This window comes from Providencia sp. 6390 (assembly GCF_058148425.1).
This window is the reverse complement of the sequence record NZ_JBYVYL010000004.1, coordinates 173,015-284,111: the sequence shown is the minus strand read 5'-3', so window position 1 is coordinate 284,111 and position 111,097 is coordinate 173,015. Positions and strand designations below refer to the sequence as shown.

135 protein-coding genes, 1 pseudogene, 1 riboswitch and 1 other annotated feature (2 of these 138 cut by a window edge) are annotated in these 111,097 nt (G+C 40.1%); of the genes and pseudogenes, 40 read left to right on the top strand and 96 right to left on the bottom strand.

All coding sequences use genetic code 11. From position 1 onward, the window contains the following. The 10 genes from AC3Z9T_RS10990 to btuC form a co-directional block, all read right to left on the bottom strand. Positions 1 to 416, bottom strand: the 5' portion of a protein-coding gene (locus AC3Z9T_RS10990) for a C40 family peptidase (RefSeq protein ID WP_490126167.1). Its footprint begins 70 nt before the window's first position; only the first 416 of its 486 coding nucleotides appear in the window; its start codon is at positions 414 to 416; its stop codon lies beyond the left edge, outside the window. Between the two features lie 88 nt (positions 417 to 504). Beyond that, entirely contained in the window at positions 505 to 912 is a 408-nt protein-coding gene (arnF, locus tag AC3Z9T_RS10985) for a 4-amino-4-deoxy-L-arabinose-phosphoundecaprenol flippase subunit ArnF (RefSeq protein WP_490126166.1), read from the bottom strand. Further along, positions 909 to 1,256, bottom strand: a complete 348-nt coding sequence (arnE, locus tag AC3Z9T_RS10980; RefSeq protein ID WP_490126165.1) for a 4-amino-4-deoxy-L-arabinose-phosphoundecaprenol flippase subunit ArnE — start codon at positions 1,254 to 1,256, stop codon at positions 909 to 911. The genes arnF and arnE overlap by 4 nt, the downstream gene beginning before the upstream one ends. Next, entirely contained in the window at positions 1,253 to 2,911 is a 1,659-nt protein-coding gene (arnT, locus tag AC3Z9T_RS10975; protein WP_490126164.1) for a lipid IV(A) 4-amino-4-deoxy-L-arabinosyltransferase, read from the bottom strand. Before arnT ends, arnE begins: the two co-directional genes overlap by 4 nt. 7 nt (positions 2,912 to 2,918) lie before the next feature. Beyond that, positions 2,919 to 3,812 carry a 4-deoxy-4-formamido-L-arabinose-phosphoundecaprenol deformylase gene (arnD, locus tag AC3Z9T_RS10970; RefSeq protein ID WP_490126163.1) on the bottom strand — a complete coding sequence of 298 codons (894 nt, stop codon included), beginning with the start codon at positions 3,810 to 3,812 and terminating at the stop codon, positions 2,919 to 2,921. After that, entirely contained in the window at positions 3,812 to 5,797 is a 1,986-nt protein-coding gene (arnA, locus tag AC3Z9T_RS10965; RefSeq protein ID WP_490126162.1) for a bifunctional UDP-4-amino-4-deoxy-L-arabinose formyltransferase/UDP-glucuronic acid oxidase ArnA, read from the bottom strand. Before arnA ends, arnD begins: the two co-directional genes overlap by 1 nt. Beyond that, the gene (arnC, locus tag AC3Z9T_RS10960; RefSeq protein ID WP_490126161.1) at positions 5,797 to 6,789 is read right to left on the bottom strand and encodes an undecaprenyl-phosphate 4-deoxy-4-formamido-L-arabinose transferase; all 993 of its coding nucleotides are present in this window, start codon (positions 6,787 to 6,789) and stop codon (positions 5,797 to 5,799) included. Before arnC ends, arnA begins: the two co-directional genes overlap by 1 nt. After that, the gene (arnB, locus tag AC3Z9T_RS10955; protein WP_490126160.1) at positions 6,789 to 7,934 is read right to left on the bottom strand and encodes a UDP-4-amino-4-deoxy-L-arabinose aminotransferase; all 1,146 of its coding nucleotides are present in this window, start codon (positions 7,932 to 7,934) and stop codon (positions 6,789 to 6,791) included. Before arnB ends, arnC begins: the two co-directional genes overlap by 1 nt. Before the next feature lie 131 nt (positions 7,935 to 8,065). Then, entirely contained in the window at positions 8,066 to 8,836 is a 771-nt protein-coding gene (locus tag AC3Z9T_RS10950; protein WP_490126159.1) for a vitamin B12 ABC transporter ATP-binding protein BtuD, read from the bottom strand. A gap of 5 nt (positions 8,837 to 8,841) precedes the next feature. Then, the gene (gene btuC / locus AC3Z9T_RS10945; RefSeq protein ID WP_490126158.1) at positions 8,842 to 9,843 is read right to left on the bottom strand and encodes a vitamin B12 ABC transporter permease BtuC; all 1,002 of its coding nucleotides are present in this window, start codon (positions 9,841 to 9,843) and stop codon (positions 8,842 to 8,844) included. 273 nt (positions 9,844 to 10,116) lie between these two features. On the opposite strand from btuC, the gene AC3Z9T_RS10940 reads away from it, so the two are divergent. Next, positions 10,117 to 11,268, top strand: coding sequence for a Rho GTPase-activating protein (locus AC3Z9T_RS10940; RefSeq protein ID WP_490126157.1), 1,152 nt, complete (start codon positions 10,117 to 10,119; stop codon positions 11,266 to 11,268). 61 nt (positions 11,269 to 11,329) lie between these two features. Here the strand turns inward: AC3Z9T_RS10940 and ihfA are convergent, their stop codons facing one another. From ihfA to thrS, 9 genes are all read right to left on the bottom strand, one after another. After that, on the bottom strand, positions 11,330 to 11,626 hold the full coding sequence (gene ihfA, locus AC3Z9T_RS10935) for an integration host factor subunit alpha (protein WP_004263721.1): 297 nt from the start codon (positions 11,624 to 11,626) through the stop codon (positions 11,330 to 11,332). A 4-nt stretch (positions 11,627 to 11,630) separates the two neighbouring features. Continuing rightward, entirely contained in the window at positions 11,631 to 14,018 is a 2,388-nt protein-coding gene (pheT, locus tag AC3Z9T_RS10930; protein ID WP_490126156.1) for a phenylalanine--tRNA ligase subunit beta, read from the bottom strand. 14 nt (positions 14,019 to 14,032) lie between these two features. After that, positions 14,033 to 15,016, bottom strand: coding sequence for a phenylalanine--tRNA ligase subunit alpha (gene pheS / locus AC3Z9T_RS10925; RefSeq protein ID WP_490126155.1), 984 nt, complete (start codon positions 15,014 to 15,016; stop codon positions 14,033 to 14,035). Positions 15,017 to 15,141: 125 nt separating this feature from the next. Further along, positions 15,142 to 15,266, bottom strand: a sequence feature (Phe leader region). Beyond that, positions 15,216 to 15,260, bottom strand: a complete 45-nt coding sequence (gene pheM, locus AC3Z9T_RS10920; RefSeq protein WP_490126278.1) for a pheST operon leader peptide PheM — start codon at positions 15,258 to 15,260, stop codon at positions 15,216 to 15,218. (Overlaps the previous feature by 45 nt.) Positions 15,267 to 15,354: 88 nt before the next feature. Next, on the bottom strand, positions 15,355 to 15,711 hold the full coding sequence (rplT, locus tag AC3Z9T_RS10915) for a 50S ribosomal protein L20 (protein WP_004263714.1): 357 nt from the start codon (positions 15,709 to 15,711) through the stop codon (positions 15,355 to 15,357). Positions 15,712 to 15,753: 42 nt separating this feature from the next. After that, positions 15,754 to 15,951: a 50S ribosomal protein L35 gene (gene rpmI, locus AC3Z9T_RS10910; protein ID WP_004263702.1), complete on the bottom strand. Its 198-nt coding sequence runs from the start codon at positions 15,949 to 15,951 to the stop codon at positions 15,754 to 15,756. 94 nt (positions 15,952 to 16,045) lie between these two features. Next, a complete protein-coding gene (gene infC / locus AC3Z9T_RS10905) occupies positions 16,046 to 16,585 on the bottom strand; it encodes a translation initiation factor IF-3 (protein WP_490126277.1) in 540 nt (179 codons plus the stop codon). Between the two features lie 411 nt (positions 16,586 to 16,996). Then, positions 16,997 to 17,536: a translation initiation factor IF-3 gene (gene infC, locus AC3Z9T_RS10900; protein WP_490126276.1), complete on the bottom strand. Its 540-nt coding sequence runs from the start codon at positions 17,534 to 17,536 to the stop codon at positions 16,997 to 16,999. Positions 17,537 to 17,539: 3 nt separating this feature from the next. Further along, positions 17,540 to 19,468, bottom strand: coding sequence for a threonine--tRNA ligase (gene thrS / locus AC3Z9T_RS10895; protein WP_490126154.1), 1,929 nt, complete (start codon positions 19,466 to 19,468; stop codon positions 17,540 to 17,542). 523 nt (positions 19,469 to 19,991) lie between these two features. On the opposite strand from thrS, the gene AC3Z9T_RS10890 reads away from it, so the two are divergent. Together AC3Z9T_RS10890 and AC3Z9T_RS10885 are read left to right on the top strand one after the other, a co-directional pair. Further along, entirely contained in the window at positions 19,992 to 20,222 is a 231-nt protein-coding gene (locus tag AC3Z9T_RS10890) for a hypothetical protein (protein ID WP_490126153.1), read from the top strand. 237 nt (positions 20,223 to 20,459) lie between these two features. After that, entirely contained in the window at positions 20,460 to 20,777 is a 318-nt protein-coding gene (locus AC3Z9T_RS10885) for a DMT family transporter (protein WP_490126152.1), read from the top strand. Positions 20,778 to 20,941: 164 nt separating this feature from the next. Here the strand turns inward: AC3Z9T_RS10885 and AC3Z9T_RS10880 are convergent, their stop codons facing one another. Beyond that, complete coding sequence (locus tag AC3Z9T_RS10880; RefSeq protein ID WP_490126151.1) at positions 20,942 to 21,289, bottom strand: hypothetical protein; 348 nt, start codon at positions 21,287 to 21,289, stop codon at positions 20,942 to 20,944. A 240-nt stretch (positions 21,290 to 21,529) separates the two neighbouring features. Here AC3Z9T_RS10880 and AC3Z9T_RS10875 point away from each other — a divergent pair, with 240 nt between their 5' ends. Beyond that, complete coding sequence (locus tag AC3Z9T_RS10875; RefSeq protein ID WP_490126150.1) at positions 21,530 to 21,811, top strand: hypothetical protein; 282 nt, start codon at positions 21,530 to 21,532, stop codon at positions 21,809 to 21,811. A gap of 105 nt (positions 21,812 to 21,916) precedes the next feature. Here the strand turns inward: AC3Z9T_RS10875 and AC3Z9T_RS10870 are convergent, their stop codons facing one another. The 4 genes from AC3Z9T_RS10870 to fos form a co-directional block, all read right to left on the bottom strand. Then, complete coding sequence (locus AC3Z9T_RS10870; RefSeq protein WP_490126149.1) at positions 21,917 to 22,366, bottom strand: methyltransferase family protein; 450 nt, start codon at positions 22,364 to 22,366, stop codon at positions 21,917 to 21,919. Between the two features lie 366 nt (positions 22,367 to 22,732). Continuing rightward, positions 22,733 to 23,125 carry a hypothetical protein gene (locus AC3Z9T_RS10865; RefSeq protein ID WP_490126148.1) on the bottom strand — a complete coding sequence of 131 codons (393 nt, stop codon included), beginning with the start codon at positions 23,123 to 23,125 and terminating at the stop codon, positions 22,733 to 22,735. A gap of 129 nt (positions 23,126 to 23,254) precedes the next feature. Continuing rightward, the gene (locus AC3Z9T_RS10860) at positions 23,255 to 23,779 is read right to left on the bottom strand and encodes a GNAT family N-acetyltransferase (protein ID WP_490126147.1); all 525 of its coding nucleotides are present in this window, start codon (positions 23,777 to 23,779) and stop codon (positions 23,255 to 23,257) included. A 145-nt stretch (positions 23,780 to 23,924) separates the two neighbouring features. Beyond that, complete coding sequence (fos, locus tag AC3Z9T_RS10855) at positions 23,925 to 24,344, bottom strand: fosfomycin resistance glutathione transferase (RefSeq protein ID WP_490126146.1); 420 nt, start codon at positions 24,342 to 24,344, stop codon at positions 23,925 to 23,927. 468 nt (positions 24,345 to 24,812) lie between these two features. On the opposite strand from fos, the gene AC3Z9T_RS10850 reads away from it, so the two are divergent. Then, on the top strand, positions 24,813 to 25,517 hold the full coding sequence (locus AC3Z9T_RS10850; RefSeq protein ID WP_490126275.1) for a MarC family NAAT transporter: 705 nt from the start codon (positions 24,813 to 24,815) through the stop codon (positions 25,515 to 25,517). Here AC3Z9T_RS10850 and AC3Z9T_RS10845 read toward each other — a convergent pair. Further along, positions 25,511 to 26,170 (bottom strand): transglycosylase SLT domain-containing protein, encoded by a 660-nt coding sequence (locus AC3Z9T_RS10845; RefSeq protein ID WP_490126145.1) that lies wholly within the window; start codon positions 26,168 to 26,170, stop codon positions 25,511 to 25,513. The two genes, AC3Z9T_RS10850 and AC3Z9T_RS10845, sit on opposite strands and share 7 nt — an antisense overlap. Before the next feature lie 459 nt (positions 26,171 to 26,629). Between AC3Z9T_RS10845 and AC3Z9T_RS10840 the strand changes: the two genes are divergently transcribed. From AC3Z9T_RS10840 to AC3Z9T_RS10825, 4 genes are read left to right on the top strand one after another with little or no spacing between them, the layout of a single operon-like run. Next, positions 26,630 to 27,541, top strand: coding sequence for a metal ABC transporter substrate-binding protein (locus AC3Z9T_RS10840; RefSeq protein ID WP_490126144.1), 912 nt, complete (start codon positions 26,630 to 26,632; stop codon positions 27,539 to 27,541). Next, positions 27,542 to 28,432 carry a manganese/iron ABC transporter ATP-binding protein gene (locus AC3Z9T_RS10835; RefSeq protein ID WP_490126143.1) on the top strand — a complete coding sequence of 297 codons (891 nt, stop codon included), beginning with the start codon at positions 27,542 to 27,544 and terminating at the stop codon, positions 28,430 to 28,432. Next, positions 28,429 to 29,319, top strand: a complete 891-nt coding sequence (locus AC3Z9T_RS10830) for a metal ABC transporter permease (RefSeq protein WP_490126142.1) — start codon at positions 28,429 to 28,431, stop codon at positions 29,317 to 29,319. Before AC3Z9T_RS10835 ends, AC3Z9T_RS10830 begins: the two co-directional genes overlap by 4 nt. Next, entirely contained in the window at positions 29,312 to 30,178 is an 867-nt protein-coding gene (locus AC3Z9T_RS10825) for a metal ABC transporter permease (RefSeq protein ID WP_490126141.1), read from the top strand. Before AC3Z9T_RS10830 ends, AC3Z9T_RS10825 begins: the two co-directional genes overlap by 8 nt. A 51-nt stretch (positions 30,179 to 30,229) precedes the next feature. Here AC3Z9T_RS10825 and AC3Z9T_RS10820 read toward each other — a convergent pair whose 3' ends face one another. After that, on the bottom strand, positions 30,230 to 32,518 hold the full coding sequence (locus AC3Z9T_RS10820) for an FdhF/YdeP family oxidoreductase (RefSeq protein ID WP_490126140.1): 2,289 nt from the start codon (positions 32,516 to 32,518) through the stop codon (positions 30,230 to 30,232). A 366-nt stretch (positions 32,519 to 32,884) separates the two neighbouring features. On the opposite strand from AC3Z9T_RS10820, the gene AC3Z9T_RS10815 reads away from it, so the two are divergent. Beyond that, positions 32,885 to 33,754 carry a fructosamine kinase family protein gene (locus AC3Z9T_RS10815; RefSeq protein WP_490126139.1) on the top strand — a complete coding sequence of 290 codons (870 nt, stop codon included), beginning with the start codon at positions 32,885 to 32,887 and terminating at the stop codon, positions 33,752 to 33,754. Between the two features lie 45 nt (positions 33,755 to 33,799). Here the strand turns inward: AC3Z9T_RS10815 and AC3Z9T_RS10810 are convergent, their stop codons facing one another. Beyond that, a complete protein-coding gene (locus AC3Z9T_RS10810) occupies positions 33,800 to 34,339 on the bottom strand; it encodes a YniB family protein (RefSeq protein WP_490126138.1) in 540 nt (179 codons plus the stop codon). Positions 34,340 to 34,588: 249 nt separating this feature from the next. Between AC3Z9T_RS10810 and hxpB the strand changes: the two genes are divergently transcribed. From hxpB to AC3Z9T_RS10790, 4 genes are all read left to right on the top strand, one after another. Then, positions 34,589 to 35,254 (top strand): hexitol phosphatase HxpB, encoded by a 666-nt coding sequence (gene hxpB, locus AC3Z9T_RS10805; protein ID WP_490126137.1) that lies wholly within the window; start codon positions 34,589 to 34,591, stop codon positions 35,252 to 35,254. Between the two features lie 188 nt (positions 35,255 to 35,442). Then, positions 35,443 to 36,018, top strand: coding sequence for a metal-dependent hydrolase (locus AC3Z9T_RS10800; RefSeq protein ID WP_490126136.1), 576 nt, complete (start codon positions 35,443 to 35,445; stop codon positions 36,016 to 36,018). A 180-nt stretch (positions 36,019 to 36,198) separates the two neighbouring features. Beyond that, on the top strand, positions 36,199 to 37,590 hold the full coding sequence (locus tag AC3Z9T_RS10795) for an L-cystine transporter (protein WP_490126135.1): 1,392 nt from the start codon (positions 36,199 to 36,201) through the stop codon (positions 37,588 to 37,590). A 516-nt stretch (positions 37,591 to 38,106) separates the two neighbouring features. After that, the gene (locus AC3Z9T_RS10790; RefSeq protein WP_369113671.1) at positions 38,107 to 38,385 is read left to right on the top strand and encodes a DinI-like family protein; all 279 of its coding nucleotides are present in this window, start codon (positions 38,107 to 38,109) and stop codon (positions 38,383 to 38,385) included. 38 nt (positions 38,386 to 38,423) lie between these two features. Here AC3Z9T_RS10790 and AC3Z9T_RS10785 read toward each other — a convergent pair whose 3' ends face one another. The 7 genes from AC3Z9T_RS10785 to AC3Z9T_RS10755 form a co-directional block, all read right to left on the bottom strand. Continuing rightward, positions 38,424 to 39,881 carry a phage tail fiber protein gene (locus AC3Z9T_RS10785; protein WP_490126134.1) on the bottom strand — a complete coding sequence of 486 codons (1,458 nt, stop codon included), beginning with the start codon at positions 39,879 to 39,881 and terminating at the stop codon, positions 38,424 to 38,426. Positions 39,882 to 40,108: 227 nt separating this feature from the next. Continuing rightward, the gene (locus tag AC3Z9T_RS10780; RefSeq protein ID WP_140183269.1) at positions 40,109 to 41,221 is read right to left on the bottom strand and encodes a hypothetical protein; all 1,113 of its coding nucleotides are present in this window, start codon (positions 41,219 to 41,221) and stop codon (positions 40,109 to 40,111) included. Then, complete coding sequence (locus tag AC3Z9T_RS10775; protein ID WP_490126133.1) at positions 41,218 to 45,450, bottom strand: TipJ family phage tail tip protein; 4,233 nt, start codon at positions 45,448 to 45,450, stop codon at positions 41,218 to 41,220. The genes AC3Z9T_RS10780 and AC3Z9T_RS10775 overlap by 4 nt, the downstream gene beginning before the upstream one ends. A gap of 56 nt (positions 45,451 to 45,506) precedes the next feature. Further along, a complete protein-coding gene (locus AC3Z9T_RS10770) occupies positions 45,507 to 46,112 on the bottom strand; it encodes a tail assembly protein (protein ID WP_163860977.1) in 606 nt (201 codons plus the stop codon). Beyond that, positions 46,109 to 46,819, bottom strand: coding sequence for an NlpC/P60 family protein (locus tag AC3Z9T_RS10765; protein WP_490126132.1), 711 nt, complete (start codon positions 46,817 to 46,819; stop codon positions 46,109 to 46,111). Before AC3Z9T_RS10765 ends, AC3Z9T_RS10770 begins: the two co-directional genes overlap by 4 nt. After that, on the bottom strand, positions 46,816 to 47,553 hold the full coding sequence (locus AC3Z9T_RS10760) for a phage minor tail protein L (protein ID WP_337979468.1): 738 nt from the start codon (positions 47,551 to 47,553) through the stop codon (positions 46,816 to 46,818). The genes AC3Z9T_RS10765 and AC3Z9T_RS10760 overlap by 4 nt, the downstream gene beginning before the upstream one ends. Further along, entirely contained in the window at positions 47,550 to 47,894 is a 345-nt protein-coding gene (locus tag AC3Z9T_RS10755) for a phage tail protein (protein WP_163860974.1), read from the bottom strand. Before AC3Z9T_RS10755 ends, AC3Z9T_RS10760 begins: the two co-directional genes overlap by 4 nt. Positions 47,895 to 48,064: 170 nt before the next feature. Between AC3Z9T_RS10755 and AC3Z9T_RS10750 the strand changes: the two genes are divergently transcribed. After that, positions 48,065 to 48,364 carry a hypothetical protein gene (locus AC3Z9T_RS10750; RefSeq protein WP_490126131.1) on the top strand — a complete coding sequence of 100 codons (300 nt, stop codon included), beginning with the start codon at positions 48,065 to 48,067 and terminating at the stop codon, positions 48,362 to 48,364. Here AC3Z9T_RS10750 and AC3Z9T_RS10745 read toward each other — a convergent pair whose 3' ends face one another. From AC3Z9T_RS10745 to AC3Z9T_RS10590, 32 genes are all read right to left on the bottom strand, one after another. Continuing rightward, on the bottom strand, positions 48,365 to 48,664 hold the full coding sequence (locus tag AC3Z9T_RS10745) for a hypothetical protein (protein ID WP_490126130.1): 300 nt from the start codon (positions 48,662 to 48,664) through the stop codon (positions 48,365 to 48,367). It abuts the gene before it with no gap. An 11-nt stretch (positions 48,665 to 48,675) separates the two neighbouring features. Further along, on the bottom strand, positions 48,676 to 52,170 hold the full coding sequence (locus AC3Z9T_RS10740; RefSeq protein ID WP_490126129.1) for a phage tail tape measure protein: 3,495 nt from the start codon (positions 52,168 to 52,170) through the stop codon (positions 48,676 to 48,678). A 62-nt stretch (positions 52,171 to 52,232) separates the two neighbouring features. After that, positions 52,233 to 52,694 (bottom strand): hypothetical protein, encoded by a 462-nt coding sequence (locus AC3Z9T_RS10735; protein WP_369468700.1) that lies wholly within the window; start codon positions 52,692 to 52,694, stop codon positions 52,233 to 52,235. Positions 52,695 to 52,891: 197 nt separating this feature from the next. After that, a complete protein-coding gene (locus tag AC3Z9T_RS10730) occupies positions 52,892 to 53,275 on the bottom strand; it encodes a hypothetical protein (protein ID WP_369468699.1) in 384 nt (127 codons plus the stop codon). A gap of 110 nt (positions 53,276 to 53,385) precedes the next feature. Next, positions 53,386 to 53,661, bottom strand: coding sequence for a hypothetical protein (locus AC3Z9T_RS10725; RefSeq protein WP_369468698.1), 276 nt, complete (start codon positions 53,659 to 53,661; stop codon positions 53,386 to 53,388). A 79-nt stretch (positions 53,662 to 53,740) separates the two neighbouring features. Next, complete coding sequence (locus AC3Z9T_RS10720; protein ID WP_490126274.1) at positions 53,741 to 54,214, bottom strand: type II toxin-antitoxin system death-on-curing family toxin; 474 nt, start codon at positions 54,212 to 54,214, stop codon at positions 53,741 to 53,743. Between the two features lie 12 nt (positions 54,215 to 54,226). After that, positions 54,227 to 54,406: a hypothetical protein gene (locus AC3Z9T_RS10715; protein ID WP_006657771.1), complete on the bottom strand. Its 180-nt coding sequence runs from the start codon at positions 54,404 to 54,406 to the stop codon at positions 54,227 to 54,229. Positions 54,407 to 54,551: 145 nt separating this feature from the next. Further along, the gene (locus AC3Z9T_RS10710) at positions 54,552 to 54,827 is read right to left on the bottom strand and encodes a DUF1799 domain-containing protein (protein ID WP_369475985.1); all 276 of its coding nucleotides are present in this window, start codon (positions 54,825 to 54,827) and stop codon (positions 54,552 to 54,554) included. A gap of 11 nt (positions 54,828 to 54,838) precedes the next feature. Beyond that, on the bottom strand, positions 54,839 to 55,153 hold the full coding sequence (locus AC3Z9T_RS10705; protein ID WP_163860965.1) for a phage tail assembly chaperone: 315 nt from the start codon (positions 55,151 to 55,153) through the stop codon (positions 54,839 to 54,841). After that, the gene (locus AC3Z9T_RS10700) at positions 55,146 to 55,409 is read right to left on the bottom strand and encodes an Ig-like domain-containing protein (protein ID WP_490126273.1); all 264 of its coding nucleotides are present in this window, start codon (positions 55,407 to 55,409) and stop codon (positions 55,146 to 55,148) included. Before AC3Z9T_RS10700 ends, AC3Z9T_RS10705 begins: the two co-directional genes overlap by 8 nt. Next, complete coding sequence (locus AC3Z9T_RS10695; RefSeq protein WP_490126128.1) at positions 55,409 to 56,068, bottom strand: phage tail tube protein; 660 nt, start codon at positions 56,066 to 56,068, stop codon at positions 55,409 to 55,411. The genes AC3Z9T_RS10700 and AC3Z9T_RS10695 overlap by 1 nt, the downstream gene beginning before the upstream one ends. A gap of 49 nt (positions 56,069 to 56,117) precedes the next feature. Beyond that, on the bottom strand, positions 56,118 to 56,519 hold the full coding sequence (locus AC3Z9T_RS10690; protein WP_490126127.1) for a phage tail terminator-like protein: 402 nt from the start codon (positions 56,517 to 56,519) through the stop codon (positions 56,118 to 56,120). Further along, on the bottom strand, positions 56,516 to 57,097 hold the full coding sequence (locus AC3Z9T_RS10685) for a hypothetical protein (protein WP_490126126.1): 582 nt from the start codon (positions 57,095 to 57,097) through the stop codon (positions 56,516 to 56,518). The genes AC3Z9T_RS10690 and AC3Z9T_RS10685 overlap by 4 nt, the downstream gene beginning before the upstream one ends. A 1-nt stretch (position 57,098) precedes the next feature. Continuing rightward, positions 57,099 to 57,452: a hypothetical protein gene (locus AC3Z9T_RS10680; protein WP_369096308.1), complete on the bottom strand. Its 354-nt coding sequence runs from the start codon at positions 57,450 to 57,452 to the stop codon at positions 57,099 to 57,101. A gap of 2 nt (positions 57,453 to 57,454) precedes the next feature. Beyond that, positions 57,455 to 57,937 carry a DnaT-like ssDNA-binding protein gene (locus AC3Z9T_RS10675; RefSeq protein WP_490126125.1) on the bottom strand — a complete coding sequence of 161 codons (483 nt, stop codon included), beginning with the start codon at positions 57,935 to 57,937 and terminating at the stop codon, positions 57,455 to 57,457. A gap of 47 nt (positions 57,938 to 57,984) precedes the next feature. After that, positions 57,985 to 58,248 (bottom strand): Ig-like domain-containing protein, encoded by a 264-nt coding sequence (locus AC3Z9T_RS10670; protein WP_369097271.1) that lies wholly within the window; start codon positions 58,246 to 58,248, stop codon positions 57,985 to 57,987. 26 nt (positions 58,249 to 58,274) lie between these two features. Beyond that, a complete protein-coding gene (locus AC3Z9T_RS10665; protein WP_490126124.1) occupies positions 58,275 to 59,228 on the bottom strand; it encodes a major capsid protein in 954 nt (317 codons plus the stop codon). Between the two features lie 13 nt (positions 59,229 to 59,241). Next, positions 59,242 to 60,018 (bottom strand): hypothetical protein, encoded by a 777-nt coding sequence (locus AC3Z9T_RS10660; RefSeq protein ID WP_490126123.1) that lies wholly within the window; start codon positions 60,016 to 60,018, stop codon positions 59,242 to 59,244. A gap of 115 nt (positions 60,019 to 60,133) precedes the next feature. Next, positions 60,134 to 60,316, bottom strand: coding sequence for a hypothetical protein (locus tag AC3Z9T_RS10655; protein WP_490126122.1), 183 nt, complete (start codon positions 60,314 to 60,316; stop codon positions 60,134 to 60,136). After that, the gene (locus AC3Z9T_RS10650) at positions 60,309 to 61,430 is read right to left on the bottom strand and encodes a structural protein (RefSeq protein WP_490126121.1); all 1,122 of its coding nucleotides are present in this window, start codon (positions 61,428 to 61,430) and stop codon (positions 60,309 to 60,311) included. Before AC3Z9T_RS10650 ends, AC3Z9T_RS10655 begins: the two co-directional genes overlap by 8 nt. Further along, positions 61,427 to 62,797 (bottom strand): DUF4055 domain-containing protein, encoded by a 1,371-nt coding sequence (locus AC3Z9T_RS10645; protein WP_490126120.1) that lies wholly within the window; start codon positions 62,795 to 62,797, stop codon positions 61,427 to 61,429. The genes AC3Z9T_RS10650 and AC3Z9T_RS10645 overlap by 4 nt, the downstream gene beginning before the upstream one ends. Beyond that, positions 62,797 to 64,371 (bottom strand): terminase, encoded by a 1,575-nt coding sequence (locus tag AC3Z9T_RS10640; protein WP_369476003.1) that lies wholly within the window; start codon positions 64,369 to 64,371, stop codon positions 62,797 to 62,799. The genes AC3Z9T_RS10645 and AC3Z9T_RS10640 overlap by 1 nt, the downstream gene beginning before the upstream one ends. After that, positions 64,368 to 64,856, bottom strand: a complete 489-nt coding sequence (locus AC3Z9T_RS10635; RefSeq protein ID WP_369476004.1) for a DUF2280 domain-containing protein — start codon at positions 64,854 to 64,856, stop codon at positions 64,368 to 64,370. The genes AC3Z9T_RS10640 and AC3Z9T_RS10635 overlap by 4 nt, the downstream gene beginning before the upstream one ends. 30 nt (positions 64,857 to 64,886) lie before the next feature. After that, on the bottom strand, positions 64,887 to 65,516 hold the full coding sequence (locus AC3Z9T_RS10630; RefSeq protein WP_490126119.1) for a putative metallopeptidase: 630 nt from the start codon (positions 65,514 to 65,516) through the stop codon (positions 64,887 to 64,889). Continuing rightward, a complete protein-coding gene (locus AC3Z9T_RS10625; protein ID WP_490126118.1) occupies positions 65,513 to 66,343 on the bottom strand; it encodes a hypothetical protein in 831 nt (276 codons plus the stop codon). Before AC3Z9T_RS10625 ends, AC3Z9T_RS10630 begins: the two co-directional genes overlap by 4 nt. A 431-nt stretch (positions 66,344 to 66,774) precedes the next feature. Then, the gene (locus AC3Z9T_RS10620) at positions 66,775 to 66,909 is read right to left on the bottom strand and encodes a hypothetical protein (protein WP_490126117.1); all 135 of its coding nucleotides are present in this window, start codon (positions 66,907 to 66,909) and stop codon (positions 66,775 to 66,777) included. 15 nt (positions 66,910 to 66,924) lie between these two features. Beyond that, positions 66,925 to 67,158 carry an Rz1-like lysis system protein LysC gene (gene lysC / locus AC3Z9T_RS10615; protein ID WP_490126272.1) on the bottom strand — a complete coding sequence of 78 codons (234 nt, stop codon included), beginning with the start codon at positions 67,156 to 67,158 and terminating at the stop codon, positions 66,925 to 66,927. After that, complete coding sequence (locus AC3Z9T_RS10610) at positions 67,076 to 67,453, bottom strand: hypothetical protein (protein WP_490126285.1); 378 nt, start codon at positions 67,451 to 67,453, stop codon at positions 67,076 to 67,078. Before AC3Z9T_RS10610 ends, lysC begins: the two co-directional genes overlap by 83 nt. Then, positions 67,450 to 67,839: a M15 family metallopeptidase gene (locus AC3Z9T_RS10605; protein ID WP_490126116.1), complete on the bottom strand. Its 390-nt coding sequence runs from the start codon at positions 67,837 to 67,839 to the stop codon at positions 67,450 to 67,452. Before AC3Z9T_RS10605 ends, AC3Z9T_RS10610 begins: the two co-directional genes overlap by 4 nt. Beyond that, a complete protein-coding gene (locus AC3Z9T_RS10600; RefSeq protein ID WP_490126115.1) occupies positions 67,839 to 68,207 on the bottom strand; it encodes a hypothetical protein in 369 nt (122 codons plus the stop codon). Before AC3Z9T_RS10600 ends, AC3Z9T_RS10605 begins: the two co-directional genes overlap by 1 nt. After that, positions 68,207 to 68,620 (bottom strand): putative holin, encoded by a 414-nt coding sequence (locus AC3Z9T_RS10595; RefSeq protein ID WP_349493470.1) that lies wholly within the window; start codon positions 68,618 to 68,620, stop codon positions 68,207 to 68,209. Before AC3Z9T_RS10595 ends, AC3Z9T_RS10600 begins: the two co-directional genes overlap by 1 nt. A gap of 308 nt (positions 68,621 to 68,928) precedes the next feature. Beyond that, entirely contained in the window at positions 68,929 to 69,249 is a 321-nt protein-coding gene (locus AC3Z9T_RS10590; protein ID WP_163861255.1) for a GrlR family regulatory protein, read from the bottom strand. Between the two features lie 177 nt (positions 69,250 to 69,426). Between AC3Z9T_RS10590 and AC3Z9T_RS10585 the strand changes: the two genes are divergently transcribed. Next, the gene (locus AC3Z9T_RS10585) at positions 69,427 to 70,224 is read left to right on the top strand and encodes a hypothetical protein (RefSeq protein ID WP_474333168.1); all 798 of its coding nucleotides are present in this window, start codon (positions 69,427 to 69,429) and stop codon (positions 70,222 to 70,224) included. A gap of 593 nt (positions 70,225 to 70,817) precedes the next feature. Here the strand turns inward: AC3Z9T_RS10585 and AC3Z9T_RS10580 are convergent. The 12 genes from AC3Z9T_RS10580 to AC3Z9T_RS10525 all read right to left on the bottom strand — a co-directional run bounded on the left by AC3Z9T_RS10580 (position 70,818) and on the right by AC3Z9T_RS10525 (position 76,566). Next, positions 70,818 to 71,498 carry a bacteriophage antitermination protein Q gene (locus AC3Z9T_RS10580; protein WP_369516008.1) on the bottom strand — a complete coding sequence of 227 codons (681 nt, stop codon included), beginning with the start codon at positions 71,496 to 71,498 and terminating at the stop codon, positions 70,818 to 70,820. A 32-nt stretch (positions 71,499 to 71,530) separates the two neighbouring features. Next, complete coding sequence (locus tag AC3Z9T_RS10575; protein ID WP_490126114.1) at positions 71,531 to 72,499, bottom strand: DUF968 domain-containing protein; 969 nt, start codon at positions 72,497 to 72,499, stop codon at positions 71,531 to 71,533. Then, on the bottom strand, positions 72,496 to 72,873 hold the full coding sequence (locus tag AC3Z9T_RS10570; RefSeq protein WP_490126113.1) for a RusA family crossover junction endodeoxyribonuclease: 378 nt from the start codon (positions 72,871 to 72,873) through the stop codon (positions 72,496 to 72,498). Before AC3Z9T_RS10570 ends, AC3Z9T_RS10575 begins: the two co-directional genes overlap by 4 nt. Continuing rightward, the gene (locus AC3Z9T_RS10565; protein WP_318705874.1) at positions 72,866 to 73,069 is read right to left on the bottom strand and encodes a hypothetical protein; all 204 of its coding nucleotides are present in this window, start codon (positions 73,067 to 73,069) and stop codon (positions 72,866 to 72,868) included. The genes AC3Z9T_RS10570 and AC3Z9T_RS10565 overlap by 8 nt, the downstream gene beginning before the upstream one ends. Then, a complete protein-coding gene (locus AC3Z9T_RS10560; protein WP_490126112.1) occupies positions 73,066 to 73,500 on the bottom strand; it encodes a hypothetical protein in 435 nt (144 codons plus the stop codon). Before AC3Z9T_RS10560 ends, AC3Z9T_RS10565 begins: the two co-directional genes overlap by 4 nt. Then, positions 73,497 to 74,030, bottom strand: a complete 534-nt coding sequence (locus tag AC3Z9T_RS10555) for a phage N-6-adenine-methyltransferase (RefSeq protein ID WP_490126111.1) — start codon at positions 74,028 to 74,030, stop codon at positions 73,497 to 73,499. Before AC3Z9T_RS10555 ends, AC3Z9T_RS10560 begins: the two co-directional genes overlap by 4 nt. After that, on the bottom strand, positions 74,030 to 74,275 hold the full coding sequence (locus tag AC3Z9T_RS10550; protein ID WP_369119106.1) for a hypothetical protein: 246 nt from the start codon (positions 74,273 to 74,275) through the stop codon (positions 74,030 to 74,032). The genes AC3Z9T_RS10555 and AC3Z9T_RS10550 overlap by 1 nt, the downstream gene beginning before the upstream one ends. Next, the gene (locus tag AC3Z9T_RS10545; RefSeq protein WP_490126110.1) at positions 74,272 to 75,333 is read right to left on the bottom strand and encodes a conserved phage C-terminal domain-containing protein; all 1,062 of its coding nucleotides are present in this window, start codon (positions 75,331 to 75,333) and stop codon (positions 74,272 to 74,274) included. Before AC3Z9T_RS10545 ends, AC3Z9T_RS10550 begins: the two co-directional genes overlap by 4 nt. Continuing rightward, on the bottom strand, positions 75,330 to 75,512 hold the full coding sequence (locus AC3Z9T_RS10540) for a DUF4222 domain-containing protein (protein ID WP_140186704.1): 183 nt from the start codon (positions 75,510 to 75,512) through the stop codon (positions 75,330 to 75,332). The genes AC3Z9T_RS10545 and AC3Z9T_RS10540 overlap by 4 nt, the downstream gene beginning before the upstream one ends. Then, complete coding sequence (locus AC3Z9T_RS10535) at positions 75,502 to 75,711, bottom strand: hypothetical protein (RefSeq protein WP_349490326.1); 210 nt, start codon at positions 75,709 to 75,711, stop codon at positions 75,502 to 75,504. The genes AC3Z9T_RS10540 and AC3Z9T_RS10535 overlap by 11 nt, the downstream gene beginning before the upstream one ends. 83 nt (positions 75,712 to 75,794) lie before the next feature. Further along, on the bottom strand, positions 75,795 to 76,253 hold the full coding sequence (locus AC3Z9T_RS10530) for a YmfL family putative regulatory protein (protein WP_490126109.1): 459 nt from the start codon (positions 76,251 to 76,253) through the stop codon (positions 75,795 to 75,797). Between the two features lie 76 nt (positions 76,254 to 76,329). Then, complete coding sequence (locus tag AC3Z9T_RS10525; RefSeq protein ID WP_096865218.1) at positions 76,330 to 76,566, bottom strand: transcriptional regulator; 237 nt, start codon at positions 76,564 to 76,566, stop codon at positions 76,330 to 76,332. A gap of 120 nt (positions 76,567 to 76,686) precedes the next feature. Here AC3Z9T_RS10525 and AC3Z9T_RS10520 point away from each other — a divergent pair, with 120 nt between their 5' ends. Further along, positions 76,687 to 77,376 carry an XRE family transcriptional regulator gene (locus tag AC3Z9T_RS10520; protein ID WP_272682228.1) on the top strand — a complete coding sequence of 230 codons (690 nt, stop codon included), beginning with the start codon at positions 76,687 to 76,689 and terminating at the stop codon, positions 77,374 to 77,376. On the opposite strand, the gene AC3Z9T_RS10515 is transcribed toward AC3Z9T_RS10520, so the two are convergent. Continuing rightward, on the bottom strand, positions 77,362 to 78,246 hold the full coding sequence (locus tag AC3Z9T_RS10515) for a BRCT domain-containing protein (protein WP_369113701.1): 885 nt from the start codon (positions 78,244 to 78,246) through the stop codon (positions 77,362 to 77,364). The genes AC3Z9T_RS10520 and AC3Z9T_RS10515 overlap by 15 nt on opposite strands. A gap of 155 nt (positions 78,247 to 78,401) precedes the next feature. Here AC3Z9T_RS10515 and AC3Z9T_RS10510 point away from each other — a divergent pair, with 155 nt between their 5' ends. Then, the gene (locus AC3Z9T_RS10510; protein WP_490126108.1) at positions 78,402 to 78,611 is read left to right on the top strand and encodes a hypothetical protein; all 210 of its coding nucleotides are present in this window, start codon (positions 78,402 to 78,404) and stop codon (positions 78,609 to 78,611) included. A gap of 215 nt (positions 78,612 to 78,826) precedes the next feature. Here the strand turns inward: AC3Z9T_RS10510 and AC3Z9T_RS10505 are convergent, their stop codons facing one another. After that, positions 78,827 to 79,297 carry a hypothetical protein gene (locus AC3Z9T_RS10505; RefSeq protein WP_490126107.1) on the bottom strand — a complete coding sequence of 157 codons (471 nt, stop codon included), beginning with the start codon at positions 79,295 to 79,297 and terminating at the stop codon, positions 78,827 to 78,829. 107 nt (positions 79,298 to 79,404) lie between these two features. Here AC3Z9T_RS10505 and csrA point away from each other — a divergent pair, with 107 nt between their 5' ends. From csrA to AC3Z9T_RS10445, 12 genes and pseudogenes are all read left to right on the top strand, one after another. Beyond that, positions 79,405 to 79,590 carry a carbon storage regulator CsrA gene (gene csrA / locus AC3Z9T_RS10500; RefSeq protein WP_490126106.1) on the top strand — a complete coding sequence of 62 codons (186 nt, stop codon included), beginning with the start codon at positions 79,405 to 79,407 and terminating at the stop codon, positions 79,588 to 79,590. A gap of 162 nt (positions 79,591 to 79,752) precedes the next feature. Next, positions 79,753 to 80,007 (top strand): hypothetical protein, encoded by a 255-nt coding sequence (locus AC3Z9T_RS10495; RefSeq protein WP_283125285.1) that lies wholly within the window; start codon positions 79,753 to 79,755, stop codon positions 80,005 to 80,007. Positions 80,008 to 80,027: 20 nt separating this feature from the next. Beyond that, positions 80,028 to 80,942, top strand: coding sequence for a recombination-associated protein RdgC (gene rdgC / locus AC3Z9T_RS10490; protein WP_490126105.1), 915 nt, complete (start codon positions 80,028 to 80,030; stop codon positions 80,940 to 80,942). A gap of 84 nt (positions 80,943 to 81,026) precedes the next feature. Further along, positions 81,027 to 81,539 (top strand): annotated as a pseudogene (locus AC3Z9T_RS10485) (hypothetical protein); the annotation flags it as partial. A gap of 212 nt (positions 81,540 to 81,751) precedes the next feature. After that, on the top strand, positions 81,752 to 82,045 hold the full coding sequence (locus tag AC3Z9T_RS10480) for a hypothetical protein (RefSeq protein WP_490126104.1): 294 nt from the start codon (positions 81,752 to 81,754) through the stop codon (positions 82,043 to 82,045). Positions 82,046 to 82,060: 15 nt separating this feature from the next. Then, the gene (locus AC3Z9T_RS10475; RefSeq protein ID WP_490126103.1) at positions 82,061 to 82,354 is read left to right on the top strand and encodes a hypothetical protein; all 294 of its coding nucleotides are present in this window, start codon (positions 82,061 to 82,063) and stop codon (positions 82,352 to 82,354) included. After that, a complete protein-coding gene (locus AC3Z9T_RS10470; protein WP_490126102.1) occupies positions 82,354 to 83,151 on the top strand; it encodes a DNA adenine methylase in 798 nt (265 codons plus the stop codon). Before AC3Z9T_RS10475 ends, AC3Z9T_RS10470 begins: the two co-directional genes overlap by 1 nt. A gap of 29 nt (positions 83,152 to 83,180) precedes the next feature. Further along, a complete protein-coding gene (locus AC3Z9T_RS10465; protein ID WP_369468710.1) occupies positions 83,181 to 83,432 on the top strand; it encodes an excisionase in 252 nt (83 codons plus the stop codon). Continuing rightward, positions 83,407 to 84,540 (top strand): site-specific integrase, encoded by a 1,134-nt coding sequence (locus tag AC3Z9T_RS10460; RefSeq protein WP_140181337.1) that lies wholly within the window; start codon positions 83,407 to 83,409, stop codon positions 84,538 to 84,540. Before AC3Z9T_RS10465 ends, AC3Z9T_RS10460 begins: the two co-directional genes overlap by 26 nt. Positions 84,541 to 84,780: 240 nt before the next feature. Continuing rightward, a complete protein-coding gene (locus AC3Z9T_RS10455; RefSeq protein ID WP_490126101.1) occupies positions 84,781 to 85,167 on the top strand; it encodes a YkgJ family cysteine cluster protein in 387 nt (128 codons plus the stop codon). Positions 85,168 to 85,446: 279 nt separating this feature from the next. Next, on the top strand, positions 85,447 to 85,593 hold the full coding sequence (locus AC3Z9T_RS10450; RefSeq protein WP_490126100.1) for a Hok/Gef family protein: 147 nt from the start codon (positions 85,447 to 85,449) through the stop codon (positions 85,591 to 85,593). 218 nt (positions 85,594 to 85,811) lie between these two features. Further along, complete coding sequence (locus AC3Z9T_RS10445) at positions 85,812 to 86,528, top strand: sulfite exporter TauE/SafE family protein (RefSeq protein ID WP_490126099.1); 717 nt, start codon at positions 85,812 to 85,814, stop codon at positions 86,526 to 86,528. Here the strand turns inward: AC3Z9T_RS10445 and AC3Z9T_RS10440 are convergent. The 3 genes from AC3Z9T_RS10440 to AC3Z9T_RS10430 all read right to left on the bottom strand — a co-directional run bounded on the left by AC3Z9T_RS10440 (position 86,517) and on the right by AC3Z9T_RS10430 (position 88,756). Further along, positions 86,517 to 87,398 carry a LysR substrate-binding domain-containing protein gene (locus AC3Z9T_RS10440; protein ID WP_490126098.1) on the bottom strand — a complete coding sequence of 294 codons (882 nt, stop codon included), beginning with the start codon at positions 87,396 to 87,398 and terminating at the stop codon, positions 86,517 to 86,519. The two genes, AC3Z9T_RS10445 and AC3Z9T_RS10440, sit on opposite strands and share 12 nt — an antisense overlap. Positions 87,399 to 87,451: 53 nt before the next feature. After that, positions 87,452 to 88,456, bottom strand: a complete 1,005-nt coding sequence (locus AC3Z9T_RS10435; protein WP_490126097.1) for a luciferase-like monooxygenase — start codon at positions 88,454 to 88,456, stop codon at positions 87,452 to 87,454. Positions 88,457 to 88,558: 102 nt separating this feature from the next. Then, the gene (locus AC3Z9T_RS10430; RefSeq protein ID WP_490126096.1) at positions 88,559 to 88,756 is read right to left on the bottom strand and encodes a hypothetical protein; all 198 of its coding nucleotides are present in this window, start codon (positions 88,754 to 88,756) and stop codon (positions 88,559 to 88,561) included. Positions 88,757 to 88,856: 100 nt separating this feature from the next. On the opposite strand from AC3Z9T_RS10430, the gene AC3Z9T_RS10425 reads away from it, so the two are divergent. Both AC3Z9T_RS10425 and AC3Z9T_RS10420 read left to right on the top strand, forming a co-directional pair. Then, complete coding sequence (locus AC3Z9T_RS10425) at positions 88,857 to 89,183, top strand: hypothetical protein (RefSeq protein ID WP_490126095.1); 327 nt, start codon at positions 88,857 to 88,859, stop codon at positions 89,181 to 89,183. A 377-nt stretch (positions 89,184 to 89,560) separates the two neighbouring features. Beyond that, complete coding sequence (locus AC3Z9T_RS10420) at positions 89,561 to 89,749, top strand: YegP family protein (protein WP_490126094.1); 189 nt, start codon at positions 89,561 to 89,563, stop codon at positions 89,747 to 89,749. Positions 89,750 to 90,009: 260 nt separating this feature from the next. Here the strand turns inward: AC3Z9T_RS10420 and AC3Z9T_RS10415 are convergent, their stop codons facing one another. Continuing rightward, entirely contained in the window at positions 90,010 to 90,330 is a 321-nt protein-coding gene (locus AC3Z9T_RS10415) for an AzlD domain-containing protein (protein WP_490126093.1), read from the bottom strand. Between the two features lies 1 nt (position 90,331). Then, positions 90,332 to 90,988, bottom strand: coding sequence for an AzlC family ABC transporter permease (locus tag AC3Z9T_RS10410; protein ID WP_490126092.1), 657 nt, complete (start codon positions 90,986 to 90,988; stop codon positions 90,332 to 90,334). An 81-nt stretch (positions 90,989 to 91,069) separates the two neighbouring features. Here AC3Z9T_RS10410 and AC3Z9T_RS10405 point away from each other — a divergent pair, with 81 nt between their 5' ends. Then, positions 91,070 to 91,630: a helix-turn-helix domain-containing protein gene (locus tag AC3Z9T_RS10405; RefSeq protein ID WP_490126091.1), complete on the top strand. Its 561-nt coding sequence runs from the start codon at positions 91,070 to 91,072 to the stop codon at positions 91,628 to 91,630. Positions 91,631 to 91,699: 69 nt separating this feature from the next. Here AC3Z9T_RS10405 and AC3Z9T_RS10400 read toward each other — a convergent pair whose 3' ends face one another. Then, positions 91,700 to 92,053, bottom strand: coding sequence for a hypothetical protein (locus AC3Z9T_RS10400; protein WP_490126090.1), 354 nt, complete (start codon positions 92,051 to 92,053; stop codon positions 91,700 to 91,702). 239 nt (positions 92,054 to 92,292) lie between these two features. Here AC3Z9T_RS10400 and AC3Z9T_RS10395 point away from each other — a divergent pair, with 239 nt between their 5' ends. Next, positions 92,293 to 92,469, top strand: a complete 177-nt coding sequence (locus tag AC3Z9T_RS10395; RefSeq protein ID WP_490126089.1) for a DUF2526 family protein — start codon at positions 92,293 to 92,295, stop codon at positions 92,467 to 92,469. A 259-nt stretch (positions 92,470 to 92,728) separates the two neighbouring features. Here AC3Z9T_RS10395 and AC3Z9T_RS10390 read toward each other — a convergent pair whose 3' ends face one another. From AC3Z9T_RS10390 to crcB, 6 genes are all read right to left on the bottom strand, one after another. After that, positions 92,729 to 94,405 (bottom strand): ShlB/FhaC/HecB family hemolysin secretion/activation protein, encoded by a 1,677-nt coding sequence (locus AC3Z9T_RS10390; protein WP_490126088.1) that lies wholly within the window; start codon positions 94,403 to 94,405, stop codon positions 92,729 to 92,731. A 55-nt stretch (positions 94,406 to 94,460) separates the two neighbouring features. Continuing rightward, positions 94,461 to 96,611, bottom strand: coding sequence for a two-partner secretion domain-containing protein (locus AC3Z9T_RS10385; RefSeq protein ID WP_490126087.1), 2,151 nt, complete (start codon positions 96,609 to 96,611; stop codon positions 94,461 to 94,463). Positions 96,612 to 97,627: 1,016 nt separating this feature from the next. After that, positions 97,628 to 98,812 carry a M20 family metallopeptidase gene (locus AC3Z9T_RS10380; RefSeq protein ID WP_490126086.1) on the bottom strand — a complete coding sequence of 395 codons (1,185 nt, stop codon included), beginning with the start codon at positions 98,810 to 98,812 and terminating at the stop codon, positions 97,628 to 97,630. A gap of 35 nt (positions 98,813 to 98,847) precedes the next feature. Then, a complete protein-coding gene (locus AC3Z9T_RS10375) occupies positions 98,848 to 100,083 on the bottom strand; it encodes a Zn-dependent hydrolase (RefSeq protein ID WP_490126085.1) in 1,236 nt (411 codons plus the stop codon). Positions 100,084 to 100,089: 6 nt separating this feature from the next. After that, the gene (locus AC3Z9T_RS10370; protein ID WP_490126084.1) at positions 100,090 to 101,313 is read right to left on the bottom strand and encodes a hypothetical protein; all 1,224 of its coding nucleotides are present in this window, start codon (positions 101,311 to 101,313) and stop codon (positions 100,090 to 100,092) included. A gap of 643 nt (positions 101,314 to 101,956) precedes the next feature. Further along, the gene (crcB, locus tag AC3Z9T_RS10365) at positions 101,957 to 102,337 is read right to left on the bottom strand and encodes a fluoride efflux transporter CrcB (protein WP_490126083.1); all 381 of its coding nucleotides are present in this window, start codon (positions 102,335 to 102,337) and stop codon (positions 101,957 to 101,959) included. 114 nt (positions 102,338 to 102,451) lie between these two features. Continuing rightward, positions 102,452 to 102,521: riboswitch (Fluoride riboswitch) on the bottom strand. A gap of 245 nt (positions 102,522 to 102,766) precedes the next feature. Here crcB and fetA point away from each other — a divergent pair. Together fetA and fetB are read left to right on the top strand one after the other, a co-directional pair. Continuing rightward, a complete protein-coding gene (gene fetA / locus AC3Z9T_RS10360) occupies positions 102,767 to 103,426 on the top strand; it encodes an iron efflux ABC transporter ATP-binding subunit FetA (protein WP_490126082.1) in 660 nt (219 codons plus the stop codon). A gap of 2 nt (positions 103,427 to 103,428) precedes the next feature. Next, positions 103,429 to 104,205, top strand: a complete 777-nt coding sequence (fetB, locus tag AC3Z9T_RS10355; RefSeq protein ID WP_490126081.1) for an iron efflux ABC transporter permease subunit FetB — start codon at positions 103,429 to 103,431, stop codon at positions 104,203 to 104,205. A 376-nt stretch (positions 104,206 to 104,581) separates the two neighbouring features. On the opposite strand, the gene AC3Z9T_RS10350 is transcribed toward fetB, so the two are convergent. Then, on the bottom strand, positions 104,582 to 104,971 hold the full coding sequence (locus AC3Z9T_RS10350; RefSeq protein WP_490126080.1) for a hypothetical protein: 390 nt from the start codon (positions 104,969 to 104,971) through the stop codon (positions 104,582 to 104,584). A gap of 1,033 nt (positions 104,972 to 106,004) precedes the next feature. Between AC3Z9T_RS10350 and AC3Z9T_RS10345 the strand changes: the two genes are divergently transcribed. Beyond that, positions 106,005 to 106,295, top strand: coding sequence for a hypothetical protein (locus AC3Z9T_RS10345; RefSeq protein WP_490126079.1), 291 nt, complete (start codon positions 106,005 to 106,007; stop codon positions 106,293 to 106,295). A gap of 90 nt (positions 106,296 to 106,385) precedes the next feature. On the opposite strand, the gene AC3Z9T_RS10340 is transcribed toward AC3Z9T_RS10345, so the two are convergent. Continuing rightward, entirely contained in the window at positions 106,386 to 107,285 is a 900-nt protein-coding gene (locus tag AC3Z9T_RS10340) for an endonuclease/exonuclease/phosphatase family protein (RefSeq protein WP_490126078.1), read from the bottom strand. A gap of 244 nt (positions 107,286 to 107,529) precedes the next feature. Next, positions 107,530 to 108,564: a LacI family DNA-binding transcriptional regulator gene (locus tag AC3Z9T_RS10335; RefSeq protein WP_490126077.1), complete on the bottom strand. Its 1,035-nt coding sequence runs from the start codon at positions 108,562 to 108,564 to the stop codon at positions 107,530 to 107,532. A 245-nt stretch (positions 108,565 to 108,809) separates the two neighbouring features. Between AC3Z9T_RS10335 and AC3Z9T_RS10330 the strand changes: the two genes are divergently transcribed. From AC3Z9T_RS10330 to ulaA, 3 genes are read left to right on the top strand one after another with little or no spacing between them, the layout of a single operon-like run. Next, a complete protein-coding gene (locus AC3Z9T_RS10330) occupies positions 108,810 to 109,253 on the top strand; it encodes a PTS sugar transporter subunit IIA (protein WP_490126076.1) in 444 nt (147 codons plus the stop codon). A gap of 19 nt (positions 109,254 to 109,272) precedes the next feature. Next, positions 109,273 to 109,560: a PTS sugar transporter subunit IIB gene (locus tag AC3Z9T_RS10325; RefSeq protein ID WP_070925495.1), complete on the top strand. Its 288-nt coding sequence runs from the start codon at positions 109,273 to 109,275 to the stop codon at positions 109,558 to 109,560. A gap of 11 nt (positions 109,561 to 109,571) precedes the next feature. Beyond that, positions 109,572 to 110,828: a PTS ascorbate transporter subunit IIC gene (ulaA, locus tag AC3Z9T_RS10320; RefSeq protein WP_490126075.1), complete on the top strand. Its 1,257-nt coding sequence runs from the start codon at positions 109,572 to 109,574 to the stop codon at positions 110,826 to 110,828. 37 nt (positions 110,829 to 110,865) lie between these two features. Here the strand turns inward: ulaA and AC3Z9T_RS10315 are convergent, their stop codons facing one another. Further along, positions 110,866 to 111,097, bottom strand: partial view of a bestrophin-like domain gene (locus AC3Z9T_RS10315; RefSeq protein ID WP_490126074.1) — the 3' portion only. The gene runs 584 nt beyond the window's last position; the window shows 232 of its 816 coding nt (coding positions 585–816); the start codon falls outside the window, past its right edge; it ends in the stop codon at positions 110,866 to 110,868.

The window sequence follows — 111,097 nt, the reverse complement described above, 5'->3', positions numbered from 1 at the left end:
TTACTGGTGGAGGCATGAATAAAGGTATTGTCAGTATCATAAATACCAACATGCAGGCCGTTTTCACCTGAACCTGTTTTAAAGAAAACCAAATCACCCGGCATCAAATCTGATTTATCAATACGTGTGCCTAGATGGGTTTGGTCAACGGTAGTACGTGGCAATTGAATAGCAAAACGGTCATTAAAGGTACGATAAACAAAACCTGAGCAATCAACGCCACTTTGGCTCATGCCACCATAATTGTACGGTGTGCCATACCACTGTTCTAACTGATCTTTCAGTTGAGCAATTGTCATGATGGGATCAGATAATTGTGTTTTTAACGGCGGTGGCGGTGTTCTTTTAACTGAAGTAGAGCACCCCACTAGCACGAGTGAAAACAATATAGGTATATGTCGCCATTTAATTATCATATCGTACCCTGTGAATAAAAAATCAGCACATCGAATTCATCATAGCTGTTAAAATATGAAAAATAAATAATCGCGCAATTAAATTACATCATTCAGCTTTATTGGCTGACTGTTTTGTCGGTCGACTAATTAACCAAACACCAAGAATAATAAACGCGACTCCACCAGCTTTTAGCCATGTTGCCGATTCATTATACCAAGGCAAAATAACCGCCAATAAATACACGAATACATAACTCAGACTAATTAGTGGGTAAGCTTTATTTAGTGGAATTGACTTCAAAGCAAATAACCAACACAGCATAGATAGTGCATAACAAACTAACCCAATAAATACGATACCTAAGCTCGTTATATTTGCCATTAACCAGTCGAGTTGTAACCAATGCCAACCCAAAGTGAATGAGGGTAGCCCTACCACTCCGGCCTTTAAACTCAATTGAGCAACCGTCACTAGCAACGCGCTGCCTATCACCCAAATATAACCTTTATTCATCCGCTAATACTCATCAGAAAGATACCGATCATAATTGCTGCAACACCTAGCCAATGATTCAGCCCAGTTTTTTCATAATAAACAAATTGACCAATCAAAGTGACTAAAACAAAGTTAATACTAAGCATAGGATAAGCAATACTTAATGGCATAGTTTCCAAGAGTTTTAACCAAAACAACATGCCAAGACCTAACATGAATAGAGCCAGTACTAGCCAACGAATGGCTGATGCTGTTTTATTGTGCTTATCCCCTTGCCAACAAACTACGGCTTGTTTTTGTGCGACTTGGCCAATGCAAGTTAATGCACTGACCAATAACAGTAATAATAATTGTGCAATCATTGTTTATGATACACCACAATAGCAATACGTGAGTTGCTAATCACTTGGTCAGGCTTAGGAATATCTGGTAGCCCTTCTTTACGCCCAAGTAAAAACACCACTGTCACTTGACCTTCTTGCCTTGCTTTGGCTAACCAAGCAGCAAATTGATCAGGTTTTATTAAACGATGTTGGCTATCTGGGTACTCCAAGCCATAAGTCAGCTCACCACTACTATTATATAAATAGATATTGGAGTTTTGAGTTTCCCACGCCAGCCCCGCAGCAATCCCTACATTACTTGCCATTAAATATTTGCTATTCATTAGCAAATCATGGTTTTGATGGATAAAGCTTTGCGGTAATTTCGAGTTAATAGTGTTGTTTGGCAATGCACTACCAATACATAAACTGACAGCAAGCGAGCAAGAAGCAGCCCATAACCAATACTTAGCATTTAACACGGTACATAGGTAGCCAATGATACCCCAAATAGAGAAAGCGACGATACCAAGTACCATCTTAGACCACTCATCCGCTTCATAAAGAGGGCGCTTAACCACAGTACCAACAACAATAATCGCAATTACCGCTAATACACCAATAGCAATATTAATAATACCATTTGCTTTCAGCGCTTTCATTTTGCCACTACGTACACAATCTACCCCGTATTTCGCCATTAACAATGCTAATGGCGCCATAAACGGCAGCATATAAGTCGGGAGTTTTCCGCGTGAAATACTGAAGAACAGTACAGGCACAACAAACCAACACAATAAGAAAAACATATCGGGGCTTGATTTACGCTCTTTCCAGCCTTTACGTAGCGCCCCCGGAAGCAATCCAACCCAAGGTATACAACCTAACAAAATAATCGGGATGTAATACCAAAACGGCGCAATATGTTGAGCATCATCAGCAGTGAATCGTTTGATATGTTCTACCCAGAAGAAATAGTTCCAATAATCAGGTTCTTGCCTTGCAATCGCCAATGCCCATGGCAAGCTAATTAATACGGCGGAGATAATGGCAAGCGGTCCATACTTGATCATCTCCAAGAAGCGCTTTTGATAAATAGTAATAGGGATCATCACAATGACAGGTATGGCTAAAGCAAGAAAACCTTTAGTCATAAAAGCCATACCACATGCAAAGCCAAGGCATAGCCATGCCCCAAGTTTTTCTTTTATCCCCCGCGCTTTCATTGCCCATAAACAGCAATACATACTTGCTGCAATCCACAATGACAACATAGGGTCAAGTACGCTGTATGTTCCGACAGCAAACACGAGGAACATGGAAACATAGATAAAGCTTGCCACGTAAGCAACATGATTGTTACGCCACATCATTTTAGCCATGCGATAGATAAGTAACGCACTCAGCAAAATACAAAACACTGACCCGAAGCGAACAGCAAAATTGGTTTCACCAAAAATCATTTGGCTAATATTGTTGATCCAATAACCTGCTACTGGTTTTTCGAAATAGCGAATATCCAACATGTATGGAACGATCCAATCGCCACGCTGTAACATTTCACGGCTAATTTCTGCATAACGCGTTTCATCGGGTTGCCAAAGTAAACGGCTATTCAACGGCAGTAAATAAGTTAAGATAAAAAAAAGAGCCAGCAGTGAGGCTCCTACTTTGCTCGCTCGGTTATTCAACATGCTTATACTATCCCTCTTCTTGGCAGCCAAGCCAGCCTTCACGCCCTGGGAACGGTGCTCTAACCACTTTGCCCGTGGGGAGTGTGTTGATGTCTTCTGGCAATAAATCACTTAATGTACAGAATTGGATTTCTTCTTGAGTAATTCGTTCCAATAATTGTGAAAATTGTTCTGATTTAGACATACCCTCAACCTCAGTGTGGATAGTATAAACAGGAACACCTTGATCATCCTTTATCGCTTGTAGGATAAAATCATTAAAGGCTTCATCACTGACTACTGTACCAACAACTTCATCATAAGTTGGCAACGTAACAGGGATCTGAACTGTTCCTATTGAACCATCACGCAAAATCGGCCTAAAAGGATATTGACCACGGCAATCACTGTTGTAGCTGAAACCAAACTTTTGTTTAACTTCTAATACACGTTCATCGCCACGCCACCCAGCAACCGCAGAACACATGACTGGCTGCCCTATCGCCTTCTGCAATGCATCAACACCGAGCTTCACTTGCTCAGCCAATTGAGTTTCACTCCATTTAGCAACCTTTGCTTGCCAACCTTGGTGATCCCATGCATGTAACCCAACTTCATGGCCTTCATCCAATGTTTGCTTCATTAAGTAGCCTAAATCTTTGGCTATTTTTTTACCCGGCCAAGCCGTGCCTGCCAGCAGGATATCAAGTCCGTATAAAGAGGCAGCGTTAGATCTCAGCATTTTCCACAGGAATTTAGGACGCAAAAGGCGCCATAAATGGCGCCCCATATTATCGGGTCCTACACTGAAGAAAAAGCTGGCCTGAATGTTGTGCTGTTTAAGCACTTTGAGTAATTGTGGAACGCCTTTCAATGTACCTTGATAGGTATCCACATCAATTCTCAAGCCAACTTTTTTCATTAGTCTTTATTACCTAGCTCTTCAACAGCACCCTGTAAGAAGAAATCTAATGTTTCTTCGATGGTATCTTTCATATCGATGCTCGGAACCCAGTTTAATAAACGACGTGCGTTTTCAACACTTGGTTTACGGTGCTCAACATCTTGATAGCCTTGACCATAGTAGCTGCTGCTTTCAATTTCACGGAAGCCCGCAAATGGAGGGAATTTTCCACGTTGAGGGTGATTTTCAAAGCTTTCAAGCAACATTTCCGCTAACTCACGAATACTTGCTTCGTTAGTTGGGTTACCAATGTTGATGATTTGGCCATCACATTTGCCGTCTTTGTTTTCGATAATGCGGAACAACGCTTCAATACCGTCTTTAATATCGGTAAAACAACGTTTCTGTGCACCACCATCAACCAGTTTGATTGGTGAACCTTCAACTAAGTTCAGGATCAACTGAGTGATTGCACGTGAACTACCAATACGTGCAGAATTTAGGCTATCCAAACGTGGGCCCATCCAGTTAAATGGACGGAACAGCGTAAATTTCAGACCTTCTTTCGCGCCGTAAGCCCAGATCACTCGGTCTAACAACTGTTTAGACACAGAGTAGATCCAACGTTGCTTGTTGATTGGACCAACAATCAGGCGAGATTCGTCTTCATCAAACTCTTTATCATCACACATACCATAAACTTCTGATGTTGATGGGAAGATGATACGTTTGTTGTATTTCACGCAGTAACGAACCACTTTCAGGTTTTCTTCGAAGTCTAATTCGAATACACGCAGTGGGTTACGGGTATATTCGATTGGTGTTGCAATCGCCACCAACGGTAGAATAACATCACATTTTTTAATGTGGTATTCAATCCACTCAGTATGAATACTCACGTCACCTTCGATAAAGTGGAAACGTGGGTTACCAATAAAGCGTTCAATCGCAGACGAACCAATATCCATACCATAGATATCGTAATTACCGTCTTTTAACAGGCGCTCGGTCAAATGGTTACCGATAAAGCCGTTAACACCGAGGATCAGCACACGTGTACGACGTTTAACTTGTGCGGTTGGTTTCGCACCAACGCGAACGTCGGTCACAATCCCCATTTCATTAGCAAGACGGTTACCTTGCATGTATAGGCCAGTTTCGCTTTGACCACTAACAACTTCAATAGCGCCTTTGCCACAAGCAATGCGCAGTGGATCGCTAGACAGTACTGTACCTGCAGCTTTACCTTGGTTGTCATCTAAAACACGTGCACGCCAAATCACCATCTTACGGGCACCTAAATAGGTAAACGCACCTGGGTATGGCTCAGTCACAGCACGGATCAAACAGCTAACTTCTGTTGCTGAACGGCTCCAGTCAATCAATCCATCTTCAGCAGAACGACGACCAAAGTAACTTGCTTGGCTTTCATCTTGAGCAGTCGTCTTATAGCTACCTGCTTCAATTAATGGCAGAGTTTTATCTAATAACACTTCCGCCGCTTCACGCACTTTAGCATGCAGAGTCAATGCCGTGTCAGTGTCAGTGATCGCCACTTTTTCTTGTGCAACGATGTCACCTGCATCCGCTTTAGCAACCATTTTATGTAGGGTCACACCGGTTTCGTGCTCGCCATTTAACAGTGCCCAATTAATTGGTGCACGGCCACGGTATTTTGGCAGTAAAGAACCGTGTAGGTTGAATGCGCCTTTCGGTGCCAACGCTAACAGCTCTTCACTCAGCATGTCACGGTAGTAGAATGAGAAAATAACATCGGGTTTCAATTCGCGAATACGTTCAATCCACAATGGATGATTGACGTTTTCTGGCGCGTAAACAGGAAGTTCCATGTCCGCGCTGACACGCGCTACTGAGGAGTAAAAGTGGTTTTCGTTAGGATCATCAGTGTGAGTAAATACCGCCTGAATATCGAAACCTGCTTTTTTAAGCGCTTTCAGCCCTACACAGCCAATATCATGATAGGCAAAAACAATAGCTTTCATTAGTTTTCTTCCTGATTTTTGTCAGTCTTAGCATCCGCACCGACGACTTTTTGAATAAAATAACGGGGTCTCGCACGCACATCATTATAGATCCTACCGATATACTCACCAAGCAGACCCATAGCGACAAACTGTGCGCCGATAAACATAAAGAGTATTGCAAACAGTGTGAACACCCCATCCGCTGCCCATGTCGCGCCAAAGAGCAAACGTAAAACGATTAACAGCACTGCTAGCAAGAAACCACCTGCTGCAATAATACTACCAACCACACTTAACAAACGCAGAGGTGCAGTTGTTAAGCAAGTCAGCAGGTCATACATTAAATTAATCAGCTTCATAAAGCTGTACTTTGAATCACCAAACTCACGTTCAGCATGCGCTACATCAATTTCAATCGTTCTACGCGCAAAAGTATTCGCTAAAATAGGAATAAATGTGCTGCGTTCATGACATTGCAGCATAGCATCAATAATATGACGACGGTAAGCACGTAGCATGCAGCCATAATCACCCATTGAGCGACCCGTCGCTTTAGTGATCATCGCATTAATCATTTTAGACGCAGTTTTACGGAACCACGAATCTTGGCGATTTGCACGACGTGTCCCAACGACATCATAACCTTGAGCCGCAGTTTGCACTAAACGAGGTATCTCTTCTGGAGGGTTTTGCAAATCGGCATCCAGTGTAATCACTAAATCACCGTCTGCTTGATTAAAACCAGCCATAATTGCAGAGTGCTGCCCATAGTTACGATTCAGAATGATCGCGATAACATGGTTATCCGGATTTTCTGCGGCTTCAGTCAACATTTTTGCCGAGCGATCGCTACTACCATCATCAACTAAAATCAGCTCATAAGCCTGAGTGAGTTGCTTACAAGACTTGATGGTGCGCTCGAGCAACTGAGGAAGACTTTGCTCTTCATTATAAACAGGGATCACGACAGAGACTTTTTTAATCTCATCAAATTCATCTACAAATGACACTATTTTGACTCCAAAAGGATTTCATTTATCGCTTTAACAACCCGATCAACATCTGCGTCAGACATATCAGGGAAAAGAGGCAGCGAACAAAGCGTTGCAGTGTTCCACTCTGACTCTGCCAGTGAGAGTTCTGGGTACTTCTCACGGTAGTATTTTTGCGTATGTGCGGCACGGAAATGTAAACCGGTGCCAATATCATACGCTTTTAGTTTTTCCATAAAGGTATCACGATCGATACCACATACACTTTTATCAACACGCACCATAAATAAGTGGTTAGCGTGCAAATGAGCATATTCAGGCACTGACAACATTTGCAGTGGAGAATCTTTTAATGCTGCACGATAACGCGCCACGAGTTCTGCACGGCGTTGGTTCATTTCTTCAACACGAGACAATTGAACCACCGCTATCGCAGCATGAATATCTGACAAATTATATTTTAGACCAGGTTCAACCACTTCGGCTTGTGGTTTTCGGCCTTGCATTTGTCTATCAAAGGCGTCGACACCCAGACCATGGAATTTCAATGTGCGCACACGCTGTGCCAGTTCGTCATTATCAGTAACGACTAAACCACCTTCCGCACAAGTGACATTTTTGATCGCATGGAAAGAAAAGATAGCTGTGCCATGCTGACCAATCCACTCATCTTTATAACGAGTGCCGACTGCATGAGCAGCATCTTCAATCAGTACCACACCGGCTTTTTGTGCTATGGCGCGCAATGCGTCTAAATCACAAGGAGCACCTGCATAGTGCACAGGAATTATCGCTTTCGTTTTCGCAGTGAGGGCCTTTTCTACCGCGTCAGGTTGCACCATAAGTGTATCACGATCGATATCGATCATCACTGGTGTTGCACCTAATAGCTCAATCATATTGATGGTGGATACCCATGTTTGTGAAGGTGTTATCACCTCATCACCTGGGCCAATCCCCAATGCCATTAAAACAACATGCATACCTGCGGTCGCTGAAGTAAGGGCAATTGCATGCTTACAACCATAACGTTTGCAAAAGTCTTCTTCTAACTGATGGTTCTGTGGCCCTGTCGTGATCCAGCCTGAACGCAGAACTTTCTCTACTGCCTTAACCTCTTCGTCACCGATTGCCGGTTTTGAAAACGGAAGGAAATTGCTCATATAGTTTGTAGCCTAATTTTTATTAAGAATAGAGTATTCTAGTTAAAGTTACTTTAACCGAACATCAACACCTGAAAACATTTCTTATATCGTAAACCACAACGAAACAGACGATTAAAACAATTTTTTAGTTACTCGTCAAAATTAATTACCTGCCAAAACCTATTTTCATCATTTGGACTTAAGCGAATTTTACCTGCAAATATTTCAGAAAGATTACACTCGTTCATAACTTGCTCAGGTTTGCCTGAAAAGATAATTTCACCTTTTTTTAACATCCAAACTTTATCTGCATATTTATAAGCGTGACTCAGGTTATGACCACTCATTATAACCGTTCCTTGGCAATCACAAAAATATTTCACCCATTTATCTAACATCGATTGCTGAATAATATCTAAATTGTTCGTTGGCTCATCAAATAGAATAAATTTTCCACGCAGATCTTGACCATGCCAAACTTGCAAGAACGTTGCAATAATGCGTACTCGCTGCCACTCACCACCCGATAACTGATTGATAGGCCTTAATAACAGAGGCTCAAGTTGAAAATCATGACATAAACCATCAAATAATGATGACTGAGTATCGGCAGCTAAATGAAACAGCGCCAAATACTGAAAAACTTTTAAAATAGGCTGATTAAGGACTAATTGTGGAAAATACGCTCGCTGTTGACTTAATTCTTGGGTGGAATAGCGAATAATATCTTGCCCATTCACTTTTAACCGCCCAGTAGCAAATAGAAAACCACTTATCCCACTGAGCAATGTACTTTTACCAGAACCATTCGCGCCCAATAAGTAAATTTGCTCACCAGCAAATACGCTTTCATTGATATTATTTAAACGGTCACTAATACTGAACTGTATTAATTCAATGACTGGAGATAATGTTGTCATCTTGCTTACCGCCATTGATTATTACGGATTAAAAGCCAAATAAAAATAGGCGCACCCAACGTTGCGGTGATCACACCAATCGGAATCTCTGCGTTGGCTATCAATGTTCTTGAAACGATATCAGCCAATAGCAATCCCCCTGCACCTGCTAATGCGCATCCAGGAAGTAAAGTCCGGTTATCCGTTAACCCCGCTAATCGTAAAATATGTGGAACCACTAAGCCAATAAAACTAATAGCTCCCGCAACAGCGACACTTAAACCAACTAAGATACCTGTCACAATAATCAACGCTAATCGCCAGCGGTGGTGAGATACACCCAATTGATAGGCTTGTAATGACCCTAATGACAGGTAATTAAGTATCTGTCCTTGAAAAATAGCCCATAATAAGAATGGAAGACAGGTTAAAACCAGCCCAAATTGACGCCAATCGATACCACTAAAACTACCCATCATCCAATAAAGCAATTGGCGTAAATCTAAACTACTGCTCATATACACCATCCATGTCATGATCGCCCCGCAGATCACCCCAAGAGCAACCCCCACCAACAGCAAACTGGTATTGTTAAAATGCTTTCGACGAGCAAAAAAAAGCAAAATAGCGGTTAAGAATAGTGCTCCTATAATCGCACCTGAGCTGATCAACCAATATTGCGTTACTCCATTCGATAATAAAACAATGAAGACAACTGCAACCCCTGAGCCATTGCTAATACCAAGCAGGCCCGGCTCTGCGAGTGGGTTTTCAAATAAGGCCTGCATGATTGCGCCAGTGACGGCTAACACGGCACCAATAGTGATCACGGCGAGTAATCGAGGAAAGCGAATTTGCCAAATAAATAACTGAGCAGTTTCATTACCCCACTCACTAGGCCACAGCCATATTTCGCCTATCATTAGCGAAAGAACTGCAATGGCCACTAAGCAAGTACCCAATACCATCAATAGCTTCAAATCCGAACGATACTGTTGTTCTTGCAATATCTGTTGTTTAACTTTCATTTATTTAATCTGTAGTGTAGCTGAAATGCTTCCCAAGAAATAATGATAGCCTTTTTTACAAGCCAGACAACCTAAACAGTTTTTATAATGTCAGCGATAACTCACTATATTCTAAATAATTCGAGCACAGGTAGGCGACAAGCGAAGATAGACAGGGTGCATAGGTAAACACTGTGACTCAGCTAGCTAAATGTAGTCACAATGCCTTAACAAAAAGAACTGCAACTTGAAATGTGACGAATATATACACTAACATACTTAAGGACATAGACTATGACAATAAATACATCACTATATAGAGCTCAATCGCAGCCAAACCTATCAAGTGACAAAGCTTCATATGGGCAAGGAAAGCAATACTCATTTATATCACATCTCAAGCATATATTTAACGCTTGCACTTTCCATTGCTTAGCTAAAAAATTTAGTTTTAATACTGAGTATAAAAAAGAAGGAAAATCTTGCTTTGCTACAGATATACTGCCTGAAAGAAGCGAGAGAGACACAACCATAAACCAAATACCGATAATCAAAAGGCCAACAGACAAAAAACTGACATTCAAAATACCAACAACCTATGTACAGAACTCCAACATGCCGAAATTCAATGAACATACATTCGTATTACCGGCAAGCAAGGCCATAATACCGGCAAGCAAGGATAGTATTAAGTATTTTCACAACAAAAATACATTTAGTGAAATTGATCAGCAAGTCGAAAGCTATCTAAAAGGATTAAATCCCGCCGAATTAAGTCCGGAAAACCGTAAACTTGTTGAATGCTATCTCAAAAATATAGGGAAAATTACTGTTGTTTTAGAACAAAATTTAGAATTGCTTAAAGATGAAGGACCCTATCGTAAATCTGCTGTTAAGGATAAACTTGTATTATTAGAAAAAGTGCTAGAGCATGGAATCACCTTAGATAGTGATCTTATAAGAGAAAATTATATATCAGGTACTGATTTAACTGGTCTTCTAAAACATTTAGCAAATAAAACGATTCAATTACTACCGAGTGAATCCGCTAAATATGAGGCTTATTATCAGCGATTCAACAGTGCTAAAGAGCTATTAGCTGTATTCGAAAAAACGTCTCAAAGTAATTTTGACGCTGATAGTATCAAACAAACTCAGAGTGTATTTATACCATCTTTAGAAGAGCTTCCACTAACACATCGCTTATTAATGCCTTCATTTTTTGCCGTACTGGAGCAATCTACAACCAATAAAATGAATCCTTCCAATCTTGCAACTTGTATATCTCCTACTTTATTTGGGAAAGGAGCTAATCTAGCTCCCTTAAGAGGAAACTCTTATGTGGTGGAGGCACCAGAAGAAATAATAAAAAACCAATTACAAACTAAATATACCGAATTTCTAATAGAACTCGCATATCAAAAATATCACAGCACCCATAGCTAATATTCGATTGAAAAACAAAAGACCGCATAAGCGGTCTTTTATCAGCACAAAAAACGTGCCATTACTCTTTTGGTGTTGCTTTTTCCACTCGGCTTTTTAATTTTTGGCCAGGGCGGAAGGTTACAACACGGCGGGCAGTAATTGGAATATCTTCCCCAGTTTTTGGGTTACGACCGGGACGTTGATTTTTATCACGTAAATCAAAGTTACCGAATCCAGATAATTTTACTTGCTCACCGTTTTCTAAGGAAAGGCGAACCTCTTCAAAGAAAGTTTCGACAAGGTCTTTAGCATCACGTTTGCTAACACCCAGTTTTTCAAACAAATTTTCTGACATTTCAGCTTTAGTAAGCGCCATAGGTTTAGTCCCTCAAGGAGGCTTGGAATCGCTGTTTTAACGCAGCAACACACAGATCAACGGTCGCGGTTATCTCTTCTTCTTCCATGGTACGAGCAGTATCTTGGAAGACGAGACTGATAGCGAGACTCTTATAACCATCTGCTATCCCTTCACCACAATACACATCAAACAAGTTTATGCCAACTATATGATTTATGCCAACTTTTTTACACTCTGCCAGAACATCTGCTGCAGCTACACTTTCTGGCACAACAACTGCGATGTCACGGCGGTTCGATGGATAGCGTGAAACCGCCTTCGCATCAGGGATTGCACGTTGTGCTATCGCATCACAGCGAACCTCAAAGACGACGGTTCGACCATTCAAATCGAGTTTACGTTCAAGTTCAGGATGAACAACACCAATGATACCAATATGTTCATTTTCCAGATAAATCCCAGCACTTTGCCCAGGATGTAACGCTGGATGTGCTTCAGCTTTAAATGTAATTTGATTCAGTTTGCCAGTCAATTCCAAAACAGCTTCGAGATCACCTTTTAAATCAAAGAAATCGACAACCTGCTTATCTAATGACCAATGTTCTTCAAAGCGATTGCCTGCAATCACGCCTGCCAACATGGTTTCCTGACGAATTTGATATTCTGCTTGGTTATCAGGGATAAAGCGCAGACCTGTCTCAAATAAACGAATTCTATTTTGCTGACGGTTCTGATTATAGACCACTGTTGTTAAGAGACCGGTTAACAGCGATAAGCGCATTGCTGACATATCAGCCGAAATTGGATTTGGTAACACCAATGCTTCTTGTTCTGGATGTAACAGTGCTTGTACCTTCGGATCAACAAAGCTGTATGTAATCGCTTCTTGGTATCCACGGTCAACCAACATCGCTTTAACACGTTTTAGTGGCAAATCAGCCTCTTGGTGCTTAGTCATAATTAAATCAGCTCGCAGAGGAACATCTGGAATGCTGTTATAACCATAAACACGCGCAACTTCTTCAACCAAATCCTCTTCGATTTGCATATCGAAGCGCCAGCTCGGTGCTACCACATCCCAACGACCTTCAGAAACCTTCACTTGGCAACCTAGGCGAGTCAAAATATCAGTCACGATATCATCAGCAATCACATGACCAATCAAACGGTCTAATTTCTGACGTGTCAGTGTAATATGCGCTGCTTTAGGCAAATGTGCTGCGCTGGTAACATCAATCACCTCACCAACTTCACCACCACAAATATCAAGGATCAATTGTGTAGCACGTTCCATTGCCTTGAATTGTAGTTCAGGATCAACGCCACGTTCAAAACGGTGTGATGCATCAGTATGCAAACCATGATGGCGAGCACGGCCGGTGATGGATAATGGGTTAAAAAACGCACACTCTAAAAGAATGTTTTTCGTTTCGCTGCTAACACCTGAATACTCACCACCAAAAATACCGGCGATGCCAAGTGCTTTTTGTTCATCAGCAATAACTAACGTATCAGATTTTAATGTTGCTTCGCTACCATCTAACAGAACCAGTTTTTCATCCTGTTTTGCCATACGAACAATAATCGCCCCACTTAGACGATCAAGGTCATAAGCATGTTGTGGCTGACCTAACTCAAGTAATACGTAGTTTGTAATATCAACGACAGCATCAATCGAACGTACACCACCGCGACGCAGCTTTTCTTTCATCCATAATGGCGTTGGCGCTGACACGTCAATATTTTTGATTACACGGCCAAGGAAACGAGGGCATGCTTCAGGTGCCTCAACACGAATAGGGAATGAATCCGCTATAGTTGCTTTGATCGCCTCAATTTTTGGTTCTTGTAACTCATGTTTATTGATAACCGCAACATCACGTGCAACACCTAAAATACTTAGGCAGTCTGCACGGTTAGGCGTAATACTAATTTCAATCACGCTATCATCAAATTTTAAATAGTCGCGTAAATCTGTCCCAATCGGGGCATCTAATGGTAATTCAATAATACCGCTATGGTCATCAGAAATACCTAACTCAGAGAAAGAGCACAGCATGCCTTCTGATGGTTCGCCACGCAGTTTTGCCGCTTTAATTTTAAAATCACCTGGAAGAACCGCACCAACGGTCGCAACAGCAACTTTCAAGCCCAGGCGGCAGTTTGGTGCACCACAAACGATATCGAGTAAGCGTTCGCCACCGACATTCACTTTAGTTACACGCAATTTGTCAGCATTTGGGTGTTGGCCACATTCAACCACTTCACCCACCACAACACCATTAAACTGCCCTGCCACCGGTTCAACACCATCAACTTCCAAACCGGCCATTGTGATTTGCTCAGATAATGCTTCACTGCTAACGGCTGGGTTTACCCATTCGCGTAACCAGAGTTCACTGAATTTCATGAGAAAGTCCCGCCTTATTTAAACTGTTTGAGGAAACGAAGATCGTTTTCGAAGAATGCGCGCAAATCTGAAACACCGTAGCGCAGCATGGTTAGACGTTCCATTCCCATTCCGAATGCGAAACCTGAATAAACTTCTGGGTCAATACCAACATTACGCAGTACGTTCGGGTGTACCATACCGCAACCCAAAACTTCCAACCATTTACCATTTTTACCCATAACATCCACTTCAGCAGACGGCTCGGTGAATGGGAAATACGATGGGCGGAAACGAACTTGAACTTCTTCTTCAAAGAAGTTATTTAAGAAATCATGCAATGTGCCTTTAAGGTTGGTAAAGCTGATGTCTTTATCAACAATCAACCCTTCTGTTTGATGGAACATTGGCGTATGAGTCTGATCGTAATCATTACGATAAACGCGCCCTGGGGCAATAATACGGATAGGTGGCTGCTGCCCATTCATGGTACGGATCTGCACACCTGAAGTTTGCGTACGTAATAAACGCTTCGCATCGAACCAGAAAGTATCATGATCTGCGCGTGCTGGGTGATGAGCAGGAATATTCAATGCATCAAAGTTATGGTAGTCATCTTCGATTTCAGGCCCAGTTTCAACACTAAAGCCTAACTCACCAAAAAACTCTTCGATTCGCTGAATAGTACGGGTCACCGGATGTAAGCCACCGTTTTCCATACGACGCCCAGGTAATGAAACATCAATTTTCTCTGATGCCAAACGCGCATTCAGAATGTCTGCCTGCATCGCGTCTTTACGTATGTTCAGTGCGTCTTGTACCTGTACTTTGGCTTCATTTATCACAGCCCCAGCAGCTGGACGTTCGTCAGCTGGCAGATCACGCAACGTTTTCATCTGTAGTGTGAAATGGCCACTTTTGCCTAAATATTCGACACGAACTGACTCTAACGTAGCAACATCTTGGGCCTGTTCAATGGCTGCTTTTGCCTGTGCAACCAATTCAGCGAGATGTGGCATTGTTTCCCCTCTATGACCTTCAGGTCGTTTTGCTAGTTATTCACCGATTAATTAAGTTCTCACTTGCCATTCATTAACAATGGATAAGCACTTATCTGATTTTACTGTATTTTTCTTAAATCAAAAACAAAAAAGCCTCCTTAAAGGAGGCTTTGGTGTAATTTTTCGTTTCTTTTCTACACGCGTAAGCCCCCGATATTCAGGTGCTAAAGTAAAAAAAGAAACGAAAAGTCACGATTGGCATGTAATTAGTTCACTAAATAATTTGTATTTTTAAGTAGTAACATAAATAACTATAAATGAAAAGAGGAAGTTACCTTCCTCTTTTCAAGCAAACATTAAGCTAAAGCGCCTTTCGCTTTTTCAACTAAAGCAGTGAATGCTGCTTTGTCGAATACTGCGATGTCTGCTAGGATCTTACGGTCGATTTCAATTGAAGCTTTTTTCAAGCCATTGATGAAACGGCTGTAAGACAGACCGTTCTGACGAGCCGCAGCGTTGATACGTGCGATCCACAGTTGACGGAACTGACGTTTACGTTGACGGCGGTCACGGTAAGCGTATTGACCAGCTTTGATTACCGCTTGAAATGCTACGCGGTAAACACGAGAACGTGCACCATAGTAACCTTTCGCCTGCTTCAGAATTTTTTTGTGACGTGCACGGGCGATTACACCACGTTTTGCGCGAGCCATAGCTATCTCCTATCGTCTTTAATCTTATTAACCAATGTTTACTTATGCGTAAGGCAGGCAAGCAACTACCAGACCCAGATCGCCCTTAGATACCATTCCTTTCGGACGTAAATGGCGTTTACGCTTAGTAGACTTTTTAGTCAGAATGTGACGAAGGTTTGCATGCTTGCGCTTAAAGCCACCGCCTGCAGTTTTTTTAAAGCGCTTTGCTGCGCCACGTACAGTTTTGATCTTTGGCATTTCTTTAATTTCCAACTTCGCATTGTGATAAACTACGAATTAATTAGGCGAATATCAGTGACATTACTGCCACTGTTACTGCTTGATGGCCTAATTATTTCTTCTTCGGTGCCAGCACCATGATCATCTGACGGCCTTCAATTTTTGAAGGGAATGACTCCACTACCGCCAGCTCATCTAAATCGGCTTTGATACGGTTAAGTACTTCCATACCGATTTGTTGGTGAGCCATTTCACGACCACGAAAACGCAGTGTAACTTTGGCCTTGTCACCATCTTCAAGAAAGCGAATCAGGTTGCGTAGTTTGACCTGATAATCACCTTCATCTGTACCAGGGCGGAATTTGATTTCCTTCACCTGAACAACTTTTTGCTTCTTCTTCTGTTCTTTTTGAGACTTGCTCTTCTCATAAAGGAATTTGCCGTAATCCATGATACGACAAACTGGCGGTTCGGCATTAGGGCTGATTTCAACAAGGTCTACCCCTGCTTCTTCTGCTTTTTCCAGTGCATCACGCACGCTCATAATGCCAAGCTGTTCACCGTCTAAACCGGTTAAACGCACTTCATTCACACGGATTTCATCGTTGATACGATTAGGACGTGCTGTTGGGATTCTTTTTCCGCCTTTAATACTTCATTCCTCCAACTGGATAAAGAGATTTGCTATTTTCTCTAAAGCACACACTTCAGTAATCATTAAAGTCTATACATTCAATGTATTGATACTGAAACGCAATATTCATTTGCCTATATCAAGTTCACTATGATGGACTGACAAAGCGATTCGACCGCGGATTTTAATGCTTATTGCCCGATTACTCAAGTAGATAATCAATTTTTTCGCATTAATCACTGACTTTTCTTGCTTAACAAGGAACAAATACAGGTGATGTCGCTGAATAAAAAGGTACAACCAGACCTAAACATGATAATGCCCATCTATAGCTATACCGCTTTATTTAACGCCATTCGAAATCTTGAATACACGATGAGAGTAGCACCCACTCTTAGCTCAGACATGGGTGCTATCATTATGGCTTAATTATTTTTTCTTCGGTGCCAATACCATGATCATCTGACGGCCTTCAATTTTTGAAGGGAATGACTCCACTACCGCCAGTTCATCCAGATCAGCTTTAATGCGATTAAGCACTTCCATACCAATCTGTTGGTGAGCCATTTCACGACCACGGAAACGCAGTGTTACTTTGGCTTTGTCACCATCTTCCAAAAAGCGAATTAGACTACGCAATTTTACTTGGTAATCGCCTTCATCTGTTCCTGGACGGAATTTAATTTCCTTCACTTGAACAACTTTTTGCTTTTTCTTTTGTTCTTTCTGAGACTTGCTCTTCTCATAAAGATACTTACCGTAATCCATGATCCGGCAAACTGGTGGCTCTGCATTTGGGCTAATTTCAACTAAGTCAACACCAGCCTCTTCTGCTTTCGCAAGTCCTTCACGGACACTCATTACACCAAGTTGCTCACCTTCTAAACCGGTGACACGGATTTCAGTTGCACGAATTTCTTCGTTAATACGATTAGCACGTGCTGTTGGGAGTTTTTTTCCGCCTTTAATACCTTATTCCTCCATCTGATTGAGCTGACGACTGCGAATTTCTTCTAGCAGTTTGCTTGTAAATTCATTGACATCTAGGCTGCCTAAATCCTTACCACGACGAGTACGAACTGACACTTTACCTGATTCAACTTCTTTATCGCCACAAACTAGCATGTAAGGAACACGACGCAGGGTGTGTTCACGGATCTTAAAGCCGATTTTCTCATTACGTAAGTCCGCTTTCGCACGAATGCCAACACTTTGTAGCTTGCTTACTAATTCTTGAACATAATCCGCTTGAGCGTCTGTAATGTTCATCACAACAACTTGTTGTGGTGCCAACCATGTAGGGAAGAAACCTGCGTACTCTTCGGTCAAAATACCGATAAAGCGCTCCAGAGAGCCTAATACTGCACGGTGGATCATGACAGGCACGATACGCTCGTTATTTTCACCTACATAAGATGCATTCAAACGGCCTGGTAAGAAGAAGTCTAACTGTACTGTACCGCACTGCCATGCACGATCAAGGCAGTCATACAGCGTAAACTCAATCTTAGGACCATAAAACGCCCCTTCACCTGGTTGGTATTCAAATTCAATACCTTGATCTTTCAACGCCTGAGCAAGGTCTGCTTCTGCAGTATCCCACATATCATCAGTACCGATACGTTTTTCAGGACGCGTTGACAATTTAACAACGATTTTTTCAAAACCAAATGTTGCATAAACGTCATAAATCATTTTAATACAGCTAGTTACTTCACTCAAAATTTGATCTTCAGTACAGAAGATATGCGCATCATCTTGAGTAAAGCCACGCACACGCATCAAACCATGCAGTGCACCTGATGGCTCGTTACGGTGGCAGCTACCGAACTCTGCCATACGTAATGGCAAATCACGGTAAGATTTCAAACCTTGGTTAAAGATCTGAACATGGCCAGGGCAGTTCATTGGTTTGACACAGTATTCACGGTTCTCTGACGAAGTTGTGAACATTGCATCTTTATAGTTGTCCCAGTGACCGGTTCTTTCCCATAATACGCGATCCATCATGAATGGGCCTTTCACTTCTTGATAGTGATAAGCTTTCAATTTTGTGCGCACGAAAGTTTCTAATTCACGGAAAATGGTCCAGCCATCATTATGCCAGAATGCCATACCCGGCGCTTCTTCCTGCATATGATACAAATCGAGTTGCTTACCGATTTTACGGTGGTCACGTTTTGCTGCCTCTTCAAGGCGCAATAAATACGCACTCAGCTGCTTCTTATCAGCCCATGCAGTACCATAAATACGTTGCAACATTTTATTATCGCTGTTACCGCGCCAGTATGCACCTGCTACTTTTTGTAATTTAAAGTGGTGGCAAAAACGCATATTAGGCACATGTGGACCGCGACACATATCAATATATTCTTGGTGGTGATACAAGCCAGGGCGATCATCTTGACTGATATTTTGGTCAAGGATCTCAACTTTATAATCTTCACCACGCGCAACAAATGTTTCACGAGCCTCAGCCCAAGAAACACGTTTTTTAATCACATCATAATCTGTTTTGGCTAGCTCAAGCATACGCTTTTCGAGCTTTTCCAAATCTTCCTGCGTCAGCGCATAATCCAAGTCGATATCATAGTAAAAACCATTATCAATCACCGGACCGATTGCCATTTTGGTGTTTGGCCACAGTTGTTTAATGGCATGACCTAACAAGTGAGCACAAGAGTGGCGAATGATTTCTAGACCATCGTCATCTTTGCTGGTGATAATGGCTAATTTAGCGTCGTTTTCAATCAGTTCACAGGCATCGACTAGTTCGCCATTTACACGACCAGCAATACAGGCTTTTGCAAGACCGGCTCCAATATCACGAGCCACATCCATTACCGAAACGGCATGGTCAAATTGACGCTGACTTCCATCAGGAAGAGTAATAACAGGCATTAATAAATCCTTATCAGCAGTGGTGACCCACACGCAAGATCACTTGCTTGATGATTCCAAAGTTTATAAAACAATACGTTATCTCCGATTTCTCACTTCACTATGCGAGATCTGCACAACAACCGAAAGGCGGTGTGCGTCGAAAACAACTCACCAATAATAATAACACAGACTATATTATTAGCGATAGTTAGGTCGATGCTTACCTTCTCCACTTTCCTAATGTCGTAATTCAACTAATCCAAATGAAGTCGATTTTAGAATTAAACGCTCAGACATCTAATAACCACCAATAGTTAACTATACTCTAAATAATTCGAGGTGCAGGTAGGCGACAAGTGAAGATAGACGATGAGCATAGATAAACACTGTGACTCGTTGAGCGTAGCGTAGTCACTTATACCTCAAGGAAAAGCCCTGCAACTTGAAGTATGACGAGTATAATAGATTTAATATTTTTACTTAGGCATATATAATTAACACTGAGCTAGGACATTAATGTTAGCGTTATTTGGATAAATATATGGATATTATTGGCGAAGCAGTTTGGCGATTAATTGCAACAATACTCGGCTTTATTTTTGATCTTTTTAGCCTTATCAGTTATAGAATAGCAATCCTTGTCGTTTTGTTTATTATCCTGCATTTTAGTGGGTATAATTTACCTCTAGCGCTAGGTTACGGTGTTTTGGGGTTGCTGTTGTATGGCCCATCTATCTATAGAGTATGGAAAAAAAGCAGCACCGTTAGGTAATCATTAACAATTCTGTTCTCTATTAAGAGCAAAATTACAATGTGTTAGCGATATTCTAAATTCGCTTTTTTTTACCCAAAATGGATGTTAGAATCATGTATCTCAGCGTTGAAATACGTTAAAGTCTGTTTAACGCTGCATTTCGTATTCATGATATTCATTTGAATACCTGCCTAATGGGGACGACCCTATTTGGTATCGCTCTAATTAAGGGACGGCCCTTTAGGATATTAAAGTATGGCATGGTTATATCTATTCCTTGCGGGCGTCTTCGAAGTTGTTTGGGCTTTTTTTATGAAAGAATCAAATGGCTTTACTAAGTTGGGTCCTAGTTTGCTGACAATCTTATTTATGATTATTAGTTTTGGACTGCTTTCAATTTCAATGAAAACGCTGCCATTAGGAACATCCTATACTATATGGGTCGGGATCGGTGCTGTTGGAGCCTTTATCCTAGGTATCGTTTTTTTCCAAGAAAGTATGAGTATTATGAGAATTATCGCTGCCTCACTCATTGTGGCTGGCGTGATTATGATGAAGCTGGCAACAAAATAAACTGTACATTATCTTTTGACTCTGTCGAGAGTAACAGTAATTATTTTATACGACACAAGTACCTTGAGAAAAACGAAAAGGCACTAAAACTCCGAGCCGAGTATTGCTCTCAATCACCGCCATAATTAACCCATTTATGTTATGGCGGTTTTCATTCTAGAATACTACCAACAACGGTTATGATAACCGTTATCACTACGGTTTCTATATGGGCGATTATATAGGGCATCTTCCTCCGTTTTTATTTGCAAGGATAGAGCATCCAACTCTTTAACTAGAGATTTCACTTTTTCATCATTATCACTCACACCACTGTCATAAAGCTGATTGAGTTCATATCGCTTGCTATCAAATTCATTTATTAATTTAGATAACTGACTATTTTTTTGCGTATAGCCGTTATTATGATATCGATACCCATTACCACCATTGCAGTATGGGCATGCAGCAGCTGATGCAGAATACAGGAAAATAGACACCACCAGCGCGCTATACACAAGTTTCTTACTCATGCCAATAACCTTATAAAAAATAATGTTAATTAAGTTTAGCGCTATCTTAAGTCATATTCATATCTATTTAAGTTAACTAAGCATTCAATGTTAAATCTGCTATTTCAAATCCGCTTATTTAGTGAGATGTACTTATTAAATCAATTTTTGACAATCCAAAATTACCAATAAATCCTGTCACACTTAAATACTTGCGCAAATTCAGCTAAACCCTATGATTTGCATTTTACGGAGGTGTTTATGAAAAAAATCGTCCTATTTATTTCACTGTTTTTAGCTTCAAACCTAGCTTTAGCTGATTGTAATTTCAAAAAAGCGGCTAGAAATAAAATGTTAGACCAAAAAGTGGGGATCTCTGGTAACTGTGACACAGAGAAAGCGGCTAAAACCCAAGCAACGAAGAAAGTCGATGAAAATTTAGGTATTGATTCTAAAAAAATCCAAAAAGACGTTACTAACAAAAAAGACAATGTCGAAAACAAAGTCTCTAATATAAATAAGGCTGTTGATAAGATTAAATAAATCTAATTCGTCACACTTTTACCGTAGATGACTAAGGCACGGCAATTAATCACATGAACGTCGTGCCAAACTGCATTATTTTGTAATACTACTGTACCTCATCAGCTATAACCAACGACGAGTTTGTCTACTATAGTGTAACCATTCTTCCTTAAAATGTTCCGCAAGGACTCTCTCCTCATGAGGAATAGTATACAAGTCAGTAATCAACCAAAAAACCAATCCCGAAACTAAGAAATAAGGTGAGTGTGTGAATAACGCTAAGCTAAGGCACATTGATGTAAAAGCAAGATAAAGTGGATTTCGCGATAGACGAAAAGGCCCTTTGGTAATCAAAGCAGTGGTTTCAGTCACTGGATTGGGTGATGTTTTATAACGATAAAAATAATATAAGCTTGCAGCAATCCATCCAAAGCTCTCTAACGCCACTAAAATAGCTAATACTCCCATCCAGCCGGAAAAATCCCACAAAAAGCTATTTTTCACATGCAATACATACACAGCAATTGAGTTTAAAACGACCCAACTTAACAAAGGAAGCTTAAATATATTCATTTCTATGCCCTACATTGGGTTAAAGTCAATCTTATTGCTGAGTATAAATAATACGATGCACAGTATCATCCTTACAATCTATTCATATAGTACAGATATTTGACAGTCATCAATCTGTTACAAAATACTTCGCCAAACCTACTAATCTTAATATAGCTTCCTAGTTAGACTAAGCAACGGATTATATTTAGATAATGAGAATAGCTTTGTTTTGCCGTGATAAGCGATGATATAACTATATTAAAGAGGTTAACACAGGAGATTACGTTGCCGCTTAACTGCGTAAAAATGATATAACTCGCCCTACTCAATAGTCAAAGCGAGGCAATCTAATAAGATCCACAGTCAATGCAGGTAAATAGGGAATTACTTGGTTAAGAAGAAAACGCTTTTTAGTCCTTCTAAGCGTGCATATTCTTGTTGACACGCAAATTTTCTTACTTGAGATGGAATACTATTCACTCGAGAACGCATTGCACCAATTTGGTCATCCAATCCATTCATTCCTTTGATATTTACTACATCTTCATTGGCCTGCAAATAATCCGTAAAAGTTTGCAAATTAGTTTCTAAACGATCACACACATTGTTATTCATATCCCAACTAGGGATAAGGGAATTAATTGATTCAGGCAAAAGATTTGAAATACTAGGATAGATATTTTGTTTCCATTGTTGTGGAAATACAATAAACAGTGCAGCAATCGCGACCCCCATTAACATCATGAGTGCAGTTAGCGCAGTCGTTAACTTTTTCATTTACAACCTCAAACATACCTACTTAACTTTTAATAGATTACCCCATGGGGCGTAAAGCAATTTTTATATTAAATAATTGTTTGTAAAGAAAACTTTAGCAATATCATTCCTTCAATAAAACCAGACAAATTAAGATGATACAGGAATGTCTAATTGCTTATAAAAAATAGTCGTACCCTCAAATTCTCGATTTGAATTGGTGACAAATTGGGGAATTTGCCCAACTTCTATATAGCCTTGTTTACGGTACAAACCTGAGGCAACGTCTCCTGTTCGGGTATCTAACACCAATAGCGTACGTTGGTAACTTAACGCGACCTCCTCTATAGCGACTAATAACTGTTTGGCTATGCCATGTTGTCTAAACTGTGTATGCACCATCAACTTCTCAACCTCAGCACGATGCATCCCATTCGCTTTTAAACACAAAGAAAGCTGTATCGCTCCCGCTAACGTCTTTCCAATAAACTTAACCAGCAGTAACCGCTCACCAGTTTGTAAGCCCTGTTCCACCTTTTGCCAATAATATGCAGCGTCACTTTGTGTGAGAGGAGCATGAAAACCCACTGATGCTCCGCTGTTCACACAATCAACCAGTAACGAAATATATTGCTGCTCGTTACCCTTAATTGTTGGAATGAGTTCAATATCCATTCATGTACCTCTCATTATCATAGGTATTTATCATAGGTATTTGCGTGTTCCCTTTAATGACAGAAATGATTTGTCTCTACTCGTCATACTTCAAGCTGCAACGTTGTTGGTTCGCTCTCTCTCCGCCTCGCTTACCTTGAATTATTTAGGATCGATAAAATTTCATTTCCTCGTAAGGGTTAGTCTGACAACTTTTTAATCGTTCAATTAAAGAGCCAACATGAATTTCGAGTTTATGGCCATCAGGATCTAAGAAATAAAATGATGCGCCTTCACTACGATTATCTTTCCATACTTTTACGCCTGAATGCTGTAGTTTTTCTACTATCAATGGAAAATCGTGTTCTGTCACGCTAAATGCGTAATGGGTATAATCGGTTGTTTCAGGATCAACATGATGCCTTTGTGGGTCATATGAAAGGCAGACCCATAACTCACCACAGGTCAAATAAGCGCCGTTTTTCCAACTTGCATGTAAGTTCATCCCTAAAGTGTGGTGATAAAAATAAATACTTTTTTCTACATTAGTCACTGCAAACGTTAAGTGATTGATTCCTAATATCATGGCATCTCCATCAATAAAAAACACAACAACCTCAGCATTCTTTTAATGAATTTACATAACAAATAAGTAAATAACATAATTCAGGGTATAACTAAATACATCGAAATTTTGACAACCTACTAATAGATGCCCTTTCCCTTTTTATGGCCCCCATAAAAAGGGTTTTTTTTGCCTATACAATTGCACACTTTTAATGCAACTCTTGTATCGAACTGTTATATCAGAACTAAATTAAGTTATTCACAATGGAATGCGAATGTTATCCACAGTTAATGTGAACAACTAGTACTCCTGTTGATTAATCAATATTTATTGTATTACCCCAATGTGTAATCACATATATCACTTGAAGTGATGCTTAATTACGAGTCTAACATACAGATTTATAATCATTTTGTTATACTCTATGATGTAACGTTACCATCCGCCTTGAATTTTAACATCGATTGAGAGCTTAATTTGCCTATGATGAATGATTTTTTGCAACTGTTTCAGGCCATCGGTATTGGATTAGTTTTATTACTCCCGCTCGCTAACCCACTAACTACAATAGCGGTGATGTTAAGCCTTTCAGGCAATATGACCAAAGAGCAACGGAACCATCAGTCACTTCTGGCTTCCATTTACGTTTTTTCGATCATGACGATCGCTTTCTATGCAGGACAACTCGTCATGAGTACCTTTGGCATCTCAATACCTGGTTTACGCATTGCAGGTGGGTTAATCGTGGCATTTATTGGTTTTGGCATGCTATTTCCAAGCAATGAAAATAACGATGATGCTAATGCTTCAACCCCTGATGATGCGACCATCTCTAAAAAACGTCAAAGATCACCGAATATTGCTTTTGTTCCTTTAGCAATGCCAAGTACCGCAGGCCCTGGTACTATCGCGATCATTATTAGTTCAACAGCATCCTTACAAGGTGATATAGGCTTCGCGCCGTGGGTTTTAAAAATTGCCCCCGTATTAACTTTTTTCATTGTCAGTTTAATTGTCTGGTTGGCGCTTAGGGGAGCAACATCGATTATGAAATGGCTAGGCAATGGCGGAATTGATGCGATATCTCGTGTGATGGGTTTTTTATTGATCTGTATGGGAGTGCAATTTGTTATCAACGGTATTGTTGAAATTGTTGCGCAGCTCCCACATTTAATTTCAGCACATCAATAATTCATTGCTAGTGAATTATAAGCATTTTTCACTTTCCATAAATAACGCGGTGCTTGGGGTGCAGGATGCTTATTTTGGACATGTTGATAAAACTCTTCTGGGGTCATTCTATTGATCATTGCAATAGCTCTACCCTTGTCATTATCAAATGTCCTTAATAAAGCACCAGCGCCGTTGACATAAGCCACCACTGTTGCATAGTACATCGTTTGAGGGTGACTAATACCTGCAAGATGCTGTTCTTTCAAAATCCGAATGTAGGCTGTACCAATATCAATATTGGTGCGAGGATCTTTCAAATCACGGCTTGAAGGCTCCCCCGTTTTACCTTGATAGCGATAAGCATCTCGCCCTGCTGTTGATGCTTTTATTTGCATCAAACCAATAGCATTGGATTTACTGACGACCTCAGGGCGAAAGTTTGATTCCACCTCTATAATCGCCCTAATTAATGTTTCATCAACACTATAGCGATTGGCAGATTCTCGAATAAATTCATCAAACGGCGTACGAGGAAATGAAATATTTTGCTGTGCGGTTGATAAATTGCTACTTTGATTTAACATCCGTTGTGTTGAGGTTTGTTTTTCTGGCCCGCTAGAGCAGCCTGCTAGCAACAGAAATACCAATGCGCCACCGATTTTTGTCTTCACCGAGATATCCTCTGCTAATAAAACTGACGAAAGAATAACTAATTGCAGGAAAAATAAAATAATTTTTACTTAACTTTTACTTTAAGACATGTTTTATACTCTAAAGAGTTCGAAGTGCGGCTATGCGCAGTCAACAGCCCTGCAAATCGAAATATGACGAGTATATACCCTAAATAATTCGAGGTGCAGCTAGGCGACAAGCGAATGAGACGCTAGGAGCATAGAAAACTATGTGACTAGTGCGAATGAACGTAGTCAACAACGCTGCAACTTGAAGTATGACGGGTATAGTTATTGAAAATAACTATCACAATAATACAAATAACACACACTTTTTGTCTTGACTTTACCCAATTGATATTGATAATCATTATCAGTTAAGTAATTACTTCAAAGACGACTTTCAATCTCTTTTGAATATTAAAAAACCACTAAGCCAATGATGTCAGGATCTGAACAATGAAGAAAAAAATATCACAGCTTTCTAAGCCATTACTTTCCGCTCTCTTTGCTTTATCTGCAATTCTACTTGTAAGTCAACCTGCATTGGCTAAAAAGTTTAAGGTCGTCACAACTTTCACTATTATTCAGGATATCGCGCAAAATGTTGCCGGTGATGCTGCAACAGTCGAATCCATTACTAAACCAGGTGCAGAGATCCATGGTTATCAGCCAACACCAAAAGATATTATGAAAGCTTATGATGCTGATCTTATCTTATGGAATGGCATGAACCTTGAGGTTTGGTTCCAACGCTTCTTTGAGAATTTCCAAAATGTGCCTGCAATTGTCGTTACAGAAGGTATTGAGCCTATGCCTATCCGTGAAGGTGAATATAAAGGTAATCCAAACCCTCATGCATGGATGTCACCTGCAAACGCAAAAATTTATATTGAGAATATTCGCAAAGCATTAGTGAAGTATGATCCAGAAAATGCAGAAATCTATAATCAAAACGCAAAAAAATATGCAGAGCAAATCGCTCAGCTCGACGCACCATTACGTGAACGTTTGAGCCGCATCCCTGAAGATAAACGTTGGTTAGTCTCCAGTGAAGGAGCATTTAGCTATCTCACCAAAGATTATGGCTTTAAAGAAGTGTATTTATGGCCGATAAATGCAGAGGAGCAAGGTTCACCACAGCAAGTAAAAAAAGTCATCGATACTGTACGTGAATACAATATCCCAGTCGTATTTAGTGAAAGTACAATTTCGGATAAACCTGCTCGCCAAGTAAGTAAAGAAACAGGCGCAAAATACGGTGGCATGCTTTATGTCGATTCATTATCCACTGCTGATGGCCCTGTACCCACTTATATCGATTTGTTAAATACCACTGTAGATACAATAGCGAAAGGATTTGGTCAATAAATGAGTCATACAAACCACTTTGAGCGCCCTAATTTAGTCGTTGATGATGCTACAGTCACTTACAACAACGGCCATACGGCAATCTATGACGCAAGTTTTAATATCACTGGCGGATCAATCTGTGCATTGGTTGGCGTGAACGGCAGTGGTAAATCAACCTTGTTTAAAACCATTATGGGGCTAGTTACCCCATCGTCTGGAAGTGTGACGTTAAACAATGAACCGATTAAAGCCGCTTTAAAAGAAAATATTATTGCCTACGTGCCTCAAACAGAGGAAGTCGATTGGAATTTCCCTGTTTTAGTCTCCGATGTCGTGATGATGGGGCGCTATGGAAAAATGGGTTTTTTTCGTATCCCCAAAAGTGAAGACAAAGAAGCAGTTAAACGCGCGCTTGAGCGCGTTGACCTAGCAGGGCTTGAACACCGCCAAATCGGTGAGCTTTCAGGTGGACAGAAAAAACGTGTATTTTTGGCTCGAGCACTGGCCCAACAAGGTAAAGTATTGCTATTAGATGAGCCTTTTACAGGGGTCGATGTTAAAACTGAAAACGCCATTATCGATTTGTTACGTAGTTTGCGTGACGAAGGGCATCTAATTTTGGTTTCTACACATAACTTAGGTAGCGTGCCCGAATTTTGTGATCAGGTCATTTTGATCAACCGTACCGTACTTGCCAGTGGGCCAACAGAAACCACTTTTACGCAAAAGAATTTGCAAATGGCCTTCGGTGGTGTACTGCGTCATATCAATCTGTCCGGCCAAGAGCTGCATGATGACGATGACCCTCGTTCTATTACCGTTATCACCGATGACGAAAGAGCTGCGGTCTTCTATGGTCACGACCATGATGCTCCCGTTAGAACAAATCAACCTAAGGATCCTCAATGATCGAGTTGTTACTTCAGCCTTTTGAGTACAACTATATGGTTAAAGCCATTTGGGTAAGTGCGATTGTTGGCGCAGTATGCGCCTTTCTGTCCGCTTATTTAATGCTCAAAGGCTGGTCACTTATGGGAGATGCCCTCTCCCATTCTGTTGTACCCGGTGTTGCTGGTGCATACGCACTTGGGCTTCCTTATGCCGCAGGCGCATTTTTTACAGGGATCCTCGCCGCTCTAGCAATGACCTTTATTAAACACATCACTCGATTGCGTGAAGATGCGGTAATTGGTTTTATATTTTCCACTTTCTTTGCCGCGGGTTTATTAATCGTTTCATTGAATCCAACCTCTGTGAATGTGCAAACAATCATCTTTGGTAATATCTTAGGTATCGCCGACGCTGATGTACTGCAAGTTGAAATTATTATTGCAGTTTCATTTATTGTACTAGTGGCACTGTGGAAAGACTTACTGGCCGTGTTTTTTGATGAAAGCCATGCACGTTCAATCGGTTTAAATCCCCTGCGTCTGAAAATTATTTTCTTTACCTTATTAAGTGCGTGTACGGTTGCTGCATTACAGACTGTTGGCGCTATCTTAGTGATTGCAATGGTCGTTACTCCAGGGGCAACCGCTTATTTATTAACAGATCAATTTAAGCGCCTACTCGTTATTTCGGTTGCGATTGGTACTGCCACCAGCGCTATTGGCGCTTACGCAAGCTATTTCCTGAATGGTGCGACGGGTGGATTAATTGTTACATTACAAACAATTATTTTCTTGCTGGCATTCTTTTTTGCGCCAAAACATGGTGTTTTTGCATCGCGCCGAAAAGCAAAACGCGAAGTTGAAAAATTGCATAAAATAAAACAGCAGGAGGCGGCAAATGAGTGATTTTATTGACTTACTGACAGCGCCTTTTATCTTCCCTTTTATGCAAAAAGCCATTATCACGGCAATGGTTACCGGTGCAGTATGTGCTATTTTGTCATGCTTTTTAGTGCTAAAAGGTTGGTCACTAATGGGAGATGCTATCTCCCATGCTGTATTACCCGGTATTGTTATTGCTTCAGTTGCGGGGATCCCTCTCGCTATAGGGGCTTTTGCATCAGGGCTATTTTGTGCCTTCGCGACCGGTTATTTAAAAGAAAATAGTCGCATCAAAGAAGATACCGTGATGGGTATAGTATTCTCTGGGATGTTTGCCCTTGGTTTGGTTATGTTTGCGAAAATTGATACCGAGCAGCACCTCACACATATCTTATTTGGCGATATTTTAGGAATTACTGATGCTGAGTTTACACAAAACTTATGGTTTGCAGGTATTACTATTGCAATTATCTTACTAAAACGTAAAGATTTTATGCTGTATTGCTTTGACCCCAATCAAGCACGTGTAATAGGGCTCCCTGTTAAGCTGATCCATTATGGGCTGCTATCATTACTGGCTTTAACGATTGTTGCTTCCCTCCAAGCGGTGGGGATCATCTTAGTTATTGCAATGCTAATTTCGCCGGGTATTATCGCCTTCGTACTCTGTCGTAGTTTTGGTTGGATGCTCGTTGTTGCTGTTATTGCCTCTGTCACCTCAAGTGTGATTGGCACTATTGTCAGCTTCCATATTGATGGTGCAACAGGCCCTTGTATTGTCATCACTCAAGCTGTCTACTTCGTTATTGCCCTAGTCTATAACAAATTGGTATTGGCTCGACGAAAAGCCAAATTACCCAAAGAGAAACTGCAAGCAGCCTAACTCGTATTGAGTACAAAAAAGCCACCATAATGGTGGCTTTTCCATGGTTTATTACGGTGCAATATCAACTTTTTCGAGCACAATCGGGATATTTTTATAAGCAGGGATCCCGCATTGTGGATCAAAGTTATCCAATGCGATTAAATTATTGGCTTCAGGGAAATATGTCACCACACAACGATCTGCCATATCATAAATCACGACTTGTAAGTTATCTAAACGGCGATGCGTACGTTTTTGGTCGCTATCTAATGCAATAATATTGACTCTATCACCAGCGGCTAAATTCTGCTTCTTAGCTTGTGCTTCACTAATAAACATCACATCCCGCTGACCAAATACACCACGGTAGCGATCATTTAATCCATAAATTGTAGTGTTGTATTGGTCATGGCTACGCACCGTTGCCAATACTAATTCACTATTTACCGCTGATTTTGGATCTTCAATAACACCTTGAGTGGTTAGGAAATTTGCTTTGCCTGATTGTGTCAACCAACGACGCTCTGCTGCTGCATTGGTTAAATGAAAACCACCCGGAACACGAATGCGTTCATTGTAGTCATCAAAACCAGGTAGCACAGCTTCCATTGCATCACGAATTTTATCGTAGTCATCGATAAACTCGTCCCACTCTACTTTTGTGTTTGGTAACGTCGCTTTTGCCATCCCAGCGACAATTGCACACTCTGATTTTAAATGTGGACTAGCTGGTTTTAACTTGCCATGTGATGCATGAACCATCGACATAGAGTCTTCCACCGTGATGCTTTGTGGTCCTGTTTTTTGCTCATCTCGTTCAGTACGGCCTAATACAGGGAATAAAAAGGTATTTTTTGCCGTTAATAAATGGGAACGATTTAGTTTAGTCCCAATATGTACTGCTAAATCTAATTTCTTCATTCCTTCATAGCAGGCATCTTTATCTGGCATTGCGACCGCTAAGTTACCTCCCATACAGATTAAAGCATTCGCGGTTCCCTCAGATATTGCTTGCATACTTGCAACGGCTGCGTGGCCAAATTCAGCAGGTGGCTTAAAGCCAAAGCGTTGTTCAAGTTTATCTAAGAAAGACTGACTTGGTTTTTCAGTGATCCCTACCGTACGATCGCCTTGTACATTTGAGTGACCACGCAATGGGCAAATACCAGCGCCTTCCCGCCCGATATTCCCTTTCAGTAGCAATAAATTAACAAGCTGTTGGATGTTTTGCGTACCATGCTGATGCTGAGTAATGCCCATTCCATAACAAATGATGGTATTGTTAGCTTCAATGTACAGCTGAGCAATTTGTTCGATTTGCTCTTTTGAAAGCCCACTGACACGTAATATATTTTCCCAACTGGTCGTCATCACATCATGCTTAACCGCATCGAAGCCAACAGTATGTACTTGGATAAACTCATTATCTAGTATTGATGGCTTGCCTTGGGCAATTGCAGCGTCATCCTGTTCAAGCACGCAACGAATGACACCTTTCATTAACGCAGTATCACCGCCAATTCGTACTTTATAATAATGTTCAGCTAATGGCGTAGAATCAAGAGTGAGCATCTCCGCCGGATCTTGCGGGTACTCAAATCGTTCTAGCCCGCGTTCCTTTAATGGATTTATGGCAATAATTTTTGCACCGCGTTTTGAAACTTCACGCAGTGAGCTTAACATTCTTGGGTGGTTGGTTCCGGGGTTGTGCCCAATACAAATAACCAGATCGGCCTTATCAAAATCCTCTAACAATACCGTGCCTTTTCCAACACCAATAGATGCCGCTAGCCCGACACTGGTAGGCTCGTGGCACATGTTTGAACAATCTGGGAAATTGTTGGTTCCATATTCCCTAGCAAATAACTGATATAAAAATGCCGCTTCGTTCGATGTCCGGCCAGAGGTATAAAACTCGACAGTATTAGGGTTTGAATACTTAGTTAAGCATTCTCCTACTTGCTTAAATGCCTCATCCCATTCAATCGTTTCATAATGGTCTGTTTGAGCGTTATATTTCATCGGATGGGTTAAACGACCTTCGTTTTCTAAATCATAATCATCCCATTTTAATAATTCAGATACAGAATGTTTGGCAAAAAATTCAGGCGTTGTTTTTTTTGATGTTGCTTCCCAAGACATGGCTTTCGCACCATTTTCACAAACATCAAATGAAGCATAATGTTTAGGATCAGGCCATGCGCAGCCAGGACAGTCAAAGCCTTGTGGTTTGTTCATTTCAAACATGGCAATAATATCGTGCCCCACGTTCATTTGACCACGAATGGCTTCAGCGACAGCTTTTACTGCTCCCCAGCCTGCTGCTGGGCCTGTATAATTTTCAATTTTCTGTTTCATTTTCATTACTCTTTCAAATTTAAATATGGCAAAGAATAAATATCAAATAATTACATTCTAATTATGATTTAAAATAATTTAATTATATTCACATGAAAATATAGCAAATAATATTAATTATAATAAGTCATTATTTAATCTATTTTCTGTTGATTATTCATTTAAAATAAATAGTCATTTTTGAATATTTAATTATGATTAATTATCAGTAATAATTGCTTCATTATTGTTCTTAATCTAATGTTGCAGTAAGTCACTGATTTCGTGATAGGCTCTTCTTTTTAAATAATTATTGCTGTTAATTTCTAAACTGTCGCTATAGAATCGAGTTAGTGAAGACCAAAGCAGAGCAAAGCGAGGTGAGTCATGTGGCAAGCAATGTATCGTTTATTAAGCGAACACTTGGGTGAAGCAGAATTCCATAACAAAGAGATCCTTTCTGGGGGTGACATTCATCACACGATGAAAATCGATTATGGCCAACATACCATCTTTGTAAAACAGAACCTGCGCGAATTTTTACCTTTGTTTAAGCAAGAAGCTGAACAACTGGAAATGCTTGCTAAAAGTAGCACTATCACTATTCCCAAAGTTTATGGTGTAGGAAGTAATAAACATCATAGTTTTTTGCTCCTCGAATATTTTCCTCTCAAAAATTTTGACTCAACCAATGCATGGCGTTTTGGACAACAACTTGCCCACCTTCACCAATGGGAAGAACAACCAAGCTATGGTTTCGATTTTGACACTATGTTAGGCACTATCGTGCAACCAAATGGTTGGGAAAAGCGATGGAACTCTTTCTTTGCTGAGAAGCGTATTGGCTTGCAACTACAATTAGCCGCAGAAAAAGGTATGGTATTTGGTGATATTCAGCGGGTTGTCGACGTTGTTAAAGAATGTTTATCGGGCCATCAGCCACAGCCATCATTGCTACACGGCGATTTATGGCCAGCTAACTGTGCCATGACTACTGAAAATAATGGCCTTTTATATGATCCTGCTTGCTACTGGGGTGATAGGGAGTGTGACATCGCCATGCTTCCGCTCTACCACGAGTTACCAATACAAATCATTGATGGTTACCAAAGTGTATGGCCGCTACCCGCAGGGTTTATCGAAAGGCAGCCGATTTATCAACTCTATTACTTACTTTGCCAGTCAAATATCTTTGGCCTTGAAAAAAGTTATTTGCATGCACGCTCTATTATTGATGAATTACTTGGTGATAAGTGATAAATGCGTTGGCCCAACAGGTTTGCTGGGCCAATCAGCCATGACTTACCAATTCAGTAATTTCAAAGCAAAGTAAATTGCAACCCCTAACACAACCGGCCAAAAATAAAGAATAAAGAACTGGGTGAAAATAGTGTGACGAGGGATAGTGACTTTTGCCTCAAGTTCTTCTTTCGAAATATCATTACCCTTCGCTTTTTCTAAAATAACGTGATCTTCAAGGCTTTCACGAATAAATTTAATTTGTCGGTACATACGCAAACCTGAGGCACTCAGCGCTAGACCAACAAAAATAAAAATAAAGATCACCATAAAACCAATATTAGCCCCTGAAAAGCCCTCATTAACATGAGGCACAGGAGAGTTATTCCAAAATATGTTCAAAAATGGCGTACTTTGACGAGTCATTTCTGCCATAAGTTTGATAAAATCATTGGCTACTGCATTAATCCCTTCGCCTTCTAGCCCTTTCATGCCTGCAAGTTTTACCAATGAAGCTAAAGTTGAAATCAATGCCACAAGAAAAACAATCCAACCGAGTATACGTTTGCCGATTGCGACATAACTTGCAGTCTGGTAATTCATTATTAATCCTCAAAAATTTTCTTTATAACTAATCATAACTGAATTTTTGAAAAGCCACCAAATTTACATTGTTAAATAACACTCAAATAACTATTTTCAGATTATTTAACTCATTAATTATTCAAGCTATTAACAAAGAAAGCTGCTCAGATATATATAATCAGCTACTGACTTGCTACAATGCCTTGTCTCAATAAAAGGCTGGCCGTTACAAGTTGCCTTACAAAACGATATGAATGGAGTTTTGATATGTACCACAACTTATCCATCCAATCCGTTATTTTTGATATGGATGGCTTGCTGATTGATTCGGAGCCTTTTTGGGCACAAGCTGAACACGAAGTTTTTAGTCAATTAGGTTTAGATCTTTCTGTTGCTGATAAATTGCCTGATACATTAGGCTTACGTATCGACCATGTGGTTGAGCTTTGGTATCACGCTTCACCATGGCAAGATTATACCCTTAAACAAGTTGCACAAATGATTATTGACCGTGTAATTAGCCTTGTTGAAGAGCAACGCCCTCTCCTTTCAGGTGTGCACCATGCCCTTGAACTTTGCCGTTCGATGGATTTACGTATCGCTTTAGCTTCTGCGTCACCGCAATATATGCTAGAAAAAGTCCTGAATTTATTTGAAATTCGTGATTATTTTTCCGCTGTTGTTTCTGCCGCTGATCTACCGCACAGTAAACCACATCCTGAAGTTTATCTAAACGCGGCCGCCTTACTGGAAACGAAACCTATTCATTGTGTCTCATTAGAAGATTCATTCAATGGTATGATCGCGGCCAAAGCAGCTCGAATGCGTTCGATTGTTGTCCCAGATAAACAACACTTTAACGACCCACGTTGGGGTCTTGCAGATGTGAAATTATCTTCCCTTGATCAATTGACTGAAAAATACCTACGTTAATCATTATTTAGCGCCTTTTAACTCATCCCTATCATTTATTGATAGGGATAGAGCACAAAAGTATAAAACTCTAACGTTATCGACTAATAACTAAGAGTTTTTTTCATTTTTAGCCCTATCATATTCTTTTTAAACACTTTATACTCCCTACATAACTGTATAGATAAACAGATGGTAATTTATCCACCATGACCGCTGAAGGGCATCTGCTATTTTCTGTCGCCTCATTAGTAATGGCACATAAGCTAGAACTCACACCTGAGCTTGCTCAAGGTGATTGGCTGCATATGGTGCCTGGCGTGTTATTGGGTGCACTATTACCTGATATTGATCACCCTTCTTCTATACCTGGGCGGCTACTGCGTATCTTGTCATTACCTATTTCAAAGTTATGTGGCCATCGTGGCTTCACTCACAGCTTAGTTGCTTGGCTGTTACTTCTCATTACTTGTTATCAGTGGTTAACAGTACAATGGCCAATTCCAAATGATTTACTTCAAGCATTTTTACTTGGTTATATCAGTCATTTAATTGCAGATATGCTCACACCTTCAGGTGTACCTTTCTTATGGCCACTACCTATGCGCTTCTGTTTACCTATTTTGCGTGGTAAATCCAACAAACGTGCCGAACGCTTTATTGCTATCGCATTGACAGTTTGTGCTTGTTTGCTACCTGCCAGTTATCATTTTGACTTATATAGTCAATTTGAGGGCATTATAAAATATATTCATAATCAACTAGATACGCATAACTCAACATAAGTGTCAGTTTTGTAATATACTGTAAGCATTAATCATCATAAGTTATTACTTTTCAGTATAAGAATTGTCAATTATCTACTGATAACATATAACCAGTTGTTAGGATGAGCTAATCCCTTATAACCTTTAAGGTTTGCAGCGCTAATAACATAATTCAAAAAACTGCGATTGGAGTTCGGAATGAATATTCCTTTAATAATTAATGTGCTTGTCTTTATAGCACTGCTGGCACTGTTAGCAAAACTCGGGGCTAAGGGCTGGAGCCTGTCGAAAAAAGTATTAGTTGGTTTAGTTTTCGGTGTTGCCTACGGTGTTGTCCTACACCTAGTCTATGGCAACGGTCATCAAACAGTTAAAGACTCCATTCTTTGGTTTAATATCGTTGGTAATGGTTACGTACAGCTATTGCAAATGGTGATCATGCCGTTAGTTTTTGCTTCTATATTAAGCGCCGTCGCGCGTCTACATAAAGCGTCTTCTTTAGGTAAAATCAGTTTCTTGACAATTGGTACACTACTACTAACCACAGCTATTGCAGCACTGATTGGTATATTAATGGCTAACCTATTTGGGCTAACCGCAGAAGGCTTGGTTCAAGGACAACAAGAAACGGCTCGCCTAGACGCTATCCAAAGTAATTATGTTGGAAAGGTCTCAGACTTAACCGTTCCACAGCTAATTCTATCATTTATTCCTAAAAACCCATTTGCTGATTTGACTGGCGCTAGCCCAACTTCAATTATCAGTGTGGTTATTTTTGCTGCTTTCTTAGGTATTGCTGCTCTGCAATTATTCAAAGATGACAAAGAACGCGGTGAAAAAGCATTAGCTGCTATTGATGTATTGCAAGCATGGGCAATGAAGTTAGTACGTCTAGTGATGCGTTTAACACCTTATGGGGTTATGGCGCTGATGATCAAAGTAGTAGCAAGCTCTAATCTATCAGATATCATTAACCTAGGCACTTTTGTTATCGCTTCCTATGTCGCAATTGCATTAATGTTTATTGTTCATGGCATTTTTATTGCGGTAACTGGTTTAAGCCCAATTAAATTTTTCAAGAAAGCAGGTCCAGTGTTAACTTTTGCATTTACTAGTCGTTCAAGTGCTGCAAGTATTCCGTTAAACATTGAAACACAAACTCGTCGCTTTGGTGTTCCTGAATCTATTGCGAGTTTCTCTGCTTCATTTGGTGCAACAATCGGGCAAAATGGTTGTGCAGGTATCTACCCTGCCATGCTCGCTGTGATGGTAGCTCCTACTGTCGGGATCAACCCTTTTGACCCGCTATGGATTGCAACCTTAGTTGGTATCGTTACTGTAAGTTCTGCTGGCGTTGCTGGAGTGGGTGGTGGTGCGACCTTCGCTGCACTGATTGTACTCCCTGCGATGGGGCTACCAGTAACACTTGTTGCCTTACTCATTTCTGTTGAGCCGTTAATTGATATGGGCCGTACCGCATTAAACGTAAGTGGTTCGATGACCGCTGGTACTGTGACCAGCCAATTAATGGGCGAAACCGATAAAGCTATCTTTAACCAAGAAGATGATGCTGATTTGCAACACGTTTAATAACTGAAACTCTGTAGTTTACGAAGCCTGCGATAAAACGCAGGCTTTTTTGTCATAATAATTTAATTAAATATATTTATCGTATAGATAATTAAAAATAACAGAATTAACCTCTAAAAAGCCTTGCCAATAATTAATAATACGTAAGATAATATCGGCCGAGCAACGATTCTGGGCCTCCTGCCTATGTTGCGTCAGCCCGTTTTCTTCGGGTCTCTATTATTAAAACTGTTAATGGTTTTATATATGACAAATATTCATGCGGTAAGAATTGACTTAACCTGTTGATTCAAAGTTAATTTATCGCTAAAAATGAAGAATTTCATGTCACTAACCATCCCTTCTAATACATTGATTTATCTGTAACAACCAAATAGTTTTGGGGAACTGTTTTTTCTCAATCCCATAAAAAGTTAATAAAATTTCTTGATCTCCCGCGTCATTCTACTGTATATAATTACAGTTATATTGCACTGTATATAAAACCAGTTCATTTAATCTGAGAGGGGATGTTTTATGGTGACTATCAAGATCCGTTTTAACAGCAATAAGAAAGGCCAGCTACCAACAGGCACATTCGAAGCATTGAAAAATGAAGTAACAAAAAGATTAAGTGCTAAGTATTCTGATCTTAAAGTCGATATTAATTGGGGTGCTCAAGATAATTTATCGATTGATGGTCTTGGGAAAAATGAGAAGAAAACTTACATTGAAGAAACACTAGAAGAAATTTGGAATGATGGTGAGTGGCTTCCTGAAACCCAAGAAGCCGAAGTGGAATATTTTGATAAGTGATCTAGATGCGCCAACTACTCAAGCTGGCGCATTTGTATTTACTGCTCGCCTGTTTGTACTGCCTCCCTCTCCGCTTGCTCAGCTTCCAATTCAGCCATCTTAGCCTCTTCTTCAGCTTGCTTCTCTGCGGCTTCTTTTGCTAATCGCTCTGCTTCTGCTTGCTTGAGGTTGTAGATAGAATTCACTGGCATTTCGACACGCATGTCTATCCAGCGAGACTCAGGAACGTCACAAGGTTCGTAGTTTTCGAAGTAAATCGGCTGGCCATCTTCGTCAAAGTCTTTAATGCGTTTGTTCTGGAAACGCTCCGGCATCTCTGCATTTTGCTGATGGAAGACAAATAGCTCGATATCACCATCTTGTTTGACGTTGTAGTCAATGAGTATCATGTTTTTCCCGTTGTGGTCTTGAGGAATAACAAAGCCGTTATTGATACCCCATGCACCGTCTGCATTAAAGCCTACAACGCCTTTAATCAGGTAATGGCCAACACCAAGGTGCTTCATTTCAACGCCTTCTGACTCTTCGTTGAGTTCGATGTGGTCAGCAAAAACTTTCACAATCGGGGATGCGGCTTTTAAGTTGCCATTGGAGTCTTTAGTGGTATTTGTCACGTTATAGTTTTCAATCCATGCAGACCACACGTTCTCACCTCTAAATCTAGTCCCTATGCTGCCGTTAGCCTTTGCTTGAATTTGCAAAACCATGCCCGTTCCTGAGCCTCCGCCATTTCTGACCGCTGAAATGCAGGGTGAAGTTTGATTGAATGCATTCAATGAACCCGCCCCTGAAGCACCGTAAAATCCACTCGTTTCTAAGCTATTCATATCACCTACGGTTGGCGCAGTTGCTGCGACACTCGCAATAGCACCAATGCCAAAGTCTCGTACATGCATTAATGTCCCTGATTTATCTTGAAAGTAATGCTGATACCATGTCGAATCAGTTCTGTAATTGATAAACGGTTTTGGTACTGATGCCCCTGCTTTGAATTGCAACATGCTTGCATCTTTCCCAACAGTAAAATTTGTACCTGTAACAGATAAATCACCTGAAACTGTTCCACCTGTTTTATCAAGCTTCCCATCAAGCAACTTATCCCGCTCTGCTTCTGTGCGTGTTTTTCGCGTGGTTCCGTCGGGGAGTTTAACGTCAATCACGCCAGTTTCAGTCATGATGCGATTTTGTATATCGCTGAACTGTACGTTCGATACGTTCATTGCAACAATCGCGTTTGCTGCTGCTGAAATTGAATCCATTGTTGTTGTGAAAATAACGTATTTAGCGCCAGTTTGTGCTGTCGGGATTGGAAAGTTTAATGTTAGTTCTGTGTTCGACTGTATTGAGTGAATGCTGTTGTTATGAACAGTGTTGCCGATTTGAATCTGTATCATCTGCATTGGAAGTACAAGATTGATATTCTCTTTCCACTTAGTGCCCACTCCAATTAATTTTGTGCTATTTGCTGTCGTTGTGACTGTGCCGATGTTGTACATATTATTTCCTTGAAATTTGGACGTAAAAAAACCGCTAGAAGCGGCCTGTTTTGAATTGATTTTTATTTCATGCAATAGTGTTGCTTAAATTCACTTGCGTTAGATTGCTTCACAATAAATAAGCCTTCGCATACTTCATGAGTAATTAGAACTGGCGAATTACACGCAGAAATAAGCATGACTATTCCTGCGAATATCGCATACTTAATTTTTTTCATTATGTTTTCTCAGAATTTAAAATAATCGGCGGCGTCTAATATAATAATCGGAGCACTTGATCTGGCAATTGTGTAATTACCATGGTACCCCCTTCCCGCCCATGTATTAACTTCAAATAAACCCACCGTTGAGCTATTGAAATTGCCAATATTCAATGACCTGAATTGCGCACTCCCTCCATTGCTGGTAAATGTTTCACCATAAATCGACGGGCAATACATTGGCCTTTTAACATCTTTTATCGTGTAACCTGAGTTCACATTGATTTGATTTGCTGGGATTGTATAGGGGCGCGTTAACACTTTCATTGCAGAGCAGTATGTTGTCCTTCCGTTCATATCGCGAAGCTTTAAACCTGCTTTTCCTGCAATTGCCTCAAGGTCGGCTGGAGATTGATTAGCAAACGCTATCACATAATAATCTGCGGAAGTTCGCGTTGTCGTTGTTGGATCCCCTCTATTTCTGCTTACAAAATAATGGTCTATGTAAGTTGTTTGCTTGTCGTTTAGCACATAAAAATGGGTGATATAAGATTTAGCATCTTCACAATAAAAGAAATAAACAGCATTATTCATGTTTAAGCTAGGGTGTATTTCTGATGGCCTAAACATTCCGTTAATTCTTATTTTCTTTCGATGTATTGCATAAGCATAGCCAGTTGACGGTATTGGATTAAAAAATATATTGTTACCCATTATTTTCAAGCCTGCTTTACCCTGCGTTTTCATTGCCTCCATCGTTGGATATGCAAACACTTGAACATGATTGTTTGGTTCACCTGAATTCCTTGACTGTCTCAATCCTTTTATTGTGAGCTTGCGATCTCCGCTCAAGTTGAGATTAAATAAATCTTGTGTACCGCTAACATAGCGCCTATCGCCAGATTCCGTAAATGTAACCTCCGCTCGACCAGCCCCAGGAAACTGGACCTCATAGCCGGTTGGAATTGGATTCGGCAGCGTATATTGATATGTCAACCAACCGCCATCAGGCGTTAAGTTATACCTGTAGCTATTCACATAATCACTAAAAAGAATTGAGCCTGGTGCAGTGTTCTCATTGAAAACAAAGGCACTCCCATCTGATAAATCAACAATCTTTAAGCCTACAATTTCACTCACTTAAACACCCCCAGCTCAACGAAATAGATATCCCCTTTTTTTATGTAAACCCCTTGATTGTTTACCGTTGTAGAAAAATCATCAGCTTTACCATTAAATTCAAAAATACTATTTTCCATATCAATACGGGATCCCGTTTTATTTGGAACATAATTTTTTGAGCGCATATCAGTGCCAACAATGATTTTTTCAATTGTTGCTTTGTTAATAAGCGCATCGTTAATAAATACTTGTCCATTCTCAACGAAAAATACCGGTTCCAACTTTCCGCTTTTTGGATTGAAGATACCAAACGTGTCAGCACTAAAACCGATTTGCGTTGTAACTTGACCGTTTTTAACAATAGCACCTATCATCATTTGCGCTTCATAGTACTGACCGTTCACCATGACGGCATTTTTGATACTAAAAATCGATGAGGCATTCCCTTGGTGATCAACTTCCACTTTTGCCATCTGCTCAATCGCTGCTTGTGTTTCTCCGAATTGCGCTTTTAGCTGCGTTACATCTTGCGCATAAGCATGAAACTCATCAGCAACTACATTTTCAAGTTTAGTGATTGATGCTTGAGCACGTAGCAGTTGAGTGCTTTGATCATACTGCTGAGCAGATAGCTGCATAGTCGCTTCAGCTTGTGATGCATCTATGTCACTTTGTGTGCGTTGAATACTCGAAATGACAGCTTCATTGCTTTCAAAGCGTGACTGACTCTGCTCTTTGACTTCCGTTATCGCTTTTGTGTTGCTTGCGGTTGTTTCAGTTAATTTACCAATACTGGCTTGAGTATCATCGTACTGACTTTGTTGAGTTTGCTTAATCTGAGTTGTCGTTTCTTCTAGTGTTGCGATTGACTGTGTATTGTTTGTCACAGCAGCACTAACTTTCGATAGTTCCCCTTTGTTTTTATCAATTTCATCTTTGTTCGCGTTGATGTCTTTCCCGAGTTCTGCGCGCACTTGTTCTGTGCGCTCTGACTGTGCTTTGTCTTTCTCAGCGATGGACTTACGCACATCAATAAATTCAGCTTCTGACTGCTCATGTTGCGCTTTTACACTTTCAACTAATTGTGCAGTAGCTTTTTCATTTGTTGCTGTCGCTGTTGCAAGTCGAGTGACTTCTGCTTTCGTCTTCAGTAACTCTGAGTTAGTTTCATTAACTTGTGCAGTTGTCTGCATAATCGCTTCTGATACTGCAAACTCGATGTTAGTCAGTGACGTTTCAATGTTAGTAATGTAACCACGCATTTCTCCGAATTCTGCTGTCGTTGACTGCTCAAACTTCGCTTGTGCTTGTTTCAAGTCAACTGTCGCTGTTTCGACTGTAGTAACACGACTCTTGATGTCACCAACTTCTTTATTTGTCTCTCCTAATTCCGCTTTAACTTGACTAATTTGTTGAGCTGTCGCTTTCTCATAACTCGTTTGAGTATCTTTGATATTGAGAATTTCAGCAGCGTTATAGCTTACTTCAGCGCTGATTTTCTCTTGCCAGCGCGCGGCGGCCTCCCTATCAGTAACTTGCACTTGTTCAATGCGGAATATCTCAGCCTTGCGATCAGCAACTTCTTCTTTCAAGCTAAAATGTAATTCTGTAGTGAACTGAGTGTTCATCATTACTGCTTCGCTGACCGCTTCAACATCTCTGTCAATGCTGACAACTTTCTGCTTCACATCAATCGTGTCCAACTCAAGCTCTGCAATCGCTTCTTTGCTAAAGTCAATCTGCTCCTGCATCTGCTTGCCTGCTTCGGTGGAGAGGAAGGTGTCGCCAACCGCGTCCAGAATACCCTCAACATCCGTTGATGACTCACCTAAAACAACGCTCGTCCACTCTGACTGATTCCCGCTTTTATCAACTAAACGAGCACGGAAATAGAAGCGCGCACCTGCTTTAAGGCCAGACATGCGATACGATTTTAGCGGATAAGGTACATCAGCCAGCAGTTGCATAGATTCAACTGTGTTTTCAGATGAATATTGCAGTTCTGTTTTTAGCGTGTCGCTCGTGTTCGCATCAAAGCCCCAATTGAGAGTAATTCCCCAAACCTCAGAAGTAGCGCGTAAATTTAAGGGTTTTGGTGGATTACCTTCTTTTCCGTTGAGTTGAGTTTCTTCCGCATTAGCCCACACGCTGGAAATTTCAGACGCATTAATCGCCCGTACGCGAACTTGATAACGGCCTGCATAAATGCCATTAACTTCAAAACCCAGCGTTGATGTACGCGGGGCATTTATCCAGTTACCGTTGTCACGACGCCATTCCGCCTCATACGCAATCGCACTTTCAGCCGCTTCCCAATCAACCCGTAAAGTTGTAAATGCAATGCCTTGGTCTACTTGTGTGTATGAAGAAATACGCACATTTTTAGGCGCTGGCTGTACTTTGGGTGGTATAACGGTAATGGGTCTTTCGTCAATACGTGCCCCTGAATCAATGTGATCATAATTATCAGGATTGTGAATGGCTCCGCTGATAGTATAAGTATTATCTCCGTTATCACTGATATTAATGACACGGTATAACTGGATAGCTAAATCATCAGAATCAACCACCCATACTGCTTCTTTTTGCGGAATTTGTGAATACTCAACCGAAACAGTAACGACTTTTTGATTCACGGCCGTAACGGTTCGCCCTTCTGATCTGCCATCAGGCAAATTAACAATTAAACGGTCTCCAACTTTAATTGACGCTACTCTATCAAGCGTGATTTTACGACCTTCGACCGCTGAAATTCTCCCCCCGATTTGACGCCCAGCAAAATCTGAATCAGCTAAACCAATAATATGACCAGGAGATGGTATCGCACCCTCTAAACCTGTGGCAAAAGTAACTACGCGGTCATTTGAATTAACAAGTAAAACCCATCGACCACGACGATTTGCCTCACTTCTGCGAGTGCAACCAATCGCTGACAGATCTGTTTTACGCACTCCATATCTACGCTGAAGCTTTAAGTCAACAACGGCTTCAATGTCGTCACTGCTATGGTTTTCAGTGTTTGTGAATGAAACTAATGCTTGTGTATAGCGATTCTGGATGCTGCCGCCAGAGTAAGAAGGTTTGCCACCAACAATATTTGCGTTTGTGAATACTCTAAAAACAGGGTCAGGCATGTCAGCTATGACATTAACTTTGTTGTCAGCCCAATATGCCATTCCACGAAAAATAGCAGCAATATCACGAAGTACAGTGTATGCAGCTTCTTGTGATTGAAAATAAACGTCACACAGAAAGCGAGGTTCTTTACCATCGCCACCACGCCCATCAGGAACTAATTCATCACAATATTGTGCAATTTTATACAGATCCCATTTACTAATATTGGGTATCTTGATCCTATCTCCGCAGCCATATCTATTATGGATTGAGGCATCATAATAAATCCATGCTGGATTGTTCGTCGCAGAAAGTTTAAACGTTCCGTCCCACACCCCTGTATATGTGCGAGCAACTGGATCATAATTTGTTGGCACCCTGACCAGTATTCCCCCTCTGGGCCGTACGCTGATTTTAGGGATACGATTATTAAATTGGCGGGCGTTAAAAGTAACAAATAATAGTGCTGTGTTTGGATAGCGTAATTTCGCATCAATAACTTCAGTAATTGCTGCAATTGAAATTTTGTCTGCCATCCTTGCATTATTTTGGTTTTTAGTCAGTCGACGAACGCGAAGTTGCCAACCAGTATTCGCTTTTGGTAAATCAATTCGATGAGAACGTTGATACTCACTAGTTGTTTTGCCATCGAATGCAGATTTGATGATTTCTTTATAGCCTGCGCCGTCTGTCGATAGTTCTATAATGTAATCAATACGATACCCTGTCGTGTCACCGTTATCGTGCTGTTGCAACAATTGAGGAACAGAAAAGCGAACGCGAACTGCCGACAACTGAGTGTTGTTGATGTTTCTTACATACGGTTGATCATCTTTAAGCTCTATCCCCACAGCAATTTCATTATCAACCGAAGGGATGCCCTGAATATATTCTTGGTGTTCAGTGCCTGCACGAAACTCCCACGTCACCCCTTCAAAATTTTTAGAACCATCCGTATTCCCTATTGGCGTGTCATCAAGAAAAATACGTGTATCATCAATTCCACCAGCAATCTCACCTTCAGAGATAGCTAATAGAATTTTTGCGGTTGATTCGGATAGTAGGCTATCTTTTTGCTCAACAGGTGTCCGAGGTTTGGAACTACCCCCTTTAGCGCCTTGAATTCTCATATTTCACCCATAAAAAAAGCGGCTGTTAAGCCGCAATAGAAAAAAGCTGAAGTGATTTATTGCTGATCTTCTGTGTATATCCCTGCTGAGACAATAGCTCCACCGATTTCTCGCCTATCCAATCCATAAAACAATGGAACAGGATTACCTTGAGCTGTCGTGTTCACAGCTCCACCAAAGGCATAGGATGGCTTGTTATCTGAATCTTGCCGCATTGATAGCCCTTTTGGCTGAGGAGATAACATTTGCACCACACCACCAAGAGCCATAGCTGCACCACCAAGAGCTAAAGCCCCTCCCCATGTTCCAGCCGCAGTAAAAGCCACAGATAGACCGCCAGACAAAAATGCCGCAGCCCCGATCATTGCTACTCCGAGAATAGTTTGAAAAAATCCTCCACGCTTGCTACCTTTAATTACTGGAGCTATACGAATTTCTTCACAGGTATCAAGATGCAACTCATCCTCAACAATATTGCGCTTACCTTTGAATACCGCGAATTCAAGCCCTTTGAGGTGTGCATTAGCAAGAAACTGCTCAAAGCCATCATAGAGAACAGACAGAGCCTTAATTGCTTCACGAGGTGAATCTATATCTAATTTGTGTTCACGCCCAAACTTTGCGCCAAGAACACCGTATAAACGTATTGTTTTTATGCTCATACAAATTCTTTCCTCCGAACAATTTTTATCGTCCGATCGCGCCAGTAATCGCTGTAGGGTACTAACCTGCTGAGTTGACCATAAAGATGGTGAAGTAACATGCCATTCATAATCACACCAGCGTGATTAGGAACATCGGCTTGTACTTGCATAATCACCATATCGCCCTCTTTCGGCTCGCCAGTGACGTCAACAAAACCCGCTTTTTCGTAGTTATCCATATACAGATTTTCGCCTTCTTCCCACCATTGCCTATCAACGCTGTAATTATGCAATTCAATACCGTGTTTTTGCCTGTAATAGTCCATAATTAAGGACCAGCAATCTGCATAACCAAGCACAAATGGACGCCCTTCTAACTCACGACAACTTCTTGGCTCTATGATGCGAATATCCCCTTCTGGCCATGATGCGATAACCCACGGTAACCTCGTGGCATCACACTGTAATTTATCAATTTCGCTAGGCTGAGTTGTCACACCATCCCCACAGTGACTATGGACAATCGCAATAGGCTCTCCCCAATCTTCGGCAATTGCATAGTCTTCAGGGGAAAGTTCAAAATGCTCATTGGGATTATCAGAAAGGTTATGGCAGGGGAAATATTTTCTGACTCGACTCTTTTGACAAATCACGCCACATGCTTCTTTCGGGTATTCGGCTTTCACATGCTGAAATATCGCCTCTGTTAATTTCTTGGTGATCATCGTATTAACCCCGCCGCTGGGAACCCACCAAAATCCAAGGGTTCATTCTCACCAAAGCGCTTCTTACAATCACTGACTAAGCCGCCACAATTATCGAGTGACGGATCATCGACAGGCTCACCACGCTCATTGAAATATTTATTCCCTGTATAATTGCACCCTCGACCACTACGATAATCGCCTTTCATACACCAAAAACAGAGGTTGTGTATCTGGCGACCGGGTATCATTATTCCTTGAAGGTCGTATGGACTGGAAAGCTCAAATTCAACAGCTTCTCCAGCGACTTCATTTGTTTTCCGGTCAATGTAATACACTTGAGTAAAGCATTCGTCAGGGTTCGCTGTTGAGTTACCATTAATAAAATTTTTAGCGTCAAGATAGTGTGCAAAGGTTTCGTATATAGTGACTTTTGCTTCTGCCATGTCATCGAATTGCAAGCAAAGAGATGATATCAATCCATCAATATTTGCGACTCTTAATATCGGTCTTGCAGGGCTGCCATCGCTGTTTTTATCCATCCCTTCAATTTCATAAGCCCACGCACCGTACTCATTGCCTTGCCACCAGATAGGCTTAGGTTTGATATCGCCTTCATCAATCTCCTCTGGTGTGTGCGGCAGGTTATATGCGTGAAATCGGAGAATAGGACCGTCAAACTCGCTAGCATCAACTTCAATGAGTTGTATTTTATTGCCCGCCTCAAGCTTTTGGGCGTCAGATGTAATATTCATACGCTAAATGCCTGTTCAAATGTTGCTGTTATAGTGACTGCCAAGCCGCCAATCGGTGTCATGGTGATAGAATCAGCTTTCACTCGATATAACCCTTTTTCGCAAAAAGGTGGCGTCCATATAAATGACTTTGTTGTGTGATGGCGGATAAACTTGAATATGGGCATTACCTCCTCTTTCATTCCTGTGTAAGTGAAAGGCCATGACTGAGATTCTGTGTTGATGCCATCTCCAGCAACTTGTTTATAACCATCGCCAAACGTGACTTCTTTTATTCGGTGAATGAACTCACCCGTTGGCGTTTCTTGCGTTTGCATTCGCCATTTAAATTCTTCAATCATGGTTTGCCTCCTAATATAAAAAACCTCAATTAAGAGGCGTGATTAATGAATATCAGTTATCGAACTGATCTAATGTCAGGATTTTCAATAGATTAATTTGGTTTATGGTTAAAGGTCAGCCCTGTGGATTTTACCGGAGCGATGGCTGATTAACTTCGGTGTGAGGTTTTATGAGTGCAAAAACATTAGATCCATATAAACCAGTCCATGAACAGTTAGATATTGCTGTTCCCAATTTACTAAACAGCAAAGCCGTACTCGATGAAGTGTTGCCTTTTTATGTAGCCTTTGCAGCCAAGACATCGAAAGACCCCGAGCAATTTTATCCAATGATAATTAAATGCCTTGAAGCTGTTTACGGCTCTGATCAATCTAAAAAGGATGCAATAGAAAGAGACATCACCGAATATGCCTATTTTATTGAAGTTAAATCAAAGGAAATCTTTAACAAAATAAAAGATATTAAATAATTATACTGGCACAGCAAATGTTGATATTGCTGTGCTTTTTGATAGCTGCTCTAGGTAACTATGCGCATACTTCTCAGCTCGTTCAAAAAAGTATTTCAATCCTTCTTCTGGGTTAAAATCCTCCGTGTAACTTAAGATTAGATTTGATTTATCATCATTTGATAGAATGTTAGTAATAACTATCTTTGATTCTAATGTACCGACAGCACCAGCAGAGAATTTAAATGTGTTTTTAAATTCCTCAGTAGCTCCCTCTGTAAATCTAAATGATTTGATTGGAAACCCGACTTCAATTTTCATAACTACCTCTCTTAATTGCCTTTGATTGTTCTTGATAAAGCAGATGCAGGATTGCGTAATAGTGTATTAACACCATTCTCTATCATCTGTTGGAATTCGCGTTTTACTGCGCTTGTGTTCATTTGATTTGACTGCGATTGCTGAATTTGCCCGCCATTATCTAGCTTTATATCACCCATATTAATGTTGATGTTGGTTCCACCAGCGCCTTGCATTCCATACATGCGTTGAACCGGTACATTAGCCATAGGATGGTTATTACCAACGTATCCACCCGACGCATAGCCATTTTCAGCACTCTTCATTAATGACATTAACGAGTTGATACCTAAACGACTTGTGGCTTCTTTGGTAAAAACAAACTCCCCCTTATGGACGACGCCAGCAGGTTCATATTTGTCACCTGAACCTGTAAAGCCACCACGTGCGAAGCCCGGCTTAATACCTAAGAAATTACCAAAGCTAGTACCGCCAAAAGCAGCAGTCATCGCCTTTAGTGCTGCCGCTTTTATCAGCATATCGGCGACCATAGTTGCAAATGAACGACCATATTCACCAAAATTAGCCTTTCCGGTCATAACCCATGTTGTCACTGAGTTAGTCATGCCAACAAAGGCATACTGTGATGCTTGAGCGACCCTGCCATAAGTATTCGTCGCATCTTCTTCAAACTCTGCAAATCCTTTTTTTACCCCATCACGCCAGTTAGCCCGAAGATCATCTTCCTCTTGGTAAAACTCCCTCAGTTTGGCTTTCTGCTCAGGTGAGTCCGCCTTTTCTAACGCAATATTACGCTGATACTGCCTGTCTGTGAGTCCGGCACTGCCGCGTAACGCTCGGATCCGGTCTTCAATTTCAGCAACACGCTTAGCCCTTTCCTCTAATAGCTTGTTTTCTCGATTCTGTTTTTCGAGCTCATCGCCTTTAACTGCAAGCGCTCTTTGTCCTGCGAGAATTGACTCACGGCGCATTAGCAATGATTTATCATCGGCAGTTAACTGCCTTTCACCGTTTTTAACTATCCTGTCTAAAACCTCAAATTTAGCCTCAGTAAGCATAAGCTGCTTACGCTCATTACTAATAATGCGATCGCCAGTTTGAGAAAACTCTCTAGCGACTTTAGTTTGAGCTTCCAGTGCTAATAACTGTTTTTGAAGATCTTCATCGTGGCGGGCACCATAATCAGGACGGTATTCCTTACCTTTTGGAACTCGCTTATCCTTGAATTGTTCCTCAATACCCTTTCTTGCGGCATCAATATCACTTTGCTTCCAAAGTGTTGCAACACCTTCCTTGGCTAGTTGTTTATTCTGCTGTATTAATTTATTAAGCTCTCTCTCTACTTTAGCTCGTTTTTCTGCTGGGGTTAATCCGCTCTCGACAAGCCTATTAAAGGTCTCTTGGTTTTTGATAGCTTTTTCTTGTTCCTGAAGAGCCAATCGCTCGCGCTCTTGCTTAAGTCCATCAGCAGCCCATGCCTTATCAATAAGTTCATAGGCTTGTTCTTTGAGTTCAACTTCTCGCTCAGCGTTGGCGAGGCGCCTAGCTTCTTGCTTATTTAAAGGATTATTACCTTTATAATCCTTGGCAAAACCAATATTCTTTGATAATTGCTCATAATCTTTTTTAGCTTGCTGTAATTCAGTAAACGCCGTTTGCCTATCCAATGCCAGTCCGGGATTTCTACCCACACCAAGCATAGCGTCCCAGCCTTTAGTCGCTGCGTTTTCAATCCAATTCCATGCGCGTTCTAAAGTACCAAGGTTATCCACGATAGACATAGAACGTTGATTCATTGCCTCAGCATAGGCTTTGGTTGCTAGTTCAGCGGCTTTTTCTGTTCGTCCTTGCGCTTCTGCTGCTGCAATTTGCTCATACTGCTTAGCCGTTAAAAAATGAAGCGAATTATTTAGCTCGGTAACAGCCTTAACCGGATCATCTTTAAGTCGCTTGAAGTGTTCAATCGTTTTATCAATATCCTGCCCGACTGCTTTTTCCATTTTTGCCGAAATATCAGCAACAATCCCAACCTGATTTCCCGAAAATGCACCTGAACCGACGACTTTTGCTAAAGCATCAGCCATTCGATATTGAGTAATACCGTTACCAGATAGCTGTTTAGCTAATGAGTCAAGCTGTGAAGCGGTTTTTCCTGCATAATTTCCTGTTAGGATGAGCTGTTTGTTATACTCCGTAAACTCTTGAGAACCTTTATAGGCAGCAATAGCTAAAGCGCCTGTCACACCCACCAGCCCGAGCATTGCTATTCTCATTGGTGTAATTAAAGACAAAACCGCTCTGAATGAATTACCAATCCCCCCAAAAGAGTCTTTAATCTGCCCGCCTTGCTGAACCATGACTAACCAAACAGGCATACCCGAAGCTAACGAGGTAACAATATCCGTCATCTGCATGGGCAATTGACGCATTGCATTACGGTACTGCCCTATCGTGATCGCGCCATTGCGATAGGCCTGTTCTTGCTGTTTTAGCTTGGCAATATAGGGCTCGACCTGCTGACCAACACCTAATTGAGCCGCTTTCATTTGCAATAATTCAGATTTTGTCTTCCCTATTGCTTCGGCTTCATTTTTTAACGCCTGAATAAAGTTTTCTTTAGCTTGAGCCTCTCTCGCTTCGGCTGCTGCTGCGGCTTGTTTCTCTCTGGCGAGCTCTCTTGCTGATTGAGCTGCTTGCTTTTGTTCTGCTGCAAGCCTTGCCGTGCGCTCTTCCTGCTTCTTCATTTGAGCAATGATAGGTGCTGCTTCTCTGGCGATCCCCATTTGAGCTGCTTTGTATGCCAGCATTTCTGTTTTTGTTGCGCCATACAAAAACACTTGCTCATGCATTTTGTGTAAAAATGAATCTTTAAGGGTTGAGAGCTCTTTTTCAGCGGCGCTAAGCCCATTTGTGCGATTGGTAATTTCTTCAAGCAAGACTTGATAACGCTCGGTATCAATATTCCCTTTTTGATAAACCTTACTCAGGTTCTCCCTAATTGCAGTTAACTTAGCCGTTGATCCCGTTACTTTTTGAATGCTTTCTATTTGCCGATGGAATGAATCAGCAACCTTGGTGTTTCCAGCTTCAGTTGCTCGAATCGCACTTTTAATTTGAGACTCTAAAGCAATAAAGTTAGAGCCATCAATTTTATAGTCTTCGTAATACTGGTTAACCTTTTTCAGTATGCTTGCAAACTGATTGCTCGCGTCACCTGCTTTTTTAACTGATTGAATTTGTTCTTTTAGGGATAAGGTATTATCCCTAAACTTGGCGTTCATTCTTTCGACAGAAACAACGGTTTCCCGTTGTTTTTCTGTTAACTCAGAAATAGAACGTGCAACCGCCTTGTGTGATGGTTCAGACTGTTTAAATGTACTATTTAATTCATCAACGGATTGATCTGTCCTGCTGGCGGCTTGCTGTAAGTCATTAAGTGCTTTAGATCCTTTTTCAAGTTCGCTAGTGCTGACTTTAAATGAAATACTGGCTATTTCTTGTGTCATAACCTTCCTCGGGTACAAAAAAACCACCCGAAGGTGGTTATGTGTGATTATTGATAGCTATTTTACATCGACCATTTTAGCTTATTGGGTTCATACTTGAATTGCATCATGCCTCTATTGCTCATTGGAATCTCTAAGTAAAAAACTTTTGCACAAGATAATTCTTGAGCGAACTTTGAACCTGTGATTACATCTGCTACTAGCGGATTTTTTTTATCTATTTCAAATAATAACTCTACAATATCACCTTTATCAGCTTTCATAAGCCCAGTGCATATATCACCTGTTTTACAGTCAAACTCTGCACCTTTTATTGTAAAGTTAAAACCATAAGTCTCTTTATCGTCATCACTATATGCCCGTAGCGTCATAATAACACCGTCATTCTCTTTCTCAGGTGCTAAACTTGCAAAATACTGAGTCGTACCACGCATCTCATCAGCTTTTTCTGTGTACTTCCAGTCTGCACTAGCAGCAAACCCAACAGAACAAAGCAGTAAGCCTAATAGTAATTTTCTCATCATCAATACCTTTTAATTATCAATGATTGAATATTAGCAAATAGTTTCAGTAATTGAACGCAAAAGACCTCAATCAAGAGGCGTAATGTGCGATCTGGATTGCAAGCCAAAGGACGGGCTAGATTTCCACTGTAGCGGGAGTGCAAATTGAAGCAAACAAAAACCTGCCTTGGCGTAGCATTTGAAATATTCAAATAGGATTATTTATTCTTACAGTTTGTTAAAACCTGACCACTCCCATCAGGGAGACGAAAAGAAAGTATGCCTAACCTTTTCATATAACCAATATGAACATCATCTTTATCATAGAGCAGCTCATCACCCTCTTTACCTTTTTTTTCTTCAAGCCTTGGGGTCACGTAATCTCCAAAATTCATTCCCTTTACTGTAACCACTCTATTATCAATAATAATGACGGTTTCTGACAAATTGCCAGGGAATTCATATTCACTACCCGTCAGCTCCGCGCCACGGTTTATATCCTGATCTATAATGCAAACATATTCTCCATCATACTTCGGGTCTTTTTTGCCACAACCAACCAGCAATATAACCGCAGCAAATATAATTGATAATCTTTTCATCCCATTACCTTTATTTATGGTCTATTTAAGCAATGGTATATGAGGATGGGTGTAATTCCTAGCAAACAAAAAACCTGCCGAAACAGGTTGGCCCCCTCTCTTTCATAAGGCTACTTAGTTAATTCCATCCAAAAACTAGCGAAGCTTCGACACTCTTTAGACAATGAGCCGCTTTCTTCCTCTTCTGAGCATTTTGCAAGCATAGCGCCATCTAAAACCAATACTGACTGCATTAATTGATTTAGCTCATCCTCACACTCATCTGGCTCTGAGCTTTTTTCACATATTGCATCCCTTCTATCTAGATAATCAGTGTATCTATCTGAAGAAGCAAAAGTAAACGAACTAACCAGAATCAGTGTTATTGATATAATTCCCTTTTTCATACATCACCATATTTAAGTTAAGTGCGTGAATATTAGGATAGTTGCAGAGTTCAGGCAATAAAAAACCCACCGGAGTGGGTTAATCTAATTTGAATATAGAGCAATATTCAATGCCTATTCGCTCTTTACAGAGTTGCCTTGAATCAAAATCTCTTGACCAATTACACAACCAACTGTCCAATTCATCAAGCGAATATTCTTTGGTTGCTAATCCGCGAGCCATTTCTACCACTTCATCCTCTGGAGCCGTTAGCTCATAACCATTAAGCAATAAAAAAACGTACCCTGCCATCATTGCTGTTCGTTTGTTAGCATTGGCAAAAGGATGGTTTTGTATCAGACTTTCAATTAATACTGCGGTAAGAACAAACATGTCATCTGTCTGCTCGTAATACTTCACTTGGCTTGGTCTTGACTGGGATGAACTCAGGTTATTGAAATTCAATACTTCGATAGGCTCATTGGGAGTTTGCAACTCTATCAATATTCTATTGATGTTTATTAGATCATCAGTAGATAGATAGTTAATTCCTTCAACAAACTCCCCTGTGATATTTATCACTCACTATACCTTAGCTAATTTTTCCATGGCTTTTTCATAGCGAGTGAAACCAAAGTCAAAAGCATTCTTGACTTGATTATCATGATTTCCTTGCTCGCTCATGGCAGCTCTTGGTGCTGCAATCTTACTTTTGTCACGAGCAGGTATATTTAAGCGATTAGGCTTTTGCAGTGCGTGACCCATATTAACCTCGCTATAAACCAATGAGTTATAAATTACATCTAGGTATACGATCCGTATTACCTGTGGTTATAATGTAGGTTAAGCTACGTCAAGTCAACAGTTTTGCTTATATTATCGTGCGCATTGATACTAGGGCATTGCTGCCCTACTTCTTATGCATCAATTCTAAAGCTTTTGACTCCATCAGTTGAATGTCTTTAATTACGGTTGCCAGATCACAAATACCATAAGCACTGGCCAGCATGGGGATAGCGGTATAATCAATCCCTGTAGGGCCATCCATACTAACCCGCCATTGTGTTGATAGCGCTTGGAATAAAGTGACTGAAGCTTCAATATCTGGGGTAACCTCAACATCATTATCATCAAGATCCCCCAGCAAATCTAACTCAACGGCAGATAAGGGCTTACTGTATAGCACCTGAGCAACCGCTAGGAGTTTTTTTCACGAATACCCAGCAGTGCTTGTCGATAGGAAGTAAAAATTTCGAAAGCTGCCCCCGGATAGTTATCAAAAAACTCAGTGATATTATCATTGTTAAATTCATGCTCTTTAAAGCCCCATCCTTTGGCAATTTTCAACAAGAAACCTGCATCCGTTAAATTTTCAGCTTTTCCCATCTCATCTAACTCACTCATTTTTTTATGGTGAAATATGAAAGGTAGCTCACCTTGCTTGCCATCTGGTAGAGTAATTTTCACTGTATGCTCAAAGGTGGGGTTTGGGTTATACGTTAGCTTAGCCATTGTTTGCCTTTTCATTAATGGTCATGGTTGATTGCGTCGTGACACCATCGGCCGTCGCGGTAATGATGACTGTACCGACTGCCTTTAATGTGACTTTACCTAATGTGTTTACTGTCGCTTTTGCGGTATCAGAGCTACTCCAAGTGACATTTGGATTAGATGCGTTAGCGGGTGTTAGGGTGATATTTAATTGAACAGTATCACCCACAACACCTGTTGCCGTAGGCTTATCTATTGTTAGCCCTGATACCGGTATTACTTTGCGTGAGCATAAACAGATTGTTTCGAACGCAAAGAAAAGCGCACTGTCGTCGTTTCAATTTCATTCACCGCTGTGTCGGGTATTTCTTTATACGAGGTGGCTGCTAAATAGTAACGATCTTGTTCCGCACGTTTGTTATAAAAACGTACCGCTACCAGCTCTTTGCTCTCGTCATAACCAAGTAACAGTTTATGATGCTTAGCATCGGCGTTATAGGCCAGTGTGTAAGTAATGATGTACGGATTCTTAAAGGTATCAAGACTGATAGCTTGTTCATCCTCAAGAAATTGGATGCTGGTGGACTGCTGATCGCCCCCTTCAATGCCGACCGTGGTCACACGTTTGATTTGTGTCCAGCCCGTCACCTTTTTAATCGTACCGGTGGCTTCTTCTGCTGGGTATTTAGCCTTGTCAGAACTGTCAAAGCCTTCAATCGTGATGTTGCTTGCTGAAACGGTTTTAACTCGCTTAGGACCATTCAAAGCCGACCAACTGTCACTGATAATGACAATATCACCCGCTTTAATGTCACCCGCACTGGCAACCGTCAATACGGTTTCAGTTGCGTTAGTTGCTGCCGTAATTTCAGCGGGCTCACCGTATCCACTGGAAACAGAAATGATAGAGCCATTAGGAATGCTGTATTCCGCCATGATTAACCTCTTTATTTATATATAAAAAAACCGTCGTTAAGACGATCGATTATCGAACTGAATCACATCGATAAGATGTGCGTATAGGGATAGTGTAGTGAGCATCACCCGCGAGCGGCGGAAATTGACTGGGTTCACTGTTGAGATACAGTGTATCCGTCAGTGTGAGCCCGTTTTCAAGCTGGGTTTTGATGTTGTCCGCAATCAAGCTTAATTGCACGTCGCCGATCCCCACCTTACCCACAAGATTAATTTGAATAACGCCCTTTAAAATTGGCATATCCAGTGCTAATCCCATATTCTCTGTTGAGGTCGGCATAATATGCATTTGCAGATAGGGGGCATTAATATCATCAAAGGCCATATTGGGCCATGCTACCTTTAACCCCTCTCGCTTCGCTATTTGCGCCACCAGCGCACGTATTGACTGATTAATTTCGGATTGTGTCACGATTTCACCTCAGCAATAGATTCCCTTACAAATTGACTGACATTCTCCGCCGTGATCCCCACCATGCCATTCGGGGCTTGCTTTGAATGCCCCATTTCTAACGGATAGGCATAAGGTACGTTATTGGTAAAGTAGATAGCGTTCATCCCAACCTTAAAATGCTCAAGCACGTAATTCCCCATGGAAACAGTCATTCTGCCTGATTTATCAATACGGCCTGTTTCGCCATCGGCAGGTGAATTGAATGTGACTTGCCAGTTCCCGCGAAAACGCCCACCGGTATAACCGGGAGGGGCTTTAATATCCATGGAGTCATTGACCCGTACACGCTTTTTTAACTGGCGTTTCTTTGGGGTGAGATTATGAGGATCCTTTCTCAGTTCTTCATTGTGCTCAAACACAGCACGGTTGTAGTCAACCGCAACTTGATTCACTTCCCACAATTCAGGGTTACCCACTGGCGACATTTGAACCAACTGAGCCAATATTTTAAACCCCGTTTTTTTGACCACCGCTTCCATATCTGCGTGAGCGTTATCAACAAACAAGTTAATTGACCGCATAAACGATTGTGACATGTCACGCCCTCAATTGAGATTGATAGCAAATAACAAGGTCAGCAGGCTTAATCGGGTTTGGCTCTTGAACACGTAACCACACCCCATCAATCAATACTTGATCCCCTTTTTGGATCGTGGTTTCAGGTGAGAAGACCATTTTAATATCTGTCGACAAGATGAGCGTTCCGTCAATGTCACTGGGTTTATATTGCACCTTAACCCCTGTGGCGAAAAACTCGGTTTCAGGATCATGATGCTCTTTACCTGTGTCATCATCCACCCAATGTTTACCATCCCGTTTAACTGGGTATGAAGCACCGTATTTCTTAAGCATTCGCAATGCTGTGTGGTAACCACGCTGATAGATATTCATGGCTACCTCATGGCAAACGTATTAATGGCAAAACCCTCAGAAATATCTATCAAACCCGATAACAAGCCTTTCAACCAAGCGAAATTCGGTGCGCCGGTATTAGTGCCTTCCGCGTATTTCAAATCAATTGCGCCCTCAATGCGTTCAGCAATGATTTCACCCCCTAAAGTGGGTTGTAGGTCGTTCTCTTGAGATTCAATGGCTAAGCGGCATTGGGCTTGAATAACTTGCTGAGGAATGCGCTCACTTGAAATCATAACACCATCGCGAATCAACCCCGTACGCGGGAAAGATAACGGCTGATCAACCTCAGTTCGCTGACCTAACCACTTTTGGGATTCAAGGTAATCCATGGCCACAATTAACAATGACGGTAATTCAGTATCATTAGGCAGCGTTAACTGCCTTGCTGAAGCATAGGCTTTTAAGTCCTCAATACTCGCATAGCTGTTAAAGGTGGGTGAGGTTTTGTCTGGATCAATCATAAGCCCCTCAAAATAAGAAAGGGGCAAAGAGCCCCTTAGATCTTGGATTATTCACCACTTTCTGGCGGTTTAGCTGTAAAAGTGATTTCATCCGTTGATTGAATTAACCCATCAACGGTGGCTGTCACAACATATTGCCCCGCAGTATCCGCAGTCAATTTCACGGTAGCACCACCTGCTTTACCCGTCTTAGAGGATGCCACACTTAAGTTTCCACCTGTGGTAGACCACTCTACTGCCGCCCCCTCAACGGGAGAACCACCTTGGGTATAATTGAGTGATACCGTGACCGCATCTGTACTGTCAGCGATAGCGGACGTTTTATCCGCTGACAGGGTTACTTTCCCGCTTCAGCGGTCAGCTTAATCATTACACCAGCGGTCATCTTGTCACTCTTAAAGTGTTTCTTCCAGTTGCCCTCGGTGCCAAGCTTAGTTAAGTCAGGGTTCTTGCCTTTCGCTTCATCCCAGCTATAACCCAATACACCCACGTTAACCACACCTTCGCCACGATAGCCAATTTCCAAGTTCTCTTTGTCATTGATATCGAAAGAGCGGAAAGTTGGCTCTTGTGACTCAGTGATAGTGACGGCGCCCGGAACTAGACCAAAGATAGCATCAACTGGCGCTGTATCTGTTACCAGTACCGGCTTACCTAACGTACCCGGCTGACCGCCATAGATAACTACGCCAGCTTCTTCATACACTTTGTTATCAATGGCCTGATCAACAATGTCGAAGTAGGTTGTGGAGTGCATAACAAACAGATTTACACGGTTAAATTTATCGCCGTATTTGCGTAAGCCCTTGGTGAGTGTTTTCTTGCCATCAGTCGCAATGTCAGCAGTAACAACCATTTCTTTGTTATTACCAATTGCAGCACCTAAAGCTGCTAAGGAGTATTTAATGTAACCCTCTAGCGAAGCATCTGCTGCATCCGTCCCCACAAGTTCAGAGAACTCAGATACATCACGACCTCGGCGTTTAAATGCCTCCTCAGTTGTTGCGTATGGACCGTATTTCCACGGTGCTTTTACATCAACTGATTCACCAGCTCCGATTTTTTTGCTTTCAACCGTGTCAGTTGAGTCAACATCACGGTGTTCAATAGAACCGCCAATTTGGTAGAAAGCACGTTTACGGAAGTCACCTTCAATAAACAGATTATCTAGCACGATAGCACCATTTGATGCCTGATTAAAGACGGCTAAATTATCTTGGCGACGCTCTAAGAACGCCGTTTGTGCCAAATCGTTATAAATTACTAAATCGCTATTAGTTGTCGTAGCCATTACTTATATTTCCTTACTCTTTTGGAAGTTTTAAATATGCGTCACGCCCGTATCGGCGAATATAATCAGCCTTGTCACTTGCGGACATTTGAGAACGTTTAAGATGTGCACCACCTTGTTTGTGTTTCCCTGCATCTGTACCTGATGGTGCGGGAAATAAGTGGGGAGCGTTTTCTTTAAGGGACTCAACCCATTCAATAGGGGATAGTGGTGTACGACCATCTTTGCCCATGATTGGATTCCCATCTTCATCAACGGCTACGGCCTGACCTTCATCGTTGATCTGAAAAATGCCTTTGGCACGTAAAATTAAGTCTTCTTGGGCGCTCGTTAATGCCCCCACTTTCCCTGCCGCAGAACGAATTTCATCGCCCAGCACACGTGCGCGGAATTTATTTGCAAAGGCTTCCGCTTTTTCCACGCGGGCATTAGCCTCTTTTAATTGCTTATCAACATCACCCCGCATACGCTCGGTACGCTTATTAATGACTTCATCAATCTTGCCATCGGCAATGAGTTTGGCTTCTTCGTCATTTTCAAAGCGTTTAAGCATCCCTTTCACTGTGTCAGGATCAATACCGTCAAAGCGCTTTAGGTTATCGCCCTGCTCTTTGATTTTGCCAAGTAACTCGGTGTTCTTGGCTTTTAGTCCAGACACTTGCTGAGAAACTTGCTGGTCGATAATAGATTGTATTTCAGGTGTGATATCTGGTGCGCCACCAGCACCGCCCCCTTTATCCTCTCCACCCGCCTGTGAGTAGTATTTGCGTTCGATATTCATAAATAACATGTGATTCCCCTTGGGATTGAATGCGCCTAGCGCGTTGTAATAACTCAGCCCTAAGCTGAATTTAGGTATTAAAAAAGGCCACCTAAGTGACCTTTTGTTTTTATGCTACGCAGTTTTAAATCAGCTTGAGTAAAACAACGGGATCCACCGCCATTTCATTGCCTAGCAACTTTGGTTGATGGATATCAATACCACTAAATTGAAGACCTGTTGATTTATACAGTTCTCTTAATTCCCTACCTATTGCCTCACTTATTCGCCTTTCAGCTTCCATTTTCAGTGCTTTTGCATTAGTCATAACCCGCCTCTTTAAATGCGCGTTCATCCAGCTCCTTTAATTCGGATAACAGAATAAATTCGCCTTTATCGGTATAAAACTCAGAAGGGGCCATGCCACCCTCTTTCATTAACCTAAACCGTACTTCACCAAATACTTGTCGCTGTCGCCATTCGGGCTGCCTTTGGATCCACTCTAAATACGTCGTTTTAGCGGGAACTTGCCCATCCATTGACGCACGTGTCCCTTCATCCATTTCATCCGCATCAATGCCTAAATCACGCCACGATTTAAGAATGAGTGTTTCGGTTGAGCGGCATCCCCAATGGATTTTGCCGGGGCCGCGTTTATAGGGCACTTTATGCCCTATTGGGTGACCGTTTAAGGTGTATTTCAGCCTGTCACGCACAATGCAATCATGAGAGGTCTTGTTATCCAGCGTCGAAAGCCACTGCTTGCAATCAATAATGTCTTTATTGGCATCCACCAAGTGCTCTCGTGCGGTGGCTTGCACATGATTGATCGCCGTTTTGGCTAACGTGGTAGCATTCGCACGGCTCATCTGTAATGCGCCATCGTTATAGCCTTGCTTGACATGCCCTCGAATTTTCCGCCCAATTTGAACAGCGCTATCCCCATTGAGATAACCATTACGCACGGTATTGCTGATACGGGTCATACGGTCTTTTTCTAACCCTGATGCCCACTCAGACAATAACTTGCCTTGGAAAGGTCGAGACATCGCTGAAGCGTATAACACCTCCTCGCTGATCCCCATGAAGGGGTAATGGCGCAATACGGCATCTGGCAACAGCGCATTAAACAAGGAAGGATAAAAACTGACTTCATGAAAAGCATACGCCTTCATTTCATCCGACAAGAACGCAAACGCACGATCTACCGCTTGCCGATTGATTCGTTCGACGCTGGACAGTAATGATTCTAATCGCCTAACCGTAAAGCTATTAATATCAATATCTGCATCATCCAGTGCGGTAATTAATGTGGCCGTGAGCTCGGCGTCAAAATCATTCAATACCGTGACCATGCGTTTAGCGACGCTGGTGGAATAGCGACCAGAAAAGAGCGAGTGCGCAATCAACTCATCCATTAACTGCATATTCACCGATTTCACATTTCACCTACCATTGTGGGCTGCTGGCTATTCAGTTCATCCACTACCACCTCAACATCATCAGCAGGGTCGATAACATCGTATTTTTGCAAACTACGAACTAAATCATACTTGCGTATTGCGCTGGATTGCCATGCCGATACTATTTCGCGGATCATCGCACTATCTGCAATGTGATTAACGAGGTCTTTGTTAATTTCAAATGAAATATCCGTCGTATCAAGTCCTAAATATTCGGCGCACCACGTTAAGGCTTTACTCAGTGCTTCAGACACGTTTGAGCAGCAGATACTGAGAATGGAGGTTTGGGCATTCTGTTCACCGACAGACTGAATAACCGTTTTGACCTTACTATCCGCAGAAACCAATTGAGCACCCAACGCAACCATGTAATCACGCTTACTGTCCATCGCCTCTTTGGCTAGTATATTGGGTTGTGCCTGTATATAACCACAGGTACTGTTTTTAGGTAGCAAAAAAGGTGAGCGGGAGCCCACCAGCATGCCGTTCTTTTCCAAATAATCACGCCACTCTACATCTAGCCCTGCAATATAGGGTTGAACTTGACCGCAGAAGAAAACAGAGTCCTCATAATCTGCCGAGTTTCGATAGTGGCCTAGGTTAATCTTCGCAAGCCCCAGTAATGGCGCTTCATCTATCGTGTGATCATTATTCTGAGCACCAATAAACGTAAACGGGATTTCATCCCATGCGCCATTGCCTGCACGCTCAGGCATATACTCAGAATCGATTTGAAATACGCTTTGCCCTGCTGCCTTGCGATAAACACGGCAAATGAAATGACCGTCTTCCATGGCCAATACGCGGTATTGAACCGCATCCTTAAAACCAAATCCATCCTCTTCTTCAACAGTTTCACGCAATACCACCAGCGTTAACATTGTTCGACCATTAATCCGCGCTGTACGCCAATTAATGATATCTTCAGCTTGGTATTGGAAAATGTACGGCAATTTAGAATCGCTGTTGTAATCCACATACAGGCCGTGACGCCCCACTTCCAACACCGATTCAAGTGAGGATTGAGCCAGTTGATAAATGCTTGAGCCCGCGCCATCTGCATCGTCTTTTAAGCAAGCGAGCTTGTCGGTGACTGCAACGAGCGGATCCTTTTTAAACGCCATCCCTATCATACCGTTACGGGTGTTACCTGTTATTGGGTAAAACACCGCGCGGTCTTGATAGTCCTTATTGCGTTTCTTTTTGCGAGCATCATCTTGTTCAATAAGCTCAGGCAAATAGGTGTTTATATCCTCACCACCTCGACACACATCACGGACTAGCTTCCATTGAGGTGCCGCTGCTTTGTATTCAGGGCGAGTAAAATCAACAGTGTTTATACTCATCAGAAAGTGGTTCCTAAATTAATACCAAAGGCTGGTCGAACTGGCTTATGAAGAACGCGATAACGTGTACTATCCCAATCATGATCTTCTTGCTCGGTATCCACATCATCAGGGTTTTTGCTATCTCGAACTAAAACAGGCACACGACTGATCCAGCCTCGACAATAATCAAACACATAAAAAGCGGGCTTTTCCGGCATACCCGTTTCTGTTTTTTTACCTTCAATCACCGCCTCAAGCATGTCGGCAAAAAGTGATGCTCCATTGATACGGGAGCCGGGGTTTTTATTCGCTTTCATCCATTCGACACCTTGAGCTTCCATTTTCTGTGCAATGGAGTCCTCATCATCATTTGGTGTGTAAATCGAATTATCTGCAGGGCCTTTAATCACCTTTTTACAGATATTGGGCATGATGTTCATTTGCCCCTGAGTTAGGCCATCTTTGACTATTTCTTGCGGAATAGCAGAGTCCAGCCCTGCCAAGCGCTGATCAATCCACTTAATACCTTTAGCCACGTTGGTGGATGACATGTTCAGACCTTTGTTAAGCTCATCAGGGGGACAACCGTACCATTCACCGATTAAGATTAAAGATCCGGCTGGTGGACAAAATTTACGTCCATCCGATAATGTCGCCTCTGAACCATCCGATTGTGCCCACCACAAATTGGAAAACGGTTTCGACTCTCCCCAGTCATGGGAACGATCAACAATCCAGCCGTCAGGTATTCGAAACGGCTTAATCACATGGTGTGTCGCATTCCAAAGATGGTCAAACCGTCCGCCACTCGTCACATCCCAAGAGCCTTCCACCCACGCCTTTTTACGGTTTGGATCTTTAATGCTCATGAGTGTCGCGATGTATTGAGGGTCTAAGTACGGATTTTCTTTAAATGAACCATGGATAGCGACGCGAGTTAATGTGATTTCTTCTTCACGCTCAGTTTGTGGGTTAAACACTTTTTGTGTTTCCCGAATAACGGTTCCTCGTGGCTTTGGTTCGATAAAGCGCTTTTTCACCCACGTATGACCAATACCAAACGGGTTTGTAGTACTAAATGTTTCTAAGGGGATCGGCTTTAACAGCAAGCCGTTCTCAAGCGGATAATCTTCAGGCCTAAATGATGAACGGCGACAAGAAAACATTGCCTCATAAAAATCGGCTGATTTTTGTTTGGTTAATTCGTTAAAGCCAATAAAGGGGAACTCTTGCCCATGGTAATCCCAATAATCATCCGCTTCTTTACCAAAACGAAATAGCAACTCTTCACCAGTTGGCCATACCCAACGTAATTCCGAGGCTGATGCTAAAAAGCGAGCGCCGTCTTTAAACAGTCGATACATACGTTTTGATTGCGTGATGATGTCACCAAGGTTTTTGTATTCCGTATCGAATATAACACCGCGCCAAAATGAGCCATAACCCACGCCAACGTTGCGCCTAAAACGTGCAAGTTGTGCCGCTGTCTTGCCGGGGCCTCGCGTACCTTCATACAGTATTTCATTACAGGGGCAACTCAGGGATAACGATTGAGAGCCGGGCAAAGGTTTCCAGACTACATTGTATTTCATCCACCGAGTACCTCGCCTTGTTGCTGCTGTGCTGCTTTCTCCCAGTTATCTACATTGTCACAAGATGAAACCAGCATGATGTTGTGATTGAGTTCCGTTTTCTGCTCTACCTTGTGCCTATTGGTATAAACATCCCCGCACTCTTTTGCAGCTTGCTCCGCTAATTGAGCCGTTAATGCAAAATTACGCATCCCTTCAGCTTTAGAGGCCATTCGGTCTAGCATCCTTAAACGATAAGCTTTATTGGCAATAGGAATGTCAGATATTTCATTCTGAAACCGTTCACGCGTTTCATTAAATAAATCAACCCAGCGCTGTGCTAATTTTCGTCCACTTGATTTAGTCGGGTCATGAGACTCCACTTGCTGGCGGCTAACTTTTAACCCAAATTCATTTTTGACGGACTCCACCACCTGAGAGGGGGAATCATAGCAAGCAAGGGATTGAATAATATAAATTTTAACCTCTGATTTTAATGCTGCCATAATCAATACCTGTCAAAACTAGTCAAAAATTTATGCCAGTTTCATTAAACAGGTTCCGCATGCTCTGGATATATTCAACCTTGCCACCTCCGGCTTTTCGCTTGCGGCATCAATGATTGCTTGAACCTCTTCACTAGCGCCATATCGACGAACAACGCCGACAAACTCTTCTACGTCATGCCCTCTTAATTTCAATTTAGGCATTCCTTCTTGCGTAAACTTAGGTGCACCGAATTCATCAATATCTTGTGCAATGTGGTAAAGCTCATGCTCAATCAATGCACAAAACTCGGCATCCGAACATTGAGCGCAGTAATCAGCAGCTAATGTGATAACAAACTTAGGTATGCGATCAAACCATTCATACATTTGTTGTTCCATTCTGGCTTTCTGCCAGCCACCAGCACGCATCATGACTTCTTCACATTGACCTAACACATACCGACCTTTCTTGCTAAATGAGTTTGAGGCCCACATAAAACAAATATCCGCATCAATTAAATGCGTATGATCAGGGTTATGAATATCGCCGTTATCATCGAGTAAATGTTGCTGTACCCATGCATTAATTTCAGGGGCGGGCATTATTTTTATGTACGGAGAAAGATCTTCGAGAAATTCATGTGGTGGATATGGCCTAGCTAATATTTCGTTATTCATAGCATGCGAGACAAAGTACCACCGCGACAAAGATCCTCTGCAATCATCCGCTTGATGGTTTCCGCTAGCGATTTCTCTTGCTGCTCCATAGTTTGCTTTAAGCTGATGATAGACATGTTATTGATGCTTTCTTTACATCGCGCATCTTCAAGCTGCTTATTTAGCTGGGTAATTTGACGCTGTAGACCAGACAGGTGCTGCGCTGTTGATTGCTCGCTTGCGACTAATGTATGCTGGAAACCTATCAATTGAGATTGCATCTCATCAAGGCCTACCTCGACATACTGCTTGTGCTTTTTAAGTTCTTCACGACTAACGGGTGGATTTATATCAATAACCTTATCCAGCGCAGCGATAACTGCTTTGTTGCCACTGTTATGAAGGGTTTCGCTTATTCTATCTAGTATTCCAGTGGCACCGGTTTCTTTTATCTCGCGATCTGTATCATCGAGCTTAGCCACCGAAGATAACTGTTCACGGTCATAATTAACACCGGTGGTCACCTTAAGCAGCGTTTGCTCTGCCCCCTCTATTGCGCCTTTTTCCGCTGCTTGTCGCAGTGCATCATCTATTGCAGGGCCTTGTACTTTTGCGCTTGTGATTGTTCCGCTTGTAACTAACGTTTCATTAATAAACACTTGACCGCTTACAATAAAGAACTTATCAGCACTAAAGCCAACACTTGCTGGCTGCTTCAATCCTACACTAACCATCAACTCTTTAATGCGTTTTAGCTGTTCTTCCAGCTTATCTAAGTCTGTGCTATCGACTGATATCTTTATAGATAGGGTGGCTATTTCTTTTTTATCTGACATGACTGTCTCCATAAATGAAAAAGCCACCAGCGGTTAACTGATGGCTATTTGGAATATTATTCTAACTGTTTTCGAGGTTAGTTATTAAAACCCCGTAAATTTTGAGACTTGAAACTATTCGCTCAATATAAAACTCTATCAATGCTACTCAATGAATAGCATTTGTAGAATTAAATAAAATTAATACCGTTCTGCTGTCTCTGGTGATAGTTCATCTTCTTTGAATAACAAATCAAATTTGTATACTCTTTTCCGTATTTAGTTACAACCTATCAATTGATTAATAATTCTTTATAAAATATTATTCGCTAACTCCAAGTGAAAGTGACTCTTCCTTGAAGGATTCATTTAATTACAAGAACAGTTATAAGCTCATCATTGCCTTAGTAGCCCTCGCAATTAAGGCAATTTTTTTGTCCTATCATAATCAATTAATTCCACGCCTAATCCTTCCACGTAATTGCCTTCACTGCCCACATTTGAGCATCCATAATGCGACGCATGGCTTCATCGACTGTTGATAATGATGATGGATTAAAGCTAATGCCAACCAGTTTTTGTCCTAATGATTTGTTCATTCTTGTTACTCCGCTCTAATGTAATGTTGAATTATTTCTAGCCGCCTCAATCTCTCGAATAGCTTTTTTATCTAAATTGCATTGCTCGATCACCGTTAGCAGTGACTCATTCAGCAATAACGAATCACCCCAAGTGAATTTTTGAGGGATATATTCAGGTAAACAATCATTGAGTAAGTGGGCTGGAATAGGTACTGATGGCGTTTGAACGTATTCTTTCTGTGTGTTTGTGCAACTCGATAGTAGCATCACGAGGAGCATTAAGGGGAGCGCACCCATTATCCACAAGAACAGTTTTGATAATGGTTTTAACTTGCTCAGAAGCCACGGTTGCCCTATCCCGTTCTTTGATATTATTTCGTGAGATTTCATTAAACGTTACCGAGAGCTCTAAAACAGTGGACAATATGAATTGATTGGCGGCAAGCTCATTTGATTTTTTATCAAACTTATCACTCAATTTGTCGTAATCATTCACAACCCAAATAAGCCAAAATAGCAAAATGGCACAAGCGGCCATTAATGCTTTGGTTAACATGTTCATGGGTATGACTTGCGTGAAAGCTGGAAGTGAGGGCCATCTTTAAAACTTGTCCAGTTACCGCCCCATTCAACATCAACTCCTAGCTCCTTTGCCGCTTGAAGCATTGCATCAGCAACTAATTTAAACTTAGACCAATCATTCCAAGGTATTTCGCGACCAACTAACGGAGCGCAATCTACAGCATGTCCAGTTAAGTGCCGGCTATTCATGGTCTGACTAGCTCCATTTTTTACCAATTGGCGTTGTCGAGCTTCAGTTCGCTTGCCTTCGATGACCATAAAATCAATATCGGTTAACTCAAGTGCTCGACGTATCACTTTCACTAAATCAGGATGAACGCCGCGCAAGTTCTCTTCACTACGTTTGCTAAAATTAAATTTACTCATTACTTCACCTTTAAGGACGAAAAAGGCCGCTTAATAAGCAGCCAGAGTGATTTAAGCTTTTCGAAGAAATGACGGATAACAACAACTGACATGATGTTTCCACCCGCCGAGAAGATCACCAGAAACATAACCCCGTTAAATAAAACATCCGATGGGGCTGATACTCGGTCACCGACGGTTGTTTCATAAACTTTGTAGATCCAGCAAATAAATAACGCTGTGCCCACAATAGAATCACGAAACTTTTTATAGCGACAAAGAAACACAGTGACTGCTGAGCCTGTCATAAACAGTATGTCAGTAGCACCGAGTGGATTCTGTTTACACCAGCTAATGATGTCATTACCAAATAAGAGAAGGTTTTCCATTAGGATCCTCCTTTATTACGCCAGTCTTTTATCGCTTGAGTGATGGTGCTGAAGTTCTTATCTACCGATGTCATGATCCGGCTAAATAGCTTTCTCAAATTATCCTTGTTTGCCATTAAGACGAGAACGGGGATCAGTAATGCTGAAATAGCAATCGCCGTTATCTTAGGGCTAATATCCCAATTCCATATCTGTGCAATAACATCTGAAGCTTCTTTAGCGATTAATATCCCTGCACCAAGTGCAAGAATGAAATGTAAGATTTTTCGCCGGTTATTGTCTTTTGATGCAATAACGGAAGCTGAGGCACCAATAATCGCCCCAAGAACTACACCATAGTCGGCACCCACAAGGAGACCGCCCATAGCGCCACCGCCAGCAGCACCGAGGGTGATACCTAATGATGTGCTCATTTGTGTTTCTCTTAGTTAATAGAAAGCCACCAGCAATAGTAGCTAGAACTGAATAAGTGACGGGCGCAACTCCGCCTTATGCGCAACTATCGATTTCTCTGCATGAGGTTTTCGATAAGTTAATGAAATACAGCTCGCCAATAGGCTTTGTATTTTGAGCGGGTTAAAAAGTAATGAAATGACCAGGCTAAATTTAACTGTTCTTTAGTCTTACCAGACAATTTAATACATAGATTAATAAATATATTTTTCATATTATCTCCAATAAAAAAGGCCACCTAAGTGACCTTGTCATTTATCGAGATGCCTTAATATAAATCCCCGATAAACTTTGCTTCAACTTCAATCATAGTTTCTGGCATCCCCTGAACGCCACCTCTCAGTATGTAGCCAGTAGGAGTGGTTAATGTAAATAAGCCAAGGGTAAAATTGCCAATATCACCAAATACAGAGGTTACTGACTTGTCATGTTGCTCTAATTGCAAAATAACATCATTTGCTAATACTCGACCTTTGTATGAATACACAAAATCGCCGCCATTAACTTCATGATTTCGAACGACTACCGTTCCATTCCCAAAATCTTGCATGTTACTTCGAAAAGTAACGTAGTAAATCCCATCTTTCATATATACCTCATGCAGTAATTTTAAGCTGAATATCAGCCATGTAAATTTACTGCAAATAAGTAAGTTAGGCTAATATATTGAGGCTATCTGGCTTACTTATCTAACATTTCATTGGTAATACTTGAACTTTTATTATCATATGAAATGATATCTCTTTATTCTAAAGTAGGATTAGAAATGGAATTGTTTAAATACTGCGATAAAAAATACAATGTAATGTCAGGCTCAACGTTGCGTCTCGGAGCTCTTCACCATTTTAGAAAAATTGAAAATGATTCACTGCGAGATGAAAAAGAAGGCACTTTCACCATTCAAATTGATTTTTCTGATGGGATAATCCTTCCAACAAAAATTGCAAACTTATTTTTCCAGTCGATGATTGGATTTGGGGATACTTCAGAACCGATACCTCGCTTCAACGGATCATTTTCCATGCATATTGATAAGGTTGAAATCGATCATGTGATGGCTCACGAAGTTAAATTTAAATCAGCAAAAGTAACTATAGAGCGTTCTGGGCTTGATAGTTATATCTTTTGTTGTTCAATGAACCCAGTGAAACCGCAATCTTTTAGTGGCTATAATGACCACTGGAAAATATCAAATGATAAGATTGAACAATTCGGTATTAAAACGGCCCAATTAATGCTTGAGCAGTTAAAATTAGCTGATTTTAACTTCTTTCCCGCTAGGAATGGATCACTGTCTGAATTCGGTTTTTCAGTTAACCTCGAACATCGACCAATAAAATACATCGACCGAGTGCTACATATAACCCAAAACAACCTTCCATCATATGAGGAGTTTATTGATTTAATAGCAAATATGGACTTTTATAAACCATCAAAATTCAAAGATGAAATGGAATATAGATATAAATTCATCATTCATGATAATGGACGAATCTATCTTCCCCAAAAAGACTTTATTAACTTGAATACAAATGAGTTTTATTTATCAAATATTGCACCATAGCTAATTACTCACAGTAGCTAGAAGAAACTATCCGGAAATTCCGGATAGTTGAACTTGTAAGGATTACTTACAAGTTGAATTGTCGTTGTCGGAAATCCGGCATCGGAACAATATCAATAAGTTACTCCCTCGAATTAGGAGGAATTAAAAATCAGGATGCTCGTCAAAGCCTTCAAATTCATCAGGCATACAAACCTCCAGAAAGCAAAAAAGCCCGCAAATAGCACAGCACTATCGACGGGCAAACAAATGAGTTCATTTACTTTTATTAGATTAGCTCTATTAATATAGACTACAGCCCTGATAATGCAAATGCGTATAATAAAAAACCCGCCATGGCTGACGGGTCTACACCGCAATCCAAGTTTACCTAGTATGGGACGCCACAAGTGAGTGAAATGCGGTGTATCTCCTATATAGGGATGGTATTTGCTTTTTCAAGTCTCTGCTTGTTCAGTTATTGTGCATAACTACACATGTAACTCTGACCAAACGTAACAGCAAGTCTTATGTTTAGTTTGGGCGTAAAAAAACCTCGGCTAGCGAGGTTATATACAACTTGGGCAACATATCAAATTAGCCTTAAATATGACTCATTTTGTTGACTTTTGCAAGTTATAGTACTTATTTTTATTAATTTGCTCTGTTCGCAATCTCCCCATAGAAAGTAATGCGAACTTATCTAAGTCATAACATATTTGAAGCATGCTATCCCAATATTCTTGATAATTTTTACTCCAATTGTCACGTTCAACACCCACCAGCCGCGCTAGGTCAGTTTGTAAATAATCACGACCAGTGCAAACCTGAACAGATAACCAAACCAATGATCTTAATCTCTCTTTGACCTTTTTGGTTACCTTCTTGCCTTTAAGCTGTTTTTCAAATTCAGACCATATATGGACACTAATATTAACTTGATGCTCAAATTTCAAGCTATACCCATAGCAATACATTATCCATGAGTGCTGTTCTTCACTTAGCGCATTGATAGCCCTACGCCACGAACACAGTAAAAAATCCTCATGCTCTATCATTGGCTTTGGAGTTCGGCGACAGCGAGTTTCTAATGCATAAACTGGATCCGTATCACGGCAAACAAGGCGACCATTTAACTCTAAATCCCGTTTTTTAATTCTTGGCGTTGTCTTTGCATCTGTTAATCCGAAGTCTTCAAATGCTGCAAGTTGACCTTTCGTGGCCACTCTAAAATTTGATGTTGCTTCCCATGCCCTATCACTTAAATACTCCAAATCATGCGCATAAATTGGCATATAAAACTTTCTCCCGCGCTCCGCACAACGCATTAACCAAACACACCAAGACCGAAAAGGCGGTCAAAGCACTGACGATGAAAATCTAATTGATAGCCGTACTTCTGTTCCCACTTGACCGGATCCCGATGTAGTTCGTCATGATGACCTCGACACAAGGGAATTACATACCAGTCGTGGGCTTTTGTACCCATACCGCTCAGGCCATATCCGACGATGTGATGTGCATCATCAGCAGGGTTACCGCAAGCGCAGCATGGCAGCTTTTTAATAATTTGAAGTAGGTTTTTATTTTCCCATCGATGTCGTTTAGGATTTTTTAAATACAGCGCTGGTGGATCGGGGTCTACTTTAAGCGCCAGTTTAGCTTTTTCCATCGCCACGCTTTGAGGTGTGAATGTTGGGCCATCGTGAAGAGGTGGAGCACTAACGCCCAGCAACCGCTTTAATATTTCATCGGGTAATAAATGCGAAATTTGATACTGAACAGTCCATGTGAACAAGTCGCCTAGTGATAGCTGGGTATCTTTCGAATAACACAGGCCTTCACTGACTGCCCACAACATATTTTGATAGTAATTATCCTTCGCTATTGATGACGCATTATAAAGCGCAGGATTTTCACGTAATTGATTGTCATGTGACCAACATGTACGAACATAATGATTACCGATCTTCGTTATTGTTAGTTCATGGTGATGATAACCATCATTCTCGTCATGAATTTGACAGTAATTAACGCTCTGCTTAAGACGACCTTTTAATGCCTCAATTCCACCAGCTTTAGTAAGCACTTCGCTATTATCAAAAAAAGGAATTAAACGCTTATCATCGAGTAAAACTTGCTTGTGCGTGATTTTCCCTGATTTGTTAAATTCCTTCGTAGCGGGTGTTATTTGCATTAAACCTTTAAAATCGCCCAACTGATTAACGCCGGGCTTAAACATCACTACGCCGAGATCAGGAACAGGAACAGCGGTGAGGATCCAGCTATTTATCATGCAGCCTCCCTGTTATAGTGATTTATTGTGATTTCAAAACGTCCACCCTTTACGACTTCGCACCATCTCATATCAACATGTTTGACCTGATCATCATCTTTCCATACGTTTGCATGTGTTAAAGCATCAAATGGAGCCTTCAGGTAGTTATCAATGCCTCTTCTATGTCGTGTGGGCGGGTACATTTTCACAATAACTGAAACATCACCCACTATTGCGGTTGGCTTTTTTCTTAATTGTTCATATACCGCCGCTATTGCATTAGCGCGGAACTTGCGCCCCTTTTCACTAATGATCATAGTGCCGCGAACAGTTCGCCAGCAAGCATTGACACTGGGAGGAAAAGGTAACGTGAAGCTTAAAGATCTAGGCATCGTTACCCCCTTCTTTTTTTACCATCCGTTTTTTAATTAATTTAGGACCATAAATTGCAACAGGTATAAACACATAAACAAAGAATGCAGCAATAACGACGCAAACAGGGAAATAAACTAATTCAAAAGAGACTTGGCTCCATCCAACAAAGACTATTAGCCAAAATATTAACTGAGTATCTTTTATGTAACTCATGCTCTCACCCCTGCTAGTAATTGATCCAAATGGTTCAGATATGACCATCCCATTCCAGACACATTCGCCTTTTTAACGACCTTGTAGCCACAGGGTTCATCATTGCTTGGCTTTTTCGGATTGTGTTTCACCTTTTTTTTCGTTACTTTTTGAGCAGACGCTTTTCTAACTGATCTTCTTACACTATTTAGCAGACTCTCCGCATTAGGAGCCACGTGATAGTGATAAACAGAAACACCCCTTGTGTCATTACACTTGCTGACCCGTTGTATGGCTCCTAGTGGTAGCAAGAGCCTAATGGATTCTTGACATTCACAGCGGTTTAATTTCGTTAGCCTATGCATGTCATCAACTGTAAATGGGCTTTTATCTTTAAATGCCATGATCACTGCAAGGTTACGCAAATAAATACTTTCACCAATAAGTCTCATACATCTGCTCCTAAAATCGCTTTACCAATCTCCATCAGGCGATTTTTTGAAACGTGGGTACCAATAGCTCTTGGCTCTACAAATGGACGCCAGATAAGAAGAATTGAGCCTTTGCTGTTACCCTTTTTTTCTTCACCTGTGTTGGGATCAACAAAATTAATACGGCCATCAATGATTGTTCTGATTTCATCAACACTTTTTAGTGCCAATGAGTACCAGGATGTTGATTTATCCGCTGGCAATAACATCACTATTGGCTGGTTTTGCTTTGTGCATTGCTCCGCAGCTTTAGCGATCCATGGTTTTATTTTGCTGTAAGGCGGGTTACACCATATTGCGCCACGACTTACCCAATCATTTTGTAATGCATCCTGCTCTATGGTTAGGAAGTATGGACACAGGGCGTTTTGTTCATTTGCCGCAGCATCTAACCAGAAACCAAATTCAAGTGTTAAAGCCTCAAATAGCCACTGAGGTGTTTGCCAACAATCTTTATCTTCAGGTGCGGTATTGCTTGAATAAACAGCCATTAGATAGCACCTCGCTGCTGGTAGTCTTTAAAAAGTAATCGAATCCGCTTATAACGAATATCAGCCTCTACAGATGCCGTAGATAAATGCATTCCACGCTTGCGAAGAAATACCAGTAATTTTCTATCTCTTTTACAGCGCCTTCTAAGCTTGCTGATTACCCACCAACGCCGTAACTGGTGCAACATCGCAACAGAACCGAATACGTTAACGCCATAAATTTCTTTAGATTCACTGTGCATCATGCTGTTGCCTCCCGCGCTGCTTGTTCTGTTGCTTGCTTCCAGATGCTGATCCACGTTTGACGGCCTTGGAATTCTTTCATCGTGCGAATACCTGTTTTCCCAGCCAGTGCAGCGGCTATTTCTTCGATACGGCCTTGCGGCTTTGAACGTGACCCGATGATCCGCGTGAATGCTTCGTCACGCGCAACCGTATCTACATGAACAACCACTTCACCAGGCTTAAGCCATTTCCCGTTAACACATGCAGGACGCCCTGCCTCATGCCATTTCTGAGCCTTTTCGAAATACTCCATGCAGTTCTCAGGGCTGAATAGTGTTTTTGGTCGCAGGTAATCACTCATTTTTGAATCATTCAGCCACTTGGCTGTAATGTAATCAGTCACCAAAATCAAATCATCTGAGGTGTAATTTTCAGCTAGACGGGCTCTGATATGGCCCATGGTAGTTTTACCATCTCGATAACTTGAATTAGTGACCTTGTTAAAATGATTTAAAACAATTTGTGCTTGGTCGGGCTCAGCATGAGCCTGACCAAAAGAGTTACTCTCTGTTGTAATCTCTTGTGTATTCTCTGTAGTACTCTCTGTAAGATCAGGGCAATTTGACCCGTTCGATGAGGTCATTTTGGTACCGTTCGAACGTTTCATTTTGCGCTTATCGATAAGGTCATTTTGACCTGTTCGAGAGGCTTCGGCTGAACTGTTCGATGAGTTCAATTTGACCTCATCGGATAGCAACGCATGCTCATAATTTATAGAGTAATAATTTGTACGGTCATGAGTACGTTTATTAATTTGCTCAATATTTAATACGCCCAGTTTTTTTAAATTGTTAAATGCACGCTTAATTGTAGATTCAGAAAAATACGGGAATTGTTCACGCCATTCTTCAATGGTGTTATAAACCCAGCGCCTACCGTCATGATCAACACCTGACGAGGTTTCAGATAGCCAATATTGAACTTGCTGAAGCAATAAAGCCTCATTCAAGCCTAAGCGTACCGCCAATTCAGGTATAACAATTTGTGGGCGTGTTTTAAGTAGTAACAAGCTGCTCATTCCATCACCCTTGTGAATTCGGCTTTAAATTTGTACAAAGGGGCGAAGCATTCATGTTCATAACCGTCACGCAAGAATATGACCCACTGTTTGACTCGGTCATAACGTATGACACGAACACGAACACCGCGCTTATCCAGGTAAATGCGATTGAGATTATTTGCATCTTCATTGCTCATTGACCTCACTCCCGCTTTGATAATAGAAATCAGCCCAGCTTGTTTTTAACTCTTTGCTATCTACCAATTGCTCAGCTATTTGGTAGTTTCCAAACTCATCAGTTGACGTTATGATCTCTACATATTGAAACGCACCATGCTTACCAACAGGTAAACAACGAAATTGCTTTTTGTGGCTTAAGTGCGCTAAACTACTCATGCTAATTACTCCACACAAAAAGTTGTTAGCACTCGACGCTCGGGACCGCATATCCTGAGCGTCACCCTTTCTAGCTATGCTCATCATTTTTTCACCCCATAAACAGCTGGCAATGAATTAACAAATCCCCACGCATAAGCACAAACCTTCTCAAGTTTTCTGTTGATTGCCTTAATTTCATCATCAGTTAAAATACCGTCAGCAATACTATCTTGGATAAGTACAGATAAAGCCCCCTGCATGGCACCTAGCTTCATTCGGATATCAAATAATTCAACCGTGTCTAAATTTTCAGGCTCTATTTTTGTTGCCGGTACAATTGAGTGTCGCTCCATGTGATAGGCCACCAGCAATTGAGTGCCAGATAACTCTTCCATAGCTTCAAGCTCATCGTGCTCAAAGAAGCGGCAGCCATTTTTCTCGTACAACTTATTGTTAAAAGTTGTTTCAGAAATACCCAAAGCCCCCGACATTGCGGAACGCCCACCGGGGTATGCTCTGCACATCTCTTTCACAACTTCTTTTAGTGTTTGTTTGCACATATCTACAATTCCGTTGTTATTCTTGTAGTTAACTTAGCGACTTTCCTCTGATAAATTTGATAACAACTTTTAATTGTTATGGATATAAATCAGGGCGTAATTTACTTCTTGAAATACCTGACGCTTGCTCGACAACAAGCACTTTATCGGCGGGAACTCTTTTATTTCTGTTGAGCCAATTCCATATTTGTTGTTGCTTTACTGGTTTATTTAGAAGCTCGCTAATACGCTTTGCTAACTGCGTTTGTCCACCAGCTGCATTTATTGCAGCCTGCAATCCAGTAATGCATGATTCATTGGTTACGTGCACCATAACTCCCCCTAAGTTGTTATTAACAACTTTATATTAATCCAGAATAACAACTTTGACAACTTTTAGATGTTGGAAACTTCAACACTTAAAGTTGTAAAATACAAATACGAGGGAGGGAATATAATGTCGATAGCTAAAAGGTTGTTAGAGGCAAGAATAAAAGCGGGAATGAGCCAAGCAGATCTTGCTGAGAAAGTTGGTGTTAGCCAGCAATCAATACAAAAAATCGAATCAGGCCAAACTAACGCTCCTAGGAGAATTGCTGACATTGCTAAGGCTGTAAATGTTTCCGCTCATTGGCTTCAATTTGGTGTTCGCGACGAAAATGGAAAGAAGACCGACTTTGAAGTAAAAGAATGGGAGGATGTTTCTGTATATAGTGATGCTGATTTTGTGGATATACCTGTGCTAGATATTGAACTTGCCGCTGGCTGCGGAGCTAATGCTGAAGTCGTTGAATCGGAAGAGTACACATATCCATTCCGTAGGGATGAGCTACGTAAATACGGCGTTAGTGCTAGCAACGCTAGAATCGTTAAAATAGTAGGCAATAGCCTTTACCCTGTACTAAATGGCGGTGATCTAGTAGCTATTGATATTAGCAATAAAAAAATTAAAGATGGTGATCTTTACGCTATAAGGGATGGGGTGCTGTTGCGTGTAAAAATCCTCGTATATAGACCCGACGGCGGGCTTATCATACGGAGCTTTAATAAAGATGAGTACCCTGACGAACAGGTACCTAGAAGTGAGTCTGTCGTCAGAGTTCATGTAATTGGCAGGGTTTTTTGGTCATCAAGAAGCTGGTAAGTATTTCATTAAGATATCTTCAGTCGTAATTTTCACACTGGACTTACCGCTATCTCTATCATCAATAGCTTTTTCTATTTTTCTTCCGTGTGTTGAATATCGCCAGTCTCGTGAGGATAACCCTCCTATTACTAAGTAATCTGTAGACTGGGTCACCCTATCAGTAACGGAGCCTCCAGCATCCTCTATCATTTTTGATACGATAGACCTTTTGCCTAAAACAAAGTTTCCTGTTAGGCAAAAAGACGCTCCGTATAGATCTAGGGAATCAATATCGTCACATGGTAATTGACATGATAGACCATCAACAATCCCAGTATTTAAATCAGTACCTGAAAAGTCAACCAAAGCTTTATATAGTAAATCGCTTTCATTTTGATCTATAACTCCATCTTCCTTGATTGTTTTAACTAATTGATATAAATGCTTTCCGGGATAATTTCTTTTCAACATCCCATTTTGAGTTAACCACCAATCTAAGTAGTTAATTTCATCTATGCTTAAATCCTTGTCTGCAACGATCCCTTTGCAGAGCCCATTCAGCAGATTAATATCTGACTCTTTAGAGTACAAATCGATATTAGGCATGTCCATTATAGCCCGCTGCACATCTAATAGCGTCTGCTTTATCTCTTGCCTTTCTTCGGCAGTTATCACTCCATCCTCTAAAACCCTTGATATCCTCTCCTGTAAAAGCATTACAAATGGATTGCTAGAAATCACTTCAGAATCGGAAAGCCATGTCGTGATATATAAAATCTCAGAATCTGAAAGTTCACAATCGGACAAAACGCCATCAATAATCGAAATCAGGTTAGCAAATAACTTGTCTCGATTTCTTTTGTAGTTGAAAGCCGGGTTGATGTTCATAGTTTCTCCTATTTATTTGTATATCCTTTAATTTTCTTTAAATTAAATCAAACAACATAAAGTTGTTGACAAGAACATTAAATACAACTAAATTACAACTTAAAGATGTTTGGGAAAAAACAATTAATAACAACTTTCATTAATGAGGTCAGATTATGCAAACCAATTCAAACGAACCAATCGTAACTTTCAGCGTACCAATGTCGCAGGATGATGTGCGCGAGTGGATCCTAGCAAAGGCTAAACTAATTAATCAGCTTAAGCGGCTACAGACTGACCGTGATAACAAGCAAGCCGAACTCGAAAAGCTCGACGAAGAAATTGCAGAGTGCATGGATATGTGTGCGGTTACTATTAGTGCTTAATTGAATAATGTGTGGGGTATTAGGTATGAGCGGAACAACTGGCGAGCCGAAGACGATCAGTGTCTACTCGATTGTTTTCCACGAGAATGCATTAACGCTATCAAGCGACAATCATGAAGATTTTTGGCTAGAACTTCACCCGACTGTCGGTTGGATTAAGTTTACAAAGCTATATAACGAGGATGACCCCGTTAAGAATGGAGCATTGTTTGCAGTCACTGAACTGCGTTCGGGATCTGATTCAGCCCCTTACCCAGTATTTCAAGCACGATGTGTTTTGTGGCGTCAGCAGGAAGCGCTTCTAAACGCTGCAAGTACCATTTCTTTTCTTCTGGGTCGGTAATATTTTGATTAATGAATTCTCGTATCGCCGTTAGTGTATCGTCATGAAGTCTAACAGTGGAGATTTTTAAAGGTGCAGAAATGCTACCTTCTTTGCTTAGAAGGTTAACTGTATGCCTAGTCGCTTGAATTAAATCTAAGCAAGCTTCAGGGCCATCAAGATACATTTCAATTCCACCTTGGATTAAGCCTTCTTCTTGGAGGTAAGCAATGTTAGCGCATAGTTTTTTATTATCAATATCGTAGAGCTCTTGTGGAATATTTTCTCGCTCTATTTGACATGGATAGTCACTTAAAGCTAGCTCTAAAATTCGAAACTGTAGGTCTCTATCAAAATTAGACATATTTAAACCTTATTGTTATTGCGGAATAACAATAATACCACAGCCGCCTGATGTGGCTAAATAATCAGGCAACCTTTTAACTGTGTGGAGTAATAGAGAGGGATTAAATGCTTACTTTAACTCGTAGAACACGAGAAACATTAATGATCGGTGATGACATTATAATTACTATTCTCGGAATAAAAGGAAATCAAGTTAGAATTGGAATTGAGGCGCCGAAAGATATTGGGGTTCATAGGCAAGAAATTTATTTAAAAATACAAGCAGAGAAAAAGAACGAAATTACTAACTAATTGCCATTGCTCGCTTTGGCGGTGACAAGCCGCCACTTTTTACTCAATACATAAGGCCACTGGCGTATAGTCAGTTCATACTAGGTAAGTTAATTAATTATTGTCAGTGGTCTTATTTATCGTGTGGAGTTAATTATTGAGGACATAAGTATGTGTGATTGTATGAACAGAGTTGCCAAGGAGTTAAATTCCAAATTAGCTCTGAAAGTAACTGAAGGTGGGGTTATTTCTGATACCGAAACAGGCTGGGATAATAAAATGCTTGATTTTACAGCTGGCAAGTTTTTTGTAATGCTTAATTACAAATTTGCTTATCGAGCAAAGAAGAAAAACGGTGAAATGGCGAAGAACTTAACTCGACTTGATACCAACGTAAAAATGTCTCACTGCCCTTTCTGTGGTGAAAAACAGGATTAATTATATCCAAGGATTATCACATGAGTACTTTTAATGTTAAAAACTTAGTTATATATCGTTTAACTCGTGATATTGATTTTAATAATCTCGAAGAACAGTTATTACCTTTAAAATATGAACCTTGCGGCTCACTTGATATGCAACGTTTTGGTTTTATTCCACCATTAGGGATCGGTAAATCTGAGTGTTTAACTCATCGAGTAAATGACCAGATGCTTATTTCTCTTTATAAAGAAGAGAAAATAATTCCAGCGCAAGTTATTAAAGATCAAACTCAAAAGAAAGTAACTAAATTAGAGTTAGATCAAGGACGCAGGCTTAAGAAAACTGAGCGTGACTCAATTAGAGATGAAGTTATACATGAGCTATTGCCTCGTGCATTCTCTAAATATACGCGTTTTGACGTGTGGATTAATATTACTGATGGCTTTATTGCTGCGCTAGTATCGTCACCTCGTCGAGCAGAGGACTGCTTTGCCCTGCTACGTAAGACTCTTGGCTCCCTGCCAGTAGTGCCGCTAACAATGAAAGACCCTATTGAATTAATACTAACAGAATGGGTTAGAAGCGGTCAATTACCGAAAGGCTTTGTTTTTGGTGAACAATCAGAAATGAAAGCCATCCTTGAAGAAGGTGGAATTGCTAAATATACAAAACAAGACTTAATTTCTGATGAAGTTCAAACGAATATTGAAGCTGGTAAATTAGTTACTAAATTATCGCTGGGCTATGAAGATAGAGTTACATTCTGTATTGATGATAGTTTTATTTTATCTAAGCTTAAATTTGATGCTGCATTTTTAGAAACTAATGATGATATTGGAATGGAAGACTATAACCAACGCTTTGATGCTGATTTCTTCTTAATGGTCTCAGAATTAAATATATTAATAAAAGCATTAATTGATTCACTTGGCGGAGAAGCCAAACTTTAAATTATTTAGCCAACACCAAGGATTTTAATTCTCTTTATTAAGAGACGGACTCTTATTATCTAAATTTTGTGTGGAGTATTAATCATGTCTTATATTTCAACTTTTACTGGAAAGCATTTTGATTTCATTAATATCACCATGGATGATATTTATATTGAAGATATCGCTCAAGGTTTATCTAATGAATGTCGCTTTGCTGGTCAAATAAGCCAGTTTTATTCTGTTGCTCAGCATTCTGTTTATGTGAGTCAAATTGTACCGCCAGAATATGCGCTGGAAGCATTGCTGCACGATGCATCCGAAGCCTATTGCAAAGACTTACCCAGTCCATTAAAAGCGCTGTTACCGGAATATAAAGTAATAGAAAAAAATGTTCAGGAGATCATTTGTTATAAATGGGATTTGCCACGGATCATTAGTGATGTTGTTCATTATGCTGACTTAACAATGCTGGCAACTGAGCGCCGAGATTTAGAAATTGACGGTGATAACTACTGGACAATTTTAGATGGTATTCCAGCAAGCGATTTAATTACTGTTATCCCTCTATCACCGATACAAGCTCGTGCAATGTTTATTTATCGCTATAACCAGCTAACAGGAACGATACCTAAATTCGATGCAGATATAAGATTAAACACAATCCGTGGTGAGTGCGCTTGGGGTGACATTTATTCAGATAAGAAAAAACGCTTTCAAGATGGTGATCCTATTCAAACATCACGAGTTATCAATATCGATACTTATTTAACTGATGGTTATATACAAACAGTTAATTCAGTTTACAGAATTATAGTGTGAGGCAAACCGTGACTAATAAATATAAATGCCCTGAATGTGACAGCAATATAAGAGCATGGGCCGATTTAGACGCAACAGTCACTTTTAAGATAACGAAAAGTGGTTGTTTAACTAAGCTCAAAATTAAAAATGCAAACCAAACAGACGGGCGGTGTGGAGTTGAATGTACTGAATGTGATTGGACTCTCTATGGTGATAGTGATTATTCAGAATATCCCCATTTTGAAAAGTTAGCATGTCAAGCTCTTGGTAAACAAGAGGAAATAGAAACCTTAAGCATCAAATCTAAATATAGTGACTGACTCACTGGGATGAATATGAGTGATAACCAGAAATACACAGCAATTAAAATACGCACACTTTGCACGGCCTGTGGCAAAGATTGCGGTGAGCATTTAATTACTGTCGGTGACAATATTGTTCTTTGTTTTACATGCATAGATAAAACTAAAGAAAAGGTTGATTTGTATCGAAAGGAAATGGCTGAAAAGGAAATTCAACAGATGTATGAGGATATGATTAAATCTGATGACCCACCATACAGCGTATTACCAAATTCAAAAACTTATGCCGAACGCTTATATAAAGCTGGATATAGAAAGGTGGCGTGATGAATAAAATCAAACACCCTGTCATTCGCTACCATGGTGGCAAGTTTCGACTTGCCCCTTGGGTGATTGGACACTTTCCAGATCATCGTTGCTATGTTGAGCCGTTTGGTGGTGCTGCATCGGTTCTTTTGCGTAAACCTCGTTCTGAAGCTGAAGTTTATAACGATTTGGATGATGAAATAGTAAATCTGTTTCGCGTTCTACGTGATAAAGATCAGGCTGAGAAACTTATCGATGCTTGCTTATTAACGCCATATTCACGCACTGAGTTTAATTGTGCTTATGATGTTTCAGATTGCCCTATTGAACGAGCACGAAAAACAATTGTGCGCGCCACTATGGGTTTTGGTAGTGCCGGTGCAACGAAAGGTAAAACAGGGTTTAGATTAGACACTAAACGAAATTCAGCAACAGCGCAAAAAATATGGACTCGGGCACCAGAAAACCTACTCGCTGTAGTGGATAGATTACAAGGGGTATTAATTGAAAACCGTGACGCTGTTCAGTGCATGAAAGACCATGATACCACCAGCACCTTACATTTTATTGATCCGCCTTATCTACATGAAACAAGGAGTATGAGAAGCGAAACATATCGGCACGAAATCGATGAATGGGGCCACCAGCAATTAATCACTGTTGCTGGCCAGCTTTCGGGAAAAGTTATTATTTGCGGTTATGACAACGATCTATATAACAGCCAACTCTCGAGTTGGCGAAAAGAAATCAAGACGACAGCAGCAAACGGCCATGCAGGATCAGTAAAGCGTACCGAATGCCTGTGGTTGAATTTTTAAATCTGTATGCGGCAGATGTGGAGGTAATTATGTCTAGGATGGTAGATCTAGAGGCGTGGGCAAGAATAGAGTTTGGCGATGAGGCTCCAAGCAGGCGCGTTTTACTTAAATATGCGAAATCAAAAATGATGGTTCCACCAGCGCTTAAAGTCGGTAAAAAGTGGATGGTAGATCGTGATTCTCGCTATGTGGGTGTAGTTGCAAAGCCTCAATTGCCAGTTGGTGCAAGTGATAAATTATCAAGGATACTATCAGATGGCAGCAAGACCGCGTTCTCATAAAATTACTATTCCTAATTTATACAGAAAATTAGATAAACGAAATGGTAAAACGTATTATCAATATAAACACCCATTAACCGGTACATTCCATAGCCTCGGCACGGACGCCGAGGAAGCAGCTTTGGTCGCATCGCAAGCAAATACAATTATTGCTGAACAGCAAACAAAACAAATTCTTAGTATTAATGATCGGTTATCGAACATAAAGAATAAAAAAGTCGGAATTAGTGTATCAAATTGGATCGACAAGTATTTAGAAATTCAACAAGAACGTGTTGATCTTGGTGAGTTAAAAATAAATTCATATAAACAAAAAATAAAGCCGCTGAATTTATTCAAGCAACATTGTGGTTTACTTTCACTTAAAGATGTTACTGCATTAGAAATAGCAAAGATCACAGATGAAGTTAAAGCGCTTGGGCATAATAGAATGGCTCAAGTTGTTCGTGTCGTTCTTATTGATGTATATAAAGAAGCTCAACATGCAGGTCATGTGCCACCTGGTTATAATCCAGCACAGGCAACTAAGCAGCCGCGCAATAAAGTTAAGCGGGAAAGGTTATCAATTGAAGAATGGAAAACAATTTATGAGCAGGCTGGAAAGCATTCACACTATTTACAGTGCGGCATGCTTCTAGCGCTCGCAACAGGTCAGCGACTTGGTGATATCACAAGAATGAAATTCTCTGATGTTTGGGATGGATTGTTGCATGTAGAACAAGAGAAAACGGGCGCAAAGCTTGCAATTCCTTTATCACTTAAATGCAATGCTGTTGGAATGACTTTAGGTGACATTATTTCTATGTGTAGGGATCTTGTTGTTAGCCCTTACTTGGTACATCACCGACACGCAACAGGAAGGGCAAATAGAGGTGACAAGGTAACACCAACCACCCTTACCGCTTCGTTTAAAAATGCAAGAGAGAAATGCGGACTAAAGTGGGAAAAAGGAACCGCACCATCATTTCATGAACAGAGATCGCTATCAGAGAGATTGTACAGAGAGCAGGGTTTAGATACACAAAAATTGCTAGGTCATAAGACTCAACAAATGACAAATAATTACAATGATGACCGTGGAAAAGATTGGCAAATTGTTGTAATTTGATCAGCCTGTTTTCCATACTATTTTGGGGAAGAGTTTTGGTGGGGTTTTGGGGAAGATTTTTATAGCTCAGAAAACATACTAAGATGTAGAACTATTTTTTATCATAAAAGATATTCCACATCCCCCACCAGCAGAAGATAAAGCAGAAAAACAATAGCTTGCTCAAGCAGACCTAGTATTAAAATTGCAGTTTACATTAATATATTTAACCATTAACCAAATATAGAATTCTGTAATTATATGACAAATATTCATATACTAAAAACTGATCCTGTAAATAACCCTTGCATAAACTGTGGTGCATGTTGCGCCTATTTTCGAGTCTCTTTCTATTGGGCTGAAAGTGAGAGTGGTGGCGGTGCTGTTCCTCTAGAGCTAACCGAACAAATAACCCCTTTTATGAGCGCAATGAAAGGCACTAACCAAAAACACAATACTCGATGTACTGCATTGGCAGGCAACGTAGGGGAATGTGTTTCCTGCTCTATCTATACCCAAAGACCAACACCTTGCCGTGAATTTGAACAATCATGGCTTGATGGCATACATAATGAAGCCTGTGATCGAGCTCGTGCTGCTCATGGCCTTCCTCCTCTTGAACCAAATCTCCCGCAAATCGCTTGTTAACCCGTCTATGACCCAGAAATTATCTGGGTTATCTTTTTATTATTTTTGATATATAGATCTACAAGAAAGCATTCAGGGATAAGAAATTCAGAGTAACTTTAAATTTATTGAACAGTTTTTTTGATAATCTTTGTGCGGGTGCTTGATCCTATTTGGTTCAAGCATTACAGCAACCAAAAATGGAAAAGCCCCGTTAGTTATTATGTTTAACCAACGAGGCATCATCCAAAACCACACGCCTTGGATTCTGCCTCTTAACAAAGAAGAGGTCAAGGAGAAATGACCAAAAATGCGTTAATTGCGCTTGTTGTCATTTGTATGACGATGTTGAGCTTCTCATTACTTGTACGAGATAGGCTTTGTTCTATTAGTTTAAGTAGTGGTAGTACAACGGTTAAGCTGATGCTTTATTACGAAGAAAGCTAAGCTTTGCGGGGGAGCGATCCCCCGCAATTTCTCTGCACAAGTTGTTGGTAAACAGGTTTCAAGCACCCATTTTTTATTATTAGCAACAAAATTATTGAACATGAATGATTCCGTATTTTCCTGATCCCCTCTCAAAATAATCCATATAGTCCATTTGGCTTCTATTTATTATTCTTTGGTTTTCTACTGCTTCACTGTCTTTGATATATAGGTTTTGTATGGCATTTCTTCTCTTTGTTTTTTTACTCGCAGGAATAGTTAAAGGTGTTATTGGGTTAGGCCTACCAACACTCGCTATGGGGTTACTAACAACCAGTATGGAGCCTGCTATTGCAGCAAGTTTACTGATCATTCCATCATTAGTGACTAACCTATGGCAATTATTAGTTGGCGTTAATTTTATTGTTTTAATTAAACGGTTCTGGACATTTATTGTTGGGATTTTTATTGGCACGATTTGGAGTTGTTTTCCTAACCTTAGCGTCGCCTCAGCATGGACCATACCTGCTCTTGGTATCATATTGATCCTATATGGCAGCTTAGCTGTCATCTATCCCAAATTTCCTAAACCTGAAAAGTCAGAGAAATGGCTATCGCCACTGATTGGTTACATTACTGGCGCAATTACAGCAGCAACAGGGGTATTTGTTATTCCTGCTGTCCCTTATTTACAATCACTTCGACTCAATAAAGATGAGCTTGTTCAAGCATTAGGTTTAGCCTTCACCGCCTCCACTATTGCACTCGCCATACAACTTTCACTCGATAATAAAAATGAAAATATTGATTATTATTTGTCCGCAACTGCTGTGCTACCAGCTCTATTAGGAATGTTTATCGGCCAATATTTTCGCAAAATCATCAACGAAACCACCTTTCGCTACTGCTTTTTTATGGGTCTTATCGCTCTAGGGGTATACATGCTATTTAAGTAGGAAATCAATAAACTCATTAATATAAGATGGCAACTCATCAAAATCACGGGCGCAAATAAACAGCTTGCGCTTTGCCCATTCATCCATTAATGGAATGAATGTGCCTTGATAGCTGCCGATAAACCGAGATACAACCTGCAGAGGTAAAATTGCCAAACCAGTTCCTTGACTTACCACCTGCATAACAGCATCCATCGTTCCCATCCGTACCCGATAATTTAAACGAATACCTAAAGCGTTTGCATGCCCATCAATGTGATCTTGCAATGCGGTATTTTCACTTAAACCAATCAATTCATAATGAGCAATTTCAGAGAAACTGATTATATCACGATCACATAACGCATTGGACAATGGCATAAATACGACTAGTGGATCGTCACACAATGTTTTATGCATTAATCCATGCAATGTTGCGGAATCTGCAATTATCCCCAAATTGGCTATCTGACTATGAATATTATGAATGATTTTTTCGCTTGGCATTTCATTAATGGATAATGAAATATTAGGTTGTTGCAACAAGTAGGCACCTATTTTTTTAGGTAAGAAACCGCTTTGTGCTGATGAGTTACACAATAAATGAATTTGCCCTCGCAGCCCTTGGCTATATTGCTGTAATTCACTGCGCATATGTTCAACTTGCAATAATATCGTATTGGCATGATTTAGCAGAGCAAAACCAACATTAGTTAAAGTTACGCCTGATTTATTACGAATGAACAGTAAAACGCCAAGCTCAGCCTCCATACCTCGAATGCGCTCACTGGCTGATTGTAGGCTCAGGTGTGACAAATTTGCGCCAGCAGTCATACTGCCGGCTTTATAAATATTCACGAACAAACGAAGGTCAATAACATCAAAGCGCATAACTTACCCTATAAAATACCAAAGCAGTCACAACTATGCGCAATGCCAAATGATTATGCTAATTCCTTCATTGCTTGCATAGCCAGTTCAAATGAGTATAAACGAGCCTGATGATCAAATATTTGCCCATTAACCATAATTTCATCAGCTTGGGTCTGCTGTAATACAGAAGCTAACCCATGACGAACTTTTGCCTTGTCGCCAACTAAAGACATACCTAGCGCTTGGTGCACACCATACTCTTCGGCTGGAGACCAAACCGTTGTCATGTCCTGAACAGGTGGTGGTAACTGTGATGGATTTCCTCTACGTAACATGACAAAAGCTTGCTGCATAGAAGTAAACAAAAATTCAGCCTCACGAATTGTATCTGCCGCAATAATATTAATACATACCATTGCATAAGGTTTTTCTAACCTTTGTGATGGCTTAAAGTTTTCTCGATACACATGAAGTGCTTGTAATAATAGATCAGGCGCAAAGTGTGAAGCAAAAGCAAAAGGCAACCCCATTTGCGCCGCAAGCTGAGCACTATATAGGCTAGACCCCAATAACCAAACCGGTATTTTTTCTCCGTAACCAGGGACAGGTCGAACGTATGGCTTAGGATCAATCGCATCAAACCAGTTAACCAGCTCAGCAACGTCACGAGGGAAATTGTCGATGTCATTGCTCATATGACGACGTAATGCACGCATGGTTTGTTGGTCACTACCCGGTGCTCGCCCAATTCCTAAATCAATACGATTAGGATATAACGTATTCAATGTTCCAAATTGCTCAGCAATAACAAGAGGCGAATGGTTTGGTAACATCACGCCACCAGAGCCTAGATGCAAGGTTGTGGTATTAGCAGCCAAATAGCCGATTAGAACCGATGTAGCTGCGCTCGCAATACCAGTCATATTATGATGTTCCGCAAGCCAATAACGATGAAACCCAAGCTTCTCAGCCAAATGAGCTAAATCTAATGAATGAGAAAAGGACTCTTTGGCACAAGAGCCGTCAATGATGGGTGCGAGATCTAACACAGAAAGAGGGATTTGCTTATCAGACATAATGACTCACTTTGTCGTGTTCCAATATTCAATATAATCGAAGTATAACGAGTATGAATATCATCCTAATCGATTATCCCCCCACCTACCAGAAACTGTGAATTAGACCGCACAACCGATGTTGTTTTTGCAGCTAACACGGCAAAGAGAGCTAATTGAGTAGAAAATATGGAAAAAGTGCAGCAATTGTGAAGCTTCAGTCAAAGCAGGTAAAAGCGATTGCCACCAAAAACCAATTGATTGATTATCTAAATCATACAAGTACAGCCAAACGACAAGTGAACGAGTCGCTAAGAGCATATAAAACTGTGTAGCTGGCGCGAGTGAGTGCAGATCAACAACGCTGCGGCTTGAAGTATGACGAGTATATCTAAATCATTACAAATAAGAGGTAACATCAATGACTAAATTAAACACAGGTTTGCTTGCTATCATGTTAATGTCAGTCGGCTTTGCTGCTAGTGCAGCAAATGGCCCAGACAATAAATCACCACGCCATCATATGGGAGCTCCTCATAATGTGGTTTATAGCGTAGCTCAACAAACCACAACGCCTAATGAAACACTGAAGAAACTCGCTAACGACGCACCGAAAGCGACAGAGGGAAAACGCTATATGGTAAAAATGACCATTGTAGAAGTACCTGATTTTACCCAAATGAAACGAGGCCCTGCTCAGCAAGCGACAAATGCTATCACTCCACCGGCACCAACCACAGCACAATAGGTTTCATACTGTACACAATTCGAATGTAGCTACTCAGTAACAAGTGAGTGAACCACGACGAATATCAATAAACACGGTGATTCGGTGAGAGTAACGTAGTCAGCGTAATTGCAACGTGAAATATGACGAATAAATAGGTATTACCTTTTGAATTAATATATAGAACCAAATAGCATTAATTAAAAATACTCGCTATTTTTAATTAATAACAATCAGATCTATTATCCTACGATTGCCTCTATCATATAGGGGCTTTTTTTTGTCTGAAATTTAGCGCCAAAACTAGTAATTTTGCATATTTGTTTCTAATCTTAAGAAATAGCAGAGGTGATGACCACTGCTTGCTTTTCGACTTTAAACAACTATTGGAGTTTATCATGGGTTATTTCGAACTGAAAAAATCAACAAAGGACACGCCTCAACCTTATTACTTTGTTCTTAAAGCAGCGAACCATGAAATTATTGCAAGTAGTGAAATGTATTCCTCAAAGCAAGCTGCGCTGAAAGGTATCGCATCCGTGCAAAAAAATGCTGCAACGGATCAAATTAAGGATCTGACATCATAATACTGTATAGATAACAGCTTAATAATATAAAAAGTAATCGTTTTAGCGCCTTTGTGAATTAACAAAGGCGTTTTAGTATAAGTAACTGCTCTTTGCCGTAAACGGCGAAGCTTCTCACTTCTCAGGCCGCTACCGTCTATACCACGGATTTACGCTGGCCTCCATGAGCTGAAACGACGAGTCCCGCCGCCTGTAGTTCCTGAATCCTTATTTTGCCGAATGTTGAAGGCCGTATTGGCAAAGGTTTACGGCGGATTTTGCTAAAAAACTAAGCGCAATAATGCTGTGACAACAGCTGCTGACAATACAATAACAATAAAAGGTTTTTGATACCAAGTCAGAATACCCGCCACAAGCACGCCAGATATTTTAGCCAGATCAGAAAAATGCTCCCCATCAAATACCGTTGAGGTCACAGCAACTGAAAATAGAATAACAATTGCGGCAGCTGAAAAAACTGCTTTACTATTGTTTGAAAGTACCGCTTTACCATTAAAATAGGCACCGGAAGCACGCATCAAGTAAGTACCAACAGCAAGTATGATAATGCCAACCAATATAAGCCATGGATTATCCATCATACTACCTCCTAATATAGATAAGTAAGCTAATAAGCGCCATTAATACGGGGATCCCAGCAGGTAAAAAAGGTGTAGATACAATAGCAATTACCGCCCCACTAATTGCAGTTAATCGTAATCTTTTATCTTTTAATGCGGGCAGTGATAGTGCCAATATAATGGCAGGGAACATAGCATCCATTCCCAGTGCCTTCGTGTTTTGAATAAAACTACCTAATCCTTCACCAATCAATACACCAATAGGCCAACACATAAGAATGCCAAGGCCACATAACCAAAAAGCAGCTCTTTTTTCTTTATCGGTCTCCTGTGCGAGTCCAAACACCACACTTTCGTCATTCATAATATGGTAGCCCAGCAATGCTTTAGGGCCTTTTCCGGCTAATTCACTTACCGCAAAGCTGAATGGAATATGTCGAGAGTTGACTAATAAGCCCGCTAATGCAGCTGAAATAGGGCTGCCGCCAGAGAACACCACACCAATAAATAGAAATTCGGATGCCCCTGCTAATACCAATATGGAAAGTGTTAAAGGAACCCAAAAATCAAATCCTTGAGAATGGGCCAAAGCACCATAAGAAATACCAACAATTAAATCAGCAATACAAACCAGTGCGATGTTTTTTACCGTGCTATGATTAAGCGTTGAAAATAGCATAATGGAACCGTTCGATATATAATACATTTGTTCATTATGTAGAACGATAGTGAAAAGAGCAATCAAAAATAGGAAATAAAATTGAGCACATTTACTCCACCCATCGCGTTAATTGCCAAAGCATTAGTTAGAGAGCGCCAAAAAAGTGGTTTATCGCTCTCAGAACTGTCTCGTAAAGCAGGTATTGCCAAGTCAACGCTATCGCAATTGGAGTCAGGTAATGGTAACCCAAGTATTGAAACGCTATGGGCTATTTGTGTCGCTCTTGATGTTCCCTTTTCCCGTTTAATTGAAGATCAACAAGAACCCGTAACCGTGATCCGTCATGGTGAAGGCATTCAAGTCAGCGCTGAACATGCAAATTATTTAGCATTTTTACTGTCATCAGCGCCTGCAAATTCACAGAGAGATATCTATACTGTTATTGCGCAGCCCGGACGCGATCGCGTTTCTGAACCTCATATGCATGGGGTCAGCGAACATATTATATTAATGAGTGGTCGTGCGATGGTCGGGCCTTTAGATAATCCAACAGAACTACATCCAGGTGATTATATTCACTATCCGGGAGATGAGCCCCATGTCATGAGAGCCTTAGAGCCCAATACCATGGCGGTGATGGTTATTGATAAGCAAAATTAAAGCGAAGCCAGCTATAAAGGGTTATGGCTGGCAGTCATTAATCAATGCCCATTAGAATAGATATTTTAGTTATTCCCAAAAATAATATCTTTTTTCTTGCCATCCTTTTTGTTTCATACATTTGGTAAACTCTTGATACCTGCTTCCTTTATTGACATCCAGAACATAACTTTCTGTCACCGGAACTTTCTCTTCATAAGTTTCCGCTTTGCCACATTCATCACTTTTCTTGCATCTTTTTGTAATCGTTTCATACACCGTGCGTTGTGCGACTTCGTTACGTACGGGAAATCGTTTGAAGGCATCAAATTCACACTGTGAATCCGCCTCCTGATAAGTCCATTTAGGCAAGCCTACTGGTTCCCATTTTGTTGATGAGCAAGCAAAAAGCAGTAAGATCATCATAATGACAGTCAGTTTCAATATTTCATTCCTATGTGTAATATAAAAGTGCCCAATACCAATAAAAACCTTCATCCTCCTATGCTATACTCGCTATACTTCAAGTTGCAGCGCTTTTCATTGAGGTATAAGTGACTACGCGACGCTCGCCGAGTCACAGTGTTTATCTATGCTCCCCGACTATCTTCGCTTGTCGCCTACCTGCAACTCGAATTATTTAGAGTATATAATGATCAACTAACCACACTTAGGAGCTATGTATGCAACATTATGAAGATATCGCAAAACAAGTTGATTCCCTATTAACTGAGAATTCAATTGTAAATATGAATATGTTGTTAGCGCAGCTTTCCCACGACGAATTATTAACTCAAGAACAACGTTTTGAGCTACAACAACGGTTGAGAAATGCTATTTTTAAGCATCACGAGTCTTAATATATAGATGAAACTTATTACTCAATATACAACTAATATTATTTGATATGGATTATATGGGCATCATTTTTAGTGTCAATCAATAGTCTCAATTAAGCAAAGTATATAATCATTTGTTTATATTTGGTTAACGGTATTGGATTCAAATACCGTTAATTCGTTAGATATATTTTTATACATTCACCACTATAATCAACTATTTAATAGGTCACCTTTAACGCTTTAGCTCTAAATATATGTAATTATTTGAAATATATCACTACCAAAACCATTGCACATTTAAACCTACATTTAAATTACTTGTTTCATACTCTGCCGGCTTATAAAGAGGGACCGCCATAAACATGTCATAGCTAAATATATTCAAACGTCCACGTATCCCGAGCGCACTGCCCAATAATTGGTCATCTGAATAAAGCCCAATAGGATAAACATTACCAATTATTCGACCATAATCCAATGCAAAATAAGGGTAAACGGATGTATTGGGAAAATAGAAATTAAATTCATTTCGAAAATAAAAACCTTTATCACCAATCAATGAGTACTCTTCATCAAAACCCCTCACAGTCCAACGGTTTCCTAATGAAAACTGATCTTGAATAGTTAAGTTATCTGGTGTGTATTGAATAAAAACTTGAGGGTTATAACTCATGACAAAATTATCGAAAGAGAATGGGATCACTGCATTCACATCTATCGTCATGACCCTTCCCATTTTACTCACGTCACCATATTCCATGTCCCAACTTGGTTTTGCACCTAGCCATTGAACATTGCGTTGATAGTTAATTGATGCATCAATTGTTGAATTATTGATGTTCTGGCGATGATTTAATCCTATATTAATATTAGTTAAATCTCTTTCTTGAGAAAGTAAAGAAATATCTTCAAGGTGATATCTTGATTTTCTTTTTATCAGTTGCAATGTCAATGAGTCCTTATAGGATTGGCCCCGTAAAAAAACATGGCTCGCACTAAAGTTTAAATAGCGGTTTTCACCATAATATTTATAACTCATTATGCTGTCATTGATCGTTTGCTTATAATTACTCTTGCTCGCATAGAAAGAATATAACCAATAATTGTAAGGAACCGCATAATAAACAGCTTGGTTTTTAGTCGAGTAACGAGCTCTATTTTCTAAGTTTTTCCCCATCGAAACATAAACTGTATCATTCAGTGAAGTTAAATTATGACCATATACAGTAACGCCAACCTGATTTTTTCCTGTTTGGCGACTTCCTGCATTATTAAGCCAGCCACCAACATTAAAATAAGATGACTGTACTCTTTCAATTTCAATATCTGTTGTGGAAAATTCTCTGCCTGGCATTAATTCAATATTAGCTTTTACATTTGGGATCCGTTCTAAATTTTCTAATCCTTGCTCTAGATCCCTTAAGTTTAACACTTTTCCTTTTTCTGTTGGCATAGTATTAAACAATGAGATATAGCCATTGCTATTATCTGTTAATTTAATATTATCCACAGTACCAGGAATAATTTTTAATCTAAGTATACCTGTACTAATATTTTGTTCAGGGATATCTACACGTGTCGTGACATAACCTACTTTAATGATTTTATCTTGTAAGCCTTTAGCTAATCGTTCTACTCCATAAATACCAATACACTGACCTACAGCCTGATCAGTATAGTGCTGAAATGAACGCATATTGGCAATTTTTATTTTTGATTCAAGATATACGGACTTTATTTCATAGCAGTCTTGTTCTGGTTGAAAATATAATTCATCGTCTTTTCTCTCTGTTTTATCATCCAAAACATCTTTAGTTGCTAGCTGTGTTTGTTGATATCGCGATTTGTCTTGGGAGATTTGATTACTAATTTGTTGGTCTATTGGCTGAATTGGTTCACCATAAACCATAAAAGTAAATACAGATAGTGATAAGATCGTTAAACGTAAAAACATACATACCCTTAATTCTCAAAATACAGAGGAGCCTACTGCTCCCCTGTATTAGGTATTAATAATAACCCAATGTATTAAGTACTACTGTTCCACCAAGAATTTGACCATTTCTTTGTGAGTAGATTGTTGGGCTATCAATTTGCGTTGTTTTCACGGAACGAATAGTACCGTACTGGTTATTGACTGATTTAAATGATTTTATCATCGCACTATTACCTGCATCGATAAGACCATAAGTATTCGTCACATTACCCGCTGTAATATTCATATTATTCGAGGTTCTAATCGTTCCTCGATTATTTTGTAGATCGTTTCTAACGGAGATATTAATATCACCGGTAACATTTGCCTTTTGAGTAATATTGGCAAATACTAATCCATATTGGTTATCAAAGCTATTCGCCTTAACTGAAACCCAGCCATCACTACTTTCTAATCCACCTGATTGGTTGATTAATCCAAAACGTGAGCTTACCTGCTTAAAGTTATCGCTATAACTGTTATAGACTGCGCCTGCATCAACAGTAAGTGATTTATTAGCATGGATATAACCAGACTGGTTATTTAATGAATCAGAAGTCAGTTCTATCTCATTAGCTTTAACATAACCATAACGGTTGGATAATGTTGTTGCTGAAATATTTGCTTTCCCACTTTCAAAAACGATCGAACCAGTATTCGTTAAACGAGACGATTTAACGTTTAAATTTTTCTCTCCATTAATGGTTGCAACAGTATCATTATTCAGTGTCGTTGCAGTAATACTCATATCTCCACCTGCTTTAATCGTTGAAGATAAGTTATTGACTGTTGAACTATCAATGTTCATTTTCCCTTTCGACTGAAGTGTTGCATTACCGCTATTTCTCACTTCTAAGCGATTGCGAATGTCCATATCTCGCTCAGCAGAAATATTACCATAATTATTAGTTAACTGGTTTGATGATATATTGATATCACGGCCAGAAATAATTCCACGCTTGTTCTGCTCATGAAGATTATTTCTTAAATCAAAACTATTCGATATCGCCCCTGTGGTATTAATATTAATATCACCAGTTCGAGTTTGGATCGTACCGTTGGTATTTGTTAAAGAGCCTGACTGAGTGTCAATCGTATTAAATGCACTAACAATACCACCGTTATTATTCAGCGAGTTTAATGTCGCTAACTTAACGTTGCCACCATTAGATACAATTTGACCTTTTTGATTATCAATATAACCATAGCCACTTGCAGTAATATCAACATCTGTGTTCCCTACAATACTGCTGCGGTTAACAATAGTATTGCCTGCTTTGATATTAATCTTACCCTGTGATTCAATCTTAAGACCATTATTGGTCAATTGACCGGCGGAATTAATTACTAAACCGCCTGTCCCAGCTGAAATAACACCGTTGTTTGTCACACCAACACCATTTTCAGTCGTGACTAAGGTAATTTTATCTGCATACATCCCACCGATAGAGGAAGTATCAATACCCACTCTAGAAGTAGAACCAATACCTCTGATCGCCGTAGTAAAACGATTATCAGCATCCACAAAGTTACTGCCTGTAATGATATTTATCTCTTTTGCACGAATATCGCCACGAATAGCAACTGAACGAGCCAACAAATCAGTAGGTGAATCTGAACGCAGTGCACCATTTACAATGATTTGACCTTTTTCAACGTTATAGCCAACGATAGTGCCATCTGTTGATTTAACGGCATTACCCGTTGTTAATGTTGCACGGCTGGTATTAATAAAGCCACAGCTATTACAAGTTATACCTGATGGGTTCGCTACGATAACTTGTGCTTTATCTCCTGCAACCTCGATTAATCCATTTAGTGTACTGGCTTTGTTCGAGTTAACTTCATTCAAAATAACTTTTGCACTACCGCCCGCTAAATTAGCATTACCATCGATTTTTCCACCAAGCTGAGTTGTAGAAGAATCTTTACTGTTATTTAAAATAACGCCCGTTGGATCGACATCAAAACTGTGATAAATATTATGCGATACGCCTTTGTCGCTCGCTTTATTAATATTTACAATGGTTGGTCCATTAGGCTGAACTTGCACCCCTGCACCATTAGTATTAATAATTGCTCCATGAGCAACGGAAGCAAAACCTAAAATAACAGATACGCATAAGCAAACAGGCTTAATTCTCAGCATGGGCGTGCTGAAAACTTTATTTGCATTCTTTTTCATAATTAAATCCTAGATGATTTATAGATAAAAAATAAAATAATAAATAAAAATACCCTAAGGCAAATTAATTATGTGACAAACAACATTTAAAGAACAATTAAATAACCTAAAGTTAAATTACACGTAAAGTAGCTAATTAATTTAGATAAAAACTAACAAATTTAATTAAAAAAAATCATGAAAATAAAAATTAACATTTATAATCAGATGGTTAAATACAAAAACCTTTCAAAATTAAGTGACTTTTAAGCTCTACTAAATCGAGAAGATATCATTAAGATATGACATTAAAATAATTTATGTATCAAGCTATTTTTATGAAGTTTTCTTGCCGTGATATTATCTGTTATTTACGCCATTTATAACATTTTAACCAACAAGGTTTCTTTTAAAATAAAAAACCAGAAAATAATAAGTGTATAAAAACAGCTAAAAATGAAATTAGGATTAATCTCAACATAAAAATAATTTTTATTAAAAATAAAACAATAAAAATATCAGTATAAAAATTTAAATATTAAATTACGCCAGTAGCATGTGCACTAAGAATTTAAGTCTTGATAAATTTTACTAGCATAATTGAATTGATTTAAGTTCCTTATATTTAAATTATACACTCAACATAATTCAAGGTGCAGCGAAGCAACAAATGAACAAGTCGCTAGGGGCATAGAAAATACAGTGACTGGTACGTGTGAACGTAGTCATCATATCCTAATTAAAACACTGCATATTAAAGTATGACGAGTATAGAAAAAAATGTTGATAGTCAAAATAATCAGGACTAATGGGTATCAATATATTAAACGCAAATTCATAAGAGGAGCGGGAAAAACGATATATACTCTAAATAATTCAAGATGCGGGTAGGCGACAAGTGAAGATAGACGGGGAGCACTGTGACTCAGCTAGCGTAACGTACCCCCCCTGCAACTTGAAGTATGTCGAGTATAGTTATCCCACTCGATCAGCAACCTCATACCTTACTGCAATGTTAATAGTAAGGTGCAACACAATTAAAACTTATCTTGTTGCAAATATGACCACGCATATTGAGCATAGAGTTCAGCACCTGCAACCATTGCATCTTCATCAATATTAAAACGTCCGTGGTGATGCGCCCATTGAGTATCTTTATCTGGGTTACCTGATCCTAGTAGAGCAAAACAACCTGGAATATTTTCAATATAGAAGCTAAAGTCTTCACCACCTGTGGTTGGTTTTTCAAACATTAATGAATCTTCACCAAACGCTTTAGTAATGACTGATTGCGCTAGCAATGCACTTCGCTCTTCATTTATTACGGGCAACGTACCATAAGTATAAATGACTTCAGCTGTTGCGCCATACATTGCCGCAGTATGTTCTGCATAACGACGAATAGCTGCTTCAATACGACTACGTGTTTCAACATTAAAACAACGCACTGTTCCATCTAACACCGCGTTTTCAGCAATAACATTAAAACGGGTACCAACATCCATTTTACCAATACTCACTACTGCGGACTCAAGCGGTGATGTTTCTCGTGAAATTACAGCTTGTAAGTTCATGACAAATGAAGATGCAACAATCGCAGCATCAATAGTGGCCTCAGGCATAGAACCATGACCACCCCGCCCTTTAAATTTGACAACCAATAAATCGGCAGAGGCAAATGTACCTCCTACATTACAAGAAATTTTTCCTGAAGGGGTTGTCGACCAGATATGCATACCAAATACGTTATCAACATTTTCAACCGCGCCTTGTCTTACCATTTCCTTCGCGCCTTGGGCTATCTCTTCTGCAGGCTGGAAAATCAGTCTCACATTACCAATAAGTTGTTCTCGTACATCATAAAGTGCTTTCGCTGCCGTTAATAGCATGGAAGTATGCGCATCATGGCCACATGCATGCATTTTTCCTTGATTTTGTGATTTATAATCTAATGAATCATTCAGCTCCAGCACAGGTAATGCATCAATATCCGCTCTTAAAGCAACTGTTTTACCTGGTTTACCACCTTTAATTTCAGCGATGACCCCTGTTGGCTCAGTGAGGCGATATTCAATACCAATTTTAGACAACTCTTCAGCAATACGTTTAGTGGTACGAACTTCTTCCCATGGCAATTCTGGATGTGAATGTAGATCCCGACGAAATGCAATCATCGCTGCTGTGTATTTTTTAATTGATTGAGTAATTGTTGTATTTACCATGTTTCTACCTTTACCTGATGATACTTATTTTTAATTCAACATTCTGTCAGCGACCGAACTGTCGCAAACATCACATCAACACCCCGTACTATTTGTTCATAGTCAGTCCATTCATCAGGGTGATGACTTAACCCATTACGACTTGGCACAAAAATTAATCCAGTTTGCGTGATCCCCGCAAATATCATTGTGTCGTGTCCTGCTCCACTGACCATTGCTCGGTATTTCAACCCTTGTTGAGCGGCATGTTGTGACATTAGCTGATGAATATTTTTACTTAATGCTGTTGGAGCAACATAGAGTGGTTGCATTACATCACTTTGCATGGCTGATTTATGACTTTCGTGTTCAACTAATTCAATAATGTGCTCAATCGTTTTACGTAGTGCACTATCATTTTTTGAACGAATATCAACACTAAAAATAACTTCGCTGGGGATTACATTCGCACCATTAGGCAACACATTTAACCGTCCGACCGTTGCGACTGTGCCATCACCCGCAGCTATCGCGATAGCTGGAATTTGACCTATAATATGACTTGCACAAACTAAAGCATCAGAGCGCATATTCATCGGTGTAGTGCCTGCATGCCCCGCTTTTCCATTTAGTTTCACTTCAAGCTGCGCAATACCAACGATCGTATCGACAATACCAACATCTTCTTGCGCCTGCTCCAATATTGGCCCTTGTTCGATGTGTAGTTCCAAAAAAGCTTTCACTTGTGAAGAAGATATGACCGCCTGCTCCGCTTTATCAGCATTAAAACCAGCTTCAGACATCCGCTGTGCTGCTGAAATACCTTGTCTGTCCTTAAGCTGATATAACTCTTTTGTACCGATCAAACCGGTGATCACACTTGAGGCCATCAACCCTCTACCAAAACTCGTTCCTTCCTCTTCAACCAGTGCAATCACGTCAATAGGATAGCGAGGTTGTAATTGTTGCTCGCAAAGACGCGCAATAACCTCTAACCCACAAACAATACCCGCAGGCCCGTCGAAAGCACCACCATGAGGAACTGAGTCAAAATGAGACCCTATAATCACCGTAGGTAAATCAGGCTCAGTTCCATCTAGCCGACCATAAATATTGCCAATGCTATCTTCCCGTACCTGTAACCCCAATTGGTGCATCTGCTGTTTTAAATAATTTCTCGCCTGCCGGTCTTGTTCGCTATAGCTCATGCGTGTCGTACCTTGACCCGGTGTCGATGTGTATTCAGCTAGTTGTTCTAAGTGACGTTGAATTCTTAATTTGCTCGTTTCCATTATTCGTTACCCTGCAACTGGTGTAATAAAACCGACCATAATTCCAGCCAATACTACCGAAACCATCGTAACTGAAATAAATCCTCCTACTAGCATTGGCCCTAACATATGCCCAGTTAGAAGTTGGCGTTCTTTTTCATCTTTAGTGAGCGCATTAATCGCTTCGTTGGTAATAATATAGTCAGCGGGGAAACCATATAGCGCGGTCAAAGACACCGCAAAAGCCATTTCTTTAGAGACACCAAGAATTTTACCGACTATCCATGAAGCTAAATACATACCGATTACCGCCGCAACAATCAAAACTACCATTGGATAAACAAGACGTAATAACATGTCAGGGGTGGCATGATTTAAGGTATCAAATATAAATAGCATCAGCGCCATAATCGCAAAACCAAAGCCATTGGCCTTTTGTAATGGCTGCCTTTCCAAAAAGCCAAGTGATGATGCAATAACCCCAAATAATAGACACAATACAAATGGACTGATACTAACAATTGGTGCTGCCCATGTTGAAACTAAATAGGCAAGGTAACCTACAGCAGCAAGACGTAAGAATTTGAAATAGCTGGTATTGTAATGTGATGGAATTTTCTTGAATAAACGCGGCATTTCATCATCGGAAGTGATCGTTTTCACTTCCACATCGTTCGCCCCTTCAACCGATAATGATTCTTTCCATTGCCCACTACGATATTGAGCCAGAACACGTCGACCTTCACGTTTTAGCATAACGGCTGTTAATGGATAACCCGCAAAGCCTTGCATTACGTAAATAAGGATGGCAAAAACGGATAGGTCAATTAGCCCTGCATCTGCAGCTCCTTTTGACATTATTAACGAAGAAACAATACCACCCACTAATGGCGGAATAGCGACTAATACCGTATTGAGATCAAATAACACCATTCCAATAACGTAGATAAAAACAATAATCCCTAATATACCTGATAAGGAAATTAAAATAGTTTTCCACTGACGTAATAATTCTTTCAGTGATAACAGGGTTCCCATGTTGGTAATAAGCAAATACATCAGTGTCACTGCAACGACCTGCGGTATCCCCGCTATACTGACGATATTTTTAGGAAAAAACGTCCAGTAACCTAATAAAAATAACACCGCACATACAAACACGGAAGGGATCCACGCTTTGGTTCTTACCGCAATTGCATCCCCGATATACAAAATCAAAACTATAATAAACAACGCTAACATCTGCGACATAAAATTTCCCCGTCCATATATGTTTCTAATTTAATTTTTATAGATTATAAATTTTATTATTTATGATTAAGTGCAATATAAAATACCAATTAGCACAATAATTAACCATACCATAGATTATTTCTCTGAAGGAAATAAAAAGCACATCAAAATTCATAATATCATCGAAAATCCATATGTATAGATAACGCACTGAAGAGAGAACAAATTGCAAGATAGAAAGCTAAACGGCGTAATAGTGATAAATTATCATCAATAACTATATGACATTAGAATCAACTAACAATTACGTAACATTTTGATGTGATATCGCTTATTTATAGAAAAAATTAAATGATTATTTTTTTGTTCGATTTTTAAACAGTAAAATTATATTCTGTCGACTTACCCGTTATATGCAAAAATTATGTTTTTTATTTAGCAAAAGAAGTGATTTTATTAAAAGTTTGGTTAATTTATTCCAAACAATCTACTTTATTATGTATTAGGCGAGATCACACTGTAAAAAGTGTTTTCTATTAATCATAATAGCCTATATTCAACATAATCTTGAATTTTACCGTTGATTTAACTAATAGAAAGCTTGCTAGTTCAATATAACAAGCATTCCTATCAAACAATCAGGCTAAAACCAATTTATTTATCACTGCTGGGCGAGCCAGTTATGGCACAACATCCCTAAAAAGGTAAAAATTAATGCACCGATTACATGAATAGCAATCGTGCTCAGTGCAACCATTAATTTCCCTTCTTGAATTTGTACTAATACTTCCAATGAAAAAGTTGAAAATGTGGTAAAGGCACCACAAAAGCCGGTCACAATAAACAGCTTATAAGCAGGGCTTATATTAGCATTGGCAAAATATGAAATGGCAAAGCCGATGATGAATCCCCCTACGAGATTCACAAATACAGTCCCCATCGGAATATTAGGATAGAGATGATTTAGCTTCAGACTTATAAACCATCTAAACCAACCACCTAAAACTGAACCTAGCGCGATAGAAAAAAGTGCTGCATACATAGAGGCTCCCCTAGTGTTGTCGAGGGGGAATAAATGAGAGGCCTAGACCTTATAGACATTTATGCCCCAAAAATTTAGGGCACATAATACCTACGTACCCTATCGATTGAAAAGGTTAACGTAGGCATCATCAGCCCATATTAGGGCGGTTTTTAACAGGAGGAATGCCATCTCCTCCAGTTAGATTACAGCTAATTGATTGCGAGGTAAATAGTGGACTATTATCTAATATACTCCCTCCTCTTGATATACATCGACCTAATTCACTGATACTAATTTACTCCTTCATCCCATCACAATATGTAAATTTAAGTTTAAATAGCGCATAATATTTTTCATCGCAGAACAAAATTTTCATACATCTGAGAATAAATTGATAACAATAAACTCAGTGTGAAACCAAATTAATTTTATAGGCTAAGCGTAAAAATGGATAAAAATCGCACTTTATTGAAAATCGATGATATTGGATATGCTATTGATGGTAAGACTATACTGGATCATGTACAGTTCGAGTTAAAATTAGGGGAGTTTAAGTTAATTACAGGCCCTTCAGGTTGTGGAAAAAGTACCCTATTAAAGATAGTAGCATCCTTGCTTTCCCCTACATCAGGAACAATCCTCTTTAATGGACGTGATTACACATCTATATCGCCAGAAGAGTACCGCCAAGAAGTATCCTATTGTACACAAACGCCATCTTTGTTTGGCAACACCGTCCATGATAATTTGTTTTTTCCCTATCAAATCCGTAAGCTCAGTTTTGATAAAGCTAAGATATTGCAAGATCTACATTACTTTTCACTACCTGAAACTATCTTAGAAAAAGGGATAAATGAATTATCAGGAGGAGAAAAGCAGCGCATTTCACTGATCCGTAACCTGCAATTTCTACCCAAAGTATTATTGTTAGATGAAATAACCAGCGCATTGGATGAAGCGAATAAAATCAAAGTCAATGAACTGATCCATCAATATACAACTCAGCAGGGTATAGCTGTTTTGTGGGTAACCCACGATCAAGATGAAATTATGCATGCCGATGACATCATCTCCCTTCCCGTCCATAACACAGAAAATAGGAATTAAACATGCACCAACCCACGATAACCAATGAGTCATTGGCTTTTTCGATTATGCTTGTTTTGGTCGCGATATTTATCAGCCATAAAGAAAAGCTCTCTCTAGAGAAAGACATTATTTGGAGTACATTACGTGCCATTATTCAGCTATTAATTGTTGGTTATATCCTTAAGTATATTTTCCAGGTGGATCATGAAATACTCACCGTCGCCATGGTGATGTTTATCTGTTTTAATGCAGCTTGGAATGCAAAAAAACGCAGTAAATATATTGATAAAATCTTTTTCACTGCCTTTATCGCTATCACATCAGGGACATTCCTAACTTTAATGATACTAATTAGCAGTAAAGCCATTGCTTTCACTCCGATGCAAGTTATTCCAATTACAGGCATGATTGCAGGTAATGCGATGATCGCAGTGGGGCTCTGTTTTAATAATTTAGGACAACGTTTCAGCAGCCAGCAACAACAAATACAAGAAATGTTGAGTTTAGGGGCAACACCTAAAATAGCCTCTGCATCCATTATTCGTGAAAGTATTCGCGCATCTCTGATCCCAACGGTCGATTCAGCTAAAACAGTGGGCATTGTTAGCTTACCAGGTATGATGTCTGGGTTAATATTTGCAGGTGTTGATCCACTTGAAGCCGTAAAGTATCAAATTATGGTCACTTTTATGTTATTAGCAACAGCTAGTTTATCAACCATTTTAGCTGGATATATGACCTATGTTAAATTTTACAATGAGCGTCACCAACTTCTCATAAATACATTAAACAAGTAAAATTTTATTAAACGCTTGATGATTTTATACTCTAAATAATTCGAGGTGCGGCTAGGCAACAAGTAAATGAGTCGCTAGGAGCATACATAAGTATGTGACTAGTAGGAATGAATGTAGTCTCGTATACCTTAACGAAAAGCGCTACAACTTGAAGTATGACGAGTATATTTGTTATCAAGCGACTCTCTTGTGACGACTACCAATTGATATAATAAAGAGTGAGACAGATGACTTATTCGGCTAAAGAAAATCATGTGAAAATTTTCTTTAGTCGCCAAGTTTTTTGAATAGCGATCATTTCCCTTTACATTTAATGTAAGTTAATTTGTTATATTTTGTTTTATTAATGTTAATGAAAAGGTTGTGCTAATTAATATCAGTAGCAATATTTTGCCCAAATACTTTCCATCACCAAGAATGGTAATAAATCGTCATCGCCTTCGACTAAAGGAAATGAAAGAACAGCTCGCCCATCTTCAGTATGATATGCTTTGACTATAAATCTTTTATATCCTTCTATTTTGGCATTTTTTATTCTTAACACCTGTCCACAAACATAGCCGACTTCGCCTTTATCTGTTGTAGTTCGAGCAAAATTATATTTTACATTCTTAAATGATGCTGATTCAGGGTAAGATAAATAATCTTCAACATTATATTCAGCCAATTTTATTACATCAGGCTGTGGTTTGTAATTGACGGTTACACCTAACAAAAATGAGCATCCAATAAGTAATGCCACAGTAAGTAGCTTAACTATATTCATACCTCGCACTCTTCAAAATGAGTAATTTATTGATTAATAATAAAAATATCACACAAAAAACAAACAACACTTTACGATTTAAAATAGCTGCACTCTTTCACTTCTGAAACATGCCAGTTTTCAAAAGAATAACTTAAGCTTATTTAATATTTTTTATCTTTGATAATGCCTACGCCCGTAACAGCACTACAGCTAAGGGTGTATTAAAGCATCTGAGCCGCGTACTTCCTTTCATTACCACACCAGTGGCGAGTAATATTATCAACAATGTTCGTGAAAAATAAGCATGCCTACTATATTGAACTGTTACAGGTTGTATCTTTTGATATATAAAAATGTTCAACCTAAAATAGCTAAAAGAATCATTTAGCTTAAGTATCAATCATATTTCATTTTTACTCATGAATAAACATAAATAATTTATTCAAATAGATAATATACATTTCAATATATTTAAAAACCCTAATATTGAGTAAAAACACCACAAAAAATAGCCTAATCATATATTCAATTTTAGTTATTCTAAAAAAAGCATATTTATAAGGTTTATTCTGAATACACGTTTTGTAACTTAAATATTGGGATAAAGGAAAACTGAAGTATGCGGATTATAGAACATCACAAGGATGTTCTAACACTTCCTCGTTAAACCAGAAATTTGATGTTTACCTTAAATCAAGTAATACCTAATTTTCATCAATACACGTGATTACAACCGAATAACAATCATTCATCCGATTAAAACGTTAAATAACATTTAACCATAGGGCTATTTGAAAATAAAAAAACAAAAAAAATGCGTAATAAAACCCAATTAAGGTAAAAAAAATTAATGGATCTTCTAAGGAATATCATTATTTAACCATAGCTGATATAAGTACTTTCTCGTAACACCACCGTATCCCCTCACCTAAATACAGAATATTCCTATAAATGAGGCTAGAGCCTAAAAACTAAAATTATACGACCAATTTTGACAATAGATTTTATTTTAGTCAGGTAGCATCTACATGTCTCGACGATAGGATGTATCATGACAAATATTCAGCTACTACTACTTGCAACTAATAATTTTAATGAAAGCATTGCACTTTCACATACACAAGAATCACATGTTTATCAGTTTTATCATACTCAAATTGCGCTTCAGCATTTAAATGTTGATTCTTTTTTAAGCAAATATATTATACAAATCGATCCCGTCTTAAAAAATAGTCACGAATTGTATGTTCAACGCGATCAGATTTATCAATTAATCAAAAGCTATTTGGAACAAGCTGAAGCACGCTTTATTGACAGAAAAAAAATTCTCAATCAAGTATAAAATATAACAAAGCCCCTTGCCAAAGCTAAGGGGCTAATACCTTCACGGCGTGAAACAAATGTCATTTACCCCACGCCAAACTATTTTTATTTACTGCTCTTGCAACTCTAACTCAGCAATGATAGGTAAATGGTCACTCGCTTGTGACCATTGAAATTCTTTACTATCTTTCGGGATAACCATATCTTTTACATCCCAAACTTGACCTTTAAAAGTAAAAATATGATCAATATCAATTGCAGGATTTACCGCAGGCCAACTTCGATAGTTCACACCCGACTTTTCTACAGGTTCCCAGAAATAACGCAGCTCTTTTATCGGTTGCTCTTCCGCAGTTGAATTAAAATCACCCGCCAATATTTTTATTGAAGCGGCAATGTTATCAAAACCGGTGTCAGTATCACCTATAGCAGCATCAAGTATATGACGCACTTGACCAATACGAATTGTAGGATCTTTTTGCCAGTCTAAGTGTGTACCCATGATAATAATCGGCGAATCAAAGCCAGGTTTACTGATTTGCGATAATAGCACAACACGCTGCTCGGCATCACCTGACGGTAATTGAACAACTTTAGATTTTTCAATTGGGTATTTCGATAAGATCCCAACCCCATATTCCCCACCATCAAAATCTAAGGCTTTACCAAATGCATGATACATTTTATTAGCTTTTGCTAACGTTTCGAGCTGATCGACTTTATTGCTACGCGCAGTTTTATTATCAACTTCAGTCACCACAATCACATCAGCATCAATTTTCGCAATTGCCTGATTAAGTTGATTAAAATCAGCCACATTCGCTGATAGTTCGTTTTTACCTATATTATAGGTGGCTACTTTAATAGTCGGTTTATTTGCTTGGTATACTTTGTCGGGCGTTCCACCATTTTGTACGGCTAATATTTCCGAGCCTGTTGTACTGCCAGTAGCAGAACATGATGCGACCACAATGGCGGATAACGCTATTTTTAGTTGTTTTGTGTTCATAAATTCCCCTGTGATTTATCTACAAATCATGCTTTGTGAAGCAATATCTTGGCGTTGCAAAATAAAAAATAACTACCCCATCAAAGTAACACAATCAATTAATGATACCGTGACATCATCGACAATCTTATTTCGAGAATTAAAATAACTACGTAATCAATAGGTAGAAAGTGATCACTAACACACTTTTTAATGTGTTAGCTTAGGAGTTAATGGTAAAGAAGGCTGTAGTCGCATTTTGATATCACGCACTTTGCCTTGCTTCAAATTTGTAGGGGAAAATAATTTCTTCTTGCTGGTTTGAGAAATCACTGTCAGGATCAGCAAGCCATTTTTGTAATTTCTTGGCGGTTTCCTTTGCCATCTTACTGTAATCAATTCTAACCGAAGTTAATGATGGGTGAATATAATCACAGTTGGATGACCCTTCGACGCAAGCTACAGCTAGCATCGATGGAACTTTAACTAGCCGCCTTTGGCACTCAAATAATACACCGAGTGCAATCATTTCATGACTGCATATCACAGCATCGAGTTCTGGTTGGCGAGTTAACATTTCACTGATGGCTTGCCGCCCAAAATCCATGGTTGCAACATAGGGTGTGGTTATACTTTGTTCTGCGCTGTGATAATGGCTTAGCATTGCTTTTGTCCAACCACTTAGCTGTTGGCTTTGTACCTTGCTATCCATTTGAGCACCTATATAACCAATTTTTCGATAGCCTTTTTGTAGCATGTAGTTAGTGAGAAAATAGACCGCTTCACCAATATTACTTCTAATGTTGAGTGAAAATGGATGCGTCGCCTCACCAGCAACACCAATTACAGGAATATCAATGTGTTTGAGATAGCTAAATACGCTTTCAGAATTAATTGCCCCAAAAATGACCACAGCAGCAGGGCTGCTTTGCAATAAAGTAAATAAAACCTCAGATTCTTTTTTCTGTTGGTAATCATGACTACCAATAACCACTTGATAGTTATTTTTATTGAGTACATCCTGTAATGACTGCAAAAATGCGGAGCTGGCGTAGTCTCTTAATGATGGAACCAATACTGCAATTGTACGGCTTTGACCTGAAGCTAATATACCTGCCGCAGAGTTTGGTATATATCCAAGCTCAGCCACCGCTTCGTTGATTTTTTCTCGCAGTTTATCTGAGACTAAATCAGGCGTGCGCAATGCCCTTGATACAGTCATTGAACCAACGCCTGCATATTTAGCAACATCCTGTAGTGTCACTCGCCCAGTATTTTTTCTTTTGCGTGTTTTTTCCATAAAAGATGCTTTTTTACTCTATTGCCAAGTTCGTCACGCTATAACTTACCACAGGTTAGATTTGTTAATGAGCGCTCTTTGATGTTGTTTGCCCCATATTCACTTTATTTACACGAAATGATAGCGCTATCACGAAAATGAATAATTCAACTAGATAGCGCTACCATAGATCACTACTATGCTCTTAGTTTGATAGTTAGAAAAAAAGCTAAAAACATAGTTTTACCTTACCAGGAGCAAATTCAATGCTAACGACATTATTGACCCCTAACGTCATTCAGGTCGTCGACAGCGCCACTGACTGGCGTGATGCGATTCATATCGCCTGTCAACCACTCATTCAAAGTAACGCCATTGAACCATCTTATATAGATGCCATTATTCGTTCTCATGAAAAAATTGGGCCGTATTATGTATTAGGTCCGGGTATTGCAATGCCTCACGCTCGTCCTGAAGATGGGGTAAACCAATTATCACTTGGGCTAACTGTGATTAAACAAGGTGTCGAGTTTGGTTCCGAAGGCAATGACCCCATTAAATTGTTAATAGTACTGGCTGCAACAGACAGTAATAGCCATATTGGCGCGATTGCTAAACTCGCAGAGCTGTTTGATAACCAAGACGACATTGACCAAATCATGCAATCAGAAAACATCGATGACATTCTCAGTATCATCGCTCGTTATTAATTTTTAGAAGGAAAAGAATATGAAAATCACCGTCGTATGTGGAAATGGTTTAGGTACTAGCCTGATGATGGAAATGAGCATCAAAACTATTTTAAAAGATTTGCAAGTTAGCGCAGATGTCGACCATGTTGATCTCGGCTCAGCCAAAGGCACGGTTAGTGATATTTTTGTTGGTACAAAAGATATTGCTGAACAATTAGTTGCACAGCAAGTTGATGGCGAAATCGTTGCTTTAGAAAATATGATCGACAAAGTAGCAATGAAAGAACATTTGAGTGTTGCATTGCGTAAATTAGGCGCACTGTAAGCGGAGGCTGTATGTCATTTTTTCGTTTTCTGATGCAGGATGTACTCTCTGAACCGGCTATTTTAGTCGGTCTGATTGCTTTAATTGGCTTGATTGCTCAAAAGAAACCCGTTACAGAGTGCATTAAAGGCACCATCAAAACCATCATGGGTTTTGTTATTTTAGGTGCTGGTGCTGGCCTCGTGGTTAGCTCATTAGGGGATTTCTCAGCAATCTTCCAACATGCTTTTGGTATCAATGGTGTGGTACCAAATAATGAAGCTATTGTCTCTATTGCACAAAAGAGTTTTGGTCGCGAAATGGCAATGATCATGTTCTTTGCCATGCTGATTAACATCTTGATCGCACGTTTAACACCGTGGAAATTCATTTTCCTAACCGGTCACCACACTTTATTCATGTCAATGATGGTTGCTGTGATCCTTGCTACTGCTGGTATGGAAGGTACATTGCTGGTTGTGGTTGGCTCACTGATCGTTGGTTTCTGTATGGTGTTCTTCCCTGCAATCGCTCATCCATACATGAAAAAAGTTACCGGCTCTGATGATGTAGCCATCGGTCATTTTTCAACCATTTCTTATGTCCTTGCTGGCTTTATCGGTAGCAAATTTGGTAATAAAGAACATTCAACTGAAGATATGAACGTACCGAAAAGTTTACTTTTCTTACGTGATACTCCAGTCGCTATCTCATTCACTATGTTCATTATTTTTATCATCACTTGCTTATTTGCTGGTGGCGATTACGTTCGTGAAGTAAGTGGTGGTAAAAACTGGTTTATGTTCTCATTGATGCAATCCATTACCTTCGCAGCGGGTGTTTATATCATCCTGCAAGGTGTTCGTATGGTAATTGCAGAAATAGTTCCGGCTTTCAAAGGGATCTCAGATAAATTGGTTCCTAATGCAAAACCTGCATTGGATTGCCCAGTTGTTTTCCCTTACGCACCGAATGCTGTATTAGTAGGCTTCTTAAGTAGCTTTGCAGCCGGTGTCATCGGTATGTTTATCCTATATGCGTTAAATATGACTGTGATTATACCCGGTGTTGTACCACACTTTTTCGTGGGTGCTGCTGCTGGGGTATTTGGTAACGCAACGGGCGGTCGCCGTGGCGCTATTTTAGGTGCATTTGCACAAGGTTTATTAATTACCTTCTTGCCTGTGTTCTTATTACCTGTTCTCGGTGATATTGGTATCGCGAACACAACGTTTAGTGATGCAGACTTTGGTGTTATTGGTATTTTACTTGGCACTATCGTTCGATAAAAAATATTCCCGCAGGCATTTGCCTGCGGGAAAGCATTTAATGACCTAATTTTCCGACTAATGCGCCTTCTTTAAATAAAAATTCTTGAAGCGAAATCAAATCATCGGGGGTAACATGAATCACCCCTTCCCCAGGAATATCAATTTCTGCAATCATAAACAAAGCCAATGTCGTCAACGACGGTAGAATTAAAATCAGCCAATTCTTTCCTTTGGTGCCACGAATGTTATAGCCTATTAATATATTTGAGCAAATCGCGAAGAAGATT

Excerpts from the sequence above, each read along its gene's own strand:
- AC3Z9T_RS10430 (WP_490126096.1), bottom strand. The coding sequence starts at position 88,756 with ATGCTCTTAGCGACTCGTTCACTTGTCGTTTGGCTGTACTTGTATGAT.
- AC3Z9T_RS10545 (WP_490126110.1), bottom strand. The coding sequence starts at position 75,333 with ATGAGCAGCTTGTTACTACTTAAAACACGCCCACAAATTGTTATACCT.
- rdgC (WP_490126105.1), top strand. The coding sequence starts at position 80,028 with ATGAGTACTTTTAATGTTAAAAACTTAGTTATATATCGTTTAACTCGT.
- AC3Z9T_RS10350 (WP_490126080.1), bottom strand. The coding sequence starts at position 104,971 with ATGAATATAGTTAAGCTACTTACTGTGGCATTACTTATTGGATGCTCA.
- AC3Z9T_RS10600 (WP_490126115.1), bottom strand. The coding sequence starts at position 68,207 with ATGGAAAACCTTCTCTTATTTGGTAATGACATCATTAGCTGGTGTAAA.
- AC3Z9T_RS10765 (WP_490126132.1), bottom strand. The coding sequence starts at position 46,819 with ATGATCACCAAGAAATTAACAGAGGCGATATTTCAGCATGTGAAAGCC.
- lysC (WP_490126272.1), bottom strand. The coding sequence starts at position 67,158 with ATGCTACTATCGAGTTGCACAAACACACAGAAAGAATACGTTCAAACG.
- AC3Z9T_RS10560 (WP_490126112.1), bottom strand. The coding sequence starts at position 73,500 with ATGAGACTTATTGGTGAAAGTATTTATTTGCGTAACCTTGCAGTGATC.
- AC3Z9T_RS10390 (WP_490126088.1), bottom strand. The coding sequence starts at position 94,405 with ATGTTTTTACGTTTAACGATCTTATCACTATCTGTATTTACTTTTATG.
- arnB (WP_490126160.1), bottom strand. The coding sequence starts at position 7,934 with ATGAGCAATTTCCTTCCGTTTTCAAAACCGGCAATCGGTGACGAAGAG.
- AC3Z9T_RS10585 (WP_474333168.1), top strand. The coding sequence starts at position 69,427 with ATGGAATTGTTTAAATACTGCGATAAAAAATACAATGTAATGTCAGGC.
- AC3Z9T_RS10875 (WP_490126150.1), top strand. The coding sequence starts at position 21,530 with ATGAAAAAAATCGTCCTATTTATTTCACTGTTTTTAGCTTCAAACCTA.
- rplT (WP_004263714.1), bottom strand. The coding sequence starts at position 15,711 with ATGGCTCGCGCAAAACGTGGTGTAATCGCCCGTGCACGTCACAAAAAA.
- AC3Z9T_RS10515 (WP_369113701.1), bottom strand. The coding sequence starts at position 78,246 with ATGAACATCAACCCGGCTTTCAACTACAAAAGAAATCGAGACAAGTTA.
- AC3Z9T_RS10865 (WP_490126148.1), bottom strand. The coding sequence starts at position 23,125 with ATGAAAAAGTTAACGACTGCGCTAACTGCACTCATGATGTTAATGGGG.
- AC3Z9T_RS10470 (WP_490126102.1), top strand. The coding sequence starts at position 82,354 with ATGAATAAAATCAAACACCCTGTCATTCGCTACCATGGTGGCAAGTTT.
- AC3Z9T_RS10380 (WP_490126086.1), bottom strand. The coding sequence starts at position 98,812 with ATGGTAAATACAACAATTACTCAATCAATTAAAAAATACACAGCAGCG.
- AC3Z9T_RS10605 (WP_490126116.1), bottom strand. The coding sequence starts at position 67,839 with ATGAGTAAATTTAATTTTAGCAAACGTAGTGAAGAGAACTTGCGCGGC.
- AC3Z9T_RS10510 (WP_490126108.1), top strand. The coding sequence starts at position 78,402 with ATGCAAACCAATTCAAACGAACCAATCGTAACTTTCAGCGTACCAATG.
- AC3Z9T_RS10415 (WP_490126093.1), bottom strand. The coding sequence starts at position 90,330 with ATGATGGATAATCCATGGCTTATATTGGTTGGCATTATCATACTTGCT.
- pheS (WP_490126155.1), bottom strand. The coding sequence starts at position 15,016 with ATGCCACATCTCGCTGAATTGGTTGCACAGGCAAAAGCAGCCATTGAA.
- crcB (WP_490126083.1), bottom strand. The coding sequence starts at position 102,337 with ATGTATGCAGCACTTTTTTCTATCGCGCTAGGTTCAGTTTTAGGTGGT.
- AC3Z9T_RS10330 (WP_490126076.1), top strand. The coding sequence starts at position 108,810 with ATGCTAACGACATTATTGACCCCTAACGTCATTCAGGTCGTCGACAGC.
- AC3Z9T_RS10550 (WP_369119106.1), bottom strand. The coding sequence starts at position 74,275 with ATGATGCACAGTGAATCTAAAGAAATTTATGGCGTTAACGTATTCGGT.
- AC3Z9T_RS10810 (WP_490126138.1), bottom strand. The coding sequence starts at position 34,339 with ATGAATTACCAGACTGCAAGTTATGTCGCAATCGGCAAACGTATACTC.
- ulaA (WP_490126075.1), top strand. The coding sequence starts at position 109,572 with ATGTCATTTTTTCGTTTTCTGATGCAGGATGTACTCTCTGAACCGGCT.
- AC3Z9T_RS10440 (WP_490126098.1), bottom strand. The coding sequence starts at position 87,398 with ATGCGCTTTGATGTTATTGACCTTCGTTTGTTCGTGAATATTTATAAA.
- AC3Z9T_RS10425 (WP_490126095.1), top strand. The coding sequence starts at position 88,857 with ATGACTAAATTAAACACAGGTTTGCTTGCTATCATGTTAATGTCAGTC.
- AC3Z9T_RS10630 (WP_490126119.1), bottom strand. The coding sequence starts at position 65,516 with ATGAATAACGAAATATTAGCTAGGCCATATCCACCACATGAATTTCTC.
- AC3Z9T_RS10880 (WP_490126151.1), bottom strand. The coding sequence starts at position 21,289 with ATGAGTAAGAAACTTGTGTATAGCGCGCTGGTGGTGTCTATTTTCCTG.
- AC3Z9T_RS10610 (WP_490126285.1), bottom strand. The coding sequence starts at position 67,453 with ATGAACATGTTAACCAAAGCATTAATGGCCGCTTGTGCCATTTTGCTA.
- AC3Z9T_RS10640 (WP_369476003.1), bottom strand. The coding sequence starts at position 64,371 with ATGAAATACAATGTAGTCTGGAAACCTTTGCCCGGCTCTCAATCGTTA.
- AC3Z9T_RS10565 (WP_318705874.1), bottom strand. The coding sequence starts at position 73,069 with ATGAGTTACATAAAAGATACTCAGTTAATATTTTGGCTAATAGTCTTT.
- AC3Z9T_RS10450 (WP_490126100.1), top strand. The coding sequence starts at position 85,447 with ATGACCAAAAATGCGTTAATTGCGCTTGTTGTCATTTGTATGACGATG.
- AC3Z9T_RS10535 (WP_349490326.1), bottom strand. The coding sequence starts at position 75,711 with ATGAGTAGTTTAGCGCACTTAAGCCACAAAAAGCAATTTCGTTGTTTA.
- hxpB (WP_490126137.1), top strand. The coding sequence starts at position 34,589 with ATGTACCACAACTTATCCATCCAATCCGTTATTTTTGATATGGATGGC.
- AC3Z9T_RS10595 (WP_349493470.1), bottom strand. The coding sequence starts at position 68,620 with ATGAGCACATCATTAGGTATCACCCTCGGTGCTGCTGGCGGTGGCGCT.
- AC3Z9T_RS10745 (WP_490126130.1), bottom strand. The coding sequence starts at position 48,664 with ATGAAAATTGAAGTCGGGTTTCCAATCAAATCATTTAGATTTACAGAG.
- AC3Z9T_RS10665 (WP_490126124.1), bottom strand. The coding sequence starts at position 59,228 with ATGGCTACGACAACTAATAGCGATTTAGTAATTTATAACGATTTGGCA.
- AC3Z9T_RS10445 (WP_490126099.1), top strand. The coding sequence starts at position 85,812 with ATGGCATTTCTTCTCTTTGTTTTTTTACTCGCAGGAATAGTTAAAGGT.
- AC3Z9T_RS10340 (WP_490126078.1), bottom strand. The coding sequence starts at position 107,285 with ATGAACACAAAACAACTAAAAATAGCGTTATCCGCCATTGTGGTCGCA.
- ihfA (WP_004263721.1), bottom strand. The coding sequence starts at position 11,626 with ATGGCGCTTACTAAAGCTGAAATGTCAGAAAATTTGTTTGAAAAACTG.
- AC3Z9T_RS10725 (WP_369468698.1), bottom strand. The coding sequence starts at position 53,661 with ATGAAAAAGGGAATTATATCAATAACACTGATTCTGGTTAGTTCGTTT.
- btuC (WP_490126158.1), bottom strand. The coding sequence starts at position 9,843 with ATGAAAGTTAAACAACAGATATTGCAAGAACAACAGTATCGTTCGGAT.
- AC3Z9T_RS10730 (WP_369468699.1), bottom strand. The coding sequence starts at position 53,275 with ATGAAAAGATTATCAATTATATTTGCTGCGGTTATATTGCTGGTTGGT.
- AC3Z9T_RS10575 (WP_490126114.1), bottom strand. The coding sequence starts at position 72,499 with ATGATAAATAGCTGGATCCTCACCGCTGTTCCTGTTCCTGATCTCGGC.
- AC3Z9T_RS10950 (WP_490126159.1), bottom strand. The coding sequence starts at position 8,836 with ATGACAACATTATCTCCAGTCATTGAATTAATACAGTTCAGTATTAGT.
- AC3Z9T_RS10590 (WP_163861255.1), bottom strand. The coding sequence starts at position 69,249 with ATGAAAGATGGGATTTACTACGTTACTTTTCGAAGTAACATGCAAGAT.
- AC3Z9T_RS10370 (WP_490126084.1), bottom strand. The coding sequence starts at position 101,313 with ATGTCGCAGATGTTAGCGTTGTTTATTATAGTTTTGATTTTGTATATC.
- AC3Z9T_RS10750 (WP_490126131.1), top strand. The coding sequence starts at position 48,065 with ATGAGTGCAAAAACATTAGATCCATATAAACCAGTCCATGAACAGTTA.
- AC3Z9T_RS10680 (WP_369096308.1), bottom strand. The coding sequence starts at position 57,452 with ATGAATATCTATCAGCGTGGTTACCACACAGCATTGCGAATGCTTAAG.
- AC3Z9T_RS10840 (WP_490126144.1), top strand. The coding sequence starts at position 26,630 with ATGAAGAAAAAAATATCACAGCTTTCTAAGCCATTACTTTCCGCTCTC.
- AC3Z9T_RS10645 (WP_490126120.1), bottom strand. The coding sequence starts at position 62,797 with ATGAGTATAAACACTGTTGATTTTACTCGCCCTGAATACAAAGCAGCG.
- AC3Z9T_RS10530 (WP_490126109.1), bottom strand. The coding sequence starts at position 76,253 with ATGTGCAAACAAACACTAAAAGAAGTTGTGAAAGAGATGTGCAGAGCA.
- arnT (WP_490126164.1), bottom strand. The coding sequence starts at position 2,911 with ATGTTGAATAACCGAGCGAGCAAAGTAGGAGCCTCACTGCTGGCTCTT.
- AC3Z9T_RS10435 (WP_490126097.1), bottom strand. The coding sequence starts at position 88,456 with ATGTCTGATAAGCAAATCCCTCTTTCTGTGTTAGATCTCGCACCCATC.
- AC3Z9T_RS10940 (WP_490126157.1), top strand. The coding sequence starts at position 10,117 with ATGACAATAAATACATCACTATATAGAGCTCAATCGCAGCCAAACCTA.
- AC3Z9T_RS10620 (WP_490126117.1), bottom strand. The coding sequence starts at position 66,909 with ATGAACAAATCATTAGGACAAAAACTGGTTGGCATTAGCTTTAATCCA.
- arnA (WP_490126162.1), bottom strand. The coding sequence starts at position 5,797 with ATGAAAGCTATTGTTTTTGCCTATCATGATATTGGCTGTGTAGGGCTG.
- AC3Z9T_RS10580 (WP_369516008.1), bottom strand. The coding sequence starts at position 71,498 with ATGCCAATTTATGCGCATGATTTGGAGTATTTAAGTGATAGGGCATGG.
- AC3Z9T_RS10825 (WP_490126141.1), top strand. The coding sequence starts at position 29,312 with ATGAGTGATTTTATTGACTTACTGACAGCGCCTTTTATCTTCCCTTTT.
- thrS (WP_490126154.1), bottom strand. The coding sequence starts at position 19,468 with ATGCCTGTTATTACTCTTCCTGATGGAAGTCAGCGTCAATTTGACCAT.
- arnD (WP_490126163.1), bottom strand. The coding sequence starts at position 3,812 with ATGAAAAAAGTTGGCTTGAGAATTGATGTGGATACCTATCAAGGTACA.
- AC3Z9T_RS10770 (WP_163860977.1), bottom strand. The coding sequence starts at position 46,112 with ATGAGCATAAAAACAATACGTTTATACGGTGTTCTTGGCGCAAAGTTT.
- AC3Z9T_RS10715 (WP_006657771.1), bottom strand. The coding sequence starts at position 54,406 with ATGGGTCACGCACTGCAAAAGCCTAATCGCTTAAATATACCTGCTCGT.
- fetB (WP_490126081.1), top strand. The coding sequence starts at position 103,429 with ATGCACCAACCCACGATAACCAATGAGTCATTGGCTTTTTCGATTATG.
- AC3Z9T_RS10675 (WP_490126125.1), bottom strand. The coding sequence starts at position 57,937 with ATGATTGATCCAGACAAAACCTCACCCACCTTTAACAGCTATGCGAGT.
- AC3Z9T_RS10870 (WP_490126149.1), bottom strand. The coding sequence starts at position 22,366 with ATGAATATATTTAAGCTTCCTTTGTTAAGTTGGGTCGTTTTAAACTCA.
- AC3Z9T_RS10345 (WP_490126079.1), top strand. The coding sequence starts at position 106,005 with ATGACAAATATTCAGCTACTACTACTTGCAACTAATAATTTTAATGAA.
- AC3Z9T_RS10635 (WP_369476004.1), bottom strand. The coding sequence starts at position 64,856 with ATGGCAGCATTAAAATCAGAGGTTAAAATTTATATTATTCAATCCCTT.
- AC3Z9T_RS10655 (WP_490126122.1), bottom strand. The coding sequence starts at position 60,316 with ATGACTAATGCAAAAGCACTGAAAATGGAAGCTGAAAGGCGAATAAGT.
- AC3Z9T_RS10800 (WP_490126136.1), top strand. The coding sequence starts at position 35,443 with ATGACCGCTGAAGGGCATCTGCTATTTTCTGTCGCCTCATTAGTAATG.
- AC3Z9T_RS10775 (WP_490126133.1), bottom strand. The coding sequence starts at position 45,450 with ATGAGAATTCAAGGCGCTAAAGGGGGTAGTTCCAAACCTCGGACACCT.
- AC3Z9T_RS10705 (WP_163860965.1), bottom strand. The coding sequence starts at position 55,153 with ATGGCTAAGCTAACGTATAACCCAAACCCCACCTTTGAGCATACAGTG.
- AC3Z9T_RS10555 (WP_490126111.1), bottom strand. The coding sequence starts at position 74,030 with ATGGCTGTTTATTCAAGCAATACCGCACCTGAAGATAAAGATTGTTGG.
- AC3Z9T_RS10375 (WP_490126085.1), bottom strand. The coding sequence starts at position 100,083 with ATGGAAACGAGCAAATTAAGAATTCAACGTCACTTAGAACAACTAGCT.
- AC3Z9T_RS10335 (WP_490126077.1), bottom strand. The coding sequence starts at position 108,564 with ATGGAAAAAACACGCAAAAGAAAAAATACTGGGCGAGTGACACTACAG.
- AC3Z9T_RS10625 (WP_490126118.1), bottom strand. The coding sequence starts at position 66,343 with ATGGAGACAGTCATGTCAGATAAAAAAGAAATAGCCACCCTATCTATA.
- fos (WP_490126146.1), bottom strand. The coding sequence starts at position 24,344 with ATGATATTAGGAATCAATCACTTAACGTTTGCAGTGACTAATGTAGAA.
- AC3Z9T_RS10325 (WP_070925495.1), top strand. The coding sequence starts at position 109,273 with ATGAAAATCACCGTCGTATGTGGAAATGGTTTAGGTACTAGCCTGATG.
- AC3Z9T_RS10525 (WP_096865218.1), bottom strand. The coding sequence starts at position 76,566 with ATGGTGCACGTAACCAATGAATCATGCATTACTGGATTGCAGGCTGCA.
- AC3Z9T_RS10660 (WP_490126123.1), bottom strand. The coding sequence starts at position 60,018 with ATGTTATTTATGAATATCGAACGCAAATACTACTCACAGGCGGGTGGA.
- csrA (WP_490126106.1), top strand. The coding sequence starts at position 79,405 with ATGCTTACTTTAACTCGTAGAACACGAGAAACATTAATGATCGGTGAT.
- AC3Z9T_RS10465 (WP_369468710.1), top strand. The coding sequence starts at position 83,181 with ATGTCTAGGATGGTAGATCTAGAGGCGTGGGCAAGAATAGAGTTTGGC.
- AC3Z9T_RS10695 (WP_490126128.1), bottom strand. The coding sequence starts at position 56,068 with ATGGCGGAATACAGCATTCCTAATGGCTCTATCATTTCTGTTTCCAGT.
- AC3Z9T_RS10460 (WP_140181337.1), top strand. The coding sequence starts at position 83,407 with ATGGCAGCAAGACCGCGTTCTCATAAAATTACTATTCCTAATTTATAC.
- AC3Z9T_RS10830 (WP_490126142.1), top strand. The coding sequence starts at position 28,429 with ATGATCGAGTTGTTACTTCAGCCTTTTGAGTACAACTATATGGTTAAA.
- rpmI (WP_004263702.1), bottom strand. The coding sequence starts at position 15,951 with ATGCCAAAGATCAAAACTGTACGTGGCGCAGCAAAGCGCTTTAAAAAA.
- AC3Z9T_RS10495 (WP_283125285.1), top strand. The coding sequence starts at position 79,753 with ATGAACAGAGTTGCCAAGGAGTTAAATTCCAAATTAGCTCTGAAAGTA.
- AC3Z9T_RS10790 (WP_369113671.1), top strand. The coding sequence starts at position 38,107 with ATGGTGACTATCAAGATCCGTTTTAACAGCAATAAGAAAGGCCAGCTA.
- AC3Z9T_RS10835 (WP_490126143.1), top strand. The coding sequence starts at position 27,542 with ATGAGTCATACAAACCACTTTGAGCGCCCTAATTTAGTCGTTGATGAT.
- AC3Z9T_RS10740 (WP_490126129.1), bottom strand. The coding sequence starts at position 52,170 with ATGACACAAGAAATAGCCAGTATTTCATTTAAAGTCAGCACTAGCGAA.
- AC3Z9T_RS10755 (WP_163860974.1), bottom strand. The coding sequence starts at position 47,894 with ATGATTGAAGAATTTAAATGGCGAATGCAAACGCAAGAAACGCCAACG.
- AC3Z9T_RS10455 (WP_490126101.1), top strand. The coding sequence starts at position 84,781 with ATGACAAATATTCATATACTAAAAACTGATCCTGTAAATAACCCTTGC.
- AC3Z9T_RS10820 (WP_490126140.1), bottom strand. The coding sequence starts at position 32,518 with ATGAAACAGAAAATTGAAAATTATACAGGCCCAGCAGCAGGCTGGGGA.
- AC3Z9T_RS10850 (WP_490126275.1), top strand. The coding sequence starts at position 24,813 with ATGAATGATTTTTTGCAACTGTTTCAGGCCATCGGTATTGGATTAGTT.
- AC3Z9T_RS10860 (WP_490126147.1), bottom strand. The coding sequence starts at position 23,779 with ATGGATATTGAACTCATTCCAACAATTAAGGGTAACGAGCAGCAATAT.
- AC3Z9T_RS10685 (WP_490126126.1), bottom strand. The coding sequence starts at position 57,097 with ATGTCACAATCGTTTATGCGGTCAATTAACTTGTTTGTTGATAACGCT.
- AC3Z9T_RS10760 (WP_337979468.1), bottom strand. The coding sequence starts at position 47,553 with ATGAATATTACATCTGACGCCCAAAAGCTTGAGGCGGGCAATAAAATA.
- AC3Z9T_RS10570 (WP_490126113.1), bottom strand. The coding sequence starts at position 72,873 with ATGCCTAGATCTTTAAGCTTCACGTTACCTTTTCCTCCCAGTGTCAAT.
- AC3Z9T_RS10540 (WP_140186704.1), bottom strand. The coding sequence starts at position 75,512 with ATGAGCAATGAAGATGCAAATAATCTCAATCGCATTTACCTGGATAAG.
- AC3Z9T_RS10890 (WP_490126153.1), top strand. The coding sequence starts at position 19,992 with ATGGATATTATTGGCGAAGCAGTTTGGCGATTAATTGCAACAATACTC.
- AC3Z9T_RS10410 (WP_490126092.1), bottom strand. The coding sequence starts at position 90,988 with ATGCTATTTTCAACGCTTAATCATAGCACGGTAAAAAACATCGCACTG.
- AC3Z9T_RS10815 (WP_490126139.1), top strand. The coding sequence starts at position 32,885 with ATGTGGCAAGCAATGTATCGTTTATTAAGCGAACACTTGGGTGAAGCA.
- AC3Z9T_RS10735 (WP_369468700.1), bottom strand. The coding sequence starts at position 52,694 with ATGATGAGAAAATTACTATTAGGCTTACTGCTTTGTTCTGTTGGGTTT.
- AC3Z9T_RS10785 (WP_490126134.1), bottom strand. The coding sequence starts at position 39,881 with ATGTACAACATCGGCACAGTCACAACGACAGCAAATAGCACAAAATTA.
- pheT (WP_490126156.1), bottom strand. The coding sequence starts at position 14,018 with ATGAAATTCAGTGAACTCTGGTTACGCGAATGGGTAAACCCAGCCGTT.
- arnE (WP_490126165.1), bottom strand. The coding sequence starts at position 1,256 with ATGATTGCACAATTATTATTACTGTTATTGGTCAGTGCATTAACTTGC.
- AC3Z9T_RS10475 (WP_490126103.1), top strand. The coding sequence starts at position 82,061 with ATGAGTGATAACCAGAAATACACAGCAATTAAAATACGCACACTTTGC.
- AC3Z9T_RS10885 (WP_490126152.1), top strand. The coding sequence starts at position 20,460 with ATGGCATGGTTATATCTATTCCTTGCGGGCGTCTTCGAAGTTGTTTGG.
- fetA (WP_490126082.1), top strand. The coding sequence starts at position 102,767 with ATGGATAAAAATCGCACTTTATTGAAAATCGATGATATTGGATATGCT.
- AC3Z9T_RS10420 (WP_490126094.1), top strand. The coding sequence starts at position 89,561 with ATGGGTTATTTCGAACTGAAAAAATCAACAAAGGACACGCCTCAACCT.
- AC3Z9T_RS10505 (WP_490126107.1), bottom strand. The coding sequence starts at position 79,297 with ATGTCTAATTTTGATAGAGACCTACAGTTTCGAATTTTAGAGCTAGCT.
- AC3Z9T_RS10395 (WP_490126089.1), top strand. The coding sequence starts at position 92,293 with ATGCAACATTATGAAGATATCGCAAAACAAGTTGATTCCCTATTAACT.
- AC3Z9T_RS10795 (WP_490126135.1), top strand. The coding sequence starts at position 36,199 with ATGAATATTCCTTTAATAATTAATGTGCTTGTCTTTATAGCACTGCTG.
- arnF (WP_490126166.1), bottom strand. The coding sequence starts at position 912 with ATGAATAAAGGTTATATTTGGGTGATAGGCAGCGCGTTGCTAGTGACG.
- AC3Z9T_RS10385 (WP_490126087.1), bottom strand. The coding sequence starts at position 96,611 with ATGAAAAAGAATGCAAATAAAGTTTTCAGCACGCCCATGCTGAGAATT.